Genomic DNA, 112701 nt, shown 5'->3' with positions numbered 1-112701 from the left:
CAGCCACCTGGAACAGTGTCGAAATCGCAGTCATCACTACCATCATCTGCGTCGTGCTTGGCTCGGCGGCGTCACTTGCGCTCTACCGCTATGAGTTTCGCGGCAAGAAATTCCTGCAGGCGCTGCTGTTTCCGCCAATCGCCATTCCGTGGCTGATAACCGGCACGGCGATGTTGATCTTCTTCTTCGGCGTCGGCATTGGGCGCGGCCTGTTCGCCATCCTGCTTGGCCATGTCGCGCTTGCGCTTCCCTACGTCATTGTCGTCGTGTCGGCCCGACTGCAGACCTTCGCGCACGAGCTGGAAGAGGCGGCGCGCTCGCTCGGCGCCAATCAATGGCAGTTGACGAACCGCGTCACGCTGCCCTGGATCATGCCGGGCGTCATTGCCGGTGGGCTGTTCGCCTTCGCCGTGTCCTTCGACCAGTTCGTCGTATCCTACTTCTTGTCGACGCCGGGCCAGACGACGCTGCCGGTCGAAATCTACGCCGCGATCCGCAAGGGTTTCACGCCCGAGATCAATGCGGTCTCGACGGTCATCATTGTCGTGTCGATGGCGCTGATGCTGCTGACAGCGCGCTTCTTCAAATTCGGCGGAGAGAAATAATGGCTGGCGTCCAAGTAGCGAACGTGTCGCGCGCTTTCGGTGCCCACAAGGCGCTGGACGATGTGTCTATCGATTTCGCCGACGGCGGCTTCTACGCCCTGCTCGGTCCCTCCGGCAGCGGCAAGACCACGCTGCTGCGCCAGATCGCCGGCTTCGACTTTCCCGACTCTGGCCGCATCTCCATAGGCGGCGAAAGTGTCGAGCGGGTGCCGGTGGAGAAGCGGCGCATCGGCATGGTGTTCCAGAACTACGCCCTGTTTCCCAATATGAGCGTTGCTGGCAATGTCGCCTTTGGCCTGTCGGTGCGCGGCGAGCCCAAGGCGGTGATTGCCAGCGAGGTACAGCGCGCACTCGACCTCGTGCAACTCGGCAGGCTCGGCGGCCGCCGGCCGCATCAGCTGTCCGGCGGCCAGCGCCAACGGGTTGCGCTCGCTCGCGCGATCGTCATCCGGCCGCGCGTGTTGTTGCTCGACGAGCCGCTCGGAGCGTTGGACAAGGCGCTGCGGGTCGACATGCAGATCGAGCTCAAGCGCATCCAGCGCGAGATCGGCATCACCACCATCTTCGTCACCCACGACCAGGAAGAAGCGCTGACGATGAGCGACCGCATCGGCATTCTGCGCGATGGCAAGCTGGTGCAGGAAGGCTCGCCCGAGGAGATCTACGATCGGCCGAAGAGCGAGTTTGCCGCCACTTTCCTGGGCGACGCCAACATCCTTCGCGGCGACAGCACCGGCAACGGCATCCGACTGCCGGACGGCACAGCGATTGCCTCCGGCGCGGGTGCCAAGCTTGCCGCTGGGGCCAAGGCAAGCTGCGCCGTGCGGCCCGAACGCATCCGCATCTTCACCGATGCCGAGGCTCCGGATGCGGCCAACGCGAATCTGCTGCGAGGCCAGGTATCGAAGCGCATCTTCGCCGGAAATAGCAGCACCTACTTTGTCGAGCGTGCTGGCCAGACGCTCAAGGTGATTGTGCAGAACACCGGCGCTGGCAGGCTGGCGGAAGGTCAGGATGTCGTGCTGCATTGGTCGCCGGAAAGCACAGTCTTGATCGTCGCGGGGTAGCAGCCAGAGATAGACCACTGACCGACTCAGATGGGGCTTTTGTGATGGTAAAAGATTGCGACCTCCTGGTTGAGGTCCGCGCCAGAAACGCCGATACGTCCCGCCTACGAGACCATGCCATTTTTTGGTGGTCTTGCGGCCCGGAGCAACCGATCCCGGCAATGATGATGGACAACGACATGGTTGGCATCGCCAAGGTCTTGCCGATTGACAGTTTCACTCAGAAGCGGTGCGCCGGGCTTGCGGCTAGTGCGCCGTTTGCTGCTGTTTTGAGATTTGGCCAGGCGCGTATTCATTGGCCTCGAAGACAAGCCTCCGTCAAGCCAGGCATCACGATCTTTGCCTCTAATCCTCCCAGATTCAATGTCGCTTTCGGGACCCGGCAAACCGATCCAAGGCACGGCTGCGAGCACGCGCCCTGGGGAGCCGGAGTAGACCTTTGAGCGGGGTGCGGATGGCAGTTTTGAACGTGCGATCCCATCGTCCCGAACGATGTGGATTTACCAGCAAGTCGTTATTGTTCCTGGGCTCCTTCGCCACGTTCGCTCACGACTGGTCGCGTTTCCTTTCGCCGTTTCTGTGGGAAACCTGTGGGATGAGCACACCGCGTTCGTGTCTTGTGATTTGAGCTATACTCGGAACGGTTTGCGGCGACTTGGAGAAAACCGGCTTCTTCGTGATCTTCTCGGCGGCGTCTGCCAAGAAATTAGGATGATGATGGCCGTAAGTTTCGATCAGGACATCCACTGTAATGCCAAGAAAGCCCGCAGCCTGCCACAGATCGGTGCCGGCCTGCATCATCCAAGTCGCCGCGGTGTGGCGGAACACGTGCGGAGTAACGTCGGGCCCTAGGCCGGCGATTTCGCGCGCCGTCTTAAAGCTCTTGTCTATCGACTGCACCGGCTTTCCATTCCATTCCACGACAAAATCCTGCGATATCTTGCGACCGATGTTCGCACTTTTGCCGCGCGATTTGGTCTCGATGTGAAGATCAGTGCGCGCCCAGCGCCGGAGGTGCGCCAGCAGCCGCTCGGGCAACGGTACAGGGGGTTGGCGCTTCTTGGTCTTCCTTGCGCCGGTGGCACCGCGATAGAAGATACCGCGGTCTAGGTCCACATGACCGCGCCCTTTCGTTGGGCGCATGGCGGCACCGCAGATTGCGGCCGAGCGCGTTCCTGTATAAAGTGCGACGAGGATGAAGCGCGCGAGATGTCGCCCAGTGCGCCGGCCACTCTCTTGGCCCTTCCATGTCTGCTTCATTCGCCAAGCTGCCCAGATCAGTGCGGCCGCCTCACTGCGGGTCAACCAGCGTTCGCGGGCGGCGGCCTTGTCTGGCAGGGTGATGACCGGTGCGGCGGTTGTATAACCCTCCTTGCGGTAGTAGTTGATGGCGGCACGAAGATCCTCGAGTTGGCGGCGCGCCGCGGCTTCGGTGGGGCGCGACGCAATGTACTCGCGGCAGAGTTTGCCATTGATGGCGGCGAGAGTTTTTTCCCCGAAGTAATCAAGGACCTTATCCAGCCGAGCCGCCGTCTCTTCTGGTGTCGCGTGCTTCGGTGCAACCTCTTTAAGGTAGAGGTTGACCACATCGGCAATTAAGACGTCCTCGGCTCCCCGCGCTCGGTGGTATTTGCTTCCAATGTAGGCGGCGAGCGCCTTTTCAGCTTCAGTTCCTGGACGGCCTTTTTCGCCGCCGCCAGCGCTGATGAAGCTGGTTCCATCGCGGATAAACCATCCAGCTTTGTTTCGGCGCGTTCCATCTTTTTTCCAGCTTTCGTCACGCCATACCAGGCGTGGCCCTTTCGAAGTCCGCGGCATAGTTCCCTCATCCTCGCGATTGCCATCAAGCTGACGTATTCCTTTCCGGCGATTAGCTCCGTTTCAAGTCGACCGGCGTCACGTTCCTTGCGTAGGCCTGCTGCGCTCATCGAGCCGTCGGGAAAGGCAATTCGCGCAGCGATTTCGACGCGCAGTGGTGTGGTCTCGTCGAATTGGTCGGGGATTTTCATAAGAAGTCCTCAGCAGTTCTTAGGTCTGAGCTGTTCGCCGACCTCGTTGAGCACTCCGTCCTGTCTCGCCGTTCTGGACACGGTCCTGCCGGAGAACTCTTCTCCAAAAAACCGGCTGCGAAAACCGCCCGCCGGAGGTGCTGCGGCGAAGAGGCGCCTTCGACCTGTCAATCGGAGTGGTTGCGCAACAAGTCTATGGCTGGCCTCTGCTTCCAGTCCGGCCAGACACACTCCTAAAGGGATCCGACCATCGTTTCAGTATCGATACGGCCGGCAGGGCCTATTGCGTCGCAACGCCCGCGCGCGCCGCGCCGCGTTCAGGCGAGCAGGGCAGCGGAGTACCTCCTTCGCTTCTTGGCTGGCAGCGTCATTGCAGGCGACGATTAGCGGCAAGCCGCCCGTGATGACCAACCACGTCCAAATCGATTTCCCGTCGCAAAAAGCGCTCTGTTCGCTCTCGAACTCAGCCGCATGCCCTCGGTGTCGCACGCCACAGCGCCGAAGGCGTGATGAAGAACGCAGATACTTCCAATGGGGCGACCGGCCCGCTCGTCGTTCATCGCCGCGCTGTGGTCCTTAATCGCTACTGCTGCACGTTTGTATGTTGCAGCCGCGTTTGTAAACAGGAACGCCGTCACTGAGTTGCTACCCCGCAACAACCTCGGTTGGCTGCCAAGCACAAGAGGACGAGGAGTGCCGGGATCTCCATGACGAGTTTGAAGGTCGAGAGAGAGGCTCTCGACTGCCCGTCTCGGAGTACATCCCGATGGCGACTACCCCTCAGAAAATTACCCTTCTGTCCTCGCGAGACATTGCCTTCAAGAACGTGGAGTTCTCCATGTCCCAGGTCCGCGTCAAGGCTGACATCTGGATCGAGGACCTACCTGACCTCGTAGCCGAAGTGACGACCCACTCGCACCTCCTCGTGCGCAAGACGACCAGTGGTTGCATCGAGCGCCTTGCCGTCGAGATTCGCGCAGGGTCGGCCAGTCCCACTGAGCCACAGGCGCCCGAACCCGCAATTCTGGGCAAGGTGCTGGAGCGCTATCAGCGCATCGACTCGCGGGAGGATGCATGATGCCCCGACGCGACGCGTCCGAACTGGCCCACCGCCTGGGCCGACAGGCCGAAGCGGTTTGTCGCCACTATCTTTCGAACGGACATCGCGAGGGACGCTACTGGCTTGTTGGCGATGTCCGAAACACGCCGGGTCGCTCTATGTTCGTGCGGCTCGTCGGCTCGCAGAGCGGAAAGGGCGCAGCCGGCAAATGGACTGACGCGGCGACCGGGGAGCATGGCGATCTTCTCGATATCATCCGCGAAAGCCGCGGTTTGAGCGACTTCAGGGACGTTGCCCATGAGGCAATAACGTTTCTCGGCCTACCGCATCCCGGACCAGAGCAGACATCAATGCGGTCGAAGTTGCTGGCCGCGCCGTCGGAAATGTCGGAGAAAGCGCGTCGGCTGTTTGCGATGTCGCAGCCGATTGCGGGTACGGTCGTAGAGGCGTATCTGCACAACCGCAGTATTGCCGCTTTGCACGGGACCGGAAGCCTGCGTTTTCACCCGCGCTGCTACTACCGGCCCGACGAACAAGCGCCGACTGAGACCTGGCCGGCGATGATCGCTTCCGTTACCGATCTCGACGGCCATTTGACTGGCGTACATCGCACATGGCTTGATCCTTCCGGCAGGGGCAAGGCACCGGTCAGTACGCCGAGGCGCGCGATGGGCGATCTTCTCGGTCACGCGGTTCGCTTTGGCCTACCGGGCGACGTCATGGCGGGCGGCGAAGGCATCGAGACCGTCTTGTCGCTTCGGTGCATCCTGCCCGATATGGCCATGGCAGCGGCACTCTCGGCCGCCCATCTTGCTGCCATGCTGTTCCCCCTCACACTGAGACGGCTCTACATCGTGCGCGACGCCGATCCAGCCGGTAACGGCGCGCGTGACACCTTGATCGAAAGAGCGAATGCTGCCGGGATCGAGCCGGTCGTGCTCTCGCCGGCACTTGGGGACCTCAACGAAGATCTCTGTACGCTAGGCGTGGATGCCGTTCGAGCAGCAGTCCGTGTTCAGCTCGCCCCGCAGGACATCGCCCGTTTCATGGCAGTGGCGGGATAACTCGGAACGAACAGCCTGTCCGCTGTCGCTTGCATCACTGGATGCTCCTGAAGTCGGAGAGAACCGCGCCTGCGGGCCTTCGAGAGGGCGATCGGCCAGCAAACGACCCGGACCCGCAATGTCTCCGGCCGACTATTTTCCGGCGCGCTCCCCAAGGGAGCGCTTTCCATCGCGAAGCAAAATAGCCGGCCTCCACCCTCCTCCGCTGACACTCCGGCCCTTCGCTTCGCTGCGGGTGCAGGTCCGTCCCGTTCGCCGGCTTGCGTCGCCATGAAGGCCGCGAGGGTCGCGGTCCAACCGGCGGAGCATCCAATGAGCGAGCATGACGACTACGAACCACAGCACTCGTCTTCACCCATCGACCACGTCCTCACCGAACTCCAGCTCTATGGCTACCGTCCCTTCGTGGATGAGCCTGATCCTCGACCGCTTCCAGAGGGCCACTGCGTCGCCGGCGCGATGGCCGACATCTTCGACGCCCTCATCGTGGCACTGCAAGACACTCGCCTCGAGCCCGATCTCGACGATCTTCTGTGGTCGACCGTCAACATCTTTCACCGCGCCGCAGATCGGACCGAGCGCGAACTCGATCACAACGAGCAGGCGCAACGCCGCAGCCAGCGTGAGCAGGACGGCAGCGAAGTGAAATCCGTCGAGCTGGAACGCCTGACGGCCGAAGGGCAGACGCTGATCGAACGCCAAAGCGCCTTCGAACTGATGCGTGATCAGGCCGCGGAGCACTACGAGCGCCACACCGGATCGAGTTGGCGACCGCGCAGCGGATCGATGGTCAACCATCGCAACATGACCTCTGCGCTGATCGACAGCCGCGATTTTCTCAGCGCCAAGAAACGCGCCTCGCAGGAAGTCCTTCTGCCACCTGGCCCGAAAATCGCCTTCACCGCTGGGCTCGACTTCAATGACCACCAGCTGATCTGGGCCAAGCTCGACCAGGTCCACGCCAGGCATCCCGACATGGTATTGATGCACGGGAAATCGCCGAAGGGTGGCGAAAAGATCGCCTCCTGTTGGGCAGACCATCGCAAGGTACCCCAAATCGGCTTTGCCCCTGAATGGACAAAGCATGCCAAAGCCGCCCCGTTCAAGCGCAATGATGCAATGCTGGAGGCGCTGCCGATAGGCGTCATCGTCTTTCCCGGGACCGGAATTCAGGACAATCTTGCAGACAAGGCAAAGAAGCTCGGCATCCCAGTCCTCGACTTCCGCCCCAAGGGAGGCGGCGCGTAAGCGCTGCCCGCCGCTACCCTTTTTTCGATTGTACGATACGGCCGCGATCGGGCAGCGGGTACTGTATTTGCAGCTCGCTGGAGTGCTTGGCCCGGGATGCCGGATCTCCGGCTTCCTGCGCCGCCCGTCTTTTTGCGATACTCAAGTCCGCGCCCTAGCAAAGGCGCGCGACGCCGTCACGCTTGCTGTCAACGTTCAGCTGCGTCGCAGCTGGCATCACAGCTGCGAATAACGACGCCCGTTCAACCGAACAGGGCCTGGATCTAGGCGAACTCACCGAACAACCGGCGTGGGCAGGATGCTTTTTTCGGCCATCGCATTGTTAGGATCGTCGCTGACACGGCATCGCGCGACGCACAGTTCGAATCCACAACGGCGTGCCGTCTCGCTCCAAAGATAGCGCATATCCGGTGGTGCACGTCAGCCGTGACTTGAACCGTCACGTGCGTGTCTTATGCGCGTTTCCGACAACAGCTTGCGGCTTCGCGATGCCTGTACAGAGGAGCATCGACGCCGGTGATCGTCGTAGCCGGGATTTCGCCAGCGACGGTATCGCCAGGTTCTCCGTTGATGTCTCTATCTGGTGGGCCGCTCCAAACGGCCTCTTTAATGGGCTGATCTGGCCGAAGGTCGGCTGCGCCTCGATCGCCTAAGCCGCAATGGCGCCGATCGACTTTCTTCCCCTGCCGGCTGCGCCGTCATTCCTCGCGAAACAACAAAGTCACTTGGCTGCCATCCTCCGCTGGCGCTGCGGTCGCAAGCGATGCGGCGTCGATCGCCTCCGGCCCGCCGATCGCTATCGAGGCCGCAATGGTGCGGGCTCGAAACAGAGTTCAAGGAGAAAACTCATGGCGATAATCGGAAGCTTCAAGAGGACCGGCAACAACGAGTTCACCGGCGAAATCGTCACCCTCTCGCTCCAGGCCAAGAACGTCCGCATCGTCCCCGAGGCCAACCGCTCTGGCGACAACGCCCCCAGTCACCGTGTCTTCGTCGGGCGGGTCGAGATCGGCGCCGCCTGGTCCAAGCGCTCCAATGAGGGCCGCGACTTTCTCGGCCTGAAGGTGGACGATCCGAGCTTCACTGCTCCGATCTACGCCAACCTCTTCAACGATGAGCAAGGCGAAGACTACAGCCTCATCTGGTCCCGCCCCAACGGCCGCCGCAACGCGGAGTAAGGCCCCGACCAAGGCTCCGCCCGGACGAACAGGGCGGGGCCGTCCTCCTTTTCACGGCAAGATGAGCGCAGTCGCTGCCCAACGAGCTCCGTCGGACTTCGGGGCGACTACCTGTCGTGTTCGCGACTGGAGACTTCATTCCTGCATGTCGCCTCGCCGATCATCGAAAATTCGAGGTGTTTCCCGCGTCAACTCACGGTGCCGATTTTCTGATCAACTCGCATGGGTCCACATTCAGCGCAGTTGCGATCCTCCCAAGAACACTGATGCTGGCCGAGACCCGAGCGCGCTCGATCGATCCGACGTAACGCATGCTCAGTCCAGAGCGGGCGGCCAGTTCCTCCTGCGTCACGTTCTGGTCATGGCGCAGGCGACGCATGTTGGCCGCCATGATCTCCTTGAGATTCATGGCGGATTAGGGACCAGAAAGGGAACTATCGTTCTAGGAATGATCGTTCCTATTCGCTATAATTGGTGCTCGATCTAAAGGACGGCTCCTTCGAGATCGCGATCGAAATATGGTCAAATACCATGCTTAAACCGCTGCTCGATCCTGACGTCGCCGACATTGCGCCGGATGCCTCGGTCCTGACCGGCTATGACGAGGAGCGTCTGCTCACCTACATTCGCCTGCTTGACGCGGCGGCGGAAGATGCCGATTGGCGAGAGGTGGCCAGGATCGTCTTGCATATAGACCCGGAGCAGGAGCCGGAACGAGCGTACCGGTCCTGGGAAACCCATCTTGCCCGCGCGCGATGGATGACGACCAGCGGCTACCGATATCTTCTCGCTGGCGGCGCTCCGCACTGACGCGGCCGGCGCTCCACTTTGCTGAGTCGGCATAATGGTTTGCCGACTCTCCAACTATTCAACTTCCTTATCCGCCGGGAATGTTGACGCCGACGCCTCACATCCGGGTACGCGGAGAGGACAGGAACAGTGCAAGGCGATTGGACCGATCCGGCGGCGTATGCACACATGTGCAGCTACCAGGCTACGGAATTCGCTGCCGAGTATCTGATCCGGAATGACGAATTCGTGGCAGAGTGCAGCCAGCTTGCATCGCAACTCGCTGGTTCTGGAGAACCTGCCGGTCAGCCCGATCTCGCCGCCCGTTGGGGCGCGCGATTTCAAAACTGCCGGTGCCGGACTTCCGAAAGCTGACAATATCATCTGGACGGAACAGGCCTCGCCGCGCGTGCTCCGGGTCATGCGGGTATCTACATCCCATCAAACAGTTCGACCTTCCAGCCTTGCCGGAGCCAGCGTTTGGCCGCAGGACGAAGGCCTTCACATTACTTGGTCTACCTTAATTGGGAAAAGTCATCTCGTCGCTGATGACCGCGCCGGTGAATTCAACGCTACCCTTCTGCCGCTCGACGCTGCATTCGAGACGCGGCTCGATGCAGCGCGCCGGTTCTGGCGCGCACTGAACGGCCGGGCAGGAAGTTCATCTTACGGCGCGCCGCCGCAACAGACCAAGACCAGGCATATCCTCAATTTGCGCGCACATGATGGTCACCGCATGGGTGCAACCTATCGTCAGCTCGCGGAGGTGCTGTTTTCGCAAGAGCCGATTGTGCCGCGAGATTGGCGTGATCATCATCTCCGCCACAAGGTCCGAGCTATCTTACGCCGTGCAGCTTTTTTAGTCGCCGGCGGCTATCGCGATCTTCTCTTCTATCCCCACAACCGCAGCGAAAAGTCCGGCCGCCGAAGTCCTTCTTCGGGATAGCAAAGGGGTAGCAAAAACGCGCCCCCCAATCTTTGCCCTCCCTCGCCTTTCCTCATTTCGATCATGGTCCACTTCGCGCGTCCCGGCAGGCCAGGACGACAGCAGAACCGAATGGAGATCGAGCGATGTCGAAGGGTCCCGCGGACGCGCCCCAAAAGTATTTGCGCACGAAGGAGGCAGCACCCATCGTCGGGCTCTGCGTCCGCACACTCGAAAAGCACCGGACCTACGGCACCGGCCCAAAATACCGGAAGGTCGGCGGGCGCGTTCTCTACGACATCAACGACCTGCACGCCTGGATAGAGCTGGGCGCACGCACCTCCACCAGCGATGCCAACGCGACCTATGTTCCGCCGGCAAAACCCCATGCAGCCCGCGCGCCCGCCTATGTCGGCCGGCGCGACCGCAGCTCCTGATCTGTGGCGCACCGAAAATGCAGTATCGCGAGACCGTTCAGCAGCAATTTGCGCTGTCTTATGTCCCCTCAACCGGCTTCCCTCCACGCGGCACGCGGGACGTCGTGGCGCGGCAGCTCGTCTTATTGGTGAAATCCCGCCGCCTGACACCGATCCACCCTCATGCGGGCGAAGAATCGACCTGCGTTGAGGCGGCAAGTGTGCACGGCATGGGAACGATTTGGAACGCTGCCATCCTGGTCTGGGCTGCGTCGCAAACCATCCACGCGCAAGCCAGGAGATTGCAACCGCGCCGCTTGGTAGCGGCGAAACAGCAGCAAATCCTGACCTTCATGTCGCCGCGTCAACGGCGGCACGTCCACAGCCGGATAGCCGCACGCGAGCAGCCGAGTCCATACACCGGCAAGCGTCGTAAAGCTTTCCTGCTGCGCCCCGGGATCGAGTCATGAGCAAACGCACAAAGATCATCGCCACCATGGTTGGCGGCGCAGTGCTCGCCGCGGCGCCGGCATGGATTAGCCATCCGCCGCTGTCCATCTGGAACGCATCGGCGAGCATCCCCGTCGGGCTCTATCGCGTCCAGCCGGCCGACAAAATCGGTATTGCCAATATCGCCGTCATCATGCCGCCCGAGCCATTGGCGGCCTTCATGGCAAGACGCGGCTATCTGCCGAAAAATGTGCCGCTCCTCAAGCATGTTTTGGCACTCGGGGGCGCAACCGTCTGTCGCCAAGGCACAATGATCATCGTCAACGGCAAGACCTATGGACATGCGCGCGAGCGTGACAGTCGTGGTCGATCCCTGCCCATCTGGCAGGGCTGCCGCGACGTTGCCGAGGCCGACGTCTTCCTTATGAACCCGGGCGCAGCCGACAGTTTTGACAGCCGCTATTTCGGCCCGCTCCCGCTCTCATCGATAGTTGGCCGCGCGGTTCCCGTCTGGACCACGGAGCGCACCACTCCGGTACTGGATATCACCAACGATCCCTCGCTAGCGAGCCGTGAGGGCTCGGCTCGACGCGCACCAACACTCAGAAAGGAGCACTGCAATGACCCAGATCGGAACCTTCACGCGCAATGATGACGGCTTCTTCGGCAATCTCTCCACGCTAACAATCGAGGCGAAGATTGCCATCCTGCCTGCCGAGAAATCCAAAACCGAAAACGCGCCCGACCATCTGATCTATTGCGAAGGGATGGCGGTCGGTGCGGCTTGGGACCGCGCCGGAGACAAGGCTGGGGATTACCTCTCCGTCTCAATTGACGACCCGTCCTTTACGCAGCCGATCCGCGCCAAGCTGTTCCGGTCCGATGCAGAGAACAGCGTCTGGAGCCTGCACTGGAACCGATCATCGAAGCGCGACGGGCGAGGCTGAACAGATGCTTCTGGAGCCCTTCGACGAATCTTTCTCGCCAACCCTTTTGATCCATTGCGCGCCGGTCAAACCCTTCGACCCGACCGCCCGCGAGGCAGCCCAGAGGGGGCCGGACACTTGCTTGTGGCTGCGGACGCCGATTTCATCACAATTTTGGCAAAGCCGGTTCGATTGGCGAGCCCCTGCCCTTAACGGAAGCGAACACCGTCGCAGGCTGGCGGCGCATCGGTTCTGCGGTCTGCGGGACGCAGCCCACAGAGGCATGACGACGTTTGCCGCATGTGTGATGCTCGGCTTCGTGGCGCCCGAAACTGGTGCAGCGGCTTCCTCTGCTGGTGAACGGCCGGCGCACTCCGAGTCGACGATCTTGTCGGCTGGCCCGTGGTCGCGGCATATCCGGGAAGCGTCAAAACGCTTCGCCATTCCAGAGCAGTTGCTGCGCGGCGTCATGCATGTTGAGAGCGTCGGCGATGTTCGTGCGCTTTCAAGCAAGGGCGCAATGGGCTTGATGCAGATCATGCCGGCGACGTGGCAAGAACTGCGCATCAAATACCGTCTCGGTGACGATCCGTATCAACCGCGTGACAACATTCTTGCAGGTGCAGCATATCTTCGCGAAATGCTCGACAGCTTCGGGCGCAGCGGCTTTCTTGCCGCTTACAATGCCGGTCCTGGTCGGTACACGGAACATCTCTTAACCGGCCGTCCGCTGCCACGCGAGACGGTCGACTACGTCAGGAAACTTGCGCCGCTGCTCGATGGTGCAGTTCTCACTCCGCGGCGCGCGCGGCACGGAAGGGGCAGAGCCAGCTCACTCCGTGCAACGATCTTTCCGCATCCCCATGACATTCGGAACGCCGCTGCATCGGATGGCAATGGTTATGCCGAGACGATCTTTGCGGCGATTCATTCGTCTGCAATGCGGTCGCCAATGGGCAATCCTGCTGCGGACCTGACCGCGATCGAGCCACAGCCGGGTGAAACCGATTTCCAATCGAACCACGCCGGTTCCGGCCTATTCGCTCAGCCCTCTTTAGCCATATCGCAATGATCGCCACGTTCCTCCTCAATTGCATTCCGGCCTGTTCCGTCGCGGAAATTCCGGCGGAAGGGTTGGCTGTGGATGAGAACAGAGAGATTGGCAGGATAAAGGGCCGCGAGGTGCGGCTCGGTTCGGCCGATTGTTTTCCTTACAATTTTCGTCTCATTTCGCAATGTGCTGGCACAATCAGCGATGTGCGCTATTCCCAATTTTTCAGTGTTTCAATGGAAACCGCACCTCGTGGCCGTCTAGCATGAAGCGTGACGATAGCTTTCGCGTCCGCCCTGGTCGCATCCGCTCCCGCGCCGGCCAGCGCGCACGACCCTTCATCTTCCAGGCTCTTGCGGCCACACAGCGCGCCGGCGGTCACCTTACACGCGAGGGTCGGATCACCTCCCCGCGAGCCTCAACGTTTGGCCGCGGCAGGTCAGCGAGCATCCGCGCCAGTCGCCTCATCTCTGACCGGTCACGCGGCGCCGTCGTCAAGACCCGTGTGGTACGGCAGTTCAGAGGGTCTGGGCCACTCGCCACCCATCTCAAATATCTTCGCCGCGAAGGTGTTACACGTGATGGTGAGAAGGCGAGGATGTTCGGTCCCGACACCAAAGATGCAGATCATGACGCCTTCTGCGACCGCTGCAAGGATGATCGGCATCACTTCCGTTTCATCGTTTCGCCAGACGATGCAATGGAGCTCGGCGACCTCAAGAACTTCGCTTGTGACCTGATGGCCGACATGGCGCGCGACCTCGGCACGAGGCTCGACTGGATAGCCGTCGATCACTGGAACACCGAACATCCGCACGTTCACATCCTCGTTCGCGGCGTTGCCGACGATGGCGAGAGCCTTGTCATCTCGCGGGACTACATCCGCCAGGGCATGCGCGATCGGGCGAGCGACATTCTCACCCAGACGCTTGGGCTCCGCATGGACCTCGACATCCGCCGGGCCATCGAGCGCCAGGTCGACACTGAGCGCTGGACGCAGCTCGATCGCCAGCTTGTTCGTGACGCCGACCGTCATGGTATCATTGATCTCGCGCCACATCCTGATCGCCGGCCCGACGAGTTCCTGGGGCTCAAAGTCGGCCGGCTGCGGCAACTGGAAAGCCTGGGCCTCGCGAACGAGATCCGTCCCGGCCAGTGGATAGTGGTCGAACAGGCCGAGCCCACTTTGCGCGCCCTCGGTGAACGCGGCGACATCATCAAGCGCATGCACCGCAGCCTCACTGTGCATGGGCTAGAAAAAGGGACGGCCGACTATGTGCTAGCCGCCGAAAGGATTGATGCGCCCGTGATCGGCCGACTGCTCGAACGCGGCCTTTATGACGAACGGCGCGGCGCGGCCTATGCCATCGTCGATGGCATTGATGGACGCACGCACCACATTCGCTTCCATGACCCTGATGCGGCCGGAGACTCCGACCCGGGCTCGGTCGTGGAGTTGTGCCGCGATGCGAGTGCAAATGGCGGTGGCCGGGTCACGCTCGCGGTCCGCTCCGACCTGTCAATCGAACAGCAGGTCCATGCTTCCGGCGCGACTTGGCTCGATCGCCAACTCGTTGCACGCGAGCCTGCCGAATTCGGTGACGGCGGCTTTGGTAGGGACGTAAGACAGGCACTGCAAGATCGGGTCGACCACCTTGTCAGCCGCGATCTGGCCAGGCGCGAGGGACAGCGCGTCATTCTTGTGCGCAATCTGATCGATACTTTACACGATCATGAGGTGGAATCGCTCGGTGCCCGCCTCGCCGCCCAGACGGGCCTCTCGTTCACGAAGGCTGCCAACGGCGATCATGTGGCTGGGATTTACCGGCGGCGTTTCTCGCTGGCTTCAGGCCGGCTCGCGATGATCGACAATGGACTCGAATTCAAGCTCGTGCCCTGGTCGCCGTCGCTCGAAAAGCGATTGGGTAATCAAGTCATCGGGGTCGTGTGCTCGGATATGGGGGGCGTGGATTGGAACCTGGGAAAGAAGCGCGGCATCGGGCTATGAAGGTTCCAGGCGTATGCTCTATCCTGATGCTGGGAAGCCAGCACGGTCGCACATTCTATTTGTACCTGCACAGTGAAGCGCCGATTGCCTCGCAAAAAACAGGGACTTTGCGCATCCTCGATTCAGTCTGGCGCCGGCAATCGCAGCACTGGCGCTGTTTGCCTTCGTCTATCACTGGAATAGCTATCTCTGGCCGCTGACCGTTCTACAGGGCAAGGCACACGAATATCCGATCGTCATCAGCCTTAGTCGCCTGCTCAGCTACAACAGAGGCGCTCTCAACACGGGACTGGTGATGGCTGGCGCGACGCTTGCCGTGCTCCCGCCACTGGTGCTCTTCGTCTTGCTGCAGCGCTTCTTTGTGGATTCGATCGTCGGCTCGGCGGTCAGGGGATAATGAACCAGCGCGGCGCTCTGTGCTAAGGTGTACACAGATCAACACAGGACACCGCTATGGCCGCTAGCACCACTATGACAATTCGCGTCAGTCCCGATGTAAAGGAAAAGCTCGACCGGATCGCAACCGACACCCGGCGTAGCAAGTCGTTCCTCGCAGGTGAAGCCGTCGCAGCGTATGTCGATCGCGAGCTTGAAAATCATTGAAGGTATCAACTGCGGCCTTGCTGATGTCGAAGCTGGGCGCATCGTGTCTCATGATAAGGCTATAGCAGAAATTTATGCCGCGATTGATGCCGGCACGGGCCGCAAGGTGTGACGCGAGCCGTTCAGTGGTCTCGCGGTGAGCTGGACGACATCAAGGAACAGATCGGCTATATCGCAGGATAATCCGCGCGCTGCGCGCCTGGTAGCAGACCGGATTCTGGACGCAGGGGCGCGCTTGGGGAAATGGCAACCGGGCGACCCGGCCGTGTATCCGGCACCTATGAAAAACCTGTGAGTCGCCTGCCCTACATCATCGCTTATGCCGTGACCGCCAAGGGCGCCCGAGAAAGCATTTCAATTTTGCGGGTGATCCACGCAGCGCGCGATTGGCAGGACGAGGAATGGCCGAACTGAACGAAATCTCGCGACGAAGGGGCTTTAATCGCGAGCGGATTTGCTGCCAACAATTTTGACAGCAAGCTGCCGGGTATTGCTCCCGAGTTTAACCGGAGACCTGGGTGGGAGCATATACGTCGAGCACGTTCTGAGTTTCGTCCGTTCGCAATGAGTTATGGCTGCTAACGATCTGGCAAGAACCACGATTCAGTCCGCGGTCAGCACGACCTTGACACTCTGTGAACGGTCGGCGGCAAGTCGGAAGGCATCGGTGGCGCAAGAAAGCGTGCGCTCCGCTGTCATCAGCTTCAGGACGTCCACCTCCCCCGACACGATGAGATCGACCGCCCGGCCGAACTCCGTGCCGAAGCGGAATGTGCCTTTGAGGTCGATCTCCTTGGCCATTACTGCATTGGCAGGCAGCGGGATGTGGCCACCGGGAAGATTGCCGACCTGGACCACCGTGCCGCCGCGCCGGACACTGGCGATCGCCGCGGCAAGGCCGGCGGCAGTGCCTGAAATCTCGAACGCGACATCAAGCGAATCCCCGGCAGCAAGCGCCTGGAGTTCGGCGTCGCCGCCGGAAAGGTCGATCGTCCTGTCGGCGCCAAGCCGGCGGGCGAAGGCGAGCGGCGCGGCGGCGATATCGACGACGGTCAGTTCAGCGCAGCCGGCAAGCCTGGCCGCGAGCATGGTCAAGAGACCGATGGGGCCGGCACCGAACAGGACGACGTTGCGGCCCCTGACGTCGCCCACCCGCGCGACGGCGTGCAGACTGACCGCCAACGGCTCGGCAAGTGCGGCCGCCTGGTAGGCCACGTCAGATGGAACCTTGAAACATTGCGCGGGCGTGGCGTCGAACAGACTGGCGAATCCGCCCTGCATATGCGGCGTCTTCGATGCCGAGCCCATGAAATAGATGTTCTCGCAGAGATTGGCGCGGCCTTCCAGGCATCGCGCGCAACGCCCGCACCAGCGCGACGGATTGACCGCGACATGGTCGCCGATGCCGAGGCCGGGCGCGGCGCCGTTGATCTCGACGATTTCGCCTGAGATTTCGTGGCCGAGGACAAGCGGCGAAGTGACGACGAAGTCGCCGGTACGGGCATGGCGGAAATAATGCAGGTCGGAGCCGCAGATGCCCCCTGCCCCAAAGCGCACCCGCACCATACCTGGTGCCAGCGGTTCAAGCGGACGCTCCACGACGCGCAGGTCCTGCGGGCCGAACAGCGTCGCGGCAATCGCCTGGCCACTCACCGGATCAAGCCCATCTCGGTCGGCAGCCAAAGCGTGATGGCGGGTATGAAGGTGATCAGAAGCAGCGCCACGATAAGCGGCACCAGCCACGGCAGGATCGCCATGGTGGTGCGCTCAACCGAGAGCTTGGCAACGCGCGACAACACAAAGAGCACCATGCCGAGCGGCGGGTGCAAAAGCCCGATCATCAGGTTGAGCGTCATGATCAGCCCGAAATGCACAGGGTTGATGCCGTAGACGGCGGCGACCGGCAGCAGGATCGGCACCAGAATCGTGATCGCGGCGATCGTATCGAGGAAGCAGCCGACCACCAGCATCAGGATGTTGACCAGGATCAGGAAGACCCACTTGTTTTCGGTGAGCGCGAAGATGAAGTTCGAGAACAGCTGTGCTGCCTGGCTGACGGTGAGCAGCCAGGCGAAGATCGATGCGGCGGTGACGATGAAGAGCACCGAGGCGGTCGTCTCGATCGTGTCAAAGCTGGCCTTGGCAAGCAAACGCAGCGTCATCGTGCGGTAGCGCACCAACCCTAGGAAAAGCGACCAGATCACAGCCGCCATCGCCGCCTCGGTCGGCGTGAACCAGCCCATCGTCATGCCACCGATCAGGATGACCGGCGTCATCAGCGCCATGACCGCGGAAAAATCGAAATACCAGTCCGCCACGATCAGCATCAGCAGCGCTATGCCGACCGCGATATTGATCGACAGGCCAAGCTGCACCAGCACATAGCAGCCAATCGGAAAGGCAGCCACCACCAGCACCTCGCCCGCCGCTTCGGCAAGCCGCCGAAGCTCGAAGGATGTGTCGGAGCCCCAGCCGCGCCTGTAGGCGAAGATGGCGACCGTGATCATCATCAGCACGGTCATGACCACGCCGGGCAGGATGCCGGCCATGAACAGCGCGCCAATCGAGACATTGGCCATCATGCCGTAGATGACGAAGGGCAGCGAGGGCGGAAAGATCGGTCCGAGCGTGGCGGAAGCGGCGGTAACCCCGACCGCGGCGTCGATAGGATAGCCGTGGTCCTTCATCGCCTTGATCTCGATAGTGCCGATGCCGGCGGCGTCGGCGAGCGCGGTGCCCGACATGCCGGAAAAGATCACCGATCCGATGATGTTGACCTGCGCCAGGCCGCCTTTCATCCAGCCGACCAGGGCAAGGGCGAAGGAATAGATGCGCCCGGTGACGCCGGCGATGTTCATGAGGTTGCCCGCCAGGATGAAGAACGGAACGGCGAGCAGCGGAAAGCTCTCCACCCCGGCGATCATGCGCTGGGCCGCGATGATATCGGGCGCGACGCCGTAGATGACGAGGTAAAGGATCGAGGCGGCCGCCATCGAAACGGCGACCGGCACGCCGATGAGCATCAGGACAAGAAAGCCCCCGACCAGAAGCAGCATCGCTCAGACCCCCGCCGTCTCGAACGCGCCAGGACGCTCGAGCACCGAATAGCCGCGCCTGTAATTGCCGATGAAGACCTGGATCGAGCGCAGAAGCATCAGCACGAACCCGGCCAGTACGGCGTAGAAGAACCAGCGCCGCGGCAGGTTGACGGTGACCATGCGCTCATGCGCCACGATCGTGACGTAGCGCCACATCAACCAGGATCCGTAGCCGAAGAATGCAATGCGGATAACATCGACGGCGAGCGCCAGCCAGCGGCCGACGCGCTCCGGCAGATAGTGGTAAAGCACGTCGACATGGATATGGCGCGAAAGGCGCACGCACATGGCGGCGCCCAGAAAAACGACGACGACGAGCGCGTTGATGGCGATCTCCTCGGTCCAGGCAAGGCTGTTGTTCAGCGCATAGCGGGTGAAGAACTGCAGGAAGACACACACGACCATGCCCCAGAAAACGGCAAGCGTGATCCAGTCCTCGACGCCGTGGTCCGACAGGTCGACGTGTACCGGCACCTCCTCGAAGGCGTGCGCGATCTCTTCGACGGTGATCTCGATGTGGTGTTCCTCGGCCATCGGCGCGGGCTCCCGAAGCTGGTGGGTCGTCAAGGATTGAAAAGGCCGTCCGGCGCAATTTGGAGCCGGACCGAAGAGCAGGTTAAAGCAGCAAATCCGATTGCCGCTCTATCCTCTTGATCAAGCATCTGATTTCCCGGTGCCCTACTTAATGGCGCGGATCGCTTCCCAATCGGCCTTGTTGTAGCCGAACTCCTCGAAGGTGACCTTCTCCAGCACATTCTTCTCGAAGTCGGCACGGTCGACATCGGTTACGCTGATGCCGCGGTCCTTGAATACCTGCACCAGTTCCTTTTCGCGGGCGACGATCTTTGCCGTGGCGCGGGCGGCAGCCTCCTGCATCACCTCGGTGAAGATCTTCTTGTCCTCATCGGAAAGCGAGGCCCAGCGCGACGCCGATATGATGGTGTTTAGATGATCGACGATATGGCCAGTGAGCACGATGTTCTTCTGCACCTCGTAGAATTTCTTCGCCTCGATGGTGGTCAGCGGGTTCTCCTGGGCCTCCACCGTGCCGTTCTGCAGGGCCAGATACACCTCGGCGAAGGCAATCGGCGCGGTGTTGGCGCCGCAGGCACGCGGCATGGCCAGATAGGCCGGCACGTCGGGAACCCGCATCTTCAGGCCCTGCATGTCGGAGCACTTGGCGATCGGACGGTTCGAGGTGGTCTGCCGCGTCCCGTAATAGGTGGTGGCAGCGATGTGATTGCCGGTCTTGTCCTCATAGCCCTTGGTCAGGGCCTTGTAGACGTCGCTCTTGGTGTATTTCAGCAAATGGTCGGCATCGCGGAAAGTGTATGGGAAATAGGTGACGCCGATCGGTGGATATTCGCGCGCCGCGAAGCTCGATCCGGAAATGATGATATCGACGGTACCGAGCATCAGGCCCTGGTTGATGTCCGCTTCCTTGCCAAGCTGCGAGGCCGGATAGACGTCGATGGCGTAGCGGCCCTGGGTGCGCTTCTTGATTTCGTCGGCCGCCCACACGGATTCGGTGTGGAAGGGCTCCGTCGTCTCGTAGACATGCGCCCATTTCAGGACCGTTTCCGCCGAGGCCGACGCCATGGGTATGGCAATTGCGGCGATCGCACCGAGCAGAACTGCGTATTTTCTCAGCATCTAATTCCTCCCTGGTTGAACTTGACGGCCGGATCTCCCCCCGGCCAACTGCTATTCCGCAACCTCCTTGGCTGCGGCTCTCTCATCGAAATTGCGTGAGAATCTGATTTGCGACTGGCGCAGATGCTGCTGCATGGCGGCCTTGGCCCGCTCGGGGTCGCGCGCGGCAATTGCATCACGCACGGCACGATGTTCCTTTGCCGCGACCTGCCAGGAATCGCTGGTCTCGAAATAGATCGACAGGCGTTCGAAGTACGGGTTCATGCGCTGGTCGAAAAGCTCGCCGATGAAGCGCACCAGCACCGCGTTCTCGAGAATGCCGGCGACGGCGGTGTGGAATTCCCGGTCGAGCGCAATGGTCATCTTGTTGGGGTGACGCATGGCCTCCATCCGGCGCAGCACGTCGTCGAGCCGTTCGATATCTGCAGGCCGGACATGGAGGGCCGCTTCGGCGGCGATCGCGCCTTCGACGAATTCGCGCGCGCGCAACAGCTCGAACGGGCCTTCCTCTATTTCGGGTTCGGAGGCGGCGGCGCTCGGCGGATCGGTGACGTAGATACCCGAGCCGACGCGGATGCGTATGCGGCCTTCAACCTCCAGCGCTATCAGCGCTTCACGGACTGTCGGGCGGGAAATTCCGAGCTGGTCGGCCAGATCCCGCTCGGTCGGCAGGCGGTCGCCGACGGAAAACTCGCCGGCATCGATCAGCTGCCTGAGCTGATCGGCTACCTGTCGGTAAAGCCGGCGTGGTTCAACGGCCTGGATCGGCATGCGCGTTTAGTTCCCTCCCGGGCCAACCCTGGTACATTGGTCTGACCCATTGACCGCAGCTTAGACAGAGGATGCGCAGAGTCAAGCTCGATAGAACCGCGGCCCGCACAACCGGAACGCGGCGGCATTGCGCAAGCATTCCATGCGTCAGCGCCGTCCCCCGCGAATGACCAGGACGTTCCCGGCGGCGACGAGGACGAGCCCGATGATCGCGTACACAGTCCAGGCATAGCCTTCCAGCGCTGTGGAGATCAAAAGCGCAAAGACGGGAAATATGACGGTCGCATAGCCGGCCCGGGCGCCGCCAATGCGTCCGAGCAGCGTCAGGTAGGCGGCGAAAGCCACGACGGTCGATATGACGGCTAGGAAGACCAGCGAGCCGATATAAGAGGCGGTCGTCGCGAACACGAACGGCTCACCAAGCAGGAAGGCCAGCAACGCCGACCACAAAGTGCCATAAAGCATGCCCCAGGCGCTCGTTGAAACGAGCGGCAGGCCGCGGCGCTGGTTGGCGACGGAGACGAGATTGCCGGCGCAGAAGCTCAGCGTGCCACAGAGGCACAGAAGAAGACCCACCAACGTGCCGCCGGAAAGCCCGTTGGCGGCGATTTCGGGAAAGAACATCAGCGCTATTCCGGCGAAGCCGATGGTGCCGCCGGCGAGAATGCGCGGCGCCGGGCGCTCGCCGATGACCAAGGCAGCGAGCAGCATGTTGATGACCGAGGCGAGCGAGAAGACGACTGAGAGCAAGCCGCTGACGAGATAGCCGGCGCCGTAATAGAAAAACAGGAAGTTCGACGAGAAGATGAGGATGCCGAGCACAGCAAAGCGCAAATGATCGGTGATCGGAAAGCGGAGCCGCCGACCGGAAAAGCCCGCCCAGGCAAACATCAGCAGCGTGGCGATGGCGAAGCGCCAGACCAGATTGACCTCGTTCGACACGCCGCTGCCGACCTGAAGTTCGATCGCGAACCACGATGCGCTCCAGGCAATGACCGTCAGCGCGTAAAGCCCGTAGTCGACCGGTTCGAAGGGGCGGTCGTGCGTCGTCAAGCGCATTTCCACGCTAGCCGGTTCCGCGGCGCCGCTTGGTTCTCTTGTTACTGACATGCTGGCCAACACTCTTCCGCTCACAAGACGCTTACAGACCGATTGTCCTCCTTCGCCGCTTCTGAACCCAGAAGACGAGACCGACCAACAACAGGGCCGGGATGGTAAACCAATAGCGCGATGGCCGTTCCGCAGGGACTAGCACCTGGTTGATTTCGTCGCCGGGCTGCAGGCCGAATTTGGCCGCCTGGCTGCCCAGTCGCACGACGCCGACCGTCACGCTATCGCCAAGCGCACTGACGTCCAGGCCCGCAGCCTTCAGGCGTTCGGCCGATGAATTTGCAGGCCCGAGCTGCAGCCGAACCAGCTTCGATATCTCATCGCCGTTGAGGTTCAGTGTCGTCAGGCGCAAGCGAACCGCGCCTCCCTCGGCTGTCTCGTCGACGATACGGCTGAGTTCGGTGGCGGGTACTGCCCGATACGGTTCACTCACCTGATCGAGCAACAATCCCGGCCTGAACAAGATGAAACAGGCCACAATCAACGCAATCGTCTCGTACCAGCGGTTGCGCACGAGCATCCAATTCTGCGTCGCTGCTACAAACGAGACCATGGCCAGCGTCGATGTCACCACCATCGCGACGAAATCGAACGGACCTTCGAGATCGATTATCAGCAGTCCGGTGTTGAAGATGAAGATGAACGGCAGCAGGCCGGTACGGATCTCGTACTTGAAGCCCTGAATGCCGGTCTTCACCGGATCGGCGCCGGAAATTGCCGCAGCTGCATAAGCCGCCAGGCCCACTGGCGGCGTCACGTCCGCCATCAGCCCGAAATAGAAAACGAACATGTGGACGGCGACCAGCGGCACGGCAAGATCGTTCTGCGCCGCCAAATCGACGATGACCGGCGCCATCAAGGTGGCGACGACGACATAGCTTGCAGTGGTCGGCATGCCCATGCCGAGAATGATGCAGATCACCGCGGTGAACAAAAGCATGACGATGAAGCTGCCGCCCGAGATGAATTCGACCAGCTCGGTCATTACCAGCCCGATGCCCGTGAGCAGAACCGTGCCGACGATGATGCCGGCCGTCGCAGTGGCAATGCCGACCGTCGTCATGTTGCGTGCGGCGGCGGACAGCCCACCGACCAGATCGTCGAAACCGTGAAGCCAATGCTGCGCCAGCGCGCGGTCCTTGCGGAAAAAGGCGGTGAGCGGCCGCTGCGTGACGATCAGCGCCATAAGGGCGACAGCGCCCCAGAATGCCGACAGGCCGGGCGACAACTCCTCCACCATCAGGCACCAGATCAGCAGGATCACAGGCAGCAGAAAATGCAGGCCGGTGCGTGCCGTCTCGCCGAAGTGGGGAATCCTGACGATCTCGCCCTCCAGATCCTCCAGCGGCAGGTCCGGATAACGCGCCCGGTAGGCGACAAGGCCGATGTAGACGGCGATCAGCGCGGCAGTGATCATCCAGGTCGCGGCCGCGCCAAAAACGATCTTCGTCCAGCCAATGCCGTAATAGACAAGCCCTGCGAGGATGATGAAACCGCATACGCCCATCAGCCCGCGCAGCGCGCCCTGAAATGCGGAGTGCGTGCTGCGTGACGGCAGGCCCTTCATCCCCGTCTTCATCGCCTCGATATCGACGATGTAGAACAACGAGCCGTAGGTCAGCAGCGCCGGATAGAAGGCGTGCTTGACCACCTCGGCATAGGAGATGCCGACATATTCCGCGATCAAGAACGCGGCGGCGCCCATCACCGGAGGCATCAGCTGACCATTGACGCCGGCCGCGCATTCGATGGCGCCCGCCTTCACCGCAGAATATCCGACCCGGCGCATCAGCGGGATGGTGAAGGTTCCGGTGGTCACGACATTAGCGATCGACGACCCGGAAATCATGCCGGTCAGGCCGGAAGCCACGACACCGGCCTTGGCCGGCCCGCCGCGGTATTTGCCGAGCAGCGAGAAGGCAAGCTGGATGAAAAAGCCGCCGGCGCCGGCGCGCTCCAGCAATGTTCCGAACAGGACGAACATGAAGACGACGTTGGTGGACACACCGAGGGCAACACCGAAGACCCCCTCCGACGTCAGCCACATCTGCGAGGCTGCGCGCGATAACGTCGCGCCCTTGTGGCCAAGCAGGCCAGGAAGGTGGGGCCCGGCGAAGATATAGATCAGCATGATCGCCGCGATGACGGTGATGGCAGGCCCGACGGCGCGACGGGCGGCCTCGAGCAGGATGAGGACGCCGGCGATCGAGACGACCAGGTCAGCCGTAGTAGGAAGGCCCGGCCGATGGGCGATATCGCTGTAAAAGACCAACAGATAGAGGGCGGACGCCGCCCCGGCGATGCCTAGCACCCAGTCGGGCAGCGGCACCCGGCTGCGCGACGAGGTCTTGAAGCCCGGAAACGTCAGCATCGCCAGAAACAGGGCGAAGGCCAGATGGATGGAGCGGGCGATGCCGTCGCTGACGACACCAAAATTGAGCATGAACGGAAGGGGCGAGGCATACCAGAGCTGGAACAGCGACCATGCCAGCGATACGCCGAGGATCAGCTTTGCGGTGCGGCCGGTCGGCTTGCGCCCACCGGTGTCGGCCTCGGCGACGAGCTCGCTAAGCTTGTCCATGTCGATAAGGGGTTGGTCAGGCCCTGCCGCTCGCTGGCTTTGATCTGTCATCGTTCCCCACAATTATTTGCGATGCGAGAGCGGCCGTGGCGCCTCGCATCGAAGGCCTCAGAGCCAGCCCTTTTCCTTGTAATAGCGCTCCGCGCCCGGATGCATTGGCGCCGACAGACCGGTCTTGATCATCTCCTTGGGATCGAGATTGGCGAAAGCCGGATGCAGTTTCTTGAAGTCGTCGAGATTTTCGAAGACCGACTTCACCAGTTCGTAGACCACCTCATCGGGCGTGCTGGCATTCGTCACCACTGTCGCGCGGACGCCGAATGTCGTCACGTCGTCCGGATTGTTGGCGTACATGCCGCCCTTGATGGTGGCGACTGAATAGTACGGATGAGCTGCCAACAGCGCGTCCACTGCCGGACCGGTCAGCGCGATGAGTTTGGCGCCACAGGCCGTGGTCGGATCCTGGATCGCGGCGGAAGGATGGCCAACGCCGTAGAAGAAACCGTCGATCTTGTTGTCGCACAGAGCGCTGCCCTGCTCGTCCGCCTTCAGCTCCGCGGCAAGCGAGAAATCGCCGAGCGTCCAGCCCATCTGCTTGAGCAACTCCTCCATGGACGAGCGGGTGCCTGACCCGGGATTGCCGACGTTGAAGCGTTTGCCTTTGAAGTCCTCGAATTTGGTGACGCCGGCGTCTGGCCGCGCCAGCACGGTAAACGGCTCGGGATGGACAGAGAACACGGCCCGCAGATCCTTGAACGGCTTGCCGTCGAAATTTCCGGTCCCCTCATAGGCCTGGTACTGGACGTCTGATTGGGTCAAGCCGAAATCGAGGTCGCCGGTCTGGATGGAGTTGACGTTGAAGACCGAACCGCCGGTCGACTCCGTCGAGCATCGGATGCCGGTTTTCTTCCGGTCCTTGTTCATCAGTCGGCAAATGGCGCCGCCGACGGCATAGTAGACGCCGGTGACCCCGCCGGTGCCGACCGTGACGAAGCGCTGCTCGGCAGCGACGGATGGCAGCGCCAGCAGCATGCAGGCCGCCGCGCCGATCAGGGTTTTCATCGAACTGTACACGGTTGCTACCTCTCTGGTGGGTGTCCCGGCCCATCGCCGATGACGCGTTGGAACTGGTTTGAGGCGGTCCGCGTCGTGCGGGTCAGGCCGCTGAAGCAATCGCAGCGTCGATTGCCTCACCGAGCCGTTCGACGATCCGATCGATATCCTGTTTGGAAATGATGAAAGGCGGCGCCACAAGCACATGAACGCCCCGCACACCGTCAATCGTCCCGGCCATCGGATAAATCATCAGGCCGCGGGCCATTGCTTCGCGCTTGATGCGGGCGTTGAGTTCAAGCCTCTGATCGAACGGCTCCTTGCTGGCGCGATCAACCACCAGCTCGATTCCCCTGAACAGACCCCGCCCGCGAATGTCGCCGACGTGATGGTGGTTATCGAAGCGTTGGTGCAGGCGTTCGTCCAGCTGCGCGCCCATTGCGCTGACGTTGTCGAGTAGACCGTCACGCCGGATGACCTCCTGCACAGCAAGGCCGGCCGCCGCTGCCATTGGATGGCCCATATAGGTATGCCCATGCTGGAAGAAGCCCGAGCCTTGGGCAAAGGCATCGAAGATATGCCGGCCGAGCAGCACCGCGCCAATCGGCTGGTAGCCACCGCCGAGTCCCTTGGCGATGGTCAGCAGGTCGGGGGCGATGCCGTCCTGTTCGCACGCATGCAGCGTGCCGGTACGGCCCATGCCGCACATCACCTCGTCGAGAATGAGCAGCACGCCGTAGCGGTCGCAAATCGCGCGAATGTGCTTGAAGTAATCCGCGACCGGCGGCACTGCGCCGAGCGTCGCACCCACCACCGGCTCGGCGACAAAGGCGATGACCTCGTCCGGGCCGAGTTCGAGGATCTTGTCTTCGAGCTGCTGGGCGGCGCGCGCCGCATAGGCTTCGTCGCTTTCGCCATGCTTTTGATAGCGATAGGCGTAACAGGGGTCGATATGGTGGGTCTCGATCAGCAACGGCCTGAACTGGGCGCGCCGCCATTCGTTGCCGCCGGTGGCGAGAGCGCCGAGCGTATTGCCGTGATAGCTCTGCCGGCGTGCGATGAGATGGCGCCGTTGCGGCTCGCCTTTCTCGACAAAATATTGCCTGGCCATCTTGAGCGCGGCCTCGACCGCCTCCGAGCCGCCGCTGACCAGATAGACGTGGTCCAAGCCTTTCGGCGCGTCCTCGACCAGCCGATCCGCCAAGCGCTCCGCCACCTCGGTGGTGAAGAAGCTGGTGTGGGCGTAGGCGATGCGGTCAAGCTGGGTGTGCAGTGCAGCGATCACGTCGGGATGGCCGTGGCCGAGACAGGACACGGCGGCGCCGCCCGACGCATCGATATAGGACTTGCCCTCGGCATCGAACAGTTCGATGCCTTGGCCGCGAGCGGCGACCGGCAGCGTCGAGTGGATGGTTCGATGAAGAATGTGTGTCATCGACGGTCCCTCACGGGCATTTTCTTCGGCGGACGTTGGTTCAGATGGGTCTTGAGAGCGGCGCCCTGCTCATCGAAACGTCGCAGCGACTCAACGGCGCCCTCGCCTGCCTGTCCTGCGACAAGAGCACCGAGGATCTCAGCAACGATGAAAGCTGGCGTCATGGTGTGGAAAAAGGACGGGCTGCCGGTCGGCACGACGACTAGGTGATCGGCAAGCAGCGCCAAGGGCGCTACCCCGCTGTCGGTGATCGCAATGACCGGTACGCCGCGGCCGGCAGCGTACTCGACAAGCTCGATGGTGAAGCGCGTGTAGGGCAGGACGCTGGCGGCGATCAGCACGTCGTCCTTGGTCGCATGGGTCAGAGCGTCGCCATCAGTTCCGCCGATGCCGTGCAGCAGCACCGACTTCTCGCCGATCAGCGACAGGATGTAATGCAGATGCCAGGCCACCGCATGGCTCGAGCGCAGGCCGAGGCAATAGACGCGCCTTGCCGCACTCAGCGCCCTGGCCGTGTCGACCAGACGGTCGATCGACCTGCTTTCGGCCAGATGGGAGAGCTGGCTGGAAATCGAATCCAGAATGTCGGCCGCCAGCGCGTGGTCGCCCTTGAGCTTTTGGCTGGCCACCTGAAGGCCCGCCTTGCCAGCGAAACCGATTTCGCCGTCCCGGATCGCGGCGGCGTAGATATCGCGTACCGCCTCGTAGCCATCAAGGCCGAGATGCTGGGCCAGCCGCGTCATCGTCGCCGGCTGCACTCCTGCGTGCCGAGCCTGCTCGCGCATGGACAACAGCGCGACATCATACGGCTTATCAAGGACATAGCGTGCAGCGGACCGAAGCTGCGCCGACATGCCGTCGAAGGCAGTGACGATCTGTCCAGCAAGCTCTCCCTGGTCCATGGATATTGCTAGCTCGCCAGACCAACGATTGCAACGTCTGTTTCAGTGTGATCAAAGATTGATTCATATGAATCTTGTCACGCACAGAACATCCCCATGAAGCCGGCCACTGGTCTCGACCGCATCGCCATAGCCGTCGCCCCGAATGGGGGACGTCGCAGCAAGGCCGACCATCCGGCGATTCCACTGACACCAGCCGAACTTGCGAGGACGGCCGCGGAATGCGCCGATGCCGGTGCGGCTATGATCCACGTCCATGTCCGCGACAGAAGCGGCAATCATCTGCTCGACCCCGACGCCTACCGCCAGACGATCGCCGCCATCCGCGGTGCTGCCGGCGACCGCTTGATAATTCAGATCACCTCCGAAGCGCTCGGTATCTATTCGCCGGCCCAACAGATGGCCGTCGTACAAGATGTGAAGCCGCAAGCTGTCTCGCTGGCGCTTCGCGAAATCGTTCCTGATGCCGGATCGGAACTCGCCTGTGTGCGCTTCATGGCCTGGCTGCACACCGAGGGGGTTGCGCCGCAGATCATCCTCTATTCGCCCGAGGAGGCGGTCAGGCTTTCGGACATGCAGCAGCGCGGACTGATCCCCTGGGCAAGCATACCAGTTCTCTACGTGCTGGGCCGATACACGCCGGGACAGGCGTCCGTTCCTGCCGATCTCCTGCCATTCCTCGCGGCGAACATGCCGCGCTTCGACCATTGGAGCGTCTGCGCCTTCGGCCGCAACGAAGCGGCGTGCGTGACCGCCGCCGCGTTGCTTGGCGGCCATGTCCGGGTCGGCTTCGAAAACAATCTTTTCCTTCCGGACGGCAGCATAGCCTCGTCCAACGCCGAACTGGTAGCGACCGTCGCACGCATACTCGCCGACTGCGGCGTCAAGATCGCCTCGGCCGCCGAGTTGGCGGCTCAATGGAACGCGCCGTTTCGTTCCGTATGACAAACCAAAGCCTATTTTCGGCGGCAAGCTCGCGCAAGGCATAGAGAGGCGGCTGCAATGTCATCGCCACGGAAGAACGACGCGTCCCCGCCCGCGGCGCGGCGATTGCAACAACAGTGCCGGTCGTTGTAACCATTCCGGCCGCTTGATATTGGAGGAGACGCAGCATGGACCGATTCACCGGCGGTTGCCTGTGCGGCAACGTCCGAATTGTCGCGTCAGGGCGCCCATACCGGGTCGGCCTTTGTCACTGTCTCGACTGCCGCAAGCATCATGGCGCCCTTTTTCACGCTTCCGCGATTTTTCCTGAGGATGCGGTGACGATCGACGGCGAAACACGCGACTACGCCGGGCGGTTTTTCTGTCCCCGCTGCGGCTCCTCCGTTTTCGGACGCACCGCAGACGAAATCGAAGTAAACCTGGGGTCCCTGGATGCGCCTGACCAGCTGATGCCAACCTACGAAAGCTGGATCATCCGACGCGAGTCCTGGTTGCCGCCGTTTCCGCTCACCAGACGGTACGAGCGCGATCGTGACGCCACGGGTCGCTTTGAGGAATAGGTCGCAGGAACGGTGCCGAGGAGGCAACGACATCAGAACATGGATTTTCACAGGCCGCCTGCTCACGCCGCTAAAATGTGAACTTGCATGCTTACAAGGTGCGCTGCCTTCATCCACATTGCCCCATGGGCATTCGTGAGCGCCTAAGGCGACCCGTGACAGCCAAGGCGCCGGACCTTAGAGGAGGATCGCAGGGGATGGGATTCATCGTCGCGATCCTGACGCAGGCTTTGTACAGAGCGCCGCGTTCAAAGCTGGCCGTTTAGGAGGTCACGCCGGAAGATCGGCCTTGCGGAAGCCATCAACGAAATGCCCAAGCAGCGCAGCGTCGTGGAATGGCTCTGTCGAGGTCCAGTGGCCCGCCGCCTCGAAACGATGATCACAGGCTAGTGGTCGCGGCGACAATCAACCCGCCCAAGACGGCGACATTGATGGTGAAGCCGGTACGAAGCGCTTCGCGTTCATCGCCGCTGTAGCGCCAGAAGTTGAGCGCCATGAACGACGCCGCAATGGTGAATACGGCCAAGGTCGCGGCGGGAAAGGGTCCACCAAGGCCCGCTGCTAGGCAAAAGCCGCCTGCGATCTCCAGCACCGATCCGGCCGCGAGAAGAGGCCTGGGAGCAGGAAAGCCCCGCTCGGCCAGGGACGCTGTAACTGCCCGGAACCTGAGGAAATGCTCGGCGCCCGCCCAGATAAAGACGCCGCCGAGCAAAACCAATCCAAGGTGGTGGAGGAACGCGATCATTCCTTGCTGCCGTCCTCGGTGTAAACCGCTAGCTCGTAACCATCCGGATCCGCGAAATGAAAGCGCCGGCCGCCGGGGAACTCATAAATCGGCCTGACGATCGTGCCTCCCGCTTCCTCGACCGGCTTGACCGTTGCCGGCAAATCATCGGCATAGAGAATGACGAGCGGGCCTCCGCCGGACCTCGCTGGGCCAGCGGCGAAGCCACCTGACAAGCGCCCGTCGTTGAACTCGCAATATTGCGTGCCGTAGTCAGTGAAGGTCCAGCCGAAGGCCTTTCCGTAGAAGTCGCGTGACCGCTGAATGTCTTTCACGTTGAATTCGACGTAGTCGATCCGTTGATCGTTGTTGTTGCTCATGATGCATACCTCTCGTGTGATGTACGACGGCGAAAGATAAGCACGCATCTCGCCTGCCGGATTGAACAAAACGGCCATCGACGTATGGCTTCACACGGCGCCGCCGAGGCGATGCATCTGACATGATTATTCACCTGCCCTCTTCCTTCCGGCCGGAAGAAAACAACCGATTCTTGCAACCGTTCTCGATTGGCAGACGTTGTCGGTCGTGCAGATTATTGCCTCGAGCGACGGCGGGCGCTGCCACTGCGTCGTAGGTTCACCGCCGGTAATCCGAAGAGGAGCGAGATGAGCGATCCCGTCCCAGCGCAGGCAACGGGTTCATTTCAGCAACGTCCAGCGTCGGCGCGGCTTCGCGGAAGCTTTGCTTCGGTGTGGGCGCATCGAATGGACCCGGCGGGCGCACCGCCAATCGTCGTCATGCCCGATGCAACGATCGACCTGCAATGGATCGGAGGCAGCTTCCGAATTGCCGGCCCCGACAAGGAGCCGCAGACCGAGGTCCTGGCGGCAGACGAGCTCGTGATCGGCTTGCGCTTCCATCCTGCCACGGCGGCGGCATGGCTCGGCGTGCCGCAAATCGAACTGGTCGGCAAGAGGCTGTCGCTCGACGATTTATGGGGAGCGCGAGCCCGGCGCCTCGCCAGCCGCGTGCGCGCTGGCGACAATCTCGAAGATCTGGCCTGTTCGCTCGAACAGGTCGTCGCTGAGGAGGCGGCCTCCCGCGCGCCAGACGCTCCCATGCAGGCGGCATATCGCTTGATCGAGCGCGGGCCGCCACCCGACGCGCCGCTCGTCCCTTGGTTGATGCGCGCACTCGAGATGAGCGAAAGAACGTTGCGCCGGCGCTTCGACGAGAGCTTCGGCTATGGCCCCAAAACGCTTGACCGTATCCTCCGCTACCAGCGCTTTCTGCGGCTTTCGAGCCAATCAAACAGCGCTACGGCCATCCTGGCAGCCGAGGCGGGCTATTCCGATCAGGCGCATCTTGTCCGCGAGAGCCGACGCCTGACAGGAAGCACCCCGCGACAGATTCATCACCTGCTGCAGAACGGGTGAAACCTCGTCGCGCTCTTCATTGGCCGTTTTGTTCAAGTCTTCACTGTCGCCCGACTTTATCCTGGTGTCTCCGACAACCAGAGGAGATCGCCATGAAACCGCGCATTTCGGTTTTGACTATCGCTGTCGCCAACCTCGAGAGTTCTCTGGCGTTCTACCGCGACGGTCTCGGCTTGCCAACGGAAGGGATCATCGGCCGCGAGTTCGAGCATGGCGCCGTCGCGTTCTTCACGCTGTCCGGCGGGTTGAAGCTCGCGATCTGGGCGCAGGACGACCTCGCCTACGACACTGGCCTGCCCAAGGCGCCGATCAGCTCGACCTCGTTCACAGTCGGACACAACGTTGTGCGCCGCGAAGAAGTCGATCAAGTGATGGATGAGGCCGCTCGCGCCGGAGCCGAGATCATCAAGCCTGCCCGGGACACGTTCTTTGGCGGATATGCCGGATACTTCCGCGATCCGAACGGACACCTGTGGGAGGTCGTCTGGAACCCCGCCAACATACCGAATGAGGACGCTCTCTGAGGGCAGGTATGGCCCTGTAGGATCGGGCCGTTCCGGTCATTCCCAGTGCTGGCAAAATTCTATCGGGATCGGGGCGGGCGGCCTGCTTTCCCTGGCAAACGAAGCCAGTTCGACGGCAGTCCACCAGCACAATCTTACGGGGGCTGATTATGTAGCTCTATCCAGATTCGCCACGCCTGCATGGCGCATCATGCGGCGGAAGCTCATTGAGATATGCGCCCGCCTTATGTGCCCGATGGACTCCCAGTCGCCGATTTCGGCGGCGGCAAGGACGTCTTCCATTTCGCGGCGGAATGCGGTGAATTCCTCGACAAGGCCCAATTGCGGCATCAGCTTCAGGACGACGCGCGCGACCTGAAAATACAGGCGCTCGCTGATCTCGCGCAGTGGCTGGTTGCCGGTCATCGCCGTGAGCTCGTAGAAAAAATCCATGTTGAGGCGCAGGAAAGCGCGCTGGTCGGGATTGAGTATATCGGCATCGCAGCGCGCGATGAGCGCCCGTATCCGGTCAAGATCGTCCGCCGTACGCGGAATCGGCGAAAGCTTGCCGACGAGGAGCGCCAGTTCCAGGCGCAGATGATAGACCTGCTGCAATTCCTCGATCTCGACGTCGGTGACGATCGTGCCGACGCCGTGGACGGATTGAACCAGACCCTCGGATTCAAGGCGCGCCAGGACGCGCCGGACCGGCGTGCGGCTGATCTGGAATTCCTGGGCAAGTTCTTCCTCGGACAGGTGGCTTCCCGGCGCATAATCGAGCAGGCAGATGCGGTCGCGCAATATCCGGTAGATGCGCTCGAACCGCTCCCGCGCGGAGAGCGGGCGCGGCGGCGCCGCGGTCACCGTCGTAGGCGGCTTGGCCTCTGTCTCGATCGTCACCCAGCCTCCAGGACAGCGTGCAGGAATTGCCGTGTCCGCTCGTTCTTGGGAGCACCAAACAGTTCGCTTGGCGGTCCCTGCTCGCAGATCTTGCCTTGATAGAAGAAACAAACGCGGTCGGAAAACTCCTTGGCGAAGCCCATCTGATGGGTGACCATCAGCATGGTGAGATCATGCTCGCGCCCGATTTGCCTTATCACCTGCAGCACTTCGCCGACAAGCTCCGGGTCGAGCGCCGACGTCACCTCGTCGAACAGCATGATCTTGGGCCGCATTGCCAGCGCCCTGGCGATGGCGACGCGCTGCTGCTGGCCGCCGGAAAGCTGTGACGGATAGTGGTCCTTCTTCTGGGCCAGACCGACCAGCTCCAGCAGCTCGGCCGCTCGTGCCTCGGCGTCCGCCCGCTTCATGCCGAGCACCGTTATCGGCGCCTCGATGCAGTTCTGCATCGCCGTCATATGCGGAAACAGGTTGAACGACTGGAACACCATGCCGATCTTGGCGCGGATCTTGCGGATGTGGGCGAGATCGGCGGGAACAAGCTTGCCGTTCCTCTCCATATGGGTCAGCGGCTCGCCTTCGACCCAGATGACGCCGTCATTGATCGTCTCCAGCGTCATCAGCATGCGCAGCACCGTCGTCTTGCCCGAACCCGACGGACCGATGACGGAGACTTTTTCGCCGCGCGCTATTTCGAGATTGAGCCCGTCGAGAACGGTTAAGGTGCCGTAGCGTTTCGATACATTGTCGAAGCGGACCATCGGTTGTTCAGTCATCGCGTGGTCCTCCGGTTGAGCAGCCCTTCGAGGGAGCGGATGAGCGCCGCCGAAACCAGGCTCATGGCAAGGAAAAACAGGCCGACCAGCGTGATCGGCTCGGTGTAGCGGAACGTTTCGGAGCCGATGATCTTTGCGGTCTGCATCAGTTCCATCACGGCGATTGCGGAAAGCAACGGCGTTTCCTTGAACAAGGCTACCAGATAATTGCCGAGCGCCGGAACGATCGGCGGGATCGCCTGCGGAATGATGATGTCGCGGAACGTCGTCCAGGACGAGAGATTGAGCGCGATCGAAGCTTCCCACTGGCCGCGATGGATGTTGTCGAAACCGGCGCGATAGACCTCGGAGCAATAGGCGGCGTAGTGGATGCCGATGGCCAGCACCCCGGCGGTGAAAGCGTCGAGCACGACACCGAATTTCGGAAAGACGAAATAGAGAAAGAATATCTGGATGAGCAGCGGGGTCGAGCGGATCAGCTCGACCAGCACCGAAATCGTCCAGCTGGTCCATGGCACGGCGATGCGGACAACGGCCAGCACCAGGCCGAGCGAGGCGGCAAGCGCAAAGCCGATCAGCGTCGCTTCGATGGAAATGACGGCGGCGCGGGCAAGCACCGGCAGGATTTCCAGGGCAAATCCCCAATCCCAGATCATGCCGCCTTCCCCCGCGCCAGTCCGAGCGACGCTCGCCTTTCGAGAAGCCGCATGCCGATGGTCACAACCAGCGACATTGCCAGGTACATCAAAAGGACGAGGGTGAAGATCGGAATGGTCTTGAACGTGTTCTGGTTCATTTGCTGCGCCTTGAAGGCGAGGTCCGAAAGCGTGATCAGCGAAACCAGCGCCGTCGATTTCAGAAGCTCGATGAACAGATTACCCCAGGGCGGGATCATCGCGACAAAGGCCTGCGGCAGGATGATCCGGCGCAACATCTGTGGGCGGCTCATGTTCAATGCCGTACACGCTTCCCACTGCCCGCGGGCGACGGACTGGATCGCGCCGCGCACGCACTCCGATCCGTAGGCGCCGACATTCAGGCCAAGCGCCAGCACTGCCACCACGAATGCGTTGATCGTGACGCCGAATTGCGGGAGCACGAAAAACAGCCAGAACAATTGCACCAGCGCCGACGTTCCGCGGAAGATCTCGACGTAAACCGTGGCCAGCCATCTGAGCGGCGTCGGGCCGTACATCCTTGCAAGTGCTGCAAGCACGCCCATGATAATTGCCAGCAGGCTGCCGAGGACGGCGATCTCGACCGTCAGGACCGCGCCTTGCAGCAGGCCCGGCATGAACACTCTATAGCTGTCCTGCGTTGCCAACGCGCCGATCACGACCAGCGCGATGACCAGCATGGCAATGAGCGTACGGATTCCCATGCGATTCCCCCGGGAAAAAAGGGCGGCGCTTTCGCGCCGCCAGCAGTTGGGAACCTATTTGCCAGCGCAGAGCTCTGCGGTGGTCTTGTTGGGCAGATAATCCTTGCCGAAGCCGAGTGGCTCGACCAGCGCGATATGCTCCGGCGAACCGATGAACTTCTTCAGCTCGGCGTTGAAAGCCTGCTGCAGGTCGGTGTCTTCCTTGCGGAAGCCGAAGCCGCCATGGCCTTTCACCGACTTGCCGGCGACCTCGCCGAAGGGCTTGGTCGATTCGACACCGTCGGCCTTCTTGGCCATGTCGGCGATCGAAAGGGCGGTAAGCGCGGCAGCATCGGCGCGGCCCGACTGGACGGCGGCGACCAGGCTGGACTGGTCGGGCAAGGAGACGATCTGCCCATCGGCAACGCCCGCTTCTTTGGCGAAGCCGCCTTCGACGGCGCCGGCCATCACGGCAAGCTTGAGATCCGGATTATCCTTGATGCTGGAAAAATCCTTGATGCCTTTCGGATTGCCTTTTGCCACCAGCATAGCCTCGCCGATGCCGTAGGACGGCTCGGAGTAGTTGATCTCGGCGCAGCGCTTCGGGGTGATGAACATGCCGGCGGCGATGATGTCGAAGCGGCCGGCCTTGAGACCTGGAATGAGCGAGCCGAATTCGGTCAAAACACCGTCGACCTGCGGTATGCCCATCTTGGCGAGTACCGCCTTGGCGACTTCCGGCGCCTCGCCGGTCAGCTTGCCGTCTGGCGTGGCGTAACCGAACGGCGCCTCGTTGGCGAAACCGACGCGGATGTAGCCGTCCTTCTTGGCCCGTTCGAGGGTGGTTTCCGCGTGAGCGGACAGCGAGGTCAATGACGTCGCGGCGAGCGCGATGCAGGCAGCCGCTTTCACGACCATGCGGCGCGATATCGATGAATTGAACATGCTTTTCTCCCATTGGACAACTGTAGATGGTTCCCAGGGCGCGGCCTTCTTCGAGGTCGACGCCTGCTTGATCAGACGTATACAACTGCCCTAGACATTTCGCAAGCAGAGATATAGAAACCATGGAAATTCGGCGATAATTCGTAGTTCGCCAACAAATTGACGTCGAGTTGTGCACAATTTGGGCCTGCTTGCCCATATTTTATCAAAGAGCAAGCGGCGTACCTGGAAGGCAGGATTTCGGTGGCGACCGCGAAGGGCTTCGGGACATTCACGCAAGCGGAGTATGGGCAGCGCCTCGCCGGCGTGAAGACACGCATGCAACAAGCCGGCTTCGATCTCATCGTCTGTCAGGATCCAGCCAACATGTGCTGGCTGACCGGCTATGACGGATGGTCGTTCTACGTTCCGCAGTGCGTGCTCGTCCATCTGGAGGAGGACCGGCCGATCTGGTTCGGCAGGGCGCAGGATGCCAAGAGCGCACGCCTGACCACCGGCCTGCCCGAGACAAACATCGTGCCGTTCTCGGAACGGCTGGTGCAGCAGCCGGTCGAACACCCTTATGACGAACTCGCCCAACTGATCCGGTCGCGCGGCTGGGGAAAGGCCCGTATCGGCGTCGAGATGGACGCGCATTATTACACTGCGCGCTGCCACGCCCACCTTGTCGAGGGGCTGCCCGACGCGCATTTCGCCAACAACCACGATCTCGTTAACTGGGCGCGGCTGGTCAAATCCGAAGCCGAGCTGGTGCTGATCCGCGAGGCGGGTGCGATCTGCACGCATGCCATGAACCGCGCCATCGGGAAAATGCGGCCCGGTGTGCCTCAGAACCATGTCATTGCGGAAATCTATCACGCGCAGATCACGGGGGTGCCCGGAGCGGGCGGCGACTATGCCGCGATCTGTCCGCTTATGCCCGTTGGCGAGGGCACCAGCACGCCGCATCTGACGTGGTCCGACGCGCCGCTGCCGGACAGCGGCCCCGCCATTCTGGAGATTGCCGGCGTGAGGCGCCGCTATCACGCGGCGCTGACGCGGACCATACATTTCGGCAAGCCGCCGCTAGCCATCCTCGACATGGCCAAGGCAATCGTCGAGGGTGTCGACGCCGGCCTCGAGAAGGCGCGCCCCGGCTACACCGCCGAACAGGTGGAAGCCGCCTGGCAGGCAGTCCTGCGACGGAACGGGCTGAAGAAGGAAAGCCGGGTCGGCTATCCGGTCGGGCTCGCCTACCCGCCCGATTGGGGTGAACGCACCGCAAGCCTTCGTCCCGGCGATACTACCGAGATGCAGTCCGGGATGTGCTTCCATTTCATGGCCGGCGTCTGGCTCGACGATTTCGGCATCGCCATCTCGGAATCGTTCGTCGTCACGGAACGCGGCGGCGAACGCCTCTGCGACGTGGCGCGCGAACTCATCGTCATCGACTGACATGGCGGCCAGGAAACCGGCTGCCGAAAAGACCATGCGCGCCAGCAAGCCGGCAACAAGCACGAGGACACCCGATGGACCGCAATCCGTTTTCCGAAGCCGAAATCGCCGGACGCCTTGCCAAGGTCCGTATTGCACTGGCCGAGCGCGAGCTCGACGCGGCGGTCTTCGCCTCGCCGGAGAACGTCTTCTATCTCACCGGGCTCGATCACTGGGGGTATTTTGCCCCTCACCTGCTGGTCGTTCCGCTCCGGGGAAAACCTGTTCTGGTCACCCGCTCGATGGAGAAGGTGACGATCGAGAAGCAGGTGAAGGCAGCGGAATTCCGTGGCCACTCCGACAGCGAAACGGCGGCCGACCTTACCGCGCGGGTGCTTGCGGAGCTCGGCCTGTCCGGCAAGCGGATCGGTCTCGAATACTGGACGGCCGGCCTTAGCCATGGACTTGCCGTGGCGCTCCAGACGCAAGCCGATGCAACGTGGAGCGATGTCTCCGGTCTGATCGACAAGATGCGGCGGGTGAAGAGCACCGAAGAACAGGCGCTGATGCGGCGTGCCGCAAAGGTGACGGACGCCGCCGCCGGTGCCGCGATCGCCGCGATCTCCGATGGCGCTTCCGAACAGGAGGTCGCCGCCCAATGTGTTGCGGCAATGATCCGCGCCGGCGGTCATGCGCCGGGCTTCGGACCGTTCATCCGCCCGGCCGCGCGCCTGGGTGAAGAGCACACGACCTGGGGCGACGGAATCTACCGCAAGGGCGAGCCGGTCTTTGTCGAACTGTCCGGGTGCATCTCGCGCTACCATGCCCCGCTCGGCCGGCTCGTTCGCATCGGCCACATCAGCGATGAAGACGCCGCAATGGCGGAGGTGACCGCCAAGGCCTTCAACGCGGTCGTCGAGGCGCTGCGGCCGGGCGCCAAGGCGCGCGATGTTTACGCCGCCTGGCAGGCCGTCGCCGACGAGGCCGGCCTTTCCCACTATCGCCGCCATCACTGCGGCTACCTTGTCGGCGCCGGCCAGCCGCCGTCATGGACCGGCGGCAATTCGGTGACCGGCTTGCGACACGATTCCGACCTCGAGATCGAAACGGGGATGAGCTTCCACATCCTGTCATGGCTGATGGGAACGGGTCGCGGCAATGACTTCGTCTCCAACACGGTGCTTTTGACCGACGCGGGCGCCGAAGTGCTCACCCGCACGCCGGCCGGCCCGATCGTTCGATAGGCCCGCACGCATGGCGCGCTACTCGGCACTCTCGATTTTCCGCAACGCGCTCGCCGGCCAGAAGAATTGGCAGCGCGCCTGGCGTGCGGCGGAGCCAAAACCGTCCTATGATGTGATCGTCATCGGCGGCGGCGGACACGGCCTCGCCACCGCCTTTTACCTCGCCGAGAACCACGGCATCCGTAACGTCGCCGTACTCGAAAAGGGCTATGTCGGCGGCGGCAATGTCGGCCGCAACACCACCGTCATCCGCTCCAACTACCTGCTCGACGGCAACACCCAGTTCTACGAATTCTCGATGAAGCTCTGGGAGGGCATGTCGCGGGCGCTGAACTTCAACGTCATGTTCTCGCAGCGCGGCCAGCTCGTCACGGCGCATTCGGCCGATCAGCTCGACGGCTTCAGCCACCGCGCCAATGTCATGCGGCTGAATGGCATTGATGCCGATATCCTCGACCGCGACGAGGTGCGCCGTCTCGTGCCCTATCTCGATTTTTCCGACACCGCCCGCTTTCCGATCCATGGTGCCATCTTCCAGGGCCGGGCGGGCACGGCGCGCCACGACGCCGTCGCCTGGGGCTATGCGCGCGCCGCCGACAGCCATGGCGTCGACATAATCCAGAACTGCGAAATGACAGGCTTCCTCCGCGACCGCGACAGTATCGTCGGCGTCGAAACGACGAAAGGCCGGATCGGCGCCGGCAAGGTCGGCCTCGCTGTTGCCGGTCATACATCCGTGCTCGGTGCCAAGGCCGGCCTTGACCTGCCGATCGAAAGCCACGTCCTGCAAGCCTTTGTCACCGAACCGCTGAAGCCGCTGGTAGATCACGTCGTCGCTTACGGCGCCGACCATTTCTACGTCAGCCAGTCCGACAAGGGCGGACTGGTCTTCGGCGGCAATCTCGACGGCTACAATTCATACGCCCAGCGCGGCAATCTCGGCGTCGTGCGCGAGGTGGCGGAGGCGGCGATTGCTTTGATGCCGTGCATTTCGCGCGTCCGTCTGCTGCGCCACTGGGGCGGCGTCATGGACATGACTCCCGATGCCAGCCCGATCATCTGCCCGACGCCGATCGACGGCCTCTATCTCAATGGCGGCTGGTGCTATGGCGGCTTCAAGGCGACGCCGGCTTCCGGCTGGTGCTTCGCCCACACGATCGCCACCGGCAAGCCGCATCCCCTGATCGCGGCCTACGGACTCGATCGTTTCCGCACCGGCCACACGCTCGATGAGGCCGGTGTCGGCCCTTCCGCCTGGCTGCAATAGGAGGCGGGACAAAATGCTGCGCATCGAATGCCCCTGCTGCGGCCCGCGCGACCATGACGAGTTCCGCTATGGCGGCGATGCCTCGGTCACGCGTCCGGCCCATGACGACGCCGATCCGGAGGCCTGGTACCGCTACGTCTATATCAGGACAAACCCGGCCGGCCCGCACCGTGAATTCTGGCAGCACGTGACCGGCTGCCGGCAATGGCTGGTGGTCGAACGCGACACCCGCAACCACGCGATCGCATCCGTCGACTTCGCCAGGAAATCGACTGTCAGGAAACAACCGGCATGAGTTCGAACCGCAAACGCCTGCCAGCGGGTGGCCGCATCAGTCGCGAGGTGCCGGTAGATTTCACCTTCGATGGCCGCAAGCTGATTGGGTATCGCGGCGACACGCTCGCCTCCGCGCTGCTCGCCAATGGCGTCACTCTGGTCGGGCGCAGCTTCAAATATCATCGCCCGCGCGGCGTTTTTTCCGCCGGGCCCGAAGAGCCGAATGCGCTGGTTACGCTCGGGAGCGCCGGCAGGCGCGAGCCGAACCTGCCGGCGACGACGCTGGAACTCGCCGACGGCATGGTCGTGGAGAGTCAGAACCGCTGGCCGTCGCTTGCCTTAGACGTGCAAAGCGTCAACGGCCTTTTCGCGCCGTTTCTGTCCGCCGGCTTCTACTACAAGACCTTCATGGGCCCGACGCGCCGCGCCTGGATGTTCTACGAACATTTCATCCGCAAGGCGGCCGGCCTGGGCAAAGCCGGCACCGGCCCCGATCCCGACCGCTACGAGGTTCATCATGCCTTCGCCGATGTCGCCATCGTCGGCGGCGGCCCGGCGGGATTGTCGGCGGCGCGGGCGGCCGCCGCGGCCGGGGCGCGGGTCGCGCTGATCGAGCAGGATTTCCTGCTTGGCGGCCAGCTTCTGGCGGAACCGTCCGACAGCGCAGCGGCCGCATGGCTGAGGCAGGCCGAGGCCGAGTTGGAGGGCTTCGAAACCGTCGCGTTGATGAAGCGGACGACCGCTTTCGGCAGCTATGACGACAATGTGCTTGGACTGGTCGAACAGCGCGATCCAACCGATCCGCAGCCGAATGGCGAGACACGCCAAACGGTCACCATGCTGCGCGCCCGCGCCATCGTTTTCGCCACCGGCGCCATCGAGCGACCAATGGTGTTCTCGAACAACGACCGGCCCGGCGTCATGCTCGCCTCGGCCGCGCGGACCTACCTCAACCGTTTCGCCGTCCTGCCGGGCAGGAAAATCATCGTCGCCACCAGCAATGACGGTGCCTGGCGCACCGCCTTCGATTACGCCGCAGGCGGCGCGGAGGTGACGGTTGCCGATCTGCGCGCCGTCCCGCCCGCAGCACTTGCCGCGGAAGCCGCACGGCTCGGCGTGGTGGTGCGGGCCGCAACGCGCATCGTCGACCTGCACGGCGGCCATACCGTCAGGCGCGTAACGCTCAATGGACCGGAGGGACAATCCTCGGCCGCCTGTGACCTGGTCTGCATCTCCGGCGGCTGGTCGCCAACCGTGCATCTCACCTCCCACCTCGGTGTCAAACCTGTCTATCGCGACGACATTGACGGCTTCGTGCCGGGCGTCTTTTCAGCCAGCCAGTTCGGCGCCGGCGCAATTATAGGAGCTTATGCGACCGCCGCTGCCGTCGAGCACGGCCATCGCGCCGGCATCGAAGCGGCAGCCTCCTGCGGCAAGTCGGCGCCGGTGCCCGCTCCATCGAAACTCGATCTCGGCGAGACCGCTACGACGCTACTTCGCGAAGCCCCTTCGGTCGGACGTGGAAAAGCCTTCGTCGATTTCCAGATGGACGTGACGACCGGGGATATCGAGCTCGCCCATCGTGAGGGCTATGAATCGGTCGAGCATCTGAAGCGCTACACCACGCTCGGCATGGGCACCGATCAGGGCAAGACCAGCAATTTTCCTGCACTTGCCGCCATGGCAGCGCTGCGCGGCGCAACGATTCCCGAGACCGGCACCACGACCTTCCGCCCGCCCTATACGCCGGTGGCGATCGGCGCGCTTGCCGGACGCGCCGTCGGCCATCATTTCAAGCCGATCCGCCGCACGCCGATGCACGACTGGCACATGGCGAATGGCGCCGAGATGCTCGAGGTCGGGCTCTGGATGCGGCCCTATTTCTACCGGCAGTCGGGCCGCGACGTGAACGAGGCCTATGTTGCCGAAATGCGTACCGTGCGTCAGGCCGCGGGGCTGATGGACATCTCCACGCTCGGCAAGATCGATGTCCAGGGCCCGGATGCGGCAATCTTCCTCGACCGCGTCTATGCCAACGGCTTTGCCAAACTGGCGATAGGCCGCGCCCGCTACGGCGTCATGCTGCGCGACGACGGCATCGTCTTCGACGACGGCACCACGACGCGGCTGGCGGAAAACCGGTTCTTCATGACCACTTCGACCGCCAAGGCCGCCGATGTGCTGTCGCGTCTCGAATTCCTACTCGACACGGCCTGGCCGGATTTGCGCGTGGCCGTTACCTCGGTCAGCGATGAATGGGCGGCAATGTCGGTTGCCGGGCCTAACAGCCGCGCAATCCTCGGTGTTGCTTTTCCTGGTCTCGACGTTTCCGACGCGGCGCTTCCGCATATGGGGCTACTCGAAAGCGAGTGGCAGGGCCGTGGGCTCCGCATCCTGCGCCTCAGTTATTCCGGCGAGCGCGCTTACGAAGTCTATGTCGGCGCAGCTGCCGGTGAACAGCTCTGGAGCCGCTTGCTCGAAGCCGGCAGACCCTTCGACCTGAAGCCTTACGGTGTCGAGGCGCTCGGCGCGCTGCGGGTCGAAAAGGGCCATGTCGCCGGACCGGAGATCGATGGGCGCACGACGCTCGACGATCTCGGCCTCGGCCGCATGGCCGGCAAGCGCAGCGGCTTCGTCGGCGATGTACTGCGCCGCCGCCAGGCCTATCAGGCGCCTGAGCGCCAACGGCTGGTCGGACTGGAATGCGCCGAAGACGGCAAGCGCCTCCGCGGCGGGGCGATCCTGTTCCTGCCCGACCACAAGATCGAGGGCCATGGCCGCGGCCGGGTGACCTCGATCACCTTTAGCCCAGAACTCGACCGCTATGTCGGATTGGCCCTGCTTGCCGGTGATGTCGCGGCAGAAGGAAGCGAGGTCGTGGCGGTCTATCCGATGAAGGCCGAAACGGTTCGCGCCCGCGTTGTCTCGCCGGTATTCATCGATCCGCAGGGAGAACGGCTGCATGGCTAGCTTGACCTCTTCTCGGGATTTCAGTCTGTCCGTGGCGGATTGTCCGCTTATCCAGATCGAGGGCTGGGACGCGACACTGAGACAATTCGAAAAGAGCGTCTCGGCGTCGCTCAACACGAAACTTCCCGCTTCGGTGGGAGAGACGGTTCGCCACAAGGGCCTTTTGACCATCCGCGTTGCACCTCGCCGCCTTTGGCTGGCTCTCGACGAAGGCACAGAAGCGCCAGCCCTTGTCGTCGACCCAGATCTCGGCTGTTCCGTGCCCCTTGGGGAAGGTCGTGTTCGTTTGAAAATGGCCGGCCCTGGTATCGCAAGGCTTCTGTCCGGCTGCATTGCCGTCAACTGGCACGCGCCGACCGCCGCTCCGGGCCGCGCCGTGCAAACATCCTTCCATCACGTGCCCGTGCTCTTCCTGCGCACCGGCGAGACCGCGTGCGAACTCATCGTGCCGCGAAGTTTTTCGCGAAGCCTCTCGGATTGGATTGCCGACGGCTAGCCAATACCGGTTCTTCGGGCAAGGGCCGGCTTTAGCGGCGATCCAAGCCGCCATCACGAAGCCATCTACTCTCTTGCCGGCCAGTCCTGCAGGAGCGTAATCCCAAACTTCGGCGCGGCTACTTTGAGCCGCTCGATATCGGCAGGCGTCGGCGGCCCGACCACCTCTCCCTTGCTGCGTTCATGGCCACCTTCGGCAAGAAACTGCTCGAACACACTTGGCGTGTCTATCAGGATATAGCGAACGAGCTGGTTGCCGGGATTCATAAGCTGGTGCGGGATGCCCCGCTTCAAAAACATGCTCTCGCCGGGCGAGAGCGTTCGGACCACACCGTCCACAATTGCGGTCAAGTGCCCTTCGATGACGTAGACCGTCTCGTCGTCATTCGCATGAACATGGATTGGCGTTTTGGTGTGCCCGTCGCTTCTGTTTTCGAACAGACTCAACAAGCCTCCCGTCTGTTCGCCGGAGACCAGTCGCTTCATGACGATGCCCGCGAGCACGAATTCTTTTGGTTCAACATCCGTCATTGATCCAATCCTGCCAGGCACATTTGGTGGGCCGTCAAGCAGACGAGCTGCGCAGCGACATCCGGCAAACGTCGAACTGGCTCGCGGGTTCCCGGTCGCCGGAGTTCCCTCTTCCCAAGCTCCGTTTGGACGAAAAGACGGCTTCGTTGTCACCGGACATGCAGGCCGACATCCGCCAATTCGAGGGCGCCGCAGAGGTCCGCCTAACTGACGGCAAAGCTGCAACGGGCTGCCAGGCTCTCGCCGGGCCCAAGCACCGACAGTCCATTCCATTTGTCGATCGAACCCCGATTATGAGCATCGACAACATGACTGACCGGTTCAAAACAGAAGAAGTCGCTCTCGTCCGATGGCGAATAGACCAGGTACAAATTCAAGGGCGATGAAGCTTCAATCCGCAGGCTGCAACTGTGCTCTGGCCAAGATATGGAGGCGACACCATCCCAGCCAGCGAACACATTGTTTATCCATCCGCTCGGCAAGGCGGCCGGGGCGCCGAAATTCCAATCGGGATGGGTTTTGACATCCACATATCGTTCAGGGAGATGGTTGGGCCGTTCGAGGCAAACCTGTGATGCCGCGGCGTGAAGCGTGGTCAACGCTGTTCTCGGGAACCATGGATGGATGCCAAGCCCGAACGGCAATCTGATCGATGCCCGATTGACGATGCGAAGTTTTAGCTCGAGCCCCTGTCCGGCCAGCGCGTAGCTCACCTCGGCGCGATATCGGTATGGGCCGGGCCCGTTGCTGATGAGCGACAGCTTTGCGTTGTCCTGCGTTACGCTGTCGACGTCCCACTCGCTCGAAAATCCATTGCCGTGAATGGGAAATGGCTCGCGTGCAACATTGGCAGGTAGTTCGTGGAATTTGCAGTCGAATGTGAACCCGCCGCCCGAGATGCGATTTGACCATGGCAAAAGCAGGTTGCAGGCAAGGTCGAACGGGTTGCTGCTCCCGCCGTTCGGCCAAGGCCTGAAGAGCGGCACGCGTCCATGGTCCAGTCTCGCAAGACCTGCCCCAAGCGATGGGACGATTTCAGCAGACAGGTCTCCGCTTCTGATCTTGATCGTCCCGACCATCCGCTTCAGACGGTATCGGCCTTGGCAGCGGCGATCGGCTGTTGATGGCGGCCTTTGCGAGCCACTGCAAGAAGGTCGTTCGACGCGATCCCGATGAGCGCCTTCATCTGATCGTGTGCATCGTCGGCCCTCCGCATCCTGATTGCCTCCAGCACGTCGCCATGCGCGCTCAGCGTCTGCTGGTAATTAGCGGTGGCCGATGTGGTCAAGCGGAAGGAGAAGCTGAGGGCGGCCGCAAGCATATTGCCGAGATTGGCGAATACCGGGTTGCGGCTGGCACGCAGGATGGCCGTATGAAACCTGACGTCGGCATCGAGACACGCAGCAAGGTCATCCTGCGGAGCAATGCGCATGGCTTCATAGGCCGCTTCGATGACCGCGAGATCGCCTGACGTCGCCATCTTGGCCGCAAGTTGGGCGGCAGCGGGTTCAATGACCAGCCGCGCCTCGATCAATCCTCGGACGAAATCGAGATCGGGCTCGATATCGCGCATCCATTCCAGAACCTGTGCATCCAGCCTGTTCCATTCGCTCGACACGCGCACACGCGTCCCGGCCCGCTTGCGCGCCTCGATCAATCCTTTCGCCGAAAGCGTCAGAAGAGCATCGCGAAGCGCGGTGCGGCTGGCCCCGTAGATAACGCAAAGCTCGGCTTCCGTCGGCAGGACGGAGTGCTGGGCGTAGGAGCCGGCGAGGATGCGCTGTCCGAGATCGCGTGCGATGCGATCCTTGAGCGATGACGTTGTGCCATCTGCGGCAGGAATGTCCTGCTTGCCTTGGCCAGTCGAAGCGATCGCCGCGTCCATCGTCATGTCCTGTTCAAGTGGTACTCGGCAATTACCACAGCAAGTATCAGCAGCGAGCCCTTGGCAAGCAACTGATAGAAGGTTGGCACGGACGTCAGTATCATTCCGTTGTTGAGGACGCCAATGATGGCGACGCCCAGCAGTGCGCCGACGATCGTGCCCTTGCCGCCCTGCAAGGCGCAGCCACCAAGAACGGCCGCTGTGATGGCCTCGAGTTCCAGGCCTTGGGATCCGGATACGGGCTGCCCGGAGCCGGTACGGGCAGCCAACAGAATCCCGGCCAATCCGGCCGCCACTCCACTCATGATGTAGATGCCGACGCGGTAGCGGTTGATGTCGATGCCGGAGAAGCGTGCGACAACGGGATTGCCGCCCAGCGCATAGATGTTGCGGCCAACGATCGAGCGGGCAAGGAAGAGATGGAACACGATCGCGGTCAGCAAGAGAATCCAGATCAGCAGAGGCAGGCCGAGGATTCGTCCGATCCCGATGAAGCGGAAAGTCTCGCTGAAAATCGCGATCGATTGCCCGTCGGACATGATGAACGCGATGCCGCGGAAGATCGCCATCGTACCGAGAGTCGCGATGACAGCGTTGACCCGCCCATAGGTGATGATGATGCCGTTCACGAGGCCGGCAAGACCGCCCAGGACCAGGCCGGCAAGAATGCCCGCGGCGGGTGATCCGGTGGCCTGGATGGCCATTGCCGTCGATACTGTGGTCAGACCGACAATTGCGCCGACGGCAATATCGAGCCCTCCGGCGACAATAACCACGGTCTGGCTCATCGCCAGAACGCCCAGGATGGTAATGCCTAGACCGATGTTCAGCAGGTTTCGGCTGGAGAAGAACACGTCGCCTCTCAGGGTGCCGAAAATGAGCACGAGAATGGCGAGAGCAACAAGAAGGCTTACGTTGTGAATGCCGATGCGCTCTGCGATGCGCAAGGAAGCGCGCCTTTTGCCGGTTTGCGTTGTTGCTGTCCTGAGCTCAAGGCTGTTCACTGAATTTGTCCTCCAAGCGATGCTGCAGACTGAGGCATGGCATGTCTCAGGATCATGGCCTCGTCGATGTCAGGGCGGGAAAGTTCGGCCGTGATCCGGCCTCCAGCCATAACAAGCACCCTGTCGGCCAGCCCGATCAGTTCCGGCATTTCCGAGGAGATCAGGATTATGCCGATGCCGCTGGCGGCGAGTTCGTCGATCAGGCGATAGATTTCCGCCTTGGCGCCGATGTCGATGCCGCGGGTCGGCTCGTCGAGGATGAGAAGCATCGGCTGCCGCGCAAGCCAGCGCGCAAGAACGACCTTCTGTTGGTTGCCACCCGATAATTTCGAAACCTGTTCGTCGAGGTTGGGCGCCTTGATCGACATCTTTGCTGCAAGCGGTGAGACGATCTCCAGTGCCTTGCGCCGGTTGAAGAAGCCGAAGGTCGACGTTCTGTCGGGCACGCAAAGCGAGGCGTTATCAAGAATGCTTCGGAACAACAGCAGCGCCTCGTGCTTGCGGTCTTCCGGGGCAAAGCCGATGCCCGCCACGATCGCTGCATGCGGACTGTTGGGGCCAACGGGCACACCATTCATCGTTATGGTTCCGTCGAGGCGCCGATCATAGCCGACAATCGCCTTTGCCAGTTCGGATCGACCCGCACCCATAAGGCCGGCAATGCCGAGCACCTCGCCGCGGCGGACCTTGAGGCTCACATCGGTGACGTGGTCGGTGATCAGGCCCGTCACCTCCAGCAACGGTTGCCCCGATTGCCACGTCTCGCGCGTAAACAGATCGGCTATGTCGCGGCCGACCATGAGCTTGGCTATGGTCTGCTCGCTGGCACCGGCCGCGGGGGAATCATCGACCAGCCGGCCGTCCCGCAAGACAACAATGCGATCCGCAAGGTCGATGACCTCGTTCAGCCTGTGAGAGATGTAGACGATCGAAGTGCCCTCGCCGCGCAGCCGGCGAATTACTGAAAAAAGACGGCGCGCTTCGTCGTCGGTCAGTGACGAGGTCGGCTCATCGAATGCGATCAGCCGGCCGCCGGCACGTATGGCGCGCATGATTTCGATCATCTGGCGCTGTGCCGGACCGAGTGTGCTGCAGAGTTGACGCGGCAGCATATCCTGCTGCATGCCGAAGGTCGCAAGCACCTTATCGGTCTGCTCCTCGAGCCTGTGCCAGTCGAGCAGGACGCCTGCCAGCCGCGGCAGTTCGCCGACGAAAATGTTCTCGGCCACGGTCAGGTTCGGAACGATCTCCGGCTCCTGATGGATGACGCGTATTCCGGCTCTGTGGCTGTCGCGCGGTTCGCTGAAAACGATCGGCGTGGAGCCATGCAGCACGGTGCCGGTGTCCGGTGCGAACACGCCCTCGAGAATTCGCATCATTGTCGACTTGCCGGCGCCATTCTCGCCAACCAGGGCAAGCACCTCTCCTGGCCGAAAGGCAATCGAGACATTGTCGAGCGCCTGCACGACGCCGAAGCGCTTCGATATCCTGTCGAGCGAGAAGAAATCCGATTGCATCAAAAGCTCACTCCCGAGGACCGATCCGTGTGCCCGTCGACGAACTGCCGGCCCAAAGAGCGTCATGCGCACTGCGGCGCATGACGCATATCTGGTTCAGTGGCAGAGCTTGGCTTTGTAGTCCGACGCAAAATTGTCGGCGGTGATGTATTCCGGGTCAGTGAAGGATTGAACGGGAAGCTTCGTTCCGTCCTTGATGGAGGCTAAGAGAATCTTCACCGCCAGCGCGCCATGATTTTCCGAATTGAGCCACATCGTACCACGGAACGCCGAGGGCTTTCCGGATCCGAAGGCATCGCAGGCGCGGCTACCGTCGATGCCGATCCCCATGCCCTGGTCTGCGGAATAGCCGGCATTCTCCAATGCTCGCGCACCACCCAGCACGCCATCATCGTTGCATGAATAGAATATCCAGTTCGTGACGCTGGGATTGGCCGTCAGTGTGGTGGTCATCACGTCGATGGCGTTGACCATCGTGTTGTCGTAGGGGACGCGAACGATGTTGCCCGGCTTGAAATCGGGCACCGCCTTCAGGAACGCTTCTTCCGCGCCCTTGTTGCGCTGCATGCAGGTATCGGCCTTGCGGTCCTCGATCGAGGCGATGCGCACCTCTTTGCCCGTCCAGCCTTCAGCCTTGTAGAGCTTGGCAAGCTCTTCGCCCACCCGCGCACCGATATTGTAAGCATTCATGCCGACATAGGGGACCTGGGTGCCATCCTGGTAGTAGATATCGTCGTCCACCGCCACCAAGGGAATTTTTGCGGCCTTTGCTTTCTCCGCGATGACCGGTCCCAGCGCCTTGTCGGGGACAACGATGGCGATGCCTTTCACGCCATCGCCGACCATCGTATCGAAGGTCGTGATCGTCAAATTGGCGTCGAACTGAACGTCCTGCGACACGAACGCGGCCCCGGCCGCCTCAGCCGCTTTCTTGGCGCCGCCGACTTCGGCGACGAACCATGGATGATCTCCCATCTTGTTGATGTAGCCGATCTTGATGTCGTCTGCGCTTGCTGTGCCACTCATCAGTCCGGCAGCCAGTATCGCAAATGTCGCCAAAGCCTTTGTTGTGGTTTTCATGAAGATCCTCCCTGAGCTCAATGGTGGTTGCTAGTCGTGGTAGACAACCGAGCGCCCACCGTCGATGGTGATCGTCTCGGCATTTATGAACGGCGCTTCGTCCGAAGCGAGGAAAACCGCCGTCATTGCAACCTCGTCCGGCCGGCCAATTCGCTTGGGCGGATGGAGGTCGTAGGCTCGCCGCTTCTCCTCGGCGGGGTTCGGGAATGTGTTCCAGTAGGCTTCCGCGATCGGCGTCTCGATATAACCGGGGGCGATCGCGTTCACCCGGATACCGCGTGCGGCATATTCGATGGCCAGCGAACGGGTCAGGCCCAAAAGTGCATGCTTGGCGACCGGATACGGGAACGTATGGGGAATGATCTGGAAGGCGTGACAGCTCGCTATGTTGACGATGGACCCCGAGCCCTTCGCCAGCATCGTCGGCAAAACCGCCTTGGCGCAGAACCACGCGGCCTGGAGGTCGAGCTTGAGGCAGCGCTCCCATTCCTCATCCGGCATCAGCAATGGTTCGTAGAAGACATTGGCACCGGCATTGTTGACCAGAATGTCGACGCCGCCATAGGCCGTGATCGTGCGGGCGACCATGTCCGCGACCGCGGATACGTCCGTGACATCCGTCTCGACGAACAATACGTCGGCGCCTCCGGCACGCAATTCGTCGGCGACCGCTTTGCCGCTTGCCGCATTCAGTTCGGCAATGACGGTCTTTGCCCTATGTGTTGCAAAGGCGCGGGCGGTGGCGGCACCTATGCCTTGGCCGGCGCCCGTGACGATTGCGATCTTTCCTTGCAGCCGGCCTGCCATTGCACTCACCAGTCAACCACGGTGCCGTCCGGCATGACGGCATTGCGGGCATGCAGCACTTCCTGCTTGAAGGGGTGACGCGCGATGACGTCCTCATTGACGGTGACGCCAAGGCCCGGCAGATCGGGCAGGTCCCAGCGGCCTGGTTTACGCCGAATTGGCCAGGTAACGACGTCGTCGTACCAGGCGACGGCACCGGACATCTCCTCCTGAATGACGACGTTTGGCGTCGATATGCCGAAGTGAAGAGCAGCGACGCCAGCGATCGGACCGAGCGGGTTGTGCGGCGCAAGGCCGATGCCTGCCGTTTCCGCCATGGCCGCGATCTTCTTTGTCTCCAGCAGACCGCCAGTGTGGCAAATATCAGGCTGGGCAATGTTGAAGGCACGGGCTGCGATCGAGTGCGTGAATTCGCGACGCCCGATCAGCCGCTCGCCGGAAGCGATCGGCACGGCCGATCGCGCCGTGATATGCGCCAGTCCGGCAACATCTTCGGGCGGCACGGGTTCTTCCGCGAACATGATGCGGGCCGGCTCGATTGCTCTGAGGTAATCCATCGCAGCGTTAACGGATGCAGGGCGTCCATGGAAATCGACCATGATGTCGATGTCCGGACCTATGGCCTCGCGAAGTGAGCCAACCATGTTGGCGACAGAATCAACGGCTTTCGCAGGCGATGCGTAGTGGGTGTAGGGAATGCAGACGACCTTGACCGCATCGTAGCCTGCCTGCGTCACGATGCGTCCGCGTTCCACGATCGCGTCCGCGGATCCGGTCTCATAGACCGCCTTCATGTCTCCGAGGCCGAGATGCGTATAGGTGCGCAGATAGTCGCGAACCTGTCCGCCCAGAAGGCGCCAGACGGGGACGCCCAATGACTTGCCCAGGATGTCCCAGAGCGCGATCTCGATGCCGCTGACGGCAGACATTCCCTCGACGCCAAGACGCCAAAATCCGTGGCGCGTAAGTATCTGGTAGCACTGCTCCACGTTGCGCGGATCCTGCCCGATGAGCAGGGCCTCAAGGTCCTGAAGCGCCCCAACGACGGCTCGGGTCTTCCATTCCAGCGTTGCCTCACCCCAGCCAAACAGCCCGGGCTCGTCGGTTTCGACCCGGACGAAGACCCAGTTGCGCATTTCCGCATTGCAGACGCGCGCCTTGATGGCCGTGATTTTCATCGGTCCTCCCAGACCTGCCGCCTTTTTTCGATGGCAATATGTATGATTTATTACGGATAATATGGACGAGTCAAGCGCAACGTCGATGTGGACCAGCGCCGCCAAGGGACTGGTCCTCAGGAGGATCCGAGCAATTTTCGATCAATCCTTGTCCGCCGATGGAGGGCTGTCAGCCTCCGATCCGCGAACATCGCGGAAAAGGCGCGGCTAAATCACCGCGCAGACCGTTTTCGTCTCGAGATAGTTCTCCAGGCCCGGTGCGCCGTTCTCATAGCCCCAACCGGATTGCTTGTGGCCGCCCTTCGGCAGTTCCGGCGAGAAGTAGGAATGGCAATTGATCCAGACGGTGCCCGACCGGATACTTGCGGCAAGGCGATGCGCAGTGGATAGGTCGCGGGTCCAGACGCTTGCGGCGAGGCCGTAGGGCGAGTCGTTCGCAAGGCTTATCGCCTCCGCGACATCGTCGAACGGTGTCACGGCAACGACTGGGCCGAAGATTTCCTCGCGCATCATGCGCATGTCCGGGCGCACGCCGGTAACCACGGTCGGCTCGAAGAAGTTGTCGAAGCGCCGGCCGCCGGCGATGATCTCGGCGCCGCTGGAAGCACCATCGCCGACGTAGAAGGCGACGCGCGCAGCCTGGGTCCCGTTGACCAGCGGACCAAGGTCGGTATCCGGGTCAAGCCCGTGTCCGAGCCGCAGCTTTCGCGCTTCTTCCGTCAGCCCCTCCGCCAGACGGTCGTAGATCGAGCGATGCGCATAGACACGCGAGCCGGCGACGCAGACCTGGCCGGCATTGGCGAAGATCCCCCGAGCCACTCCGGGGATTGCGAGCCCCATGTCCGCATCGGGCATGATGATGGCCGGCGACTTGCCGCCCAGCTCGAGCGTCAGCTTCTTCAGATTGCCGCGCGCTGCGGAGACGATCATCTTTCCGACTTCCGTCGAGCCGGTGAAGGCGACCTTATCGACATCGGGATGTGCAGCCAATGCTGCGCCCACGGTTTCACCGAGACCGGTCACGATATTGACGACGCCGTCCGGCAAGCCGGCTTCGATCATCAGTTCGCCCAGCCTGAGGGCGGTGAGCGACGTTTCCTCAGCTGGCTTGAGCACGATCGTACAGCCGGCGGCAAGCGCCGGGGCGAGCTTCATCGAGGCCATAAGCAGCGGCGAATTCCAGGGCGTTATGGCAGCCACGACACCGATCGGCTCTCGCACCGTGTAGGCGAAAATCTTGCTGCCCACCGGTTGGTAGCTGATGGAGGTGGGGATGGTCGTGCCGAGGATTTTCGTGGCAAAACCGGCAAAATAGCGGAACTGCTCGGCCGAGGCGGGAATCTCGGCGAAGCGCGAGGTCTTCAGCGACTTTCCTTGGTCAAGCGTCTCGAGTTCTGCAAGCTCATCGGCATGGCGTTCAATCAGGTCGGCGATGCGCCATAGCAGCTTGCCGCGTGCCGACGGTGTCATGTCGCGCCAGCTCTCGCCTTCGAAAGCAGCACGCGCCGCAGCAACGGCGCGCCCGGCGTCATCGGCTGTGCCTTGCGCCAGCAGCGCGAGCGTGTCGCCATTCGCAGGATCGGTCGCGGGCAAGGTTGCGCCATCGCTGGCGTCGCACCAGCCGCCGCCGATCAGGTGCCGCATTCTGGGTTTGGCCAGGAACGCCTCGACGCCTGCGTGCCTGGCTGCACCGTTTCGAATGATGACCGTCATGTCCGTGCTCCGCAAGCGAACGCCTCGACCGCCGCGAGGGCACCGCGGATGATGGAATGATAGCCGGTACAGCGGCAGATATTGCCTTCGAGCGCAGTGCGGATCTGAGACTCGTCTGGAGCCGGATTCTCCAGCAGCAGAGCGGTCAGCGCAACAGTAATGCCGGGTGCGCAGTAGCCGCACTGGAAGGCGTTTTCGGCCGCCAGAGCCTGGCGCAGGACAATGGCTTCGGGAAGGTCGTCGAAACCCTCCGGCGTGATGATGGTGGCCCCGTCGAGTTGCCACGACATGAGCAGACAGCCATTGACCGCGCGATCGTCCATCAGCACGGAACAAGCGCCGCAGCGGCCGATGCCGCAAGCCATCTTGGCGGCAGTCATGCCGAAATGATCGCGCAGCAGGTCGATCAGGCGCAACTCGGCGGGCACGGCCAGCGCCTGGCGGCAGCCGTTGAGGTTAAAGGTAATCGCGATCTCGCCACTCACGCTGCACTCCTCTGCAGGGCGTCGAGTACCCATTCAGGATCGACCGGGAGGCGCTCGGGCCAAGCCCCTGTGGCGTCCGCAATCGCGTTGACGACGGCTGGCGACACGGCACCAATGCCAAGCTCACCAACTCCGCGCGGGCCGAACGGGTCGTCCTCGTCCAGATCCTCCAATGCGAAGGTCGCGAAGCTTTCCGGCGTGTCGGCAATGCCTGGCAGCATGTAGAAGTCGAGGTTGCCGGCAAGATACCGGCCATCCCGCATCGCCGCGTCCTCAGTGAGGGTGAAGCCCAGCCCCTGGACGCCGCCGCCTTCGATCTGGCCAAGATAGGCGGCGGGATCGAGCATCGGTCCGGCCGCGGTGTGCTGATGGAGGTCGAGCACACGTACCTGTCCGGTGATGCGGCTCACGGCAACGCGCGCCAGTGTCGCGCCGAAGGCGAAGATCAGGCGTGCATTGCCTTCCAGATAGTCCGATTTCGGAAACTCGAAGCTGACGGCAGCAGCTGGCAGCCGGTCGGGAGGCAACGCCTCGGCAAGCTCGGCGAAACTCATGAGCAGTGAGCCGCTGTTGGAATGTCGCTCGACGATACCGCCGGTTGCCAGCGCCAGCGTCCCGGCTTCGCGGCAAAGCAGCTGGCCCGCTGCTGCCAGCAGGTCGCGCGTAAAAGGTGGTGCGGCGACTGCCGCGACCCGCCAAACCACGTGAGTGCCGCGCGAGGCGGTGGAGGAGCCGGATTCGGGCGTCGCCGCCGTATCACCGGTGACCGGCCGGACATCGTCGCGGCCGCAGCCGAGCGCTCCGGCGACCGCGGCCTTCACCGAGGTGAGCAGGCCTTGTCCCATCTCGTCCAGGCCATAGAGCGCTTCGATCATGCCATCCGGAGCCAAGCGCAACGCGCCTCCGGCCGGGTCCGGCGGCAGCGTGCCTAGTCCATTGCCTTGATAGTTCATCGCCATCCCGACGCCGATCTTCTCAGAGCCGTCGAACGACGGACCACGCGGCTTGGCCCAGATCGGGTCAGCAGCGGCGGCTTGCAGCATCTCGGCCAGACGTTCGGACGGCGCGACCTGCTGGCCGAGATGGCCTCGCGTGCCAGGCTCGCGCAAATTGCGGCGCCGTATCTCGATAATGTCGATGCCGGCGGCTTCGGCCAGCCGGTCCAGCTGGCACTCTACCGCGAAGGCCATCTGGTTGGCACCGAAGCCACGAAACGCGCCGCAGACGCCGTTATTGGTATAGGCGAGCCTGCCCGAGCTGAGGACGTTGGGAACGACATATGGCCCGCAGGCGTGTTCGAGCGCCGTCTCAAGCACGCCCGGACCGAGCGACGCGTAGGCGCCGGCATCCGCGATCACATCCACCTGTTGGGCGAGCAGACGACCCTCGGCGTCGCAGGCGGTGCGCATATGGATGTGCATGGCATTGCGCTTGGTACCCGCGATGACGGATTCCGCCCGGTCGAGATGCAGCCGCACGGCGCGTCCGGTCTTCAGCGCCAGCAGGGCCAGGGCCGGCTGCACGGTCAGCTCGTCCTTGCCGCCGAAAGCGCCGCCAGTCGGGCTGGTGACCACCCGTATCCGCTCTTGCGGCATACCGAGGATGCGCGAGAGCTGCATGCGGTCGCGGCGGCCATGCTGCCCACCGGCAAAGACGTTCAGGGTACCATCCGTGCCGACGAAAGCGTAGCCGCCCTCCGTCTCCATAAAGCCGTGCATCTGGCTCGGCGTTTCGTAGACAGCCTCGACGATATGAGCTGCCTTGGCAAAAGCCGCGGCGGCATCGCCACGCGTGAACTCGAAGCTGCACTGCAGATTGCCTGAGGCGTGGACCGGCTCGGCCCCAGCGGCGAGTGCCTGTTGGGGATCGCTCACAATTGGCAGCGGCTCGTATTCGACGCTGACGAGAGCAAGCGCGCGTTCGGCCGTCCGTGTGTCAACAGCGGCAACGGCAGCAACAGCGTCGCCGAAATAGCGGACCTTGTCGAAGCACAGTGCCGGCTGATCCTGCACGACAATGCCGAAGGCATTGCTGCCGGCAATGTCGCGGTGCGTTACAACCGCCGCGACTCCTGGCAGCGCCTCGGCCGCGCTCGTATCGATGGAAACGATCCTTGCATGGGGAATGCCGGCACGCCGAATGCGCCCGACCAGCATGGCGGGCTCGCGACGGTCGGTCAGGTATTCGAGCCTGCCTGCGATTTTCGGCGCAACGTCCGGCCGCTGGTGCCAGCGTGCGCCGATCTCCGATCGCGACACGAGAATTTCGGCAGGTGGATTTCCGGACGGCACGGTCCGCCGGCGCGGCGAATGTGCTCCTTGGGACAACTTTCCGCCGAGCCCGAAGACCAGCGCATTCGCCACGACACTGCGCCGATAGCGGTCGGACCGCCATGCATCATCGATCGCCGGCGCCTCTTCGAGAATTGCGGCGTGCAGCTCGGCCCAATCGATCTCTTGGAGGCGCCGGCCGATGAGCAGCGCTTCGGCGTGACCGAGACGGGCTGCTTCCCCGCCGCCGCTGGCCGCGAGCCGCGCGATCGTGACACGATCGTCCGCCGTTTCGATCAACCCGGCGACACCGGCCACGCTTGGGGTGAAGGCGGCGCGCAGGCCGACTTTGCGATGGGTCCAGCGAGCGGCAGGCTGCGGTGGAACGATGACCGTCTCAATGAGGCCCGCTGACGGTGCGTCGGCCAACCATTGCGCGAGCGGCACGACGGCGCGCCCAGCCGGTGAGACGATCTCCAGCTTCGCATCGATCGCGAGCAGGGCCGGCAGAAGGCAACCCGTGCCCCCCGCGACGTTGCCGCCCAGCGTTGCGAGATTGCGGACGGCGGGTCCCGCCGTGGCGCGGACTGCGGCTGCGAGCAGAGGCAAAGTCTCGCCTATCGCCCGGTCACGCTCCAAGGCACCCAGGGTCGTCAGTGCGCCGATCCGAAACCCGTCGCCGGCCAGTTGGATGCCCTTCAGGCAGGCGATACGGCCGATGTCGATGAGGCGCCGCGGCTTTGGCAGGCCCTTCGCCCAGCCGAGCTGCAGCGCCGTGCCCCCGGCGACCAGTTGCGACGCGCCCTCGCCTGCCAATGACAGCGCCTCGGCAACGGAGGTCGGGCGAAGCACCTGGAGACCCGATTCGGTCATGTGGCTCTCGCGGTCGTGCCGAAACGGATGCCTTTTTCCTTCAGCCAGCGGCGGTAGGCGATGGAGGACCCGTCGGCGCGGGTCGGGATTTCCATCCGCGGCTCGAGTGGAAGGCGCAGCGGCCGCTGGTTCTCCACGATGATCCGGTCTTGCAGGAAGATGACCTGTTCGAAGTTGAGCAACGCCGTCTGCGTCGAAGCCGAGTCGACGAGATACATGACCGGCTGGGCGCGGCAGCGGTCTTCCTCGATGGGCTGGATGAACAGCGCGATTGCGTCGAGCCGGTCCGGCGCCACGTGGCACACGCGATAGAGCATCACCACGAATGGGCTCGGCACGCGATAGGTCAGATGCACGAACGCGCCGGAGCTTTCCGTGGCGGCAATGCGCGGCTGGAAAAACGTGCAGTTGGTCGCCCAGACCTCGTCTACTTCGCGACGTATCTCGCTCAGATAGGCCGGTACTTCCGTGTGCGGCTCCGAGCCGAGAATGTCGGTATGCACGAAGGGGAAATGCGCCATGTCGAGGAAGTTCTCTACGACACGCAAACCCGACGCCCGCATCGTCACCCAGCCGCAGGGCACGTAGCGGCGGTCGGGTTCCGATGCCTCGGCGATCTCGAAGATTTCCTTCCCGGGCAGGCCCAGCGTCGTCCAGACGCAGCCGTAGCGCTGCCGGACGGGCAGCGCGGGGCCGCGGTTGCCGTCGTCCAGGACCTCCCGAACCGTGATTTCGCCCGTGATGTCACGGACCAGTTCGATGTCCTGGCCGAGCAGCCGCGTATGGCTCGGCGCGCCATCCAGGTCGGCGACCGTCTCCACCGCGTACCAATCGTCCAGTGCCGCCCTGTCCGTCGTCTTCATGACCGGGGCTCGCCTTATTGAGTCCATTGCAGGCTGCCGCCGGAATTCTGGGCAAGGAAAGCGGCGCGCCGGGCGAACAGGCCAGGCGCGACGCGATGGATTTCGGCGATGATCTCGCGCAGGTCGCCGGTGCGCAGCGCGCCGTCCTCGGCCAGGATCTCGCCATCGACCATCGTCAAAGACACGTCGCTGCCGCGCACGGCGTGGACAAGATTGTGATGGAAGTTGAAATAAGGTCCGTCGCGGAAGACCGGCGTCATGCGCGGCGTATCGGTGCGGACCGCGATGATGTCGGCGCGCTTGCCGACTTCAATCGAGCCGATCTCGTGGTCGAGACCGATCGCCCTGGCGCCGAGAATGGTGGCCATGCGCAGCACCTGCCAGCTATCCATGGCGGCGGCCTCGAAGTCCTTCAGCTTGCCCAGCAGCGAAGTCACCTTCATCTCTTCGAACATATCGAAATTGTTGTTCTCCTTCTCGCCGTCGGTGCCGATCCCGACAGGCACGCCGGCCTTCAGCATCTCGGCCACCAACGCGATGCCGCTTGCCAGCTTCATGTTGGAAACAGGATTGTGGGCCACCGAAACGCGGCGCTTGGAAATAAGCTCGATCTCTTCCCGATCGAGCCAGACGGCGTGGGCGATCATGGCGCGCGGCGTTTCGAAGAAGCCAAGGTCGTCCAGCGCGAACATCGGGCGTTTGCCGTAGCGCCGCTTAAATTCCGCGATCTCGATCTCGGCCTCGCTGCAATGCGTGTGGAAGCCGGTGTCGTGTTTCCTTGCGAGTTCGATCGCCCGGCGTTGGCCGGTTTCGTCGGCATAAAACAGATGCTCCAGCCCGACCCACACATTGATACGGCCGCCCGCCTTGCGATGCCAGCCCTCGATCATCGCCTCGTTCATGTCGAGCGTGTCGAAGTAGTTGTAGTCGGGATGCTCGCCGACGTAAGGCACGGCGACCAGGCGGTTGCCGATCGCCTCGGCCGCCCTGGCGCTGCCTTCCATGAACCGCCACATGTCGACGACGGTGGTCGTGCCGCCGAGCACGGATTCCGCGTAGCAGAGCCACGATGCCGCCTCGGCCTCGTGCGGCTGCAGCACGCGATGCATCGGATTGATATGGAGCGTCAGCCAGTCCCAAACCGGCAGGTGCTCCGCCGTGCCGCGCAAAAAACCGGAATGCGCATGCGCATTGACCAGCCCAGGCAAAAGCACCGCATTGTCGAGTTTCTTCACGGCCACGGCCGGATACGCAGCGCGCAATGCTGCGAGTGCGCTGACCGCGGCGATACGACCATCCTCGACCAGCACGGCGCCATCAGGCAACGCGTGGTTATCTTCATCCATGGTGAGCAGCGTGTCGGCAGCAAGGATGAGGCTTTGGGTCATCGCGGGTACTCCGTGTGCGGTCCGTCGGTCATGACATCCTCAAGCTGCCGCCGCGAGCAGGAAATCGGCGGCGCGCTCGCCGATCATCGTGGCGGGCGCGTGGGTATTGCAGGTCGGGATCGTTGGGATCACCGAGGCATCGGCAACGTGCAGACCGTCCAGCCCGTGCACGGCGAGACGGCTGTCGACGACGGCCATCGCGTCCTCGCCCATCTTGGCTGTTCCGCAGGTGTGGAAGAACGTCGTGCACGCCTCGCGGATGAAGGCGATTGTCTCGGTGCGGGTCAGTCGGCGGTCAGGTGCGGCAAAGTTGCGGAAGACACCGGCGTTCGCCCTTGCAGCCGCCATCTCCATCACCATCTCGATCGCAGTGACCATGGCGTCGAGGTCTTCCGGTTCCGCCAGAAAGTTCGGTTGGATTTCGAGCGGCCCGCCGGGCTTGCCGTCGAGCAACTTCAAGTGCCCGACGCTCTTCGAGCGCATCAGGCCCGCACCGAAGGAAAAGACATCGCCGGATAGATCGTAGCGCGCGCGGATCGCCGGTTCGGCGCTGTTGCCCTGGACGGGGAAGGCATGCAGGTCGGGCTGCGGCAGGTCCGGCCGCGACTTCCAGTTGACCATCGAGCCACCGCCATTGCCCACTATCGGTCCGATCGGTCGTTTCGCGCGGAAGACGCAGGCCTGCGCCAGCGGATGGTCCTGAAGATTCCTGCCGACACCCGGCAGGGCGCGAACGAGCGCAATGCCAAGGCGCTGCAGTTCGATCGGATCGCCGATGCCCGACAGCATCAGCAGGCGTGGCGTGTCGACGGCCCCGGCCGCGAGCACGATGCTCTCTTGCGCGCGCGTTTCGCAGATTTCGCCGCCGACGAGGTGCTTGACCGCGACGCATCGGCTGCCTTCGACCGTCAGGCCGATGGCCGCGGATCCGGTCAGCACCGTCAGCATCGGGTGATCCAGGATCGGCACGAGATAGCCCGTCGCCGAACTCCAGCGCTTGCCGTCGCAGATGTTGAAATTCGCGGCCGCCGCCCCCTCGTTGCTGGGGCCGTTCGGATCGTCGATTACGGGGATGCCGATCTCGGCCGCGCCATCGATCAGCGCATGCGCGACCGGGTGCAGTGCCGCCGGCCGCTCGATGTGGAGCGGACCGCCCGCCCCGCGAAACTCGCTTGCACCGTCGCGCCAGTCCTCGCAGCGCCGGAAATAGGGCAGCACGTCGGCGAAGCTCCAGCCCTTGGCGCCGCCAGCCTCCCAGGCATCGTAATCTTGCGGATGGCCGCGATACCACATCATCGCGTTGATGGCGCTTGAGCCGCCAAGCAGGCGCCCGCGCGGGATGCCGATGGTACGCCCATTCACCCTCAGTGTCGGAGCATAATCATAGCCCCAGTCATAGGTGCTGCGGCCAAGCGGCACCCACTTGCCGGGGTCCTCGATCTCTTCGAACCCAAGACCCGTCGGGCCGGCCTCGATCAGGAGGACGTCGGCGCCGGCATCGACCAGTCGCCGCGTCACCGCACAGCCACCGGAACCCGAGCCGACCACCACGTAATCGTAGCTGCGTTTCAGTGCGCGTCGGGGGACGACAGGTCCGAGGGCGCCCATGATCTCGTCAGTTGTGCTCGCTCGGGCCCATGATGACGATGCCTTCGCTCGCCTCGACATGGCGGACGAAGATATACTTGTCCTCGCGGCCGTCGCTGTGTTTGCGCTTGATGTCCGGCTGGACCGTTCCCGAGACCTTGGCGACCACGATATAGGGCGCATCCACAGCGAGCCCCCTTGCACAATGTGCGTCGAACTCCTCCACCGTGCGCGCCGTATGGGCGTTCTCGAGGCCGGCGCCGCGCGCGATCGCGGCAAGGTCGACGCGGCCCAGCGCCGTATGGGTCGGCGGGCCGCCGATCGACTGGTAGCACTCATTGTCCCAGACCACGACGAAGAGGTTCTTCGGCTGCTCGTTTCCGAGCGTGGCCAGGATGCCCAGGTTGAAGAGCAGGCCGCCATCCGTATCGAGCGAAATGACGCGGCGGTGCGGCAGGCCGGCGGCGAGCCCGAAGGCCTGCGGCGTGACGCAGCCGAGTTGCTGCTGGAACAGGCTCGCCTCGCGCATATGCGGCGCGGCGTTGTACCACTCGTCGACGCTGCCGCCGAGCGAAAGGACCACCAGCTCATCCTTCAGCCGCGCGGCGAGCGCCTTCATGCAGTCGAAGCGTCTCACCGCACCACCTCGCCGCCGAGCGCCACAGCCGAATGGTAATAGGACGCATAGGACCAGGAATAGGCGTCAAGGATGGCGCGCTCGATCTTCGCCTCCTCCGTGACGATCCGGTACGGCACGCGCAGCGCGTTCAGCACCGGCTCCATGGTGATGCCATGCGGGACTGCCCACCAGTTGTTCTCGCCGAGCTCGCCGCGATAGCTCATCAGCATCATGACCGGGATGCCGGCTCCAAGGCCCATGCGGGCCAGCGGCTCGACCGAGGCGCGCAAGCCGGAATTTTCCATGACCAGCGCCGCGCGCTTGCCCGACAGGAAGACCCCGCCACATATCGCCGCGCCCTCACCCTCGTTGGTGACGCGGATCGTGCGGATATCCGGATCGGCATCAAGGGCCGGGTAGAGCTCCTTGAACAACGAATCGGGCAGATAGCAGACGATGCTCACTCCCGCCCGCTTAAGCCCCCGAATGACCGCGTCGACCGCACTCTGCTTCATGACATCCCCTTCGGCCGGGAAGTCTCGCAAAGCTCAGTTGTTCGAGATAGGGACAAATTACTCTCTTTGTCGATGCGCAAAATGCAACAACTAATCATGCAACGCCTCGACCATGCGGGCCAGCAGCGCCGCGAATGCGGAGGCCGCATCCGACATTTCGCGTTCAAGCCGGGCGAGCAGCATCAGCCGGTGCGGGTTCATGCGAGAATCGCGCAACGGCACGAAAACGAGCGATCCGTCAGCCACTTCCGGCTCGATGCCGAGCTTGGTGCGAAGCACCACGCCGAGGTTGAGGCGCACCATCTCGGTCATCAGTCCGATCGAGTTGGTCCGTGACCGTCGCGTGATGTCGATCATGGAGCGCCCGATCGCATCGTCGATCGAAATGCCCAAAGCAAGGCTGTTGTCCGAGACGATGACCTGTTCGCCGGCAAGATCGAACAGCTTCACTTCCTTGCGGCCGGCAAGGCGGCTGCCCGGATGAGCGACGACGCCCAGCGGCAGAGGCGTGCTCGCGATCTTGCGCACGTTGCGCGGCACGCGCACGTCGAAAGCAAGCGCCAGATCGCATTCGCCGTCGGCAACCGCATCGCAGGCGCGCTGCGACCCGGCGACATGCACGTCGACCGATATCTGCGGGTGGCGCTTCCAGAATTCCTTCAGCGCGTTCGGCACGAGCCCGCGCGCCGCGCTCTCCACGATCGCCACGGACAACGAGCCGCGGTTGAGGCCACTGAGATCATTGATCTCGGACGAGGCGCGCGCCAACTCGGTGATGCTCTGACGCGCGTGGTAGAGCAGAAGCTCGCCTGCGCTGGTCAGTTTCAGTCGCTGGCGCACACGCTCGAAGAGCGGCGTGCCCAGTTCGTCCTCCAGGCCCTTGATGACGCGGCTGATGGAGGATGGCGCCACGTTGAGCGCCTGCGCGGTCTGGCGAACCGAGCCCAGCCGCGCGACCATTTGGAAATAATGGATGCGCGGTGAGACCAGCCCAAGTCGGAAGGGATCCACTCAGGCGGCCTCAAAGGCGGGGACGATCTCCATTTCCGGCACCAGCACGAGACCTTTGTCGGTGATACGGATTTCGGGGATGACCGAGAGCGGGATGAGGTTGAAGCCCATATAGGGAATGCAGCAGCCGGCCGCCTCCCATTCCCGTTTGAGGATCTTCACCTCCTCCGCGACCTCAGTGACGCGCTTGTCGGACAAAAGGCCGGCGATCGGCAGTTCAACCATGGCAGTCACTTTGCCGTCGACGACGACACAGACGCCGCCTTGCGTTTCCTCGATCGCCCGCAGCGCCACCTGCATGTCGGCCTCGTTGAGGCCGGCGATGATGATGTTGTGGCTGTCGTGACCGACAGACGATGCGACGGCGCCGCGTCGCAGCGTGAAATTGCTGAGCAGCCCGTAGGCGACGTTGCCGTCCGACTTGCCATGGCGCTCGACCACAGTGACGAAGCACAGGCCGTGGCGGTCGAAATGGTTCTGCCAATCGTTGGACGGATCGAGCGTGATCTTCTGGTGGCCGAGCGTGATCCCCGGCAGTTCGGTGCGGATGGTATGCGCCACCACCTTGCCGGTTGGCAGCTCCGGCGTCAGCTTGATCTGCTTCGGCAGCTTCACTGTGTGGTAGGCCGTGTCCGGATAGCGGTAGCGGGTCGAGAGGGCCTGGTCGAGCAGCGGCATGATCTTGCCGTCATCGACGACGAGTTCGCCGCCATACCACGTGCTAACGGGATCGAAGCCGTCGTCGAGCAGCACCAGGTCGGCACGGCGGCCACCACCGAGGCCTCCGATTTCGCCTTCCATTGCAAAGCGCGTCGCGCCATGCAGCGAGCCCATCGACCAGGCCTGCTCCGGCGTCATGCCGGCCTTCATCGCCTCGCGCGTCACCCAGTCCAGGCCGAAGAGCATCAGGTCGTCAGCATCGCGGTCGTCGGTGCAGACCGCGATGCGCTTATGCGAGGCTCCGAGTTCCGTAATCGTCTTGATCGCTGCGGGCAGGCTGTGCCACGGTGTCGTCGGCGGGCCGCCACGCAGGAACAGCCAGATGCCGGCCTCGAGCATGTCGTCGGCGATCTCGCGGTCGATCGCCTCATGGGTATCGGTGACGCCGGAGGCCGCATAGGCCGACACGAATTCGCGTCCATAGACGTGTCCCGACACCGGGCGGCCGCGTCTCAGCGCCGCAGCGAGGATGGCATGGCTGCGTTCATCGCCCATAGCCACTGGCACGAAATCCATCTTCTCGCCTAGCGCCACGGCTTCCGGCCATTTGTCGAACAATGCGCCGATCTTCTCGGCTGTCAGGTCGCCACCGGCCGTTTCCAGCAACGGCGAAGTTGCCGGGACGGTGCTCGGAACCGTCAGGAAAATGGACAACGGCGCCAGGCGCGCGTCCTCCAGCATCGCCTCGATGCCAGCAACGTCCATGACGTTGCCGATCTCGTGGCTGTCGCAGAAGAGGGTCGTGGTGCCGTTGAGCAGCGCCGCCTCGGCATAGGCGCAGGCCGTCACCATCGAGGATTCGATGTGGATGTGCGGATCGACCAGGCCGGGGGCGACGATGCCGCCCCTGGCGTCATATATCCTGGCGCTGCCACCCTTATAAGTGCCGGCCGGCTTCACAGCGGCGATCCGCCCTCCCGACAACCAGATCTCGCGGCCTGGAAGCACGCGCTCCGAATAGGTCGACAACACGCGTGCGCCGGCAATGACCAGATCGGGATCGGCTCGCCCGGAAGCGACGCCGGCCAGCCGCCGGGTCATGGACGAGAGCGGCTGGACGGAAAAGCGCGTGAGAGAGGTCATTCTGTTGCTTGCCTCGTTCTCGTCGAATGTTGGGCGTCAATGGTAATCGGGGATGCCCGGCATGGTCGTGAAGCCCGGAAGCGCGCGGAAGCGACGCACCCAGCGGCGCAGCGCCGGATACTCGTCATGGTCGACGCCGAAATCGCGGCTCAGCGCAAACGCCGGAAAAAGCGCGATGTCGGCGATGGTCGGGCGGTCCGTAGCGAACCATTCTTTCTTCTCGAAACCCCGCGCGGTCATATGGTCGTCCATGGCGCGGAGTGCGTGCGCGGCACCGGCCCGCAGCGCAGCCTCGTCGCCGCCGGCGCCGAACATGGCATGGCGGCGCGCGGCGCTGGCAACGCCGAGATCGCCGGCCGCGAAGAAAAGCCACTGCATCACCTTGGCGAAATCCGAACCATCCGCCGGCAGCCATGCACCCGTTGAATCGTGGCTGCGCGCCAGATGGACGATGATGGACTCGGCGCCGAACATCGTCACCTCGTCGTCGCGGAGAATGGGCAGGCTGCCCGCCGGGTTCATGGCCAGGAATGGCGGCATCTTCTGCTCCGCCCCCGGAAATGCATCGACTGCAACGGTCTGCCATTCCAGGCCGAGCATGGAAAGCGCCAGCCGCACCTTGTAGCAGTTTTCGTCCAGCTCGTAGTTGTAGAGCGTGATCCTCGCCATCATGCAGCCCGCGTCGTCGAGGTCGCGCCGGTACGCCCGGTCTCGAGATGATGACGCAGCTCGCTCGTCCAAGCGAAGAAATGCTTCTGCCCCTTGCCGGCATACTTGGCTGCCGGTCCGTCAATCACGATGTGTAGGGCCGATCGTTTGTCGGTCAGTTCCTGCAGGCCAAGAAGCAGCGTGTCTTCGCCGACCGTCAGGCTGAACAGCATCCCGCTCAGCGCCTTCAGCTCAGCGAGCCCGGATCCGCGGGAGAAGGGCCTGGGCGGCATGGCCCTCACGACATCGATCACCATTGCGGCGGGACTGTCGAGATGCAGGCTGCGGACCGGCACCACCTCCTCTGCCAAGGCAGGCAATTCGGGCAATGCTGCTGCCGGATCCAGTGCCGTCCAGACTATCCCAGCCGCCTCGGCCGATCTGTGGGCAGACACGGTAATGGACGCCGGCACCCTGAGATCGGGGTGGGCCGGAATGTATCGGCACTGGCCGGCCGCATCGTACTGCCAGCCGTGATAAAGACAGGCAATATGATCGCCGCGGACAAAACCGAAGCTCAGCTTCATACCGCGATGCGGGCAGCGATCCTCCCACACATGCGCTGCGCCACTGTTGTCGCGCCAGACCACCAGCTCGTTTCCGCCAAGGCGGATTCCGGCCGAACTGCCCGGCTCGATCGATCCCGACAGCGCCACTGGGTGCCATCCAGCCTGTATCGTCATTCTGCGTCTTTCCCTCTGGAATATTCCCAAATTTCGGCCCGTTCGCAGTCCATCACCAGACAGTCGATTGGCCCCAAGCTACATGCCATCTCGAAGGCATCGATGAGATCGGGCTGGCCCGAAACCTGGACGACAAAAAAATCGTCCGCGGCTTGGTGCACCAGCAGATCGAGATTGAGCCGAGCGGCACGCCTGTCGGCGAACTCGCCAAAGCTCGACGACACCAGTCGGCCGATGAAGCGCAGGCGCGTTGTTTGAGGCGGAGGCGCAGGGTTCTGCGCTTCCCGTAGGTGCTTCATGCCTATATTTCTCCCGGCCTGCACATTTTTTAAGCAGTTTTAGTATGTGTCTAGTTAGGCATCATTTTTTGGCTTGTGCAAGCCCCGTTTCCCTGACATCTGTTGCGTATCAGGTGATCGGACAGTTGGAAAAAGCCGCGATTATCGAACAACTCGGCAGCCGTCCGTCGCCCAAGAAAACCAGGTACGGCTTTGGGGTTGCCGATCCGGGCGAGTGAGCGTCGATGTCGTTGTCAAGTTTCATTCAGCTCATGCCGAAGGTCGAGTTGCACTTGCACCTCGAGGGCGCCGTATCCGCGGAGACATTCGCCGAGCTGGCGGCGCTGAACGCGGTGCCGCTGCCGGACGGCAGACTGACATCGGAGCTCTACAGCTACGGCAACCTGCTGGATTTCCTGAAGATTTACGATCTGGTTTGCGCCTCGATCAGGAATGCGGACGATTTCTCTCGCATCACCTTCGAGGCACTGGAGCGCTGCGCTAAAGCCGGTGCGCGCTACGTCGAACTGTTCTTCAGCCCGCATGCGCATCTGGCTCATGGCGTGGCCTATTCGACTATGCTCGAAGGCATCCTCGACGGCTTTCACCGCGCAAAGGAGCGCTATGGGCTTATGGCAAAGCTGATACCGGCGCATGCGAAGCCGCTCGGCGCGGCAGGTGGCGAGCGCTTCCTGGACATGGTTCTGGCCGAGCGCCCGGCTGAGGTGATCGGCATCGGCTTCGATTACGACGAACGCCCGAACCCGCCGCCGATGTTTGCGCGCATCGTCGAGCGAGCGCGGGCTGCCGGGCTCAATGTCACCAACCATGCGGGCGAGGATGGCCCGGCGGACTATGTCCGCGATACCGTCGACGTCCTCGGCCTGAGACGGGTCGACCACGGCTACCATGTCGTCGACGATCCGGCGCTGATGGAGCAGTGCAAGGAGATGGGCATCGTCTTCACCTGCTGTCCGAGCACGACGCTGGCCACCACCGTCTGGCGTGACCTCACCGCGCCCGACCACGCGATCCGCCGCATGATCGAGGCCGGGCTTACCGTGACGATCCACTCCGACGATCCGCCCATGTTCGCCACGACGCTCGACCGCGAATACGCGCTGATCGCCGAAAATTTTGCGCTCGGGCCGTCGGCACTGAAGCGGATCGCGCTGGCTGGCCTGTCCGCAGCATGGCTCGATGACGACATCAAGCAGGCATGGTCGGCCGACTGGTCGGCAGAAATCGACCGCCTCATGGAAACCGAACTGTCTCTCCCGAACTGAACACGACACGGAACAAAGGACCGAAGCATGATCGACCTGCGCAATCTCTCCCGCCGAGGCTTCCTCAACATGGGCGCCGCGGCCGGCGCCTCGCTGCTCCTGCCGAAATCCGGCCTTATCACGCCCGCCAATGCACAGACGCCGCTCGCCGCCGTCGCCGAGGAAAACGCGGTCATCGCCTTCGGCCACACCGGTCCGGTGACCGATGAAGGCTGGACCTGGAGCCACGACCAGGGCATGAAGGCCGTGCAGGAAGCGTTCCCGAAGCTGAAGACGCTGTTCGTCGAAAGCATCCCCTATTCGGCCGACGCGACCCGCACCTTCCGCCAGTTCGTCTCGGAAGGTGCCAACATGGTGTTTGCCACCTCCAACTATGGCGACTTCCTCTACGACGTGGCCAAGCGTTCGCCGGACGTCGCCTTCTATGAATGCGATGGCCGCAACCCGCTCGAAAATCTCTCGACCTACTATCTCGCCCACTGGTACCCAACCTACGTCACCGGTGTCGCCGCGGGCCTGATGAGCAAGAGCGGCAAGCTCGGCTACGTCGCCTCCTTCCCTGTTCCGTCGGTCTTTTCCGGCACCAATGCCTTCCTGATGGGCGCCCGTTCGGTCAATCCCAACGCCACGATGCAGACCATCGTCATCAACTCGTGGTTCGATCCGCAGGCTGCCACCCAGGCCGGCACCGCGCTCATCGACAACGGCGCCGACCTTCTGTTCGGCATCATGGACGAAGCAGGCTATCTGCAGGTGGCCGAGCAGCGCGGCGCGAAGGCCGTGATGTGGAATACCGACATCCGCCGCTACGGGCCGAAGGCCTACGTCTCCTCGATCGCCATCGACTTCAAGAAATTCTATGTCGACCAGGTGCGCCTGCGCCTCGAAGGCAAGTGGACGCCATCGCAGACCATCCTGCCGATGGGCGGCGGTATCGACCGCGATGCCTGGGGCGAGACGGTGCCCACCGAGGTCGCAAAGCAGGCCGATGCCGTGCGCGACAAGATTCTCGGCGGCTGGAGCCCGTTCGAGGGCGAGATCAAGGACACCAAGGGCAACGTCAAGGTGGCTGCCGGCCATCGCATGACCGAAGAGGAACTCTACAACTGGGATTGGTCGATCGAAGGCGTCAGCGGCCTCCAAGCGTAATCCTGAAAGATTGCAGAGTTTTCGGATAGACTATGCGGCAGAAGGCAAAGAGCTAAGCGGGATGAATGATTTTGTTCCAGTTCATCATGCTTCGAGCGAGCACCGCTACGGCGGCATGGAGGTGCCGTCCACCTCCCCGGGACGTTACGAGCCTGGCTCCGGCGCACCGCCGCTCGTGCTGCTCAAGAGCATCAGCAAATATTTCCCCGGCGTCGTTGCCAACCAGGACGTCGACCTGGACGTGATGCCGGGGGAGATCCACGCCTTGCTCGGCGAGAATGGCGCCGGCAAATCGACCTTGATGAACATCCTCACCGGCATCTATCAGCCGGATGCCGGTGAGATCGTCGTCGACGGCTATGCCAAGCATTTCGCATCTCCAGTCGATGCGATCTCCGCCGGTATTGGCATGGTCCACCAGCATTTCAAGCTGGTGACCGCCTTCACGGTCGCCGAGAATATTCATCTCGGCTGGTCCGAAACGCCCAAGCGTATTGGCTCGTCGGTGCTCGAGGCGCGGACTGCCGCACTGGCCGAGAAGCTGAACCTCGCGGTACGGCCATCCGCGCGCGTCGCCGATCTTTCGACCGGCGAGCAGCAGCGCGTGGAAATCCTACGCGTGCTCGCGCGCAATGCCCGTGTTCTGATCCTCGACGAGCCGACTGCAGTGCTTACTCCGGCGGAAGCGCGCGAGCTCTTCAAGGCGCTCAAGCAGTTCGTGTCCCGGGGCAATGCGGTGATCTTCATCAGCCACAAGCTCGACGAGGTCCTGGAAATATCAGACCGCATCACCGTGCTGCGCGGCGGCCGCAAGGTGGCCACCGAAAATACCGCGGACTGCGGCGAGAAGATGCTGGCGCGCCTGATGGTTGGCCGTGAGATCGTGCTCAGCAATCTGCGTGCCAGGCAGCCAGGCGCGGCCGGCATCTCCGCCGAGCCGGTGCTCAGCCTCAAATCCGTCGTCGCGCGTGACGACGTGGGCGGCATCCTTCTCGACGAGGTTTCGCTCGACATCCATGCCGGCGAGATTCTCGGCATCGCCGGTGTGGCCGGCAACGGCCAGAAGGAGCTGACCCAGGTCGTCACCGGCTTGCGGCCGATCCACTCGGGCCAGATACTGCTCGGCGGAAAGGGCGTCACGACCGCCGGCGCGGTCGATTACGCGAAGTTCGGCGTCGGCCACATTCCCGAAGACCGGCTGCACAGCGGTCTGGCGCCGGCGCTTTCAATCACCGACAACGCCATAATCCGCGAATATGCGTCGGCGCCTGTTTCAAAGGGCTTCGCGTTCCGACCGCGCCTAGCGGCTGCTCTTGCGCGCACGATCGCCGAAGCGGCATCCGTTGCGGTGCCCAATTTCGGCATGCCCATGCGCAACCTTTCCGGCGGTAATCAGCAGCGCCTCGTCGCACGCCGCGAGATGCGCATCGCAAGCAAGGTTCTGATCGCCGCCTATCCGAGCCGTGGCCTCGATGTCGGCGCGATCAACACGATGATGCACTATCTCGTCGAATTGCGCGATGCCGGCGTCGGTGTGCTCTTCATTTCCGAGGAGCTGGAAGAGCTGTTCAACCTGTCGGATCGCATCGCCGTAATGTTCCATGGCAGGATCATGGGCGCGGTGGAGACTGCCTCCACCGACATCGAGGAAATCGGCCTGATGATGGGCGGGCAGATGCGGTCCAGTGCTGGCGCCCAGGCCGCTGCCGGGAAGCACTGACCTTGGCGATCAAGCTCCAGCGCGTTCCATCCGCGCAGCCCTCCGTTGCCTTTGCGGCACGTGCCCTGGCGATCGTGCTGGCACTGGGGGTCGCCGGCCTGGTTCTGGCCGCTCGCGGCAATGCTCCCGTCGAACTCGCCTGGGAGGTGCTCAACTCGACTTTTGGCTCGAGCTTCGGGCTGGAAGATGTCGGACTTCTGGTCACTCCCCTGATCCTGACCGGCCTGTCGGTCTGGGTAGCGCTGAGAATCGGCGCCTGGAACATCGGCGCGGAGGGCCAATTCTATGCCGGCGCCTTCAGCGCCACGGCGGTCGCGCTGTTCATTCCCGGCCCGACCTGGCTGATCCTGCCTGTTATGTTCATCGCTGGCGCGCTCGGCGGGCTGCTCTGGATACTGGTGCCGACGCTGGCGCGCGCCTACGCCGATGTCAGCGAACTCATCACCACCCTGCTTCTGAATTTCGTGGGGACGCTGATGGTCTACTACGTCGCCACCGGACCATGGCTCGACCCGAGCGGCCATGCGCTCGCGACCACTGCACGTCTGCCGCATGACGTGCCTGAATTCTGGGGTATCGTGCACTACGGTTTCCCGCTGGCGATCCTGCTCACCTTTGTCATCGCAGGACTGCTCAACTACACGCGCTGGGGTTACGAGGTGCGGGTCGCTGGGTCGAACCCGAGCGCGGCGCTTTATGCGGGCATGCCGTTCCGCCGCCGCCTGATCGTCGTCCTGCTGATGTCGGGAGCGATCGCCGGCATCGCCGGTATGCTGGAAGTAGCTGGCACGGTGCATCGCCTGCAGGGCGGCATTTCCAACAATTTCGGCTATCTCGGCATCATGGTCGCGGTGCTGGCGCGCGGTTCCTCACTTGGCGTGCTCGCAGGCGCGGCTTTGATGGGCGTCATCCTGAATTCGGGCATCATCCTGCAGACGCAAGGCATCACCGTCTCGGCCGTGCTCGCCATCACCGGACTGATCCTGTTCTTCACGGCGATCGGCAACGAACTCGCTCACTACCGCATCACGCGGACCGAACCGGTCGCGAGCTGAGGAAACACCCATGGACATGATCGCCGGACTGATCCAGACCTCCATTCTCGCCGGCGGCGTGCTGGCGCTGGCGGCGCTGGGCGAGACGCTCTCCGAGCGCGCCGGCGTCGTCAATCTTGGCGTCGAAGGGCTTATGGCGCTCGGTGCAATCACTGGCATCGCGGTCGTCGTCGCCACGCCGCACCCTATGCTCGGCTTCGTCCTTGCGCTTGCCGTCGGTTTCCTCATTGGCTGCGTCTTCGCTCTTGGCACCGTCGTCATTAAAGCGAACCAGGTGTTGTGCGGCCTGGCGCTGACGCTGATGGGCACCGGCATGGCCGCAACGATCGGTCGCGCCTATTCCGGCATGCCGGCGCCGGCGACCTTCGCGCCGATCGCTATTCCCTATCTTAGCGACATCCCGCTGCTCGGTCGCGCGATCTTCACGCAGAACATCCTTGTCTACCTGATCTACATCGTCCTGCCGGTTGTGCTGCACTACATCATGTTCCGCACGCGCCACGGGCTGAACATGCGCGCGGTGGGCGAAAACCCCGCGGCAGCCGACGCCGCCGGCATTTCGGTGCTAAGCATCCGCTTCTGGTATGTCGCCGCGGGCTCGGCGCTGGCGGCCGGCGCCGGCGCTTACCTCACGCTTGCCTTCGTTCCCTCCTGGTCGGAAGGCGTCGTGGCCGGCCGCGGCTGGATTGCCGTCTCTCTCGTCATCTTCGCAGGCTACCGGCCCCTCAACGCCGTGCTGGCCGCTCTGCTGTTCGGTCTCATCACCTCGCTCGGCTTCGTCGGCCAAGCACGCAACTGGCCGATCGCGGCGCCGATCCTGTCGATGCTGCCCTATCTCGGCACGATCGCCCTGATCATCGTGCCGGTGCTTGCCTGGCAGCGCATGCGCCGGGTAATGGCCGCGCCGGCTGCTCTCGGCGAACCCTATTTCCGCGACATGCGTTGAGACCGTCATGCCCCGCCTGCTTGTCAAGAACATCGATCTGCTCGCCACCTTCGATGATACGCGCCGCGAGATTTCCGACGGCGCCTTGATGATCGACGACAACGTCATCGAAGCGGTCGGCACCACCGCGGAACTCAGTGCCTCCAGTGCCGACGAGGTGCTCGACCTATCGGGCCATGTCGTCATGCCGGGCATGGTGAACACGCATCATCATATGTACCAGAACCTCACCCGTGTGATGGCTCAGAACGACGAACTGCTTGTCTGGCTGAAGACGCTCTATCCGATCTGGGCCGAGCTCGACGACGATGCGATAGGTGTCTCGGCGCGCGTAGCGATGGCCGAGCTTATCCATTCGGGCTGCACGACCAGCTCCGATCACCTCTACATCTTGCCCAACAACTGCACGCTCGACGCGACGATCGGTGCGGCCCGCGATATCGGTCTGCGTTTCCACGCTGCGCGTGGAGCCATGTCGCGCGGCGAAAGCCAGGGCGGCTTGCCGCCGGATCGCTGCGTCGAAAAGGAAGAGGATATCCTGAAGGATGCCGAACGGCTGATCGGCGGCTATCACGACGCGTCGCGGCATTCAATGAGCCGAATCATCCTGGCTCCTTGCTCGCCTTTCTCGGTGACTCCGGAGTTGATGCGCGATGCGGCATCGCTGGCGCGCAGCCACAAGGGCGTGAACCTGCATTCGCACCTTGCCGAAGAGCTTTTCGAGGAGAAGTACTGCCTCGAAATCTATGGCAAACGGCCGGTCGAGTTCGCCGAATCCGTCGGCTGGCTCGGTGACGACGTCTGGTTCGCCCACTCGATTTTCATGACCAGCGACGAGATCGACCGCTTCGCCGAAACCGGCACCGGGGTCGCCCATTGCCCGTCGGCTAACATGCGCTGCGGCCAGGGCATCGCGAAAATCCGCGAGATGCTCGACAAGGGCGTGAAGGTCGGCCTTGGCGTCGACGGCTCGGCCTCGAACGACACGTCGAACCTGTTCATGGAAGCGCGGCTGGCGCTGATGCTTCAGCGTGTCGCGCCGCACCACTACCTCTCCGAAAAGCCCGGCGGCCGCGGCGGTTTCGGCGGCACGCCGACGGCGCTGTCCGCGCGCGAGGCCCTCGAAATGGCGACGCGCGGTGGCGCTGCCCTGCTCGGCCGCAATGACATCGGCCATCTCGCGCCCGGCATGTGCGCCGACTTCATCGCGGTCAAACGCAGCCAACTCGGCCTTTCCGGCACCGAGCGCGACCCGCTCGCCGCGCTGGTGCTTTGCGGACCCTTCAAGGTCGACTATTCCTACATCAACGGCCGGCAGATTATCGCGAGAGGCGACTTCGCCTCTTTCGATGTCGAGGCGGCGATGGCCGACCACCGGGCCGTGATGGACCGCATCTATCGGCAGTGAGATAGCACAGGAAGGACGCAACAATGACGATTAAGCGAGCTGCGGAGCAGGCGGCCCTCGACCAATGGTATTGCATTGACGCGCTGAACGAGATTCCGGTCGGCACGATGCCGAACCGGCTTCTGGGCGTCGATCTGTTGGTAGCCCGCGATACGGCAGGCCCGGTCAATGTGTCGCGTGCCGGCGACGGCAGCCAAGTCCCGGCCAAGGAACGCTACGGCTATCTATGGATCACGCTCGGCATGCCGGCCGGCGATGTGCTGTCGATCCCGGAGGCCTATGAGGACGATCGCCGGCCTGTCGTTTGCGGAGCGATCGCGGTAAAGGCGTCCGGCCTGCGCATCGTCGAGAATTTCCTCGACATGGCGCATTTCCCCTTCGTCCATACCGACATATTGGGCGCCGAGCCGCACACGGAAGTGCGGCATTACACAACCGAAATCCGCCGCGACGTGGATGAGGTGTGGGCGACCAACTGCGAATTCTTCCAGCCGCAGGCAGCACTCTCGGCGACCGGCGGCATCATGACCCAATACATGTACCGGGTCGCCAATCCTTTCGCGGTGATGCTCTACAAGACCTGCCCCAACTCGGCTACCCGGTGGGACGTGATCTGTCTGTTCGTGCAGCCCCTCGATCCGGACCGCTGCCGCGCGCACCCCGTCATGTTCCTGATCGACGACGTATCGACCACGACCGAACTTGTGCAGTTCCAGCAGCTCATCTTCCTGCAGGACCGCATCATCCTGGAGAACCAGCGGCCACTTCTTTTGCCGCTCGAGCCGCGCGCGGAAATCCCGACGCGGGCCGACGGCTCGTCGATCGCCTATCGCCGCTGGCTGAAGGAGAAGGGCATCACCTACGGCACGACGGCGCAAGCCGCATGAGCGGCAGCCCTTCCGATATTGTCATCGGCATCGACGGACGGGCAATCACGCTCTGGCGCTTCGCGACGGCAGTGCGTAGCTGTTCTTCGGCGGAGGACAGGTGAGCGACCTGAGCGGCAAGACGCTTCTGGCCAGCGGCTTTCACGCGCCGGAGCGCGGGCTCGTGGAAGAGTTGCTCCATGCCCTGATCGCAATCGATCAATCAGGCATCATCGCCTCGGTGCTGCATCCGCATGATGCCGGCTATGACGAGGCGCTGGAGGCCGCGCGCCGGACCGGTTCGCTGGCGACCTTGCCGGCGCAGAGTTATCTGCTGCCCGGCTTCGTCGATCTTCACGTGCACGCGCCGCAATATCCGCAGCTCGGCAGAGCGCTGGACGTGCCGCTCGAGGCCTGGCTCCACAAACACACGTTTCCCCTGGAGGCGCGCTACGCCGATCTCGCCTTCGCGCGGCGCAGCTACGGCCTGCTGGTCGACGACCTGATCGCTAACGGCACGACCACAGCGCTCTATTTCGCAACCATCCACCAGGACGCGACAAGGCTGCTCGTCGACATTTGCCTCGAACGTGGGCAACGTGCGCTGGTCGGTAAAGTGGCGATGGACAATCCCGACGAGTGCCCGGCCTATTATCGCGATACCTCGGCGGACGCGGCCATCGATGGCACGCGCGCTCTGATCGACTACGTGCATGGGCATCCGGACAATGCCACGGGACGGGTAAAGCCGGTCATTACGCCGCGCTTCATCCCCTCCTGTACCGACGCCGCCCTCAAAGGGCTCGGCATGCTTGCGCAGGAATGCGGCTGCCATGTGCAGACGCATTGCTCGGAGAGCGACTGGGCGCATGGCTACGTGCTGCAGCGCCACGGGATCAGCGACACGTCTAGCCTTGATCGCTTTGGCCTGCTGCGCGCCGGCAGCGTGCTCGCGCACGCCAATTTCATTACGCTTGCCGACATGGAGACGATCCGCGTGCGCAAGGCGGCCGTGGCGCACTGCGCCGTCTCCAACGCCTACTTCGCAGGCGCCGTGTTCCCGTTGAGGGCGGCCCTCGAGAAGGGTGTCAAGGTCGGGCTCGGCACCGACATTTCCGGGGGACCGAGCGCCTCGATGTTCGATGCGATGCGCGCGACGGTCATGTCGTCGCGCATGCTGGAAACCGGCACCGACCCGGCGCTAGCGGCCGAGACGCGCGGCACGGCCGGAACAGCACGCGTCGACTTTCGCGAGTCCTTCCACCTGGCGACGGCAGGCGGTGGCGCGGCACTCGGCTTGCCTGTGGGGCGATTCTCGCCTGGCTACCATTTCGATGCGATCCTGGTCGACACCGCCGCGCCCAGAGGCACAATTCACCTGTGGGACGAACTCGACGACGGCGACGGCATCCTTCAGAAGATCGTCTACTCCGCTTCCAGGGCCAACATCGCGTCGGTCTGGGTCGGCGGGAGAGCTGTTCTCGCCTAAGCGGACCGGAGGCTGTGCCGAGAACCAGGACTCTTCCCGTTTTATTCCTTGCGGTCGGGGGCACGTCATGGATTTTGATCAGTATTCGCCGACGTCGATGACAGCCTGGGCAAAGGCTTGCGGGGCTTCTTGAGGCAAGTTGTGGCCGATACCGCCGGTGATGATCCGGTGCGTGTATCTGCCCGAGAATTTCTTGGCGTAGGAACTGCTGTCGGGATGGGGTGCGCCATTGGCATCGCCCTCAAGGGTAATGGTCGGCACTGTGATCACGGGAGCTTCGGCCAGCCGGTTTTCCAGAACGTCATATTCCGGCTCGCCCTGTGCCAGGCCGAGCCTCCAACGGTAATTGTGAATGACGATGCTGACGTGATCCGGGTTGTCCAGTGCTGCGGCGCTGCGCTGGAAGATGTCATCATCGAAATTCCACTGCGGCGAAGCGAGTTGCCAGATGAGTTTGGCGAAATCGCGCGTGTATTTCTCGTAGCCGGCGCGGCCGCGATCCGTGGCGAAGTAATACTGATACCACCATTGAAGCTCCGCCTCCGGTGCCAGCGGCACCATGCCGACCTGCTGATTTCCGATGAGATAGCCGCTCACCGAGACGATCGCCTTGCAACGCTCAGGCCAGAGCGCGGCAACGACATTGGCCGTTCGAGCGCCCCAGTCGCAGCCGGCGATCGTGGCCTTTTCGATCCCCAGCGCATCCATCAGGGCGATCGTATCCGCGGCGAGCGCCGACTGCTGGCCGTTGCGCATCGTCTCGTCCGACAGGAAGCGCGTAGTGCCGTAGCCGCGCAGGTAGGGCACAATCACGCGGTACCCCTTTGCGGCAAGCAGGGGAGCGACATCGGCGTAGGTGTTAATGTCATAAGGCCAGCCATGAAGCAGGATCACTGGGGCACCTTCGGCGGGCCCCAGCTCCGCATATCCGACGCTCAGATTTCCGGCATTGACCTGCCCGAGCGAGCCGAATGATTTCTGCGTGGCTTGCGTAGCAGATGCCCTCGCCTCGACCGTCCAAGTGGCCGCCGGCTCGCTCAAGCCGAGTTCGGTGGCGGCGAACGTCATTGCTGCAGCACCAACAATGCGCCGGCGGCGATGATCGACCGTGTCGGGAGCCTTACTCGCATTCATGATGAAGCCTCTGTAATGACCAACAAGCAGGAACGACCGGACCGCCCGCCTCATCGGCCGACAGGAAATGTTGCCTATTTCGATGGTGACTGCGGGCGGCGGACCAACCACTGTAACACTCGGCCAGGAGGCAGTGCGGCGAACTCTGATTGAATGCCGGTCAGGTCAAGCGTTTCCTCGATTTCCCTCCTCAGAAATTCGAGACCTAGGCCGTCCCCGCGCTTGGAAGCGGCTGGATGTAGATGTAGCATCCGCAGGAACGGCAGCATGAGAATGACTCCTGATCTTCTGTTTGGGCGAGAGGACATGTTGCATCTGGTCTTATGCTCGAAGTCGCCCTCAGCTTCAGACGAGGCCCTCACGATCCATTGCGATGCGCACGGCCGGTCGGGCAGCCATTCGGACGCGAAGGGCTTGCAAAGGCGCGGGAACAGGGACTTGGAAGCGGGCCGCCCAAAGCAGCATCACGAAAAGATAAAAATCCGCGACGCTGGGCTTGTCGCCGAACAGATAGTCGGTCTCGAGCCCGTCAGCGACGAACTCGAGTTGGCTCGTAATCGTCGCGCTCGCCCTGGCCTTTTCGGCATCGCTGCTTTGGTGCCACATCGGCTTGAAGCTTCGGTGTATTTCAGTTGAGATGTAGGTCAGCGCTTCGAGAAGGCGGGTACGGCCCAACGGCCCCGCCACTGCCAGTGGCGGGTATTGCGACGCAATCCAGTCGAGGACGGCGATATTTTCCGTCAGCGTTTCGCCGCTATCCAGCACGAGGGCTGGAACATAGCCCTTGCGCGTGACGGTAGTGAAATCATCCCCGGAGCCTGTCCGTTTGGTCTTGAGGTTCACACTTTCGCGCTCGAAGGAAACACCGGCCTCTTCCAGAGCGATGTGGTCCGCCAGGCTGCAGGCGAGAGGGCTGTAGTAGAGTTTCACCGCTTTTCCCTTTTCTGAACCCGATTGAATCCCGCAACTGGTCGTCGCCGAGCGGAAAACCTGCCCCGCGCCACGCGAGACAACCGCTCCAGAAACTCGCACTTGGCGGAGACGACGACTACGACACCGACAGCTAGACGTGCCTATGCCGAGGTATGGTCGGACTGAAGTTCGGGATCGCCGTGCGCAATGCCGGGACGTATGCCAGCTCAGCGGCCAACGGTTATCTGGAGGAATCCAGAACCTTCCATGATGGCATCATCGCCGGCCCGGCCAGTCCTTCGCTCAGGAAATCCTAAACGAAAGTATTGGACGCACGTGCCGTTGGCACGATGGCTCACACCCGGCCACGGCCGGCATATTCCGCGCGGCACGAGCAGACTGGAAACGCGAAAGCCGTGGTCTGACTTTTGCTCGATTGCCACCAACGCGATGACGCAGCTTCCGACAATAGGAGTGGCCATCATGGCCGACCTTTCCGAAACCTCCACAGCCGAGCACACATTGCGCGTCGAGGCGCCCGCCGCGATCGAGGTCGACGTCTCCTCGCTGACGCCGGGAACGTCGCTGATCGTCGACTGGCACGGCAAGCCGGTTGTCGTGCGCAACCGCACCGAAAAAGAGAGGAAGGACGGCCAGGCAGTCAGTCTCGCCGAGCTCAAGGATCCAATTGCCCGCAACGCCAACCTGCCGGCCGATGCGCCGGCAACCGACGCCAATCGAACTATGCCGGGCAAGGAAGCCTGGGTGGTGATGATCCAGGTCTGCACCCATCTTGGCTGCATCCCGCATGGTCAGGAAGGCGATTTCGACGGCTGGTTCTGCCCCTGCCATGGTTCGCAATACGACACTGCCGGCCGCGTCCGGAAGGGGCCGGCACCCGAGAACATGGCGGTACCGGTGTTCCAATTCGTTTCCGACACCAAGATCCGTATCGGCTGAGGCAGGGGGCATTTCGATGAGCGAGGGACACTCGACCTATACGCCCAAAACCAGAATCGAACGTTGGTTCGACGCCCGCCTGCCGCTGCCGCGGCTGGTCTATGACAGCTTCATCGTCTATCCCGTCCCGCGCAACCTGAACTATGCCTATACGTTCGGCGGCATTCTCACGATCATGCTGGTTTCACAGATCCTGACCGGCATCGTGCTGGCGATGCATTACGCCCCTGATACGGGGCTGGCCTTCAACTCGGTCGAGCAGATCATGCGCGACGTGAATTCGGGCTGGCTGCTGCGCTATCTCCATTCCAACGGCGCGTCGTTCTTCTTCATTGCCGTCTACCTCCACATCTGCCGCGGGCTCTACTATGGTTCGTACAAGGCGCCGCGTGAGCTGCTGTGGGTGCTCGGTTGCACCAACCTCCTGCTGATGATGGCGACGGCCTTCATGGGCTACGTGCTGCCTTGGGGACAGATGTCGTTCTGGGGCGCTACTGTCATCACCAGCTTTTTCACCGCCATCCCACTGATCGGCGACTGGCTCCAGCAGCTTTTGCTCGGCGGCTTCGCGGTCGATAATCCGACGCTGAACCGCTTCTTTGCGCTGCATTACCTGCTGCCATTTGTGCTTGTGGGCGTGGTGACCTTGCATATCTGGGCGCTTCACGTCGTCGGCCAGAACAATCCGACCGGCATCGAGGTCAAATCGAAAACCGATGTCGTGGACTTCACGCCCTATGCCACCGTCAAAGATGCCTTCGGCATCCTCGTGTTCCTGTTCTTCTTCGCCTATTTCGTCTTCTACCTGCCGAACTACCTCGGCCATCCCGACAACAACAGCATCGCCAATCCGCTGAAGACGCCGGCCCACATCGTGCCGGAATGGTACTTCCTGCCGTTTTATGCGATCCTGCGGGCCATCACCTTCAATATCGGGCCGATCGATTCCAAGCTCGGCGGCGTGCTCGCGATGTTCGGCTCGATCGCCGTGCTGTTCCTGGTGCCGTGGCTCGACACCTCGAAGGTGCGCTCGGCGGTCTATCGGCCCTGGTACAGGGTGCTCTTCTGGCTGTTCGTTGCCAATGCCCTCTTTCTCGGCTGGCTCGGCTCCCGGCCGGCGGAAGGCGCATACGTCGTCATGTCCCAACTGGCGACGCTTTACTATTTTGCGTTCTTCATCATCGCCATGCCGGTGCTCGGGCTGATCGAAAAGCCGCGACGGCTGCCGAATTCGATCACCGAAGCAGTTCTCGAAAAAGACAAGGCCAGCGCCAGAGGCCCGATCGCCGGGCCGGAGACCAAACGTTGAACCGGGCATAGCGGTGATCGTTCATGAACTGGTGGAACTCTCCTCTGGTCTACATCGTGTTGCTCGGCCTCGCCGGGATCGTCGTTTGGTCTCTCATCCCCAGACGCTTCGCCAATGCGAAGCTGGTCGTCCAACTCGCCTTTTTCGTCGCGATGTCGGCCATGGTTCTCCACCTGCGCGTCGTGCCGTACGAGGCCGCAGGGGACAACGAGACAACCGGAGGAGCGATCCTCATCGGCTCGGTCAAGCTGCTCTGGTGGGTTCACCTTGCCTGGGCGCTGATCGGATTTGTCCGTATCTATCTCGTCTTCGAGCGAAAGCCGCGCGAGGCACGTCTCCTGCAGGACGTCGTGGTCGGTGTCGTCTACGCTGGAATGTTCCTGTCGATCCTGGCGTTTGTCTTTGCAGTGCCGGTCGGAACGCTCATTGCCACGTCGGGCGTGTTTGCCGTCATCCTGGGACTGGCGCTCCAGAATACGCTTGGTGACGTATTTTCGGCGATCGCGCTTAACCTCGGCCGCCCTTACGTGCTTGGAAACTGGATCATTCTGGGCGACGGAACCGAAGGCCGCGTTATCGAGACCAATTGGCGGTCGACCCAACTTCTGACCCCGACACACAATGTCGTGGCGCTGCCAAACAGCCTTCTCGCCAAGATCGGGGTAACAAATCTAAGCGGTCCGGACGAGAGCCATGGACTTGCCGTAACCGTCAAGGTGGCGCCAACGAAGACGCCGGCGATCATCGTAGACCTCATGCGCACTGTCTTGCTGAGCTGCAATTCGATCCTCCAGGACCCTTCGCCTTCGGTCACCATCAGAAGCCTGGATGCCACAGCTATCGAGATCGAGTTGTTTTTTCGCGTCGCAAGTATCGACCAGCGAAGTGCCGCTCGGAACGAAATCTTCGATCTCATTTATCGCCATTCAAAGTCGACCGGCATGCTGCTGGCGGAGCCATTTTCAGGCTCGATTGCCATGACCAACCGGCCGGGCCACGAGACGGCGGCCTCCCAAGGCTTCACCCCGATCGAACTCATCAATTCCATACCGGTATTCTCGGCGCTAACGGATACCGAGCAGGGTTCGCTCGCCAAAGCGGCCTCGGTTCGCACCTACCATAAGGGCGAAATCATCGCACGACAGGGAGAGATGCTGCCGTCGCTCATGATCGTTCGGACGGGCGTCATCGTCCGGCAAATTGGCGAGGACGATGATCAACTGCAGGAGATCTCCCGGCTTGCACCTGGCGATTTCTTCGGCGAGACCGGCTTGCTCGCCGGTATTGGCGAGATGTCGAGTTTGCGGGCAATGACCCCTGTCACGGTTTACGACATAGACCAGGAAAGCTTTGCGCCGCTGCTGCACGACAGGCCCGAAATGGCCGAAGATCTTGCCGCGATCCTGTCGATGAGGGTGTCGGCTTTTAATGAAAGCGGCATCGCCGGACAGCACCACGCGAGCTCCAAATTCGCGCTCCTCAAAGCCATTCAGACAGTCTTTCGAGCCGCTTCGTTCAAGCGCGTTCGAGCACCTGGCTGACAAGGCATGCAGAAGGACAGAGATCCATGACCATCCGCCAAAGCGGTATCACAGGCATCGATACACTCATCCAGCCAGCTATCCGTGATTTTGCGGACGGACTGAAGATAAGGCGCGTATTGCCGTCCTCGGATCGCCTGATGATCGGGCCCTTCATCCTGTTCGACCATTTCGGCCCCGCTATATTCGACGCAGGTCACGGTTTCGATATGGGACCGCATCCGCATATCGGCGTTGCGGCCGTGACCTACCTGATCGATGGCGAGATCGTGCATCGCGACAATTTGGGAAAAGTGCAGACCATCCGTCCTGGCGAGGTCAACTGGATGACGGCCGGGTCGGGCATCGTCCATTCCGAGCGCACGCCACCGGAAGTCCGGGCGTCGGCAAGCAATCTCTTCGGCGCTCAGGCTTGGATCGCCCTCCCCTCCCGCTATGAAGAAATTGCCGCCGACGTCGCACATTTTGGCGCTCCCGAAATACCGAGGATCTGTGCCGACGGCGTCGAGTTTACGTTGATCGCCGGCGCGTCCGACGGGTTGGTCTCGCCGGTAAGGACGTTCTCCGACGTGGTCTATGCCGAAATTGTGCTCACGAGCGGTGCGCGCTACCAGGTGAAACCCGAACACCGTGAGCGTGCGATCTACATCGTCGCCGGTGAGGTTGGAATTGTCGGCCAGTTCGGTACGTTTCATGAGGCCGAATTAGTAGCTCTGGCGCCCGGCGCTGAGATTGTGCTCCAGGCGCCTGCCTTCCATGCGGCGAGACTGATGCTGATAGGAGGTGAGCCCCTGGCCGAGCCACGTCATATCTTTTGGAACTTCGTCTCCTCTTCAGCCGAACGGATCGAGCAGGCAAAGGCGGATTGGCGCGAACGCCGCTTCCCCGGCGTGCCGGGAGAGCACGAGCTCATGCCTCTGCCAGATGGCAGCGTGTGAGGGATAAGGCAGCGGATGGTGACCTCAGCGCCGCGACAGCTTTACGCCGGGTGGCGCAGGCAGACCACTACGATATCAAGTAGAGATCGTTCATCGTTTCCTCATCGAGCAAACCGTCGAATCAGACGTCGAAGATTGTCTCGAGCAGGAACTCGTCGTTGCTTGCTTCGGAAAACAGCGTGAGGGACGCGTGCAACTTCTTCGCATCAACGTCACCGAAGACAGCGCGAGCGCTTAGGCCGGAGAGCCGTTGCAGGGTGCCAACGCATTCCCGATAACGGCCTCCGAGGATCGGAAACGAGAGATAGGCGCTGGCTTCGTCGAGCGATGTGATTGCATATGGCTCAGGCGCTGTACCACTTCGCCTTGTGGCCAACCTTGGGAAGATGAACTCCATGTAGGGAGTGCACATCATCCCTCGACGTAGAATGGCCAGCGCGTCGTCGTAGACCGGATCCTGTGCGCTGACGAATCTCTGCAAATCATACTCGTCAGGCATTTGGATGGATCCTTGGGAAACCCTCAACATTCGTGCCCATGACTAGCCGCCGACGACATCTGCATAGTCCGGGTGCTTGGCGAAAAAGCGGCTCATGAAGGGACATTTCAAGATCGCTTTACGGCCGGTCTTGCGGAGCAGTTCGAAGGTTCCTTGGGCCAATTGCGACGCGATCCCTTGTCCGGAAAATTCCGACGGGACTTCGGTGTGTATCAGCGCAACCTTCCCGCCCTCGAGCCGATAATAGGCCGCCGCAAACATATCACCGGCGATCGGCAGCTCGAAACGGTGCTGTTGGACGTTTTCAACGACTTGTGCATCCATCTTTATCTCTCGATTGTATGTCACGTGTCACCGGAGGCAGATTGGCGGGCCGCTATCGCATCGCAGGCAACCGCAGAGTGACGGTCGTGCCTGCCCCAAGTGTGCTCTGAATATCGATGCTTCCGCCTGATTGCTCGGCAAAGTGCTTCACCATCGGCAAACCGACGCCGCCGAGGCCTTCGCTTTTGGTGGTGAAGAACGGATCGAAGGCGCAGACCATCGTCTCGCTGGTCATCCCGATACCGTTGTCCGCGACGCGGATGTCTACCTGACCGGCGGCAGAGTTCTCAGAGGCCAAGCCGGCATCGATCGAGATGAAACCGCCGTCAGGCATTGCATCGCGCGCGTTGAACAGAAGATTCAGAACCGCATTTTGCAATCCAAAGCGATCGCATCTCACCAAAGGCAGGTCGGACCCAACCCGAAGCTCAAGACCGAAATTGGCATCCAAGGCGCTCCGTACGAGGGTTTCGATCTCAGCCAGGCAAGCACCTACGTTTGTGTATTCGATTTCCGCGTGGCTCTCTCGGGCCAGGCTGATGGTTTGCCGGACAAGGCCACCAGCCCGCTCCAAAGCCGTTTTGGCGCCGGCTATTACAGGCCCGAGCGCCGGAGCCGCTTGGATGCTCGGATCGCGGGCCAGGTGGTTCAACGCCGACGAGGCGACCTGAATGAGATTGCCCAGGTCATGGACGATGCCGGCCGTCGACATTTGCACGGACATACCACCTCCAGGGCCATCGGGCGGGCCGTCGAAGACATCTTCTTTTATGTCCGGACGAAACATTTCGTTCCCCGCTGGCTAAGTCGGCACCTATTGGCTTCAACACGCTATAATTTATGGCTTTTATTTTCCATTATATCTAAGAAGACGCCGATACATACTTCCGTATATTCAATCGCGAGACGATGCTCTATTGATAGCCGATCCCGCTGATGTAGTTGGCAAGCAGCCGTTCCTGCAGTTCCTCTTGTTTGAAGAGCGCCTTCATCGCATCACGGATATCGAGGACGCCTAGCGGTTTCGAGTCGGCCCCGAGCACCGGCACATTCTGAAGGCCTCGCGCGGCCATGGTCTGCCACACTGAATGAAGGTCGTCATCGGGACCACAGGACACGATGGACCTGCTCATCAAAGCCGCAATCGGCGCTTCTGTTGGCCCTGAATTCGCCAGATGGCGGACAAGGTCGGACTTGCTCAGCACGCCTGCCGCCTCCCCACTGCCGTGGCACACCACGACCAGGCCTATTGCGGGCCTGGAAAGTGAGAGTGCCGCACTGCGGAGTGGAGCGTCGAGATCGACCACCATGAGACGGGCCGATATTACTGGATGCAGACTGTCAATTCGCATGACGCCCTCCTGAGAGCGCCTCGCGGCCGCGGCCGCGGGGCTGGGATCGGTTCCAGTGTTGGTCGCCGAGCTCGGCGCCTTCGTCCGGCCGGTCAGAATGGCGCGCAAACAAGCGCCATTCTGACCCATTCCAAAGATTAGCTCAGTGCTGCTTTGCTCAGGCCAAACTTCGCATCGCCCGAGCCCGGGACGGGTTTGAAGCCGATATTCAGACGGTTCCAAGAGTTGACCGCCATGACAACGAAGGTCAGATCGGAGATTTCCTTCTCGGAAAGCTGCGACCTGACCCGATCGTAGATCTCGTCGGGGACACCCTGCTCGGGCAGCTTGGTCAAGACTTCCGTCCATGCCAAGGCTGCGCGCTCGCGAGGAACGAACAAGGTCGAATCCCGCCAGGCTGCCAGGTGGTAAAGGCGCAGTTCGCGCTCGCCATGGATCTTCGCCTGTTTAACGTGCATATCGAGGCAGAAGGTGCACCCGTTCAGCTGCGCGGCTCGGACTGCAACAAGGTCGCGGATTGGCTCTTCGATCGACCCCTCTCGCGTCGCACCAAGAAATTCAATAAATTTCTTCAGAAGTTCCGGCGACTGCTCCGCATAACTCGCGCGTTGGGCGACGGCTTTTCCTTTCGGAGCGACCGGTGGCGCTGCAATATTCATTACTTATCTCCTTGAGGTGTTTGCAATCCATTGCACCGTAAGGATGACCGGTGAGACGAACTGTTGCTATCGTGCCGATGATATGTATTGCCACTCGATTGGGTTGGGGCGCCTAAACCGAAGTATAGGAGGTGGAAATTGGCACCTGACCGCTGCCCTCGGCAATTCGCTTTGCCGCATGCATCCGACAGACGCACAGCGTTTGGGTCACTTGAAGGGCAAGGCTGAACCGACCGGTGTCGATAGAACCTGGATCGAAACTGCGGTCACTCTTCAAAGGGAGCGTTCATCACAAGATCAACTGCCGAAGTCGCCTTGTAGCCTGAAACAAAGCGCTCGCCGAAGTCCCGGGCAAAGTTGTCGTAGGTGGTTTCGGGCCTGATCTCGGCGATATGGCAAAAGCATCGCGTCATCCGCCGCTTCATCCCGAGGCGCGGAAATTCGCCAACGATCTTTGCAATCTCGGCTGACGAAACGAGGCTGTATTGCAAGCCGACGACATCGAGGCAGATGCCGGCTGTGCACAGCGCCACCTCAGCCTCCTTGTAGAGGCCAATCGACGGCGTCGAGTTGAGGGCGACGCTGTCCCAGATCAATTGGGCGCGCCGCTCGTCGAAGCCGCCCTCCCGAACGAAGGCGCGGGCGAGATCGGCGCCTTCCACTTCGAAACGGCGCGGCCCGGCGAAGTCCTCATTGAGCGTGACGTCATGCAACAGGGTTGCAACCGCAACAACCTCGGCGTCGTGCTGGATATTCTGAATCTGTCCGATCCGGGCCGCGAAAAGCCAGGATCGGACCACGTGGTTGAACAGGTAGGGTTCACATCGAGCGCGGGCATGTTCGATCGCTCGGCCAACAAGCGGAGTATGGGGGACCAAAATCCCCGCAAGTGTGCGGATGGCGATCGAATTCATGTCACTGACCGTCCCTTCGCGTACGCCCCGATGGTCCTGGGGGCTACGATTTCATTTCGCGTTCGTCGTCAGTTCCGTCTCGCTGGTGTCGACGACGAAAATAGCAAGCAGACGAGCGCCTTCCGTCTTGCTGGCGTTTTCGCTGACGGCATGACGGTCGCCAGGGAATTCCGAGAAACTCTCGCCGGCGCGATAAGTCTTCACCGGCCCGTCATTGACCTGGCTTCGGATCGCCCCCTGCAGGACCGTGGCATAGATGAACGCGGATTTGGGATGGGTATGAGCCGGCGACGTACCCCCAGGCGCGTACTCGACGAGCACGGCTTTCATGCTCTTGCCGGGCACGTTTGGCAGAGCCTGGTCGTAGACAAGCTTCACGCTGGCGGCGTCATTGGCCATTGCTGCGGTGACGGAAGCGGCGGTGAGCGCGGCGCAGAGAAGTGTTTTGATCATGTCTGGTCTCCTTGTTGTGCGAATGGCGGGCCTATCCGATGATTACTTACTTCGGTGGTGTGTATCGGCTGAGCCAATCATCGAAACGCACGGCGCCGATGCGCGCGTTCTCGCCGGGCACCAGCGTTCGATCGTCGATTGCCACTTGGCCGTAGTAGAGCGCGCCGGGATCCGGGACGACTTTGCGCGGGTCCTTGGTGGCCTTCAGGAAGCGCTCGACAAGTTCGCTCATGCGAACACGCTCCGGGCCGGCAATTTCGATCATGCCGTTCAACGGCGCGGCAAGCGCGACGTCCGCCATCGCATCGGCAACATTATCAGCCGCCATGGGTTGGAAGTAGGCCGGCGACATATGAATGGTATCCCCGACGGCGCCCGTGTTTGCGATGGCGGCGGTGAATTCGAAGAATTGAGTGGCGTGAACGATGGTGTAGGGAATTCCGGACTCCCTGATCAGCTTTTCCTGAAGCAACTTGCCGCGGAAATAGCCCATGCCCTGCAGCCGGTCGGTACCGACGACCGACAGCGCCACGTGATGACGGACGCCGGCGGCCGTTTCGGCGGCAAAAAGATTACGCCCGGATGCCGAGAAGAACTCCAGGGCAGCCTTTTCCTCGAACGACGGCGAGTTCGCGAGGTCGATGACGACCTGCGCACCGGCAAGCGCGGCCGCCAGACCCTCTCCCGTAACGGTGTTGACGCCCGAATTCGGCGACGCCGCAAGTACGTCGTGGCCTTTGTTTCGCAGTCTCTCCACGGTCTTTGAACCGATCAGCCCGGTTCCGCCGATGACGACGATCTTCATGTCTGGTCTCCTGGTGTTGCGTGTCTATTTTCGTTGCTCGATCGGATGCTGGGCGTTTCCGGCCTGCTACTGACTGACCGATGCAGCAGCATCCTCGATGAGTGACGTGACCTCGTCGGGATGCGAAACCATGAGCGCGTGGGACGCACCCTCGATGACGACGGTCTTTACCGCGTGCGCACGCTTGGCCATGAAGCTCATGACGGCTGCCGGGATGTTGCGGTCATCCGAGCCGTAGATCATGTAGGACGGCAGCGTCTTCCATGAGGCGACGTCCGAGGCTTCAGCCAGAGCCGCCTGCGCAACAGGGCGTTGAGTGGCAGCCATCAGCAAAGTCTGCTCTTGCGGAACGTCGGCGGCGAACTGCGCGCGGAACTTGGCCGGCTCGATGAAGAGGTCTTGTCCGCCGTCCGGCAACGCGACTGGAGCAAGCGCGCTCCCCAAGGTGCTACCGGGAAACATGCTGGACAACGTAAGGCTCGATTCGCCCGTATCGGGCGCGAAACCCGCCACGTAGACCAACGCCTTCACATTGGGATTGCCATTGGCGGCCTCGGTGATGACGGGCCCGCCATAGGAATGCCCCACCAGCACGACCGGCCCGGAAACCGACCGGACGATGGCTGAGACTGCTTTCGCATCGCTGGCAACGCCGCGGAGCGGATTAGCTGCGGCTATCGCCACATAACCGTCTTTGCTGAGCTTGGTGATGACTGCATCCCAGCTCGACGATTCCGCGAAGGCGCCGTGCACCAGTACGATCGTCGGCTTGGGCTGAGAATTCGCGGCCTGCGCCATCCCGCCGCCCGACGCGGCAAGCGCTGCGGTGAGGGCCAGGACTCGAGTTATGTTTCGCATTTGCTTTCTCCCGTGTCGCCTGTGGTGACCAATGCTCAGGAGAATGCGCCGACGCGGCCCGCCAACCTATTGTGCGGAAGGGTCTGTCATACAATGCCAAGGTGCAGGGTAGGTCACCGGGGAGATCAGGTGCCCTGCAGCAAATTGAGGTATCTATGCCGGGTGTGCATTGTCGGCGGTCGCCGGAACAGACACTGAGGGCGCGCCGCAAAGCCTCCTCTCGTCAACGACATAGTCCCTGGCCTTCGGCCTGAATCGCCCAATGCCTTCGTATGGATCAAACAGCCGGACCGTCTGATCGTGTCGCTGCGTCACGACATTTATATTTGTATGGGTGAATACCATCCAAGCCATCAATGGAGTTACTGAAATGAAAATGACAGTCCTTGCTGTCGCCGTGCTTGTTATTACAGCAGGAAGCGCCACTGCCGGAAGCGACCACTATGGATCAAACGGATCCCAGCAGCCTGCGACTGCGTCTTACAACATGTATACATCCTCGATCAAAAAAATGAACAATGATATCGGGGTGCCGAAAACCGTACGCAAGCCGACTGTTCCCAACGATGAATATGGCCAGGGCATCTGGGGTCACTGATCCCGACCTACAGAAAATTGAAGGACCGGGGCGAGACCTCGGTCCTTCCGCCGTATCGGCGAGCCGACTTCTCTCTTGCGCGTCGATCCCTGCAATGCGACTTGCTGCTTACGTGGCTCAATTTGCGCCACGTCGACAAAACGTCTCGCCTCCGACCTATTTGGCGCGACTCGTGCGGCAGCTTCCCGGAAAATCGTCTTGAGGATGACCGATTGCTCAGCCATTTATTCGGAAGTCTATTGGCGCGACGACATCGCAGTCGTGGCTCAGAGCACTGCCATCCCGCCGTCGACCCGCAGATTGATGCCCGTTACGAAACTGCTCGCGTCCGAGGCAAGGAACAGGGCGGCTTTTGCCAGCTCTTCCGGCTGCCCCATCCGGCCCAGGGGTATTGCCTCTGCCATCGCCTTTTCAAACAGCCCGCGCTGCTCAAACGGTATGCCTAGCTTATCGAGAATAGCCGTATCCACCGGACCTGGGCTGAGCACGTTGACCCGGATGCCGCGAGACTTCAGTTCGATCGCCCAAGCGCGCGCAAAGGCATTTATGGCCGCCTTCGAGCCCGCGTAAACAGCATGACCGTCCAGAACCTTCTCGCTGGCCAGCGAGCCTGTGAGGATGATTGCGCCGCCATTCCGCATGATCGGAATCAGCTTCTGGACGCCGAAGAAGACGCCTCGCGTATTGACGGCAAATTGCGCATCATATTCCGCCTCGGAGACGTCGGCCGAGTGCGTGATGGTGTTTATGCCGGCGTTCGCCATATAGATGTCGAGCGCCCCGAACCTCTGACGGATCTGTTGCGCTACCTCGTCATGGTGCGACACCTCGGCCACATTTCCCTGAATGCCCAGCGCGCCTGCCCCGATCTGTGCGACCGCTTCCTCGACCGCCTGCCGCCGGCGGCCGGTAATGACGACTTGCGCGCCCTCGGCCGCAAAGATTTTTGCAGCCGATAGTCCGATCCCGCTGTTCCCGCCGGTGACCACCGCGATCTTGCCCGAGAGTACGCCCATTTCGTTCCTGCCTTCGAAAAATAGCGCCGGTGCTGCTGCGATAGTCGCAACTGCTGGCCAAGAAAATTTCACGCCTAATTGAGACCGCCAAAATGAGCGGCAATCGCAAACGGCTAGCGATTGATAAACTCCCGGTGCTTAGCCAGTTTGACGTCTTGGAGAGCGCTTTGGCCATCAAGGCAGAACAAGCGCGCGGCGGCGACCCCCGACAGCGCGACGTAGTGTCGAACGCCGGCGATCGCCTCCGGGCTGCACAGGCGCAGTTGCCCGAGTGGCAGCCGTGGCGCAGCATATGTTTCGCGCCCCTGCCAGCGCTCCAGCTCGATGGCGCAGTGGTTCGGTTCCACAATCCGGGACATGAGCCGACAGAAGCTATCCTTTGATGAAGGCGAGCAGGTCAGCATTGACCTGATCTTGGTGCGTGGCCGTGATCCCGTGGGGCGCGCCGGGGTAATAGATATCCTTTGCGCCTTTGATCAATCGGGCCGACTTGACTGCCGAGTCCTTGACGGGGACGATCTGGTCGTCTTCGCCATGCAGGACGAGGGTTGGCACGTCGAATTTCTTGAGGTCCTCGGTAAAATCGGTCTCGGAGAACGCCTTGACGCTTTCGTACGCGTTCACGAGACCCGCCTGCATACTCCAGAGCCAGAACTGATCCAGAGTCCCCTGGGAAACCTTGGCGCCTGGCCTGTTCGCGCCATAAAACAACGGTGCGAGGTCCCGGTAGTACTGCGACCGATCCTTGACGAGGCCAGCCCTTATGCCGTCGAATACCTCGATCGGCAGGCCTTCCGGATTGGCCGGCGTCTTCACCATGATCGGCGGAACAGCGGCGATAAGAACAGCCTTGGCCACCCGCTTCGTCCCGTGCCGTCCGATATAGCGAGCAACCTCGCCTCCTCCGGTCGAATGGCCGACCAGCGTGGCGTTCCGGAGATCCAGCGCCTCAATCACGGCTGCAAGATCATCCGCATAGCCGTTCATGTCGTTGCCGGACGTGGCCTGGCTCGATCGGCCATGGCCGCGCCGGTCATGCGCAACGACGCGAAAGCCGTTATGGGCAAGAAAGAGCATCTGGCCGTCCCAGGCGTCGGAATTCAGCGGCCAGCCGTGCGAAAACGTGACGACAGGACCCTTGCCCCAATCCTTGTAGTAGATTTCGGTGCCATCCTTGGTCGTGATGGTGCTCATCGTCTTGGTTCCTTTGATTGAGGGGGAAGAGGGAAGGTTTCGTTTTCGGCTCGTTGCCGAAGCAGCGCGGGGCAGTCCGGCGGCGACCGTAGAGATCAGGCCTGCCAACAAGACATCGCGGCGAGATCCGCCGACGGAGAAAAGTCCGTCTTTGTTCATCATGTCCATCCATGTGCTTTGAACATCCTGCTCACCATCACGACCGTCGAGTCGGCCTGAGCGGTCGCGTTCGGGGAGGAGCGAGCGAGGAGCGGTAGAAACGCGACGGTCGTGATGGCTTGCGAGGAACAGGATGCACCGATCCGGGCCGCGAACCTACTCTACGGAGGCATCTGTCATACGATGCCAAGGTGCAGGGCAGGCACGCCGAAGATAGGGCCGGGCTAAGGCAAGCTCTTATAGACACACGTCAATTAGGCTTGGGTAGCGGCGCGGGGACCGACGCGGCATGCCGGCGTCAGTTGCTGTTGCATGAAATGTTGCGAGTTTGTCGGTCAGGCTGGCGCTGCCAAAGAGCGCCGCTCAGTAGTAACCGATGTTTGGCGCGGGCCTTGCCGCGAAACACCAAACAGAACCACCGATGTACATCAGGATCACCCGCAGCAGCACGAGCGTATCAACAGGCAGGAAGGCTTGGGCGCGCTGAGAAAGCACCTGAAATGGCCCGGCGCGCCGGGCGATCCTATTGGATGGGGCATGGATCGGCTTGTGCCAAATTCTAGACCTCGCGCATCGGCGCGGGCAGCGTTTCCCACGCCCGGATCAGCTCACCGATAGAAGCGGCTTCCATCTTGCGCATGACATTGCCGCGGTGAAGCTTGACCGTCACTTCACTGATGCCGAGGTCGAAGGCGATCTGCTTGTTGAGGCGCCCGCGCGCCACTTCACGCAGGACCTCGCGCTCGCGCGGCGTCAGCGTCTCGACGCGCTCGATGTTGCGCTTGACGATCACGGCATCCGCCCGCCGCTTGGCATCCACCGCAATGCCGGCGATCACAGCGTCAAGCAGCGTCTGATCCCGCACCGGTTTGGTGAGAAAGTCCACGGCGCCGGCCTTCATCGCCTGGACAGTCATCGGGATGTCGCCATGCCCGGTCAGGAAGATGATGGGTTTGGGGTTGCCGTTTTTCGCAAGATGGTGCTGCAGATCGAGACCGCTCGTCCCTGGCATGCGCACGTCGAGGATCAAGCAGCCGGGGCTCTCCAACACGTCGGCGTCAAGCAATTCACGGGTTGAGGTAAAGCACACCGGCAGGAAACCCGCCGACAGGATCAATTCAGACAGCGCCTCCCGAACAGAGGCATCATCATCGACAATAATGACCAGCGGCTGCTCGGCTTCAGCCCTTCGCTGCTGTGATGACGGCGTCGATCTCGGTAAGGGCAATTGGTCAACTCTCATGTTTAGCCTCCGTTTCTGGGTTGCGCAAAGCGTCGCCGATCGCCGCAAGCAGTGCCTGGCCATCGAACGGCTTGCGGAAAAGCCTGCCAATGCCCTTGGCGCGGTGCTGATCCACTATCTCGTGGCGGCCTGTGATCAGGAACACAGGCAGATCCGGACGCGCCTTCTTGACCAAGTCGCGAAGTTCAAAGCCGTCCATGCCGGGCATCCCGATGTCGGTGATAAGCATGTCCAATCCAGACAGGCCGCTGACCAGTAACGACCCTGCCGACGAGAAGCTGCGGGCCACATAGCCGGCGGACTCCAGAAGGTCCTCCAGCGACTCGAGCAGTCTTGGGTCATCGTCGACAATCGCCACGACAGGCCTCCGCTTGCTCACCCTCAGTTCCCCCCTGCCCGGCGCGAGTGCGTGATCGGTATTCCCAATCGCTCGGCGATGCGAACGAGGTCGGCGAGCGACGCCGCGACCATCTTCTGCATGACGTTCCTTCTATGAATTTCCAGCGTAACTTCGCTGATCCCCAGTTCAGCGGCGGCCTGCTTGTTGAGCAGGCCGCTGACCACCAGCGGCAGCACCTCACGTTCGCGCGGCGTCAGCTCGAGATAACGTTGCTTCAACACGCCCAGCTCGGCGCGCTCCGATCGCTGTACCCGATCCTGGGCAATCGCCGCATGGATTGCGGCCATGAGGTCTGCATCGCTGAAGGGCTTAGTCAGGAAATCCACGGCGCCGTGCTTGATCGCACGCACCGAGGACGGGATATCGCCATGTCCCGTCAGGAAAACGATCGGCGGATGATCGCCCTCGGCAATCTGCCGCTGCAGATCGAGGCCGTTAATATCCGGCAACTCGATATCGAGGATGAGGCAGGCAGGGACGTCCGGCTTGTCAGCGCGGATATAATCGCCCGCCGATCCGAACGCTACGGCACACATGCCGTGTGCAGCCAGCAGCTCACTGAGCGCCTCCCGGATGCGTTCATCGTCATCTACGATGAAGACAATTTGGCCGTCCGTCGTCATGACGCCGCTTTCGCTTCAATCGGCAACGTGAAGATAAACGTCGCTCCACGTGGTTCGTTCTTCTCGACCCATAAACGCCCGCTGTGCGACTCGATGATCGAACGGCAGATCGCTAGTCCCATGCCCATCCCTTGCTCTTTCGTGGTAAAGAACGGTTCGAATATCCGGTCGGGAAACTCGATGCCCCGGCCGCGATCTCTGACTTCGGTCTGGACAACATCCCCGATACGGCGCACGCGGATGCTGATAACTCCGTCATCCGCACCAGAGTCCATCGCGTCCATGCCGTTGCGGATGAGATTGACCAGAACCTGCTGGATTTGGACGCGATCGAACGCGACTAGCGGACTGTCGCTTCCGACATCAACGCTGGTGCGAACGCCCCGCCGCATCGCTTCCTCGGCCACGAGGTCGCGTGCCTCTGTGATGACACTGCTGAGCGTCGCATTGGTCCTCGTCTCGGTGGATTGCTTGAACAGCGCGCGGATGCGGCCGACGACGTCCGCCGCCGAATTGGCGTCCCGGATTATGCGCTCGGCCGTAATCTTCGCGCGTTCGACGTTCGGAGGGGCGGCGGACAGCCAACGGTGGCATGCATGGGAATTGGCGACGATCGCGGCCAGCGGCTGATTCACCTCGTGCGCGATCGAAGCGGAAAGCTCGGCGAGACTTGCAGCCTGAGTGGCTTGCGCGAGTTTGTCGGAGGCTTGTCGCAGCGCTTCCTGGGCGCGCACCTCTTCGTCGATGTCGAGGGAAACCCCGTACCATTGCACAACCGCCCCGTCTTCATCACGCCGCGGCTCCACCCTGCACTCCGCCCAGCGATAGCCATCTGTTTCGCGCCAGCGAAACCGCATCGCGGAACCGCCGCCTGTTTCGAAACAGCTCAGCAACGTGCGCAGCACCTCGGGAGCATCTTCGGGATGAACCAGTTCTTGCAGCAATTCCTCGATGCGCGGCTCTCCGAGTGTTTCGAAATTGGCGATGACGGCGCGGAAATGGTCCTGGTATCGCTTGTTGAAATAGACCGGCCCGCCGGTCGGCACCGCGCTCCAAATGCGGACCGGCACAGCGTCGATCATCTGCTGAAGCTGCAATTCGCTCCGCCGCAGGGCCTCTTCGGCTTGCATCTGATCGTCTATGTCGTGACAGAGGCCGTACCACTGCGCGATCAGGCCAGCGTGATCGCGCATCGGCTCCGCCCGGCTCGACATCCAGTGATAGATGCCATCGGCGCGGCGCAAGCGATACCTCATGGAGAAGCGCTCACCGGTGGCGAGGCAGTGACTGAGCGTATCGCCGAATGCTGCTGCGTCGTCCGGATGGACGATGGCCGCTATCATCGCCGCCAGCCGGCTGATGCCCTGTTTGTCCAAATCCGTTACGTCAAGGCCGAGAAAGTCGACCATTCGCTTGTTGAAAAAGGTCGGCTCGCCGTCCGGCGTCAGGCGCCAAACGTGGCTCGGAACCATGTCGACAAGCTGCGAGAGCTCCCGCTCCCGGTCGCGCAATGCCTCCTGCGCGCGCACCTCATCGTCGATGTCGATGCTGGCCGTGTACCATTGCACGATCGTCCCACTCTGGTTCCGCAGCGGCTCGGCGCGGCCCTCCCTCCAGCGGTACACGCCGTCCGCGCGACGCAGGCGATACCTTATGGGATAGGGTTCGCCGGTGGCGAGCGAGCGGCTGAGCCATTCTCTCATCCTGGGTCCATCGTCGGGATGGACGGCTGCCGCGACCACGGTCGCCAGGCGGCTCGTGCCCGGCTCGTCCCAGTCCGCGATGTTGTTGAGGCCGATATAGTCTGTCGTGCGCTTGCTGAAGAAGGTTGGTTCGCCGTTGGGCGCCATGCGGGCGATGTGAGCGGGGATCATTTCGACCAGCAACGAGAGTTCTCGCTCCCGCTCCCGCAAGGTCTCCACGCTTTGGCGCAAAGTGAGCACCGCCGCCTGATGCTGCCTGGAAATGGCGGCCACGACGAGCGCCGAAAATGCAGAGATGGCCAGAAAAAGCTGCAGCATGATCTGGTTGTGCTTCTGGGACTCAGGATCGCCGGCAAATTGGCTGGCGCCGGATATCGTGAATACCGCCGTGATCAGAGCGAGGACGGTCAATGCTACGGCGGCGCCTCTGAACTCAAAACGCACCGCGGCCCAAAGAAGAGGCGGCATGATGATGTAGGCGAAGGGCAGATAGCCGCTCAAGGAAAGGGCGGCGATACCAAGAAAGATCAGCCCCAGGACGCAAGCTTCCATCCATCGCGCCGCCGAGAGCTGCGCTTTTCCGCGCCAGTTCTGGAACACGACCAGCGCCAGTGGCGCTACGATCAGGACTCCCGTCGCGTCTCCGATCCACCACAGCGGCCAAGCCGTCACAAAGGTTTGCGATTGTATGCCAAACCAAGCAAGCGCCGCACTTCCCACCGTTGCGCTTGCAACTGGCGCAATTCCAGCGGCCAGTACGACGAATGCGAGAACGTCCCGCAACGTTTCCAGCCGAACTGGGCGCTGGCAGGTCTGGTTCACAAGCCATGCGCCGGCCACCGCTTCAAGAGCGTTGCCGGCAAAGATCAGGAAGGCCGCGGGCAGCGGAGTGTGGAACCACAAGAAGTTGCTGAACAGTTCTGCCACACAGGCCCCCAGCACCCACCACGGCCAGCTATACCTGGAGGCGAAGACAAGAGTAGCGATGAAAAGCCCGCTCGGAGGCCAAATGGAAATCCCTGTTCCAGGTATGATTGCGAGCGACTGGGCGAAGCCGCAGCCCAGGACATAGGCCGTAATAAAAAGCCCCAGATGCAGGAATTGGGGACGGTGCGACCAGACGCGCGACAACCTGCCTCTTCCAAGATCGCTGATCATGTTGCCGCGAATCAGGCCCGGTTCATTCGTCGCGAAAGGTCGGCCACTTCCCGGTCCGGATCGGTTCAAGTCATGCGCTAACGCGAGCGTTGCGCTGGAATCGGTCTCGCCAAGTGAGTTGGGCGCTATCGTCATCGGGTGCCCCTAACGGACAAACAAACTCTGGAGATTGTCGGCGCTTCGTGTAGCACTTGCTCTTGATAGCTGGACTGGGCTGACGGACTCACGTCGCCACCCTAATCCCGCCACGCCCCAACCGCACCTCATGGAAATCCATGCATTGCACGGGGCGGCGGCGCCCCTTCACCGAGAGCCGAAAAACCAAGCGCTTACTGAGCGCCGCCAGTTATTGCGCAGCTTTCGCTTCAACCGGGAGGGTGAAGATGAATATCGCCCCACGCGGCACGCTATTCTCCGCCCAAAGGCGTCCGCCGTGAGACTCGATGATCGAACGGGAGATCGCGAGCCCCATGCCCATTCCGTTCCCTTTCGTTGTAAAGAACGGCTCGAATATCTTGTTGGGACGTTCGATACCCGGGCCTCGGTCGCTGACCTCGGTCTGGATCGTGTCCTCTATCCGGCGCACGCGCATTCCGAGAACCTTGTCGCCCGCCGTGGTGTCCATCGCCTCCATGCCGTTGCGAATGAGGTTGACCAGGACCTGCTGGATCTGGACGCGATCGAACGCAACCAGCGGAAGGTCGCTTTCGACGTCGATGTCCATGCGAACGCGACGCCGCATGGCTTCCTCGGCCATAAGGTCACGTGCTTCGGCAACGACGCTGGGGATCGGCGTGCTGGTTCTCATTTCAAGCGAAGGTCTGAACAAGGCACGGATGCGGCTGACGACATCCGCCGCCGAGTTGGCATCGCGGATGATACGCTCGGCCGTGATCTTCGCGCGCTCGACGTTCGGGGGCTCGGCGGACAGCCAACGGTGGCATGCGTTGGAGTTGGCGACGATGGCGGCCAGCGGCTGGTTCACCTCATGAGCGATGGATGCGGAGAGTTCGGCAAGGCTCGCCGCCTGGCTCGCACGCGCAAGTCTCTCTTGTGCCAGCCGAAGCTCCTCTTGTGTCCGCACCTCATTTTCGATGTCGAGGCAGATAACGTTCCACTGCACTATGGCGCCTTCAGCGTTGCGCATCGGCGCGGCGCGCGTCTCGACCCAGCGATATTCACCATCGAAGCGCCGCAGACGGTGCCGTCGCGCATACGGCTCGCCTGTGGACAGACAATCGGCATATCTCTCTTTGACACCTGTCAGGTCGTCGGGATGAACACCGGCGTCGAGTGTGCCAGCCAGCCGGGACTTTCCCGCTTCGTCCAATTCCTCAAGATTGTATCCGAGGAATTCGCGGAGCTGCTGGCTGCGATATATCGGTTCGCCATCCGGCGCGGCGCAATCGATCATTGCCGGCAGCGTTTCAACGAGCTGCCAGAGAGTCCGTTCTCTCTCGCGCAGCGCCTCTTCGACGCGCAGCTGATCGTCGATGTCGTGCGTAAGGCCGTACCATTGGACGATGCGTCCACCCTGGTCCCGCAGCGGCTCCGCGCGGCCCTCCATCCAACGATAAACGCCATCGGCACGGCGCAGGCGATACTTCATGAAGAAGCGCTCGCCGGTGGCAAAGCAGCTGTCGAGTGCTTCCTTCAGGCTGGCTGCATCGTCGGGATGGACGACGGTGGCAATGAAGGCCGCCAGCAGGCTCGTGTCCGGCTTTTCCGCGTCCGCTATGTCCAGGCCGAGAAAATCTATCAGGCGCTTGTTGAAAAAGGTCGACTCACCGTTGGGAGATAGCCGCCAGAGGTAGCTCGGAACCATGTTGACGAGTTGCGAGAGCTCTCGTTCCCGGTCGTGCAACGCGGCTTGCGTGGTCACCAGGTCATGGATGTCGACGCTCACGCCGTACCATTGGAGAATGCTGCCATCTTCGTCGCGCAGCGGCTCGGCGCGAGTCTCGGTCCAGCGATAGCCGCCGTCGGCCCGCCTCTGGCGATATCTCTGAACGTAAGGCACGCCCGTTGCGAATGAATGGCGGATCGCCTGTCGTGCGGTGTCGATATCGTCTGGATGGATCACGCTCAGCGACGGCGAGCCGTCCGGGGCGGTGATGTCGCGGAGCGTGGCCCCGGTTACATCGGTGAACCGTTTGTTGACGTAGGAAGGCGTCCCTTCCCGTGTCGTACTCCAGATCAAAGCGGGCACGGTGTCGATCAGCTGCTGAAGGCGCCGCTCACTTTTGCGCAACGCCGCCTGCGCGCGCACCTCATCGTCGATGTCGAGAGAAACCCCGTACCACTGCACGACCGTTCCATCGTCATCGCGTCGCGGCTCGACCCTGCACTCAGCCCAGCGATAGGTGCCGTCTTTTTCGCGCCAGCGAAACCGCATCGCGGAGCCGCCGCCAGTTTCGAAACACCTCAGCAACGTGCGCTGCACCTCGGGCGCATCTTCGGGATGAATCACCTCGTGCAGCAACGTTTCGATTCCCGGCTCGCCGAGCGCGTCAAAGTTCGCGATAACGGAGCGGAAATGGTCCTGGTATCGCTTGTTGAAGTAGACCGGCCCGCCGGTCGGCATCACACTCCAGATGCGGACCGGCACGGCGTCGATCATGTGCTGAAGTTGCTGCTCGCTCTGCCGCAACGCCGCTTCGGCGTGCATCTGATCGTCTATGTCGTGACAGAGGCCGTACCACTGGACGATGCGGCCAGCGCCATCGCGCATCGGCTCCGCCCGGCTCGACATCCAGCGATAGACGCCATCGGCACGGCGCAGGCGATAGCGCATGGCGAAGCTCGCACCGGTAGCGAAGCAACCACGAAGTGCATCGCCGAATGCTGCTGCGTCGTCCGGATGAACGGCGGCCTGTATCATCGCCGCCAGCCGGCTCATGCCCGGTCGGTCCAGATCCGCTACATCGAGGCCGAGAAAGTCGACCATGCGCCCATTGAAGAAGATCGGCTCGCCATCGGGATCGAGCCGCCAGATATGACTCGGGACCATATCCACGAGCTGCGAGAGTTCCCGCTCCCGGTCGCGCAATGCTGACTCGGCCCGCTTCTGGTCCTCGATGTCTATTGTCGTGCCGTACCATTGAACGATGCGCCCCTGGCTATCGCGAAATGGTCGTCCTGAGCTTCGAAACCAGCGATAGACGCCATCGGCGCGCCGCAGGCGATGCTCGGTATCATAGGGATCGCCGGTTTCGAGGCAATGCCGCCATCTGGCGGCTACGGGATCATAATCGTCGGGATGGACGGCTCGACGCCAGCCGAAATCATCGTCGTCTTCGGAAGTGTTGAGATCCTCATGCATGTTGCCGAGGAACGCCAGCGTGTTTGGGCTGACATAGGTGAATCTTCCGGCGGCATCGGCTGCCCACGCGTGGCCGGGCATGCTCTCGATGATTTGCAGCGCAAGCGTTGCTTCGGGGTCGATTTCGCCAAGTGAGTTGGACGCTGCTGTCATTGGCTTCTCCTGTCGGACAAAAAAGCCTGGGGACGGTCAGCGCTTGATATAGCACTTGTTTTCAATATCTGGACAGGCGAACTCACCGCCTAAATCTAGTTCCGCCATGCCTCGGCTGCATCTCATGGAAATCCATGCATTGCGCGGAGATATCGCCGCTACGGGGCCCTACGATGGGCCTCGCGCGAGGAGCGGCGCGGATCGATGCATCAACACCTACCACTGGGAATACGAGCCGAACAGGTAAGACACTCGGCTGCCTCTTCGTCGGCTGCAGAGTGAAACCGGAAAAACCTCTGCATTCGTCATCCCTGTCTCGTCCGGTTAACACGGCTCATGAGATAATCTGGAAGCCTCTCCCGACCAACACATCTGCTCCAAAGTATAGGGCGTGGACGCGGTTTTAGTTCTGCGGAGCGGCTTGGCGGCCGAGCAATTGTTTGGCGACAATGAGACAGGGCGCAGCGACCGCGAACAGCAGGACGAGCGCGAAGAAAGCTTCGTCGAACGAGATCGTGGCGACCTGCTTCTCAAGCGCGCGCTGCAGCAGCGGCAGGGCGGTCTTTGTCGCCGCAGTGCTGTCGACACTGTTCGCCAGAGCGTTCGCAGTTGCTCTCAAGCGCTGGTCTACGGCTGGATCGCCATTGACGAGGTGGGACGCCAGTATCGTCCGGTTGTGGACATTCTGGTGATCAATATACGTTTGCAAGAGGGCTGTGCCGGTCAGACCGCCCACCTGCTTGCCGAAGTTGAACAGCCCGATGCCAAACGGCAACGCATTAGGGGCAAGGCCCTGCAGCGTAACCAGCGTCAGTGCCACGAACAGAAGGCCGAGGCCGAATCCTCGCAGCAGCAGAGCAAGGGTCAGGTCCGGTGATCCGCTACCGCTCGTCGAAGCGGACAGCAGCCACATGGCACCTGCGAAGAGCAGAATGCCAAATGGCGCAAGCGCGATCGGGCGCATCCCGGTTCTTTGGATGACGAAGCCGGACAACAGAAGTCCAAGCGCCAGCATGGCTCCGCTGGGCAGCAGAAGCACTCCTGCGCCCGTCGCGGTAAAATCGAGCACGTTGAGGGCAAAAGCCGGAATAAGATAGGCGCTGCCTGAAAGGGCAGAGCCGGCGACGAAGCTGACGAGAAGGCCAAAGCGAAAGTCCGGATTGCCAAGGGGCGAGATGGCCAGCAGTGAGCCTTCTGAACGAAAGCGGGTCTCCCAGACGGCCAGGAGGCCGGCAGCCGTCATACCGGTTGCGGCAAGGAAGGTGATGTCGGTGTCGTCGAACCAGTTGAACCTGCTGCCTTGCAGCAGGACGTAAGTCAAAAGCGCGGCGCTGATGCCGAGCAACAATATCCTGACGGCAGGAAACCTGGTTTTCCGCCAAAAGGTCCGATCGCCGTCCGCCGCCAACAGGACAAGGGAGACGATGCCGAGCGGAATGATGCTCAGGAATATCCACTCCCAGGTCAGATGGTCGACAAGCCAGCCCTGCAGGGCTGGCGTGACGGTCGTCGGAGCCATGACGGCGCCTACGGCAAAAACCGCCTGAACGACCGGCTGATGCCGGTGCGGGAACCGAAAGAACAGCAGTGTCTGGCCGGCGACGAGAACTGTGCCGCCAGCCAGCCCTTGGACAATGCGGCAGATGCAAATCCAGGTGAGGTCCACTGACAACGTCAAGGCCGCGGATGCCAGCAGAAGGGCGACAACCGCCGCGCGCAGGCAGGCGGTCGGCCTGGCTGCCGTCACAAGTAGCGGAGCGACAAGGAACGCCGTCAGCTTGGCCGCGATGAAAACAACGTCGATCATCGCCAGTTCGTCCAACGTTGCGTAGGTGTCGCCGAGCATGTCGATCCGGCCGATGGACAGTGCAGTGGATGCGACCGCGTCCATGAAGGCGGCCAGCACGACGCCGGTTGCTATCAAGCAAGCGCGCAATGTACCGGGATGGCGCTGCACAGCCGCCGTTTCGGCGAGGTGCATCATTGTGCTGAGCGCCCGTCCGCAATCCCGCCTGTCTGCATTTCCTGTGCTACAGCCGGAGCATCCCTGGTGCCGACGGTGATGGCAACACGAGCCGAGAGTCCCGGAACCAGGCGGCCGGGCAACGGATTGCGCGTCATCCTGATCTTGACCGGCACACGTTGGACGACGCGGATGAAGTTTCCGGTGGCGTTGTCCGGCGGCAGCAGGCTGAATGCCGCGCCGCTACCGGGAGCGAAGCTGTCGACAAGGCCGTCGATTTGCAGATCTGGATATTCATCAACCATGACGCGAACCCGTTGGCCGATCTCAACCTGCTTCAGCTGTGTTTCCTTGAAGTTGGCAACGATCCAGACATCGTTAACCGGAACGATGTCCAAGGCTGCTGTCCCTGGGGTGACATAGCGGCCGACACGGATCTGGCGATTACCGACGATGCCGCCGACCGGGGCCCTCACGACGGTGTTGGCCAGGTCGAGCATTGCCAGGTCGAGCGCTGCCTGTGCCTGGGACAGGGCTGCCTGCGCACCGGACAACTGTGCATCCAGGACACCGAGCTTCAATTTTTGAGCCAGCAGATTGGCCTCTGCACCGTCCAGCGATGCCTTTGCCTTGTCATGGCCGGCCTGCGCATCCTGCAGCTTCTGATCGCTTGCGGTCCCGTTCTTCTGCAGCGTGACGTAGCGGTTCAGGTTGGCGCGGGCGAATTGCAGGTCGGCTGCGGCAGATTGCTTCTGCGCCTCAGCCTGCTCGATCAATGCGTCCTGCAGTTCACGGGTCGCCTTGATGTTGGCGATTTCCGCCTGCCGGGCGGCGACGTTGGCTTTCGCCTGCTCGGCCTTGGCCTTGTAGTCGCTGTCGTCGATGCGAAACAGGACAGCACCCTTTGACACACTGGCATTGTCGTCTATGTCGACTTCGACGACGTAACCGGCGAGCTTCGGCGCGATGCTGGTAATGTCTCCGCGGAGATAGGCGTTATCGGTCGTTTCCTCGAACCGGCCCCGCGTGAACCATTGCCAGCTCCAAATAGCTGCCATTGGAATCACCATAAGGGCGACGATGGCGATTGCGATCTTGCGGGCTCGGCTCATGATTGCCTCGACACCCGGTCGATGCGCTCGCTATCGAAGGAGGTATCCGCCTCCCGAAGAGCGAGATGTTCGGCAAGGCTGCAAACGCACGGTGCGCAGTACAGGTTCACGAGAACGTCTCCGTCGAGCTGCGGCTCTGCAGCAAAGCAGAACTGCAGAACGATCGCGGATTTCACGCCTCGCCGCTATCACGCGGACGAACATCCCATCTGCCCTGATCGGTAGTTCGTACTGAACCTCAGCACAGGTCGTATTGTCGGTCAGCCGGATTCAGGCGCGCGAACATGCCGGCGCGGATCTCCGTAGTGCCGAAGACCGCCCACGAGAAATCCACTTTGAAGCGTTTCCGGATCATCCTGTGGCAGCAATGATCGCAGAGAGCGCCCTCGCGGCGCGCGCGCCATGCTGGAAACTCTGCATGTTTGCCGAGGGCAGCCGCTACCAGGAGCAACTCTGCGCTGTCGGCGGCGACGGAAAGATCGAATGTCTGGTTCCCGGACCAGGCCGTTTCTGGCCGACCCAGCTTGGCCCTGCGCCAGTCCCCCAGTTGATCGTCAGTCCGCGCAATCCGCCTGGACCACGCCTGCTGGAGATTCCCGTCGACCCCCGGCTGCTCGAGGCAGGCGACCATAGCGGTTCGACTATTTCGAGCACGCCCGCTTCACCGCTGCGGTGCGCGAACAAGGCAAAGTGGAAGTGACCTTGCAAGACGGCTGGTGGGCCGTCGTCATGGGTCTCGGCGCCCAGAGATCGGCCAGCGAAGGCCGCGCCATCGAGGTCGCCGATGAATTCGCGTTGCCGACCTAAGGCCGACCACGCATTCACCAGACCATTGGGTCAGATGCGCCGACCGGTTGCTGCGTCGAACAGATGCGCACATGCGCGGTCGATCTCGATCCCCACCCCTTCGCCCTGCCTGAGCGCAAGCCTTTCTCGGAAAAGGCAGGAAATTTCTTCACCGGAGCAGTCGACCCTGGCGAAGATTTCCGAGCCTGTCGCCTCGAGAAGCGTGATCGTACCCGGCACGCCTTGCCCCGTCGCCCGGATATGTTCCGGTCGAATGCCGTAGACGAGTTCGCGTCCTGCGGCATCCGCGGGCTGGGCGCCTTCCGGCAACGGCAGGACCAACCCGCCGGCGCTGCGGAACACGCCCTCCTCGATGCGGCCGGCAATGAAGTTCATGGCGGGCGAGCCGATGAAACCGGCAACGAAGAGGTTGGCCGGATGGTCGTAGAGGTCCAGCGGCGCGCCGATCTGCTCGACCAGGCCGTCATGCAGCACGACGATCTTGTCGGCCATCGTCATGGCCTCGATCTGGTCGTGCGTGACATAGATCGTCGTGGTACCCAGCCGCTGGTGCAGGGCCTTGATCTCGCCGCGCATCTGGACGCGCAACTTGGCGTCGAGGTTGGAGAGCGGCTCGTCGAACAGAAAGACCTGCGGGTCACGTACGATCGCGCGGCCCATGGCGACGCGCTGACGCTGGCCGCCCGAAAGCTGGCGCGGATAGCGGTCAAGCAGCTTTTCCAGGCCGAGGATGCCGGCTGCCTTCCGGACCCGGCCAGCGGTGTCGGCCGGGTCGGCTTTCTTGATCTTGAGGGCAAAGCCCATGTTGTCGGCAACGGTCATATGCGGATAGAGCGCATAATTCTGGAACACCATGGCGATGTTCCGGTCCCGCGCGCGCAGATTGTTGACCATGCGTTCGCCGATGGCGATCTTCCCGCCGGAGATCGTCTCAAGGCCTGCGATCATGCGCAGCAGCGTCGATTTTCCGCATCCCGACGGGCCGACCAGGATGACGAATTCGCCGTCGGCGATGTCGACGCTGACGTCGTGAATGATCTTGGTGGCCCCGAAGGCCTTCTGCACGTTGTTGATCGTTACCGATGCCATTGGATCTTTCCTGGAAAAAGAGTGATGTCCGGGCGCGCGCTCAACCGCCCTTGACGGCGCCGGCGGTCAGCCCCGCCACGATCTGCCTTTGCGCGAACATGGTCAGGATCAGCACTGGCAACGTCACCACCAGCGCCGCCGCGGCGAGCGGCCCCCAGCTGACCTGCTCGTAGGACAACATGTTGTAGACGGCGACCGGCAGTGTGCGCGTCTCACGGCTGGCGAGCACGACGCCGAAGACGAAATTGTTCCACGAGAAGATCACGGACAGGATGAAGGCGACGACGATGCCTGGCTTGGCGATGGGCAGGGCAACCAGCCGGAAAACCTGCCAGGAGCTGGCGCCGTCGATGTTGGCCGCCTCCTCCAGTTCCATCGGCGTGGTCTCGAAATAGCCGATCATCACCCACACCACGATCGGCACCGTCACCACCAGATGGATGATGATCTGCGGCCACAGCGTGCCGAGTATCCCGATCCATTGGAACAGCAGAAACAGCGGGATGAGATAGGATAGCCCAGGTGTCATTCGGGCGATCATGATGACGACCGCCGATCGTTCAGCCTTGAGCCGTGCGATGCCATAGCCGGCCGGTACGCCGATCAGCAGCGCCAGCAAGGTCGCCGTGCCGGTCACCAGCACCGAATTCCAGAGATAGAGCAGGAAATTGTTCTCCTCGAACACCTTTACATAGTTCGACCAGGCGAAGCGTTCGGGGATCAGGATCGGCGGATAGGCACCGTTGTCGATCTCGAATTTCAGCGACAGCGAGATCATCCAGAGGAAGAACAGGATCGCCGGGGAGACGAAAACCAGGGCAGCGAAAAACAGACCAATCTGGTTGAGCAGCCGTGAACTCATCTATTTGCCCTCCGTATCGATCCACTGCGAGCGTTGGCGCAGCATCAGCAGGACAAACGACAGGGCCACGATGACAATGAAGAACACCACGGCCATGGCCGAGCCGTAGCCGATATCGTAGTAGGAGAAGGCGGTGTTGTAGAGATAGATGTTGATGGTCTCCGACGCCGTTCCCGGCCCGCCCTGGGTCATCGCGTAGATGATGTCGAAGCTCTTCAGCGCATCGATGGTGCGAATGATGACCGCGATCATCAGGAACGGCGCGATCATCGGCAGAGTGAGATAGCGGAATTGCTGCCAGGCATTGGCGCCATCGATCTCGGCGCTTTCGAAGGGCTCGCGCGGCACCGAGGCCAGCCCGCCAAGCACGATCAGCATGACCAGCGGCGTCCACTGCCAGGTCTCGACCGCAACCAGCGACGGGATGACCGTGTTGGCGTTGAATATCCATTCCTGAGCCGGGATGCCGACCAGCGACAGCAGGTAGTTGAGCACGCCAAGCTGAGGATGGAACATCATTGTCCAAACCAGTGCGACGGCAACGGGTGTCGCCATCATCGGCATGACGAAGACGCCGCGCAGCAAGCCGCGCAGCGGAAACCTGGCATCGAAGATCAGGGCGGCCAGAGTGCCCAGCAGCATCGGCGCTGCAACCGAGAGGAAGGTGTAGGTCAACGTATGAACAAGGGATTCCCAGAAACGTGGGTCGCTGGCCAGGCGGAGATAGTTTTCCATCCCGGCAAAGCTCCGCGACTGGCCGAGCGTCCAGCGATTGACGCTCATCCACAGGGTGAAAGCCCAGGGGAAAACGATGACGGCGCCGACGACGACGAGTGCGGGGACAACGAAAGGCCAGTAGTTGGGAGCCAGCCGGATCGTCTGGCTCCCGTCGATAACCGGCATCGTCACCCCGGTCTGTTCTGGGGTGGTGGCCGACATCAGCCCTGCTCGCTCCTGTCGAGAACCGGCTGGAACTGTTCGGTGGCCTTCTTCAGCTCCGCGGCTGGATCGGCGCCGGCAATCATGTTGGTCAACGCCACACCATAAATGTCGCGGAATTCCGTGACCGGGATGATGACCGGCAGTGCCAGCCGACTGATATTGCCCGAGCCGACCACGGCATCAAGCCAGCTTGCCGGCATGGTGACGCCTTCGCGCACCTTAGGATCCTCCAGCACGGATTTGCGGAACGGAACGCCGGCGCCGGCCTGCAACAGCCGTGCACCCATGGTTGGCGATACCGCCCACTGGCAGAACAGATAGGCAGCCTCCTTCTTCTCGCTGGCGGCGGTAACGCCAATCCCGTCGCCGAAGGTGCCCGAGGCATGCGCCTTGGGACCCTTGAGCATCACGCCGTAACCGACCTTGCCGACCACCCTCGATTTTTCCGGATTTTCCATCGGCGGGGCAAAACCCACGCCGTCGAGCCACATGCCGATCTTGCCCTGCAGGAAGGCCGACTGTGCTTCGGCCCAGTTGAACCCGGTAACGCCCGGAGGGGCGGACTTGGTCATCAGTCTTTGATAGAGCGCGGCAGCCTCGATCGCCTCGGGAGCCTCGGTGCGCAGCTTGCCCTTGTCATCTAGCGGCGTCATGTCGTAGCCGAGCATCAGCGACGTCCACACCGGCGTGTTTGCGTTCTTGAGCCCGCGGGCGACGAAGCCGTATGTATTGGTCGAGGGGTCGGTCAGCGCTTCGGCGGCTGCCACCAGTTGCTCGAAGGTCTCAGGGTATTTGAGGCCCTTGGCCTCGAACAGCTCCTTGTTCCAATACAGGATCCAGTAGTCCACCGAGAACGGTAGCGAGCGCAGCACGCCCTGGCCGTCCTTGGCAAACAGCATGCCGGCTTCGGCGAAGTCGCTTTCGACCAGCGCCGGGTCGGTGAGCGACGGATCGGCGAGATAGCCGGCGATGTCGGCCAGCCAGCCACCCTTCTCGAACTGGCGCTTCTGCACGTGGTAGCTCAGATGCACGACGTCGAAGCTCGGCTTGCCCGAGCTCAACTCGATCACCGTCTTCTGGCGCTGCTGCTGCTCGGGCGTTGCCTCGGCATTGACCTTGATGCCGGTCAGTTCCTCGAACTCGGCGAGATATTTCAGGATGGTGTCGCTGCGCGGGCTTTTCACCAGATTGACGTCAAGCGTCGTCCCGGCAAAGCGTTTCCAGTCAACGCCTGCGGCAAAGCCGGGGCGAAGCCCCACAAGGCCGGCAGCGGTTAGCGCCGCGGTTCCGGCAAGGAGTTGCCTCCTGGTTGGGTTGAACAGATTGGACGACATTTCTTCCTCCCGGTTGCTGTCGTTGTGGATGCGCCGCGAACCGCGGCGCGGCTATATTTCCTCAGATCTGGAGCGCCAGCCGGCGCGCATTGTCGATATGCAGACTGATCGCTTCAACCGCTTTTTGCGGATTGCGGCTCTCCATGGCTTCGATGACCGCCAAATGTTCGCGCATCACCGGCACCACACGACCGTCGATGCGGAAACGCTCCTGGTGGATCAGCCGGATTTTCACCGAGTTGACCAGATAGGCCTTGGCGATAATCTCGTTGCCGAGTGCATTGATGAAGGTGTCGTGCATCGCCCAGTCGATATTCTGGGCCTTGGCTTCCATTTCCGGCGTCGGTGCCTGCCCGAGAGCTTGGGCCAGCATCTCTTCATGTTCGCGCCGCATGCGGGCAAGTTCGGTATCAGAAGCGCTGGTCGTGAATAGCGCCACTGCCTCGCGTTCCATGAACAACCGAAACTGGAACGCCTCGCGGATCAGATTGATATCGATATGCGCGATCTGCATGCCGCGCTGCGGGATGGTGGTCAGCAGTCCCTCGGCCTCGAGACGCGGGACGATCTCGCGAATGGCACCCAGCGGCAGCCCGGTGAAAGCGACCAGTTCGCGCTGTGACACGAACTGACCCGGCCGCAGATCGCGGGCCAGCAAATGCCGCGTGAAGCTGGCATAGGCCTTCTCCCGGAGAGTGATCGGTTCGCTGCCGTCTTCCACTTCAGCTCGCTTCCTTGTCGGTCAACCCGGCCTTGTCGGTCAGGCCGCCTCTGTCGCAAACAGCCTGTCGTAGGCAGCGGCAAGCTGCCGCTGTCCCTGTGGATCGATCGCCTCTAGGGGCGGGCGGACCGCCAGCCAGCGCTCGTCGCCGGTCTTGCGCGCGACCATGACCTTCACCGCCGGCGTGACCGGGTATTTGAGCAATTCGAGCACGAAGTCTTCGACGCGTGGGTCGTCGCCTCCGTTTTCGACCATTGCCCGGATTTCGCCGGTAACAAAATTAGCCATGCCGGAAATCGCGCCCTGTCCGCCGCGGCGCACGCTTCTCGCCAGATGCCGTTCGTCGCCGATGAGGATCACCAGATCGCCGTGCGCCTCAAGCAGCGCCTCACTGTAGCTCCAATCCCCGCCGGAATCCTTCACCCCGGCCACCACAGCGGGAAAAGCGGCGCGCAGCCGGCCGATCAGCCCAAGCGGGAGCGGCACCATGGTGACTGAGGGGATGTTATAGAGCAGCACGTCGCGCGCCAGCGGACCGAGTGCGGCGAAGACGGCGGAAAACCATCCGAACAGCCCGTCCTCGCCGACATTCTTGAAGTAGCTCGGCGGAGCGAGCAGAATGTTGCGAACGCCGCGCTGCAAAGCGTGCCGGGCCTGATCGGCGGCATCTTCGGCTGCATCGACCAGCACTGCGGCGACGAGCTGATGTGGCGGAATACCGGCCGCCAGCATGGCCTCGGTGACGATCCGTCGCTCGTCGGTGCCGACCGAGGCTCCTTCGCCGGTGGTGCCGAACAGCGTCGCGCTGCTGCAGCCGGCACCAAGGCAGGCTCGGGCATGCGCGATCATCGGCGCGAGCGCTATCTGCCCCGACGGGTCGAAGCGTGTGGTCAGGGCAACCGAAAGACCAAAGCGGGAAGCCAATACGATCTCCGTTGAAATCAATGTGGATGTAGCGTTAGCACGCTAACATGTCAGGTGTAAACGGGTGATGTTGCCAACCCGGCATCGCCGAACGGCGCTGCCGCGGCAGCGCCATCGCCGATCATTTTCCTCCGCTCGAACATCACATATGCAGCTGTCCCCGAGCCTCTGCGGGATTGGCTGCACGAGGCAGCCTAAGCTCGATCAAGTGGCGACGAGGTGGCCGTCGCCAACATCTTCGAGCTTGAGTTTCCGGGGCTCGTCACCGATGCGCCGCACAGCGCTTGGAATTTCGCTGTCCAAACGGGCGAACCGGGCGCGGCGCCGGCCTGGATCGGGAACCGGAACGGCTTCGATCAGCCGCTTTGTGTAAGGATGGCGCGGGTTGGAGAAGATCTGGTCGCGGGTGCCCATCTCGACGATCTGCCCCAGATACATTACCGCCACGCGATCGGAGATGTTCTCGACCACCGCCATGTCGTGCGAGATGAAGAGATATGCGACGTCGAATTCGCGCTGCAGCTCCTTCAGCAATCTTAACACGCGCGCCTGCACCGACACGTCGAGAGCAGAGACGCTTTCGTCGGCAATGATCAGCTTTGGTCGCAGCGCCAGCGCCCGCGCAATGCAGATTCGCTGGCGCTGCCCGCCGGAGAATTCGTGGGGATAGCGCTCCATCTGGTCAGCCGAGAGGCCGACGCGTTCGAACAGGGCGGCGATCTGGGCATGCCGTTGCTCTCTGTCGCCGAGGCGGTGGATCAGCAGAGGCTCGGCGACGAGATCGCCGACCCGCATGCGCGGATCGAGGGACGCGAAGGGATCCTGAAAGATCATCTGCACATTGCGGCGGACAGCCTTGCGCTCCTTGCGGCTGAGCGCCGACAAGTCCTGGCCGCCGATTAAAATGCTGCCGGTGTAGGGCACCAGCCCGGCGATCGCCTTGGCCGTCGTCGACTTGCCGCAGCCCGATTCGCCGACCAGCGACAGGGTTTCGTGCGGCGCGATCGAGAAACTGACGCCTTCGACCGCGTGCACCCTGCGGTCAACGCGGCCGAAGAAGCCGCCGTGCAGGTCGAAGCGGACGTGAAGATCGCTGACAGATACAAGCTCGGCCGGCATGTTGGCGGCGTCTTGTCGGTCTTCGGCGGTCCGTCCGCCGCCGATGCGCGGCACGGCGGCCAGAAGCTCGCGTGTATAGTCGGCCTGCGGGCGATTGAAGATGTCAGCCGCCCTGCCCTGCTCGACCATCCGGCCGTCGCGCATGATGATGACGCGGTCCGCCATCTCGGCGACGACGCCCATGTCGTGCGTGATCAGGATAATACTGGTGCCGTGCTCGCGCTGCAGGTCGCGTAGCAGTTCCAGCACCTCGCCCTGAACCGTGACATCGAGGGCGGTCGTCGGCTCATCGGCGATCAGCACGTCCGGGTTCAGGGCCAGAGCCATGGCAATCATCACGCGCTGGCGCATGCCGCCTGAGAGTTCGTGAGGATAGTGCTCGAGCCGCCGTTCGGCATCCGGAATTCGGACTGCCTTCAGCGCCTCGAGCGCCCTCAGCCGCGAGTTGGAGCGCGACATCGAGGTGTGTGCCTCGATCGCCTCCGTGAGCTGACAGCCGATGGACAGCACCGGATTGAGCGATGTCATCGGTTCCTGAAAGATCATGGCAATACGGTCGCCGCGGATGCGGCGCATGCCGCTCTCGCTGAGAGCGGCGAGATCCTGATCGCCGAGCCGGATGGAGCCTGATCCGATGCGTGCCGCCGGCTGCGGCAGCAAGCCCATGATGGCCAGCGCCGTCATCGACTTGCCGGAACCGGACTCGCCGGCGATGCAAAGCGTTTCGCCGCGCATCAGTCCGAATGTCAGGTCGGAGACGACCTCGCGCTCGCCCTCCTCGCCGCGCACGGCGACGCTCAGGCCTGAGACGCTGAGTACCGGCCTGACAGAGCCACTCTCCGCGGCGGCCTGCCCGGATCGTTTGATGTCCTCCACCTTCATTCAAAGACGCAGCGGGGGAAGTAGAACGAAACCACCCAGTTGGGCATGTCGACGATCTCGCTGATGCGCAGGTCACCGCAAACCGAGACGAGCATATAGGCATCTACCGGATCCATGCCGTAGCGGCCGGAGAGCAGGTCGATCATCTGGGAAACGGCGCTCCTGGCGCCGTCCATCAGATCC

General features: G+C 62.3%; 111 protein-coding genes and 2 pseudogenes (2 of these 113 only partly in view). 42 read left to right on the top strand and 71 right to left on the bottom strand.

The window, feature by feature from the left end; genetic code table 11:
• Together NKH04_RS07485 and NKH04_RS07480 are read left to right on the top strand one after the other, a co-directional pair.
• Positions 1-605 carry the 3' portion of an ABC transporter permease gene (locus NKH04_RS07485; protein ID WP_352540073.1) on the top strand. It extends 184 nt beyond the left edge of the window, so 605 of the gene's 789 nt are visible here — the last part of the coding sequence; its start codon lies beyond the left edge, outside the window; it ends in the stop codon at positions 603-605.
• Positions 605-1672 (top strand): ABC transporter ATP-binding protein, encoded by a 1068-nt coding sequence (locus NKH04_RS07480; RefSeq protein WP_352917957.1) that lies wholly within the window; start codon positions 605-607, stop codon positions 1670-1672. The genes NKH04_RS07485 and NKH04_RS07480 overlap by 1 nt, the downstream gene beginning before the upstream one ends.
• Before the next feature lie 546 nt (positions 1673-2218).
• On the opposite strand, the gene NKH04_RS07475 is transcribed toward NKH04_RS07480, so the two are convergent.
• Positions 2219-3259, bottom strand: a complete 1041-nt coding sequence (locus tag NKH04_RS07475; RefSeq protein ID WP_353044162.1) for a tyrosine-type recombinase/integrase — start codon at positions 3257-3259, stop codon at positions 2219-2221.
• An 8-nt stretch (positions 3260-3267) separates the two neighbouring features.
• Positions 3268-3681: an excisionase gene (locus NKH04_RS07470; RefSeq protein WP_352470541.1), complete on the bottom strand. Its 414-nt coding sequence runs from the start codon at positions 3679-3681 to the stop codon at positions 3268-3270.
• A 766-nt stretch (positions 3682-4447) separates the two neighbouring features.
• Here NKH04_RS07470 and NKH04_RS07465 point away from each other — a divergent pair.
• From NKH04_RS07465 to NKH04_RS07450, 4 genes are all read left to right on the top strand, one after another.
• Positions 4448-4759 (top strand): hypothetical protein, encoded by a 312-nt coding sequence (locus tag NKH04_RS07465; protein ID WP_352502583.1) that lies wholly within the window; start codon positions 4448-4450, stop codon positions 4757-4759.
• Positions 4759-5805 carry a DUF7146 domain-containing protein gene (locus tag NKH04_RS07460; RefSeq protein ID WP_353044184.1) on the top strand — a complete coding sequence of 349 codons (1047 nt, stop codon included), beginning with the start codon at positions 4759-4761 and terminating at the stop codon, positions 5803-5805. Before NKH04_RS07465 ends, NKH04_RS07460 begins: the two co-directional genes overlap by 1 nt.
• 312 nt (positions 5806-6117) lie before the next feature.
• Positions 6118-7053, top strand: a complete 936-nt coding sequence (locus NKH04_RS07455; RefSeq protein WP_353044161.1) for a DUF2493 domain-containing protein — start codon at positions 6118-6120, stop codon at positions 7051-7053.
• 848 nt (positions 7054-7901) lie between these two features.
• Positions 7902-8231 (top strand): DUF736 domain-containing protein, encoded by a 330-nt coding sequence (locus NKH04_RS07450; RefSeq protein WP_352502581.1) that lies wholly within the window; start codon positions 7902-7904, stop codon positions 8229-8231.
• 193 nt (positions 8232-8424) lie between these two features.
• Here the strand turns inward: NKH04_RS07450 and NKH04_RS07445 are convergent, their stop codons facing one another.
• Entirely contained in the window at positions 8425-8640 is a 216-nt protein-coding gene (locus NKH04_RS07445; protein WP_023674290.1) for a helix-turn-helix domain-containing protein, read from the bottom strand.
• A 122-nt stretch (positions 8641-8762) separates the two neighbouring features.
• On the opposite strand from NKH04_RS07445, the gene NKH04_RS07440 reads away from it, so the two are divergent.
• The 12 genes and pseudogenes from NKH04_RS07440 (at position 8763) to NKH04_RS33195 (ending at position 15813) form a co-directional block, all read left to right on the top strand.
• The gene (locus tag NKH04_RS07440; protein WP_352612552.1) at positions 8763-9041 is read left to right on the top strand and encodes a DNA -binding domain-containing protein; all 279 of its coding nucleotides are present in this window, start codon (positions 8763-8765) and stop codon (positions 9039-9041) included.
• 168 nt (positions 9042-9209) lie between these two features.
• A complete protein-coding gene (locus tag NKH04_RS07435; RefSeq protein WP_352452199.1) occupies positions 9210-9395 on the top strand; it encodes a transcriptional regulator domain-containing protein in 186 nt (61 codons plus the stop codon).
• Positions 9396-9441: 46 nt separating this feature from the next.
• Positions 9442-9966, top strand: a complete 525-nt coding sequence (locus NKH04_RS07430) for a DUF2285 domain-containing protein (protein WP_353044160.1) — start codon at positions 9442-9444, stop codon at positions 9964-9966.
• Between the two features lie 125 nt (positions 9967-10091).
• The gene (locus NKH04_RS07425) at positions 10092-10382 is read left to right on the top strand and encodes a helix-turn-helix transcriptional regulator (RefSeq protein ID WP_352502580.1); all 291 of its coding nucleotides are present in this window, start codon (positions 10092-10094) and stop codon (positions 10380-10382) included.
• 17 nt (positions 10383-10399) lie between these two features.
• Entirely contained in the window at positions 10400-10831 is a 432-nt protein-coding gene (locus tag NKH04_RS07420; RefSeq protein WP_352470547.1) for a replication initiator protein A, read from the top strand.
• Positions 10828-11463, top strand: coding sequence for a S26 family signal peptidase (locus NKH04_RS07415; protein WP_353021003.1), 636 nt, complete (start codon positions 10828-10830; stop codon positions 11461-11463). The genes NKH04_RS07420 and NKH04_RS07415 overlap by 4 nt, the downstream gene beginning before the upstream one ends.
• Complete coding sequence (locus tag NKH04_RS07410; protein WP_023674284.1) at positions 11432-11758, top strand: DUF736 domain-containing protein; 327 nt, start codon at positions 11432-11434, stop codon at positions 11756-11758. The genes NKH04_RS07415 and NKH04_RS07410 overlap by 32 nt, the downstream gene beginning before the upstream one ends.
• A 262-nt stretch (positions 11759-12020) precedes the next feature.
• Positions 12021-12809, top strand: coding sequence for a lytic transglycosylase domain-containing protein (locus NKH04_RS07405; protein ID WP_352684688.1), 789 nt, complete (start codon positions 12021-12023; stop codon positions 12807-12809).
• Positions 12806-13057, top strand: coding sequence for a hypothetical protein (locus NKH04_RS07400; RefSeq protein ID WP_352470551.1), 252 nt, complete (start codon positions 12806-12808; stop codon positions 13055-13057). Before NKH04_RS07405 ends, NKH04_RS07400 begins: the two co-directional genes overlap by 4 nt.
• Positions 13054-14796, top strand: coding sequence for a relaxase/mobilization nuclease domain-containing protein (locus NKH04_RS07395; RefSeq protein ID WP_352684686.1), 1743 nt, complete (start codon positions 13054-13056; stop codon positions 14794-14796). The genes NKH04_RS07400 and NKH04_RS07395 overlap by 4 nt, the downstream gene beginning before the upstream one ends.
• Positions 14797-15249: 453 nt before the next feature.
• Positions 15250-15511: pseudogene (locus NKH04_RS07390) on the top strand (CopG family ribbon-helix-helix protein).
• Positions 15508-15813, top strand: a pseudogene (locus NKH04_RS33195) (type II toxin-antitoxin system RelE/ParE family toxin). The pseudogenes NKH04_RS07390 and NKH04_RS33195 overlap by 4 nt, the downstream one beginning before the upstream one ends.
• 189 nt (positions 15814-16002) lie before the next feature.
• Here NKH04_RS33195 and NKH04_RS07380 read toward each other — a convergent pair.
• The 10 genes from NKH04_RS07380 to NKH04_RS07335 form a co-directional block, all read right to left on the bottom strand.
• The gene (locus NKH04_RS07380; protein WP_352470554.1) at positions 16003-17052 is read right to left on the bottom strand and encodes an L-idonate 5-dehydrogenase; all 1050 of its coding nucleotides are present in this window, start codon (positions 17050-17052) and stop codon (positions 16003-16005) included.
• Positions 17049-18455: a TRAP transporter large permease gene (locus NKH04_RS07375; RefSeq protein WP_353021012.1), complete on the bottom strand. Its 1407-nt coding sequence runs from the start codon at positions 18453-18455 to the stop codon at positions 17049-17051. Before NKH04_RS07375 ends, NKH04_RS07380 begins: the two co-directional genes overlap by 4 nt.
• A 3-nt stretch (positions 18456-18458) precedes the next feature.
• The gene (locus NKH04_RS07370; protein WP_352612542.1) at positions 18459-19031 is read right to left on the bottom strand and encodes a TRAP transporter small permease; all 573 of its coding nucleotides are present in this window, start codon (positions 19029-19031) and stop codon (positions 18459-18461) included.
• 144 nt (positions 19032-19175) lie between these two features.
• Entirely contained in the window at positions 19176-20150 is a 975-nt protein-coding gene (locus NKH04_RS07365; RefSeq protein WP_023717039.1) for a sialic acid TRAP transporter substrate-binding protein SiaP, read from the bottom strand.
• Between the two features lie 51 nt (positions 20151-20201).
• The gene (locus NKH04_RS07360; RefSeq protein WP_353021015.1) at positions 20202-20921 is read right to left on the bottom strand and encodes a FadR/GntR family transcriptional regulator; all 720 of its coding nucleotides are present in this window, start codon (positions 20919-20921) and stop codon (positions 20202-20204) included.
• Between the two features lie 147 nt (positions 20922-21068).
• On the bottom strand, positions 21069-21980 hold the full coding sequence (locus NKH04_RS07355; RefSeq protein WP_502908674.1) for a DMT family transporter: 912 nt from the start codon (positions 21978-21980) through the stop codon (positions 21069-21071).
• An 82-nt stretch (positions 21981-22062) separates the two neighbouring features.
• A complete protein-coding gene (locus NKH04_RS07350) occupies positions 22063-24612 on the bottom strand; it encodes a TRAP transporter permease (RefSeq protein WP_353044158.1) in 2550 nt (849 codons plus the stop codon).
• 108 nt (positions 24613-24720) lie between these two features.
• The gene (locus NKH04_RS07345; protein WP_353044157.1) at positions 24721-25674 is read right to left on the bottom strand and encodes a TAXI family TRAP transporter solute-binding subunit; all 954 of its coding nucleotides are present in this window, start codon (positions 25672-25674) and stop codon (positions 24721-24723) included.
• 94 nt (positions 25675-25768) lie between these two features.
• Entirely contained in the window at positions 25769-27100 is a 1332-nt protein-coding gene (locus tag NKH04_RS07340) for an aspartate aminotransferase family protein (RefSeq protein ID WP_353021024.1), read from the bottom strand.
• A complete protein-coding gene (locus tag NKH04_RS07335) occupies positions 27097-28002 on the bottom strand; it encodes a MurR/RpiR family transcriptional regulator (RefSeq protein ID WP_353021027.1) in 906 nt (301 codons plus the stop codon). The genes NKH04_RS07340 and NKH04_RS07335 overlap by 4 nt, the downstream gene beginning before the upstream one ends.
• Positions 28003-28098: 96 nt before the next feature.
• Here NKH04_RS07335 and NKH04_RS07330 point away from each other — a divergent pair, with 96 nt between their 5' ends.
• On the top strand, positions 28099-28947 hold the full coding sequence (locus NKH04_RS07330; protein WP_353021030.1) for a beta-keto acid cleavage family enzyme: 849 nt from the start codon (positions 28099-28101) through the stop codon (positions 28945-28947).
• Positions 28948-29114: 167 nt separating this feature from the next.
• Complete coding sequence (locus NKH04_RS07325; RefSeq protein WP_352452141.1) at positions 29115-29507, top strand: GFA family protein; 393 nt, start codon at positions 29115-29117, stop codon at positions 29505-29507.
• 379 nt (positions 29508-29886) lie between these two features.
• Here the strand turns inward: NKH04_RS07325 and NKH04_RS07320 are convergent, their stop codons facing one another.
• Complete coding sequence (locus NKH04_RS07320; protein WP_352470562.1) at positions 29887-30252, bottom strand: DoxX family protein; 366 nt, start codon at positions 30250-30252, stop codon at positions 29887-29889.
• Positions 30249-30614: a VOC family protein gene (locus tag NKH04_RS07315; RefSeq protein ID WP_353044183.1), complete on the bottom strand. Its 366-nt coding sequence runs from the start codon at positions 30612-30614 to the stop codon at positions 30249-30251. The genes NKH04_RS07320 and NKH04_RS07315 overlap by 4 nt, the downstream gene beginning before the upstream one ends.
• 384 nt (positions 30615-30998) lie before the next feature.
• Between NKH04_RS07315 and NKH04_RS07310 the strand changes: the two genes are divergently transcribed.
• Positions 30999-31670 (top strand): AraC family transcriptional regulator, encoded by a 672-nt coding sequence (locus NKH04_RS07310; RefSeq protein WP_353044156.1) that lies wholly within the window; start codon positions 30999-31001, stop codon positions 31668-31670.
• A 92-nt stretch (positions 31671-31762) separates the two neighbouring features.
• Positions 31763-32194, top strand: coding sequence for a VOC family protein (locus NKH04_RS07305; RefSeq protein ID WP_352470564.1), 432 nt, complete (start codon positions 31763-31765; stop codon positions 32192-32194).
• A 147-nt stretch (positions 32195-32341) separates the two neighbouring features.
• Here the strand turns inward: NKH04_RS07305 and NKH04_RS07300 are convergent, their stop codons facing one another.
• Genes NKH04_RS07300 through ehuB form a run of 5 tightly spaced genes read right to left on the bottom strand, consistent with a single transcriptional unit; the run spans position 32342 to position 36154 of the window.
• Positions 32342-33073: a GntR family transcriptional regulator gene (locus NKH04_RS07300; protein WP_353021035.1), complete on the bottom strand. Its 732-nt coding sequence runs from the start codon at positions 33071-33073 to the stop codon at positions 32342-32344.
• Positions 33070-33849 carry an ectoine/hydroxyectoine ABC transporter ATP-binding protein EhuA gene (gene ehuA / locus NKH04_RS07295; protein ID WP_023717024.1) on the bottom strand — a complete coding sequence of 260 codons (780 nt, stop codon included), beginning with the start codon at positions 33847-33849 and terminating at the stop codon, positions 33070-33072. Before ehuA ends, NKH04_RS07300 begins: the two co-directional genes overlap by 4 nt.
• Entirely contained in the window at positions 33846-34505 is a 660-nt protein-coding gene (ehuD, locus tag NKH04_RS07290; protein WP_023674259.1) for an ectoine/hydroxyectoine ABC transporter permease subunit EhuD, read from the bottom strand. Before ehuD ends, ehuA begins: the two co-directional genes overlap by 4 nt.
• Positions 34502-35230 (bottom strand): ectoine/hydroxyectoine ABC transporter permease subunit EhuC, encoded by a 729-nt coding sequence (ehuC, locus tag NKH04_RS07285; protein WP_352612531.1) that lies wholly within the window; start codon positions 35228-35230, stop codon positions 34502-34504. The genes ehuD and ehuC overlap by 4 nt, the downstream gene beginning before the upstream one ends.
• A 54-nt stretch (positions 35231-35284) precedes the next feature.
• Entirely contained in the window at positions 35285-36154 is an 870-nt protein-coding gene (ehuB, locus tag NKH04_RS07280) for an ectoine/hydroxyectoine ABC transporter substrate-binding protein EhuB (RefSeq protein ID WP_352470567.1), read from the bottom strand.
• Positions 36155-36397: 243 nt separating this feature from the next.
• Here ehuB and NKH04_RS07275 point away from each other — a divergent pair, with 243 nt between their 5' ends.
• The 6 genes from NKH04_RS07275 to NKH04_RS07250 all read left to right on the top strand — a co-directional run bounded on the left by NKH04_RS07275 (position 36398) and on the right by NKH04_RS07250 (position 43820).
• A complete protein-coding gene (locus NKH04_RS07275) occupies positions 36398-37588 on the top strand; it encodes a M24 family metallopeptidase (RefSeq protein WP_352819844.1) in 1191 nt (396 codons plus the stop codon).
• 74 nt (positions 37589-37662) lie between these two features.
• A complete protein-coding gene (locus NKH04_RS07270; RefSeq protein WP_353016002.1) occupies positions 37663-38811 on the top strand; it encodes a M24 family metallopeptidase in 1149 nt (382 codons plus the stop codon).
• Between the two features lie 10 nt (positions 38812-38821).
• Positions 38822-40078: a sarcosine oxidase subunit beta family protein gene (locus NKH04_RS07265; RefSeq protein ID WP_353044155.1), complete on the top strand. Its 1257-nt coding sequence runs from the start codon at positions 38822-38824 to the stop codon at positions 40076-40078.
• 13 nt (positions 40079-40091) lie between these two features.
• Entirely contained in the window at positions 40092-40373 is a 282-nt protein-coding gene (locus NKH04_RS07260) for a sarcosine oxidase subunit delta (RefSeq protein WP_353021041.1), read from the top strand.
• Positions 40370-43324 carry a sarcosine oxidase subunit alpha family protein gene (locus NKH04_RS07255; RefSeq protein ID WP_353044154.1) on the top strand — a complete coding sequence of 985 codons (2955 nt, stop codon included), beginning with the start codon at positions 40370-40372 and terminating at the stop codon, positions 43322-43324. Before NKH04_RS07260 ends, NKH04_RS07255 begins: the two co-directional genes overlap by 4 nt.
• Positions 43317-43820: a sarcosine oxidase subunit gamma gene (locus NKH04_RS07250; protein WP_352470573.1), complete on the top strand. Its 504-nt coding sequence runs from the start codon at positions 43317-43319 to the stop codon at positions 43818-43820. The genes NKH04_RS07255 and NKH04_RS07250 overlap by 8 nt, the downstream gene beginning before the upstream one ends.
• 65 nt (positions 43821-43885) lie before the next feature.
• On the opposite strand, the gene NKH04_RS07245 is transcribed toward NKH04_RS07250, so the two are convergent.
• The 21 genes from NKH04_RS07245 to NKH04_RS07145 all read right to left on the bottom strand — a co-directional run bounded on the left by NKH04_RS07245 (position 43886) and on the right by NKH04_RS07145 (position 66563).
• On the bottom strand, positions 43886-44350 hold the full coding sequence (locus NKH04_RS07245; RefSeq protein WP_352470574.1) for a cupin domain-containing protein: 465 nt from the start codon (positions 44348-44350) through the stop codon (positions 43886-43888).
• Positions 44351-44553: 203 nt separating this feature from the next.
• Positions 44554-45429 (bottom strand): aldose 1-epimerase, encoded by an 876-nt coding sequence (locus NKH04_RS07240; RefSeq protein WP_353044153.1) that lies wholly within the window; start codon positions 45427-45429, stop codon positions 44554-44556.
• Between the two features lie 5 nt (positions 45430-45434).
• Complete coding sequence (locus NKH04_RS07235) at positions 45435-46235, bottom strand: FadR/GntR family transcriptional regulator (protein WP_245274602.1); 801 nt, start codon at positions 46233-46235, stop codon at positions 45435-45437.
• A 2-nt stretch (positions 46236-46237) separates the two neighbouring features.
• Positions 46238-47182: an ABC transporter permease gene (locus NKH04_RS07230; protein WP_353044152.1), complete on the bottom strand. Its 945-nt coding sequence runs from the start codon at positions 47180-47182 to the stop codon at positions 46238-46240.
• 53 nt (positions 47183-47235) lie between these two features.
• A complete protein-coding gene (locus tag NKH04_RS07225) occupies positions 47236-48756 on the bottom strand; it encodes a sugar ABC transporter ATP-binding protein (protein WP_353044151.1) in 1521 nt (506 codons plus the stop codon).
• Positions 48757-48852: 96 nt separating this feature from the next.
• The gene (locus NKH04_RS07220; RefSeq protein WP_353044150.1) at positions 48853-49836 is read right to left on the bottom strand and encodes a substrate-binding domain-containing protein; all 984 of its coding nucleotides are present in this window, start codon (positions 49834-49836) and stop codon (positions 48853-48855) included.
• Between the two features lie 30 nt (positions 49837-49866).
• Positions 49867-50643: an SDR family oxidoreductase gene (locus tag NKH04_RS07215; protein ID WP_353044149.1), complete on the bottom strand. Its 777-nt coding sequence runs from the start codon at positions 50641-50643 to the stop codon at positions 49867-49869.
• A gap of 5 nt (positions 50644-50648) precedes the next feature.
• Positions 50649-51926 (bottom strand): galactonate dehydratase, encoded by a 1278-nt coding sequence (gene dgoD, locus NKH04_RS07210; protein WP_352768613.1) that lies wholly within the window; start codon positions 51924-51926, stop codon positions 50649-50651.
• A gap of 102 nt (positions 51927-52028) precedes the next feature.
• Positions 52029-53534: an aldehyde dehydrogenase family protein gene (locus NKH04_RS07205; RefSeq protein ID WP_353044148.1), complete on the bottom strand. Its 1506-nt coding sequence runs from the start codon at positions 53532-53534 to the stop codon at positions 52029-52031.
• Positions 53531-54019, bottom strand: coding sequence for a (2Fe-2S)-binding protein (locus NKH04_RS07200; protein ID WP_352470583.1), 489 nt, complete (start codon positions 54017-54019; stop codon positions 53531-53533). The genes NKH04_RS07205 and NKH04_RS07200 overlap by 4 nt, the downstream gene beginning before the upstream one ends.
• Positions 54016-57162: a molybdopterin cofactor-binding domain-containing protein gene (locus NKH04_RS07195; RefSeq protein ID WP_353044147.1), complete on the bottom strand. Its 3147-nt coding sequence runs from the start codon at positions 57160-57162 to the stop codon at positions 54016-54018. The genes NKH04_RS07200 and NKH04_RS07195 overlap by 4 nt, the downstream gene beginning before the upstream one ends.
• Positions 57159-58025 (bottom strand): aromatic ring-hydroxylating dioxygenase subunit alpha, encoded by an 867-nt coding sequence (locus tag NKH04_RS07190; protein ID WP_353044146.1) that lies wholly within the window; start codon positions 58023-58025, stop codon positions 57159-57161. Before NKH04_RS07190 ends, NKH04_RS07195 begins: the two co-directional genes overlap by 4 nt.
• A 14-nt stretch (positions 58026-58039) precedes the next feature.
• Positions 58040-59413 (bottom strand): amidohydrolase family protein, encoded by a 1374-nt coding sequence (locus NKH04_RS07185; protein ID WP_353044145.1) that lies wholly within the window; start codon positions 59411-59413, stop codon positions 58040-58042.
• A 39-nt stretch (positions 59414-59452) separates the two neighbouring features.
• Complete coding sequence (locus NKH04_RS07180) at positions 59453-61021, bottom strand: GMC family oxidoreductase (RefSeq protein WP_353044144.1); 1569 nt, start codon at positions 61019-61021, stop codon at positions 59453-59455.
• Positions 61022-61028: 7 nt separating this feature from the next.
• Positions 61029-61637 carry a thiamine pyrophosphate-dependent enzyme gene (locus NKH04_RS07175; protein WP_352470588.1) on the bottom strand — a complete coding sequence of 203 codons (609 nt, stop codon included), beginning with the start codon at positions 61635-61637 and terminating at the stop codon, positions 61029-61031.
• On the bottom strand, positions 61634-62134 hold the full coding sequence (locus tag NKH04_RS07170; RefSeq protein WP_352470589.1) for a thiamine pyrophosphate-binding protein: 501 nt from the start codon (positions 62132-62134) through the stop codon (positions 61634-61636). Before NKH04_RS07170 ends, NKH04_RS07175 begins: the two co-directional genes overlap by 4 nt.
• A 90-nt stretch (positions 62135-62224) precedes the next feature.
• Positions 62225-63145 carry a LysR family transcriptional regulator gene (locus tag NKH04_RS07165; RefSeq protein WP_352470590.1) on the bottom strand — a complete coding sequence of 307 codons (921 nt, stop codon included), beginning with the start codon at positions 63143-63145 and terminating at the stop codon, positions 62225-62227.
• A complete protein-coding gene (locus NKH04_RS07160; RefSeq protein WP_352470591.1) occupies positions 63146-64948 on the bottom strand; it encodes an adenine deaminase in 1803 nt (600 codons plus the stop codon).
• Positions 64949-64984: 36 nt separating this feature from the next.
• The gene (locus NKH04_RS07155; RefSeq protein WP_353044143.1) at positions 64985-65620 is read right to left on the bottom strand and encodes a glutathione S-transferase family protein; all 636 of its coding nucleotides are present in this window, start codon (positions 65618-65620) and stop codon (positions 64985-64987) included.
• The gene (locus NKH04_RS07150) at positions 65617-66339 is read right to left on the bottom strand and encodes a Rieske 2Fe-2S domain-containing protein (protein ID WP_352470593.1); all 723 of its coding nucleotides are present in this window, start codon (positions 66337-66339) and stop codon (positions 65617-65619) included. Before NKH04_RS07150 ends, NKH04_RS07155 begins: the two co-directional genes overlap by 4 nt.
• The gene (locus NKH04_RS07145; RefSeq protein WP_353044142.1) at positions 66336-66563 is read right to left on the bottom strand and encodes a hypothetical protein; all 228 of its coding nucleotides are present in this window, start codon (positions 66561-66563) and stop codon (positions 66336-66338) included. Before NKH04_RS07145 ends, NKH04_RS07150 begins: the two co-directional genes overlap by 4 nt.
• Positions 66564-66862: 299 nt before the next feature.
• Between NKH04_RS07145 and add the strand changes: the two genes are divergently transcribed.
• From add to guaD, 8 genes are all read left to right on the top strand, one after another.
• A complete protein-coding gene (gene add / locus NKH04_RS07140) occupies positions 66863-67903 on the top strand; it encodes an adenosine deaminase (protein WP_353044141.1) in 1041 nt (346 codons plus the stop codon).
• Positions 67904-67930: 27 nt separating this feature from the next.
• The gene (locus NKH04_RS07135; protein ID WP_352540084.1) at positions 67931-69052 is read left to right on the top strand and encodes a BMP family ABC transporter substrate-binding protein; all 1122 of its coding nucleotides are present in this window, start codon (positions 67931-67933) and stop codon (positions 69050-69052) included.
• 115 nt (positions 69053-69167) lie between these two features.
• Positions 69168-70772: an ABC transporter ATP-binding protein gene (locus NKH04_RS07130; RefSeq protein WP_352470700.1), complete on the top strand. Its 1605-nt coding sequence runs from the start codon at positions 69168-69170 to the stop codon at positions 70770-70772.
• Between the two features lie 2 nt (positions 70773-70774).
• Positions 70775-71827 carry an ABC transporter permease gene (locus NKH04_RS07125; protein ID WP_502913370.1) on the top strand — a complete coding sequence of 351 codons (1053 nt, stop codon included), beginning with the start codon at positions 70775-70777 and terminating at the stop codon, positions 71825-71827.
• Positions 71828-71837: 10 nt separating this feature from the next.
• Entirely contained in the window at positions 71838-72773 is a 936-nt protein-coding gene (locus tag NKH04_RS07120) for an ABC transporter permease (protein ID WP_352470597.1), read from the top strand.
• A 7-nt stretch (positions 72774-72780) separates the two neighbouring features.
• The gene (locus NKH04_RS07115) at positions 72781-74181 is read left to right on the top strand and encodes an 8-oxoguanine deaminase (RefSeq protein WP_352470598.1); all 1401 of its coding nucleotides are present in this window, start codon (positions 72781-72783) and stop codon (positions 74179-74181) included.
• 23 nt (positions 74182-74204) lie between these two features.
• Positions 74205-75068 (top strand): aromatic ring-hydroxylating dioxygenase subunit alpha, encoded by an 864-nt coding sequence (locus NKH04_RS07110; protein ID WP_352470599.1) that lies wholly within the window; start codon positions 74205-74207, stop codon positions 75066-75068.
• A 100-nt stretch (positions 75069-75168) separates the two neighbouring features.
• Complete coding sequence (gene guaD, locus NKH04_RS07105; protein WP_353044140.1) at positions 75169-76536, top strand: guanine deaminase; 1368 nt, start codon at positions 75169-75171, stop codon at positions 76534-76536.
• Positions 76537-76614: 78 nt separating this feature from the next.
• Here guaD and NKH04_RS07100 read toward each other — a convergent pair whose 3' ends face one another.
• Both NKH04_RS07100 and NKH04_RS07095 read right to left on the bottom strand, forming a co-directional pair.
• Positions 76615-77670 (bottom strand): alpha/beta fold hydrolase, encoded by a 1056-nt coding sequence (locus tag NKH04_RS07100; protein ID WP_353044139.1) that lies wholly within the window; start codon positions 77668-77670, stop codon positions 76615-76617.
• Positions 77671-78015: 345 nt separating this feature from the next.
• Positions 78016-78600, bottom strand: coding sequence for a glutathione binding-like protein (locus NKH04_RS07095; RefSeq protein ID WP_352470601.1), 585 nt, complete (start codon positions 78598-78600; stop codon positions 78016-78018).
• A 155-nt stretch (positions 78601-78755) separates the two neighbouring features.
• Here NKH04_RS07095 and NKH04_RS07090 point away from each other — a divergent pair, with 155 nt between their 5' ends.
• The 5 genes from NKH04_RS07090 (at position 78756) to NKH04_RS07070 (ending at position 83330) form a co-directional block, all read left to right on the top strand.
• Positions 78756-78899, top strand: coding sequence for a hypothetical protein (locus tag NKH04_RS07090; RefSeq protein ID WP_353044138.1), 144 nt, complete (start codon positions 78756-78758; stop codon positions 78897-78899).
• A gap of 61 nt (positions 78900-78960) precedes the next feature.
• Positions 78961-79542, top strand: a complete 582-nt coding sequence (gene petA, locus NKH04_RS07085) for a ubiquinol-cytochrome c reductase iron-sulfur subunit (RefSeq protein ID WP_502895671.1) — start codon at positions 78961-78963, stop codon at positions 79540-79542.
• Positions 79543-79558: 16 nt separating this feature from the next.
• Positions 79559-80851: a cytochrome b gene (locus NKH04_RS07080; protein ID WP_353044137.1), complete on the top strand. Its 1293-nt coding sequence runs from the start codon at positions 79559-79561 to the stop codon at positions 80849-80851.
• Positions 80852-80874: 23 nt separating this feature from the next.
• Positions 80875-82392: a mechanosensitive ion channel family protein gene (locus NKH04_RS07075; RefSeq protein ID WP_352470603.1), complete on the top strand. Its 1518-nt coding sequence runs from the start codon at positions 80875-80877 to the stop codon at positions 82390-82392.
• A gap of 26 nt (positions 82393-82418) precedes the next feature.
• Positions 82419-83330 (top strand): pirin family protein, encoded by a 912-nt coding sequence (locus NKH04_RS07070; protein WP_353015964.1) that lies wholly within the window; start codon positions 82419-82421, stop codon positions 83328-83330.
• Between the two features lie 121 nt (positions 83331-83451).
• Here the strand turns inward: NKH04_RS07070 and NKH04_RS07065 are convergent, their stop codons facing one another.
• The 9 genes from NKH04_RS07065 to NKH04_RS07025 form a co-directional block, all read right to left on the bottom strand.
• Positions 83452-83829 (bottom strand): DUF1810 domain-containing protein, encoded by a 378-nt coding sequence (locus tag NKH04_RS07065; protein WP_353044136.1) that lies wholly within the window; start codon positions 83827-83829, stop codon positions 83452-83454.
• Positions 83830-83871: 42 nt separating this feature from the next.
• A complete protein-coding gene (locus tag NKH04_RS07060; protein WP_352449832.1) occupies positions 83872-84153 on the bottom strand; it encodes a GNAT family N-acetyltransferase in 282 nt (93 codons plus the stop codon).
• A gap of 52 nt (positions 84154-84205) precedes the next feature.
• On the bottom strand, positions 84206-84940 hold the full coding sequence (locus NKH04_RS07055) for a sensor histidine kinase (RefSeq protein ID WP_352540087.1): 735 nt from the start codon (positions 84938-84940) through the stop codon (positions 84206-84208).
• Positions 84941-85067: 127 nt separating this feature from the next.
• Positions 85068-85505, bottom strand: a complete 438-nt coding sequence (locus tag NKH04_RS07050) for a CBS domain-containing protein (protein WP_353044135.1) — start codon at positions 85503-85505, stop codon at positions 85068-85070.
• 137 nt (positions 85506-85642) lie between these two features.
• Entirely contained in the window at positions 85643-86164 is a 522-nt protein-coding gene (locus NKH04_RS07045; RefSeq protein ID WP_352449835.1) for a carboxymuconolactone decarboxylase family protein, read from the bottom strand.
• A 266-nt stretch (positions 86165-86430) separates the two neighbouring features.
• Complete coding sequence (locus NKH04_RS07040; protein ID WP_352470609.1) at positions 86431-87078, bottom strand: HD domain-containing protein; 648 nt, start codon at positions 87076-87078, stop codon at positions 86431-86433.
• 51 nt (positions 87079-87129) lie between these two features.
• The gene (locus tag NKH04_RS07035) at positions 87130-87531 is read right to left on the bottom strand and encodes a cupin domain-containing protein (protein WP_352470610.1); all 402 of its coding nucleotides are present in this window, start codon (positions 87529-87531) and stop codon (positions 87130-87132) included.
• A gap of 46 nt (positions 87532-87577) precedes the next feature.
• Positions 87578-88336: an SDR family oxidoreductase gene (locus tag NKH04_RS07030; RefSeq protein WP_352470611.1), complete on the bottom strand. Its 759-nt coding sequence runs from the start codon at positions 88334-88336 to the stop codon at positions 87578-87580.
• 66 nt (positions 88337-88402) lie between these two features.
• The gene (locus NKH04_RS07025; RefSeq protein ID WP_353021063.1) at positions 88403-89194 is read right to left on the bottom strand and encodes an alpha/beta fold hydrolase; all 792 of its coding nucleotides are present in this window, start codon (positions 89192-89194) and stop codon (positions 88403-88405) included.
• A 370-nt stretch (positions 89195-89564) separates the two neighbouring features.
• Between NKH04_RS07025 and NKH04_RS07020 the strand changes: the two genes are divergently transcribed.
• On the top strand, positions 89565-89792 hold the full coding sequence (locus NKH04_RS07020) for a DUF680 domain-containing protein (protein ID WP_352612459.1): 228 nt from the start codon (positions 89565-89567) through the stop codon (positions 89790-89792).
• Positions 89793-90058: 266 nt separating this feature from the next.
• Here NKH04_RS07020 and NKH04_RS07015 read toward each other — a convergent pair whose 3' ends face one another.
• From NKH04_RS07015 to NKH04_RS06925, 19 genes are all read right to left on the bottom strand, one after another.
• Positions 90059-90808 carry a glucose 1-dehydrogenase gene (locus NKH04_RS07015; protein WP_352993803.1) on the bottom strand — a complete coding sequence of 250 codons (750 nt, stop codon included), beginning with the start codon at positions 90806-90808 and terminating at the stop codon, positions 90059-90061.
• Between the two features lie 113 nt (positions 90809-90921).
• Positions 90922-91167 (bottom strand): hypothetical protein, encoded by a 246-nt coding sequence (locus NKH04_RS07010; protein ID WP_352470615.1) that lies wholly within the window; start codon positions 91165-91167, stop codon positions 90922-90924.
• A 13-nt stretch (positions 91168-91180) separates the two neighbouring features.
• Entirely contained in the window at positions 91181-92164 is a 984-nt protein-coding gene (locus tag NKH04_RS07005) for an alpha/beta fold hydrolase (protein WP_502913376.1), read from the bottom strand.
• Positions 92165-92720: 556 nt separating this feature from the next.
• A complete protein-coding gene (locus tag NKH04_RS07000; RefSeq protein ID WP_031211078.1) occupies positions 92721-93404 on the bottom strand; it encodes a response regulator transcription factor in 684 nt (227 codons plus the stop codon).
• Positions 93394-93783 (bottom strand): response regulator, encoded by a 390-nt coding sequence (locus tag NKH04_RS06995; RefSeq protein WP_352470617.1) that lies wholly within the window; start codon positions 93781-93783, stop codon positions 93394-93396. The genes NKH04_RS07000 and NKH04_RS06995 overlap by 11 nt, the downstream gene beginning before the upstream one ends.
• 2 nt (positions 93784-93785) lie before the next feature.
• On the bottom strand, positions 93786-94427 hold the full coding sequence (locus NKH04_RS06990) for a response regulator transcription factor (protein ID WP_352470618.1): 642 nt from the start codon (positions 94425-94427) through the stop codon (positions 93786-93788).
• Complete coding sequence (locus NKH04_RS06985; protein WP_353044181.1) at positions 94424-97261, bottom strand: sensor histidine kinase; 2838 nt, start codon at positions 97259-97261, stop codon at positions 94424-94426. Before NKH04_RS06985 ends, NKH04_RS06990 begins: the two co-directional genes overlap by 4 nt.
• Positions 97262-97634: 373 nt before the next feature.
• The gene (locus tag NKH04_RS06980) at positions 97635-100763 is read right to left on the bottom strand and encodes a PAS domain-containing protein (RefSeq protein WP_353044133.1); all 3129 of its coding nucleotides are present in this window, start codon (positions 100761-100763) and stop codon (positions 97635-97637) included.
• A gap of 403 nt (positions 100764-101166) precedes the next feature.
• Positions 101167-102747, bottom strand: coding sequence for an MFS transporter (locus NKH04_RS06975; RefSeq protein WP_353044132.1), 1581 nt, complete (start codon positions 102745-102747; stop codon positions 101167-101169).
• On the bottom strand, positions 102744-103838 hold the full coding sequence (locus NKH04_RS06970; RefSeq protein WP_353044131.1) for an HlyD family secretion protein: 1095 nt from the start codon (positions 103836-103838) through the stop codon (positions 102744-102746). The genes NKH04_RS06975 and NKH04_RS06970 overlap by 4 nt, the downstream gene beginning before the upstream one ends.
• A 238-nt stretch (positions 103839-104076) precedes the next feature.
• Entirely contained in the window at positions 104077-104469 is a 393-nt protein-coding gene (locus NKH04_RS06965) for a hypothetical protein (RefSeq protein WP_353044130.1), read from the bottom strand.
• 206 nt (positions 104470-104675) lie between these two features.
• Positions 104676-105734, bottom strand: coding sequence for an ABC transporter ATP-binding protein (locus NKH04_RS06960; RefSeq protein WP_352470623.1), 1059 nt, complete (start codon positions 105732-105734; stop codon positions 104676-104678).
• A gap of 40 nt (positions 105735-105774) precedes the next feature.
• Positions 105775-106596: a carbohydrate ABC transporter permease gene (locus NKH04_RS06955; RefSeq protein WP_023674179.1), complete on the bottom strand. Its 822-nt coding sequence runs from the start codon at positions 106594-106596 to the stop codon at positions 105775-105777.
• Positions 106597-107499, bottom strand: coding sequence for a carbohydrate ABC transporter permease (locus NKH04_RS06950; protein ID WP_245274609.1), 903 nt, complete (start codon positions 107497-107499; stop codon positions 106597-106599).
• Between the two features lie 35 nt (positions 107500-107534).
• Positions 107535-108872: an extracellular solute-binding protein gene (locus NKH04_RS06945; protein WP_353044129.1), complete on the bottom strand. Its 1338-nt coding sequence runs from the start codon at positions 108870-108872 to the stop codon at positions 107535-107537.
• A 61-nt stretch (positions 108873-108933) separates the two neighbouring features.
• Positions 108934-109593: a GntR family transcriptional regulator gene (locus tag NKH04_RS06940; protein ID WP_353044128.1), complete on the bottom strand. Its 660-nt coding sequence runs from the start codon at positions 109591-109593 to the stop codon at positions 108934-108936.
• A gap of 39 nt (positions 109594-109632) precedes the next feature.
• Positions 109633-110517, bottom strand: a complete 885-nt coding sequence (locus NKH04_RS06935; protein WP_353044127.1) for a dihydrodipicolinate synthase family protein — start codon at positions 110515-110517, stop codon at positions 109633-109635.
• Positions 110518-110721: 204 nt separating this feature from the next.
• Positions 110722-112518, bottom strand: coding sequence for an ABC transporter ATP-binding protein (locus NKH04_RS06930; protein WP_353044126.1), 1797 nt, complete (start codon positions 112516-112518; stop codon positions 110722-110724).
• Positions 112515-112701: the 3' portion of an acetamidase/formamidase family protein gene (locus tag NKH04_RS06925; protein WP_353044125.1), read on the bottom strand. It continues 758 nt past the right edge of the window; 187 of the gene's 945 nt are visible here — the last part of the coding sequence; the start codon falls outside the window, past its right edge; its stop codon occupies positions 112515-112517. The genes NKH04_RS06930 and NKH04_RS06925 overlap by 4 nt, the downstream gene beginning before the upstream one ends.

The sequence above is a fragment of the Mesorhizobium sp. M1365 genome, from assembly GCF_040317865.1.
Taxonomy (GTDB): Bacteria; Pseudomonadota; Alphaproteobacteria; order Rhizobiales; family Rhizobiaceae; genus Mesorhizobium.
This window is presented reverse-complemented; position numbering and strand designations above follow the sequence as displayed.

What these genes read in the sequence shown, in the direction of transcription:
- NKH04_RS07320 (WP_352470562.1), bottom strand. Translation starts at nt 30,252, where the DNA reads ATGATCGCGTTCCTCCACCACCTTGGATTGGTTTTGCTCGGCGGCGTC.
- NKH04_RS07170 (WP_352470589.1), bottom strand. Translation starts at nt 62,134, where the DNA reads ATGAAGCAGAGTGCGGTCGACGCGGTCATTCGGGGGCTTAAGCGGGCG.
- NKH04_RS07160 (WP_352470591.1), bottom strand. Translation starts at nt 64,948, where the DNA reads ATGACCTCTCTCACGCGCTTTTCCGTCCAGCCGCTCTCGTCCATGACC.
- NKH04_RS07190 (WP_353044146.1), bottom strand. Translation starts at nt 58,025, where the DNA reads ATGAAGACGACGGACAGGGCGGCACTGGACGATTGGTACGCGGTGGAG.
- NKH04_RS07350 (WP_353044158.1), bottom strand. Translation starts at nt 24,612, where the DNA reads ATGGACAAGCTTAGCGAGCTCGTCGCCGAGGCCGACACCGGTGGGCGC.
- NKH04_RS07255 (WP_353044154.1), top strand. Translation starts at nt 40,370, where the DNA reads ATGAGTTCGAACCGCAAACGCCTGCCAGCGGGTGGCCGCATCAGTCGC.
- NKH04_RS07015 (WP_352993803.1), bottom strand. Translation starts at nt 90,808, where the DNA reads ATGGGCGTACTCTCGGGCAAGATCGCGGTGGTCACCGGCGGGAACAGC.
- NKH04_RS06975 (WP_353044132.1), bottom strand. Translation starts at nt 102,747, where the DNA reads ATGATGCACCTCGCCGAAACGGCGGCTGTGCAGCGCCATCCCGGTACA.
- NKH04_RS07360 (WP_353021015.1), bottom strand. Translation starts at nt 20,921, where the DNA reads ATGCCGATCCAGGCCGTTGAACCACGCCGGCTTTACCGACAGGTAGCC.
- NKH04_RS07305 (WP_352470564.1), top strand. Translation starts at nt 31,763, where the DNA reads ATGAAACCGCGCATTTCGGTTTTGACTATCGCTGTCGCCAACCTCGAG.
- NKH04_RS07465 (WP_352502583.1), top strand. Translation starts at nt 4,448, where the DNA reads ATGGCGACTACCCCTCAGAAAATTACCCTTCTGTCCTCGCGAGACATT.
- ehuB (WP_352470567.1), bottom strand. Translation starts at nt 36,154, where the DNA reads ATGTTCAATTCATCGATATCGCGCCGCATGGTCGTGAAAGCGGCTGCC.
- NKH04_RS07025 (WP_353021063.1), bottom strand. Translation starts at nt 89,194, where the DNA reads ATGCGAAACATAACTCGAGTCCTGGCCCTCACCGCAGCGCTTGCCGCG.
- NKH04_RS07110 (WP_352470599.1), top strand. Translation starts at nt 74,205, where the DNA reads ATGACGATTAAGCGAGCTGCGGAGCAGGCGGCCCTCGACCAATGGTAT.
- ehuD (WP_023674259.1), bottom strand. Translation starts at nt 34,505, where the DNA reads ATGATCTGGGATTGGGGATTTGCCCTGGAAATCCTGCCGGTGCTTGCC.
- NKH04_RS07120 (WP_352470597.1), top strand. Translation starts at nt 71,838, where the DNA reads ATGGACATGATCGCCGGACTGATCCAGACCTCCATTCTCGCCGGCGGC.
- NKH04_RS07115 (WP_352470598.1), top strand. Translation starts at nt 72,781, where the DNA reads ATGCCCCGCCTGCTTGTCAAGAACATCGATCTGCTCGCCACCTTCGAT.
- NKH04_RS07205 (WP_353044148.1), bottom strand. Translation starts at nt 53,534, where the DNA reads ATGACGGTCATCATTCGAAACGGTGCAGCCAGGCACGCAGGCGTCGAG.
- NKH04_RS06950 (WP_245274609.1), bottom strand. Translation starts at nt 107,499, where the DNA reads ATGCCGGTTATCGACGGGAGCCAGACGATCCGGCTGGCTCCCAACTAC.
- NKH04_RS06945 (WP_353044129.1), bottom strand. Translation starts at nt 108,872, where the DNA reads ATGTCGTCCAATCTGTTCAACCCAACCAGGAGGCAACTCCTTGCCGGA.
- NKH04_RS07355 (WP_502908674.1), bottom strand. Translation starts at nt 21,980, where the DNA reads ATGCGCTTGACGACGCACGACCGCCCCTTCGAACCGGTCGACTACGGG.
- NKH04_RS07045 (WP_352449835.1), bottom strand. Translation starts at nt 86,164, where the DNA reads ATGAATATTGCAGCGCCACCGGTCGCTCCGAAAGGAAAAGCCGTCGCC.
- NKH04_RS07345 (WP_353044157.1), bottom strand. Translation starts at nt 25,674, where the DNA reads ATGAAAACCCTGATCGGCGCGGCGGCCTGCATGCTGCTGGCGCTGCCA.
- NKH04_RS07400 (WP_352470551.1), top strand. Translation starts at nt 12,806, where the DNA reads ATGATCGCCACGTTCCTCCTCAATTGCATTCCGGCCTGTTCCGTCGCG.
- NKH04_RS07150 (WP_352470593.1), bottom strand. Translation starts at nt 66,339, where the DNA reads ATGACGATACAGGCTGGATGGCACCCAGTGGCGCTGTCGGGATCGATC.
- NKH04_RS07235 (WP_245274602.1), bottom strand. Translation starts at nt 46,235, where the DNA reads ATGGACGCGGCGATCGCTTCGACTGGCCAAGGCAAGCAGGACATTCCT.
- NKH04_RS06930 (WP_353044126.1), bottom strand. Translation starts at nt 112,518, where the DNA reads ATGAAGGTGGAGGACATCAAACGATCCGGGCAGGCCGCCGCGGAGAGT.
- NKH04_RS06955 (WP_023674179.1), bottom strand. Translation starts at nt 106,596, where the DNA reads ATGAGTTCACGGCTGCTCAACCAGATTGGTCTGTTTTTCGCTGCCCTG.
- NKH04_RS07010 (WP_352470615.1), bottom strand. Translation starts at nt 91,167, where the DNA reads ATGTCCCGGATTGTGGAACCGAACCACTGCGCCATCGAGCTGGAGCGC.
- NKH04_RS07040 (WP_352470609.1), bottom strand. Translation starts at nt 87,078, where the DNA reads ATGAATTCGATCGCCATCCGCACACTTGCGGGGATTTTGGTCCCCCAT.
- NKH04_RS07195 (WP_353044147.1), bottom strand. Translation starts at nt 57,162, where the DNA reads ATGACCGAATCGGGTCTCCAGGTGCTTCGCCCGACCTCCGTTGCCGAG.
- NKH04_RS07070 (WP_353015964.1), top strand. Translation starts at nt 82,419, where the DNA reads ATGACCATCCGCCAAAGCGGTATCACAGGCATCGATACACTCATCCAG.
- NKH04_RS07065 (WP_353044136.1), bottom strand. Translation starts at nt 83,829, where the DNA reads ATGCCTGACGAGTATGATTTGCAGAGATTCGTCAGCGCACAGGATCCG.
- NKH04_RS07450 (WP_352502581.1), top strand. Translation starts at nt 7,902, where the DNA reads ATGGCGATAATCGGAAGCTTCAAGAGGACCGGCAACAACGAGTTCACC.
- NKH04_RS07420 (WP_352470547.1), top strand. Translation starts at nt 10,400, where the DNA reads ATGCAGTATCGCGAGACCGTTCAGCAGCAATTTGCGCTGTCTTATGTC.
- NKH04_RS07245 (WP_352470574.1), bottom strand. Translation starts at nt 44,350, where the DNA reads ATGACGGATGTTGAACCAAAAGAATTCGTGCTCGCGGGCATCGTCATG.
- NKH04_RS07410 (WP_023674284.1), top strand. Translation starts at nt 11,432, where the DNA reads ATGACCCAGATCGGAACCTTCACGCGCAATGATGACGGCTTCTTCGGC.
- NKH04_RS07480 (WP_352917957.1), top strand. Translation starts at nt 605, where the DNA reads ATGGCTGGCGTCCAAGTAGCGAACGTGTCGCGCGCTTTCGGTGCCCAC.
- NKH04_RS07055 (WP_352540087.1), bottom strand. Translation starts at nt 84,940, where the DNA reads ATGTTTCGTCCGGACATAAAAGAAGATGTCTTCGACGGCCCGCCCGAT.
- NKH04_RS07035 (WP_352470610.1), bottom strand. Translation starts at nt 87,531, where the DNA reads ATGATCAAAACACTTCTCTGCGCCGCGCTCACCGCCGCTTCCGTCACC.
- NKH04_RS07155 (WP_353044143.1), bottom strand. Translation starts at nt 65,620, where the DNA reads ATGATGGCGAGGATCACGCTCTACAACTACGAGCTGGACGAAAACTGC.
- NKH04_RS07435 (WP_352452199.1), top strand. Translation starts at nt 9,210, where the DNA reads ATGTGCAGCTACCAGGCTACGGAATTCGCTGCCGAGTATCTGATCCGG.
- NKH04_RS06970 (WP_353044131.1), bottom strand. Translation starts at nt 103,838, where the DNA reads ATGAGCCGAGCCCGCAAGATCGCAATCGCCATCGTCGCCCTTATGGTG.
- NKH04_RS07265 (WP_353044155.1), top strand. Translation starts at nt 38,822, where the DNA reads ATGGCGCGCTACTCGGCACTCTCGATTTTCCGCAACGCGCTCGCCGGC.
- NKH04_RS07430 (WP_353044160.1), top strand. Translation starts at nt 9,442, where the DNA reads ATGCGGGTATCTACATCCCATCAAACAGTTCGACCTTCCAGCCTTGCC.
- NKH04_RS07135 (WP_352540084.1), top strand. Translation starts at nt 67,931, where the DNA reads ATGATCGACCTGCGCAATCTCTCCCGCCGAGGCTTCCTCAACATGGGC.
- NKH04_RS06980 (WP_353044133.1), bottom strand. Translation starts at nt 100,763, where the DNA reads ATGACAGCAGCGTCCAACTCACTTGGCGAAATCGACCCCGAAGCAACG.
- NKH04_RS07335 (WP_353021027.1), bottom strand. Translation starts at nt 28,002, where the DNA reads ATGGACCAGGGAGAGCTTGCTGGACAGATCGTCACTGCCTTCGACGGC.
- NKH04_RS07445 (WP_023674290.1), bottom strand. Translation starts at nt 8,640, where the DNA reads ATGAATCTCAAGGAGATCATGGCGGCCAACATGCGTCGCCTGCGCCAT.
- NKH04_RS07000 (WP_031211078.1), bottom strand. Translation starts at nt 93,404, where the DNA reads ATGAGAGTTGACCAATTGCCCTTACCGAGATCGACGCCGTCATCACAG.
- ehuC (WP_352612531.1), bottom strand. Translation starts at nt 35,230, where the DNA reads ATGGGAATCCGTACGCTCATTGCCATGCTGGTCATCGCGCTGGTCGTG.
- add (WP_353044141.1), top strand. Translation starts at nt 66,863, where the DNA reads ATGTCGTTGTCAAGTTTCATTCAGCTCATGCCGAAGGTCGAGTTGCAC.
- ehuA (WP_023717024.1), bottom strand. Translation starts at nt 33,849, where the DNA reads ATGACTGAACAACCGATGGTCCGCTTCGACAATGTATCGAAACGCTAC.
- NKH04_RS07395 (WP_352684686.1), top strand. Translation starts at nt 13,054, where the DNA reads ATGAAGCGTGACGATAGCTTTCGCGTCCGCCCTGGTCGCATCCGCTCC.
- NKH04_RS06960 (WP_352470623.1), bottom strand. Translation starts at nt 105,734, where the DNA reads ATGGCATCGGTAACGATCAACAACGTGCAGAAGGCCTTCGGGGCCACC.
- NKH04_RS07005 (WP_502913376.1), bottom strand. Translation starts at nt 92,164, where the DNA reads ATGATGAACAAAGACGGACTTTTCTCCGTCGGCGGATCTCGCCGCGAT.
- NKH04_RS07460 (WP_353044184.1), top strand. Translation starts at nt 4,759, where the DNA reads ATGCCCCGACGCGACGCGTCCGAACTGGCCCACCGCCTGGGCCGACAG.
- NKH04_RS07050 (WP_353044135.1), bottom strand. Translation starts at nt 85,505, where the DNA reads ATGCGAATTGACAGTCTGCATCCAGTAATATCGGCCCGTCTCATGGTG.
- NKH04_RS07250 (WP_352470573.1), top strand. Translation starts at nt 43,317, where the DNA reads ATGGCTAGCTTGACCTCTTCTCGGGATTTCAGTCTGTCCGTGGCGGAT.
- NKH04_RS07270 (WP_353016002.1), top strand. Translation starts at nt 37,663, where the DNA reads ATGGACCGCAATCCGTTTTCCGAAGCCGAAATCGCCGGACGCCTTGCC.
- NKH04_RS07260 (WP_353021041.1), top strand. Translation starts at nt 40,092, where the DNA reads ATGCTGCGCATCGAATGCCCCTGCTGCGGCCCGCGCGACCATGACGAG.
- NKH04_RS07240 (WP_353044153.1), bottom strand. Translation starts at nt 45,429, where the DNA reads ATGGTCGGGACGATCAAGATCAGAAGCGGAGACCTGTCTGCTGAAATC.
- NKH04_RS07440 (WP_352612552.1), top strand. Translation starts at nt 8,763, where the DNA reads ATGCTTAAACCGCTGCTCGATCCTGACGTCGCCGACATTGCGCCGGAT.
- NKH04_RS07075 (WP_352470603.1), top strand. Translation starts at nt 80,875, where the DNA reads ATGAACTGGTGGAACTCTCCTCTGGTCTACATCGTGTTGCTCGGCCTC.
- NKH04_RS07090 (WP_353044138.1), top strand. Translation starts at nt 78,756, where the DNA reads ATGGTCGGACTGAAGTTCGGGATCGCCGTGCGCAATGCCGGGACGTAT.
- NKH04_RS07180 (WP_353044144.1), bottom strand. Translation starts at nt 61,021, where the DNA reads ATGGGCGCCCTCGGACCTGTCGTCCCCCGACGCGCACTGAAACGCAGC.
- NKH04_RS07325 (WP_352452141.1), top strand. Translation starts at nt 29,115, where the DNA reads ATGGACCGATTCACCGGCGGTTGCCTGTGCGGCAACGTCCGAATTGTC.
- NKH04_RS07020 (WP_352612459.1), top strand. Translation starts at nt 89,565, where the DNA reads ATGAAAATGACAGTCCTTGCTGTCGCCGTGCTTGTTATTACAGCAGGA.
- NKH04_RS07060 (WP_352449832.1), bottom strand. Translation starts at nt 84,153, where the DNA reads ATGGATGCACAAGTCGTTGAAAACGTCCAACAGCACCGTTTCGAGCTG.
- NKH04_RS07330 (WP_353021030.1), top strand. Translation starts at nt 28,099, where the DNA reads ATGAAGCCGGCCACTGGTCTCGACCGCATCGCCATAGCCGTCGCCCCG.
- NKH04_RS07185 (WP_353044145.1), bottom strand. Translation starts at nt 59,413, where the DNA reads ATGACCCAAAGCCTCATCCTTGCTGCCGACACGCTGCTCACCATGGAT.
- NKH04_RS07455 (WP_353044161.1), top strand. Translation starts at nt 6,118, where the DNA reads ATGAGCGAGCATGACGACTACGAACCACAGCACTCGTCTTCACCCATC.
- NKH04_RS07365 (WP_023717039.1), bottom strand. Translation starts at nt 20,150, where the DNA reads ATGCTGAGAAAATACGCAGTTCTGCTCGGTGCGATCGCCGCAATTGCC.
- NKH04_RS07340 (WP_353021024.1), bottom strand. Translation starts at nt 27,100, where the DNA reads ATGACACACATTCTTCATCGAACCATCCACTCGACGCTGCCGGTCGCC.
- NKH04_RS07415 (WP_353021003.1), top strand. Translation starts at nt 10,828, where the DNA reads ATGAGCAAACGCACAAAGATCATCGCCACCATGGTTGGCGGCGCAGTG.
- NKH04_RS06990 (WP_352470618.1), bottom strand. Translation starts at nt 94,427, where the DNA reads ATGACGACGGACGGCCAAATTGTCTTCATCGTAGATGACGATGAACGC.
- NKH04_RS07225 (WP_353044151.1), bottom strand. Translation starts at nt 48,756, where the DNA reads ATGCAATCGGATTTCTTCTCGCTCGACAGGATATCGAAGCGCTTCGGC.
- NKH04_RS07425 (WP_352502580.1), top strand. Translation starts at nt 10,092, where the DNA reads ATGTCGAAGGGTCCCGCGGACGCGCCCCAAAAGTATTTGCGCACGAAG.
- NKH04_RS07470 (WP_352470541.1), bottom strand. Translation starts at nt 3,681, where the DNA reads ATGAAAATCCCCGACCAATTCGACGAGACCACACCACTGCGCGTCGAA.
- NKH04_RS07375 (WP_353021012.1), bottom strand. Translation starts at nt 18,455, where the DNA reads ATGCTGCTTCTGGTCGGGGGCTTTCTTGTCCTGATGCTCATCGGCGTG.
- NKH04_RS07100 (WP_353044139.1), bottom strand. Translation starts at nt 77,670, where the DNA reads ATGAATGCGAGTAAGGCTCCCGACACGGTCGATCATCGCCGCCGGCGC.
- NKH04_RS07310 (WP_353044156.1), top strand. Translation starts at nt 30,999, where the DNA reads ATGGACCCGGCGGGCGCACCGCCAATCGTCGTCATGCCCGATGCAACG.
- NKH04_RS07080 (WP_353044137.1), top strand. Translation starts at nt 79,559, where the DNA reads ATGAGCGAGGGACACTCGACCTATACGCCCAAAACCAGAATCGAACGT.
- NKH04_RS07130 (WP_352470700.1), top strand. Translation starts at nt 69,168, where the DNA reads ATGGAGGTGCCGTCCACCTCCCCGGGACGTTACGAGCCTGGCTCCGGC.
- NKH04_RS07220 (WP_353044150.1), bottom strand. Translation starts at nt 49,836, where the DNA reads ATGAAAACCACAACAAAGGCTTTGGCGACATTTGCGATACTGGCTGCC.
- NKH04_RS07405 (WP_352684688.1), top strand. Translation starts at nt 12,021, where the DNA reads ATGACGACGTTTGCCGCATGTGTGATGCTCGGCTTCGTGGCGCCCGAA.
- NKH04_RS07370 (WP_352612542.1), bottom strand. Translation starts at nt 19,031, where the DNA reads ATGGCCGAGGAACACCACATCGAGATCACCGTCGAAGAGATCGCGCAC.
- NKH04_RS07030 (WP_352470611.1), bottom strand. Translation starts at nt 88,336, where the DNA reads ATGAAGATCGTCGTCATCGGCGGAACCGGGCTGATCGGTTCAAAGACC.
- NKH04_RS06965 (WP_353044130.1), bottom strand. Translation starts at nt 104,469, where the DNA reads ATGGTCGCCTGCCTCGAGCAGCCGGGGGTCGACGGGAATCTCCAGCAG.
- NKH04_RS07215 (WP_353044149.1), bottom strand. Translation starts at nt 50,643, where the DNA reads ATGGCAGGCCGGCTGCAAGGAAAGATCGCAATCGTCACGGGCGCCGGC.